Source organism: Microbacterium sp. Leaf203, from assembly GCF_001421275.1.
In the GTDB taxonomy this organism is placed as follows: Bacteria; Actinomycetota; Actinomycetes; order Actinomycetales; family Microbacteriaceae; genus Microbacterium; species Microbacterium testaceum_A.
This window is the reverse complement of the sequence record NZ_LMKF01000025.1, coordinates 130,995-242,050: the sequence shown is the minus strand read 5'-3', so window position 1 is coordinate 242,050 and position 111,056 is coordinate 130,995. Positions and strand designations below refer to the sequence as shown.

The following is a 111,056-nucleotide window of genomic DNA, read 5'->3' as shown; positions in this document are numbered from 1 at the left end:
TCACCGCGCACGGCAACTCGCTGCGCGGGCTGGTCAAGCACCTCGAGGGCATCAGCGACGCCGACATCGCCGAGCTGAACATCCCCACCGGCATCCCGCTGGTGTACCGCCTCGACGACGACATGAAGCCGCTCGGCCCGGGCGAGTACCTCGACCCCGAGGCCGCGGCCGCCGGTGCCGCCGCCGTCGCCGCTCAGGGCAACAAGCACTGACGCCGGAACAGAAGAGGGGGTGGATGCCGATCGGCATCCACCCCCTCTTCTCTTGTTCTGGGCTCAGATGACCGGGCTCGGTTCGTGAGCGGACTCGTCGTCGGCGCCGGCCCAGTCGCCCGTCGCGAGGTAGACGACCTTCTTCGCGACCGAGACGGCGTGGTCGGCGAAACGCTCGTGGTACCGGCTGGCGAGGGTGGCGTCGACCGTGGCGGTGGCCTCGCCCTTCCAGGAGTCGCCGAGCACCTTCTCGAAGACGCTGACGTGCAGCTCGTCGATGTCGTCGTCGGCGTCGCGAATGGCCTCGGCGATGCGCAGGTCCTGCGTGCGCAGCAGCTCGGCGAGCTTGCGCGCCACCTCGACGTCGAGCTCGCCCATGCGGGTGAAGGTGCTCTTCAGGCCCTTGGGGATGGCCCGCTCGGGGAAGCGCGAACGTGCCAGCTGGGCGATGTGCTCGGCCATGTCGCCCATGCGCTCGAGCGAGGCGCTCACGCGGAGGGCGGTGACGACGATGCGCAGGTCGCGGGCGACGGGCTGCTGGCGGGCGAGGATCTCGATCGCGAGCTCGTCGAGCTCTAAGGCCTTCTCGTCGATGACGGCGTCGGCTTCGATGACCTCTTCGGCGAGGGAGACGTCGCTCGTGCCGAAGGCGCGCGTGGCGCGGTCGATCGCGACGGTCACGAGGTCGGCGATTTCGACCAGTCGGCTCTGAACGTCCTCGAGGGACTGGTGGAATACTTCGCGCATGGCGGGTACCTTCCTCGTCGGCGGCACGGCACATAGGTGTCCCGCAACCCTCGGGGATTCTTCCCAGCGAAGGTTAACGAGTGGTGCTGTGACAGTGAATAGTAGCCTCTGCCGCGGCCTGCACGGGGGTGAACGGCCGGTGACGCCCGGGAGGCGGCTCTACGCTGGGGGCATGGAACAACCGCAGCTCGTGCTGCTCGCGCTCCTCGCAGGACTCCTGGTCGGGGCCGCGGTGGTCGGCCTCGTGGTCGCAGCCCTCCGCGCTCGCGACCGTTCCCTCGCACAGACCTCCTCGGAGGTGCCCGAGGGCGTGGAGGCCATGCTGGGGGCGATGGACGACCCCGCATTCGTCTGCGACACCTCATCGACCGTGCTGGCGCTCTCGCCGGCCGCCGAGGTGTTCGGCGTCCACGCCGGAGAGGTGATCGCCAGCGAGGAGCTCAAGCGCGTGTCCCGGGTGGCGCGCGACACCGGCTCGGGCATCGCCGAGAACCTGCGCCTGCGCCGCGGCGCCGCTCCCGCCGAACCGCGCCTCGTGGCCGTGCGGGCCACGCCCATCTCGGCCCGCCTCACCCTTCTCGTCCTGCGCGACATCACCGAGCACGAGCGCGTGGAAGAGATGCGGCGCGACTTCGTGGCCAACACGAGCCACGAACTGAAGACCCCCGTCGGCGCGGTGAGCCTTCTCGCCGAGGCGATCGAGTCCGCCGCCGACGACCCCGCCCAGGTGCGGCACTTCTCGTCGCGCCTGCAGGCGGAGGTCACCCGACTGGCTGCGCTCGTCAACCGCATCCTCAGCCTCTCGCGCCTGCAGGCCTCCGACGAGCTGCGCGACGTGCGCGACGTCTCGATCGACGAGGTCGTCACGGCCGCGGTCGAGGGGTACGCGATCCAGGCGGATGCCGCCCAGGTCACGGTGGTCCGCGGGGGGACGAAGGGCCTGTGGGTGCGCGGGGAGCCGCAGATCCTCACCGAGGCCGTCGGCAACCTGGTGGCCAACGCCATTGCCTACTCGCCCGAGGGATCGAAGGTCGGTGTGGGCATCAAGCTCGACGACACGGTCGTCGAGATCGCCGTCACCGACCGCGGGATCGGCATCCCCGAGAGCGACCAGCACCGCGTCTTCGAGCGCTTCTACCGCGCCGACCAGGCGCGCTCGCGCCGGACCGGTGGAACGGGACTCGGCCTGTCGATCGTGAAGCACGCCGTCCAGCGCCACGGGGGAGAGGTACGGCTGTGGTCTCGGCCCGACCGCGGCTCGACCTTCACCATCCGCCTTCCGATGTCGGAAGCTCCCGACCTCGAGAGCGTCCGCCCCAAACCCCGTCGCAAGGGCCGCAAGGGCTCCGCGACGACCCCCGTACCCGCGAAGGGAGACACCGCATGACCCGCGTTCTGATCGTCGAGGACGAACCCGATCTGGCCGACCCGCTGGCCTACCTGCTGCGCCGGGAGGGGTACGAAGTCGAGATCGCCGAGGACGGCGCCCTCGCGCTGGTCGCCTTCCGCGAGCGCGGAGCCGACATCCTCCTGCTGGATCTCATGCTCCCCGGGATGCCGGGGACCGAGGTATGTCGTCAGGTGCGTCTGACCTCGCAGGTGCCGATCATCATGCTCACGGCGAAGGACTCCGAGGTCGATATCGTCGTCGGTCTCGAACTCGGCGCCGACGATTACGTCACGAAGCCCTACTCGACCCGCGAACTCCTCGCGCGGATGCGCGCCGTGCTGCGCCGCCGCACGCCCGAGGAGGCCGACCTCGACGACCGGGTCCTGTCGGGCGGGCGCGTCGTGCTGGACATCGATCGCCACACGGTCGCCGTGGATGGCGGCGAGATCAACATCCCCCTCAAGGAGTTCGAGCTGCTCGAGGTGCTCATGCGCAACGCCGGTCGCGTGCTCACGCGCGGTCAGCTCATCGACCGCGTGTGGGGGACCGACTACTTCGGTGACACCAAGACCCTCGACGTGCACATCAAGCGGATCCGCTCGCGCATCGAGCAGAACCCGAGCGAGCCGAGCATGCTCGTGACCGTGCGCGGTCTGGGGTACCGCTTCGAGGCCTGACCCCGCGGGAACGACGAAGGCGCCGACGGAGACCGTCGGCGCCTTCGTCGTTCGTTCAGGACGCGGGCGTCGCGCTGGGAGTCGGGGTCGGCGTGGCCGAGGGCGTCGCCGGGATCGAGAACGTGGCCTCGGGGGTCGGCGCCAGGGGAGCGAGGTACTCGAGTGCACCGTCGAGCACGGGGACCTGGATGAGTGCGCCCTGTCCGTCGCCGGACTGGAAGTACACGGGCACGGTCGAACCGGGCACGGCGTCGATGTCGTCGAGGCGCAGCGGCTCGACGTCGTCGGCCAGGTCGCCGAGGCTGAGGGTCCGGTTGGCGGGGACGTTCACCGACGAGCGGACAGCGGTCGAACCTTCGCCGACCTCGAGGCGCAGCGTGAGCGGCTCGGTGGTGTCGTTGACGATGGCCGCGACGAAGTTGCCGGTGGTGCCGTCGTCGTTGGCGACGATCAGCGCGTTGCGCACGTGCAGCGGGCCGGAGTCGGCCGGCACGTTCACGCCGTCCGACGCGGAGTAATCGATGGTGGTCGCCTGCGGGGCGAGGATGTTGCATCCAGTCGTGCCGAGCACGACAGCGGCACCCACGGCGATGGACGCGATCAGGCGCGTTTTCACGGATCCTCCAAGATCGACAGACGGCATCCAGATCATCCTACGGGGTCCGCGGTGTCGAGCCGCCCCCACGCGCGCGAGGAGGGGAAGGCTGCGAGGTGGGCGGAACCTTAGCGCATGCGGGCCTGTGGTATCCTGGATGTTGCCGAAAGGACATAACTCCATGCTTTTTGAGGTTGGCGAGACCGTCGTTTACCCGCACCATGGCGCGGCCACGATCATCGAGGTCAAGGAACGCGTTATCAAGGGTGAGACGAAGAAATACCTGAAGCTCAACGTCACGCAGGGAGACCTCGTCATCGAGGTCCCGGCTGACAACGTCGACCTCGTCGGCGTTCGCGACGTGATCGGCAAAGAGGGTCTCGACCGCGTCTTCGAGGTGCTGCGCGCACCCTTCACCGAGGAGCCGACCAACTGGTCGCGTCGCTACAAGGCGAACCTCGAGAAGCTCGCGTCGGGCGACGTGATCAAGGTGAGCGAGGTCGTCCGCGACCTGTGGCGCCGCGATCAGGACCGCGGTCTGTCCGCCGGCGAGAAGCGCATGCTGGCCAAGGCCCGTCAGATCCTCGTCTCCGAGCTCGCTCTGGCCGAGAAGACCGACGAAGACCGTGCGAGCGTCGTGCTCGACGAGGTCCTCGCGTCCTGACGCCCCGGCGCCGGGACCCCCGCGCTGACGCCCCGTCCCCGTCGTCGAGAACCGATGACGAGGCCGGGGCTTTCGGCGTTCCGCGGCGCATGACGGGTCGCGCTAGCGTGAACGGGTGACTCTCACCCCCGTTCCCCGTCTCGCGGTCATCGTCGTCGCCGCCGGCTCCGGCACCCGTCTGAAGGGTGGAGCGCCGAAGGCGTTCGTCGGCATCGACGACCGGTCGATCCTGCACCACGCCCTGCGCGGTGTGTTCGCGGCGACGACCGCGCAGGTGGTCGTCGTGGTGCCCCCGGGGTACGAGGGCGAGGCGTTGACCGATGCGCGGGATGCCGCGGGCGATCGCGCCGATCTCGTCACCGTCGTGGTGGGCGGCGCCACCCGTCAGGAATCGGTCGTCGCGGGCCTCGACGCGCTGTGGGCCGACGTCGAGATCGTCCTGGTCCACGACGCGGCGCGCGCGCTGACGCCCGCCGCCGTCTTCGACCGTGTGGTCGCGGCGATCGACGCCGGAGCCGCGGCGGTCATTCCGACGCTCCCCGTGGTGGACACCATCAAGCGGGTCGATGAGGACGGACGCGTGGTCGGACCCGTCGACCGCTCGGAGCTCGCCGCCGCGCAGACCCCTCAGGGCTTCCTGCGGACCGTGCTCCGATCGGCGCTCGCGTCGGTCGATGTCGACCACACCGACGACGCGGCGGCCGTCGCCGCGGCGGGGCATTCCGTGGTCACCGTCGAGGGGGACGCCGTGGCGTTCAAGATCACGACCGGCCCCGACCTCGACCGTGCTCGAGCTCTTCTGCAGGCGATTCCCGCGGCATCCCTCGTCCAGGCGCCGGTGCACACGGCCCCGCGCGTGGGGATCGGCACCGACGTGCACGGTTTCGGCGGCGAGGGGACGCTCTGGCTCGCGGGGCTCGAATGGCCGGGGGAGCAGGCGCTCTCGGGCCACTCCGACGGTGACGCCGTCGCCCACGCGATCGTCGACGCGCTCTTGGCGGCCGCGGGTCTCGGTGACATCGGCACGCACTTCGGCACGGACCGGCCCGAATTCGCCGGAGCGCACGCCGCCGCCTTCCTCGCGCACACCGTCGGCCTGCTCGGAGCCGCAGGATGGCGCATCGGCAACGTGTCGGTGCAGGTGCAGGCGAACCGCCCGCGCTTCGCGTCGCGTCGCGTCGAGGCCGAGCAGGTGCTGTCGGCCGCCCTCGGCGGTGCGGCGGTATCGGTGAGCGCCACCACGACGGACGGTCTCGGTTTCACGGGACGCACCGAGGGTGTGGCCGCCTTCGCGACGGCATTGCTCCTGCCGGCCTAGAGCTCGCGCGACATGAAGGTCGAGAGCGGGTCGGGCGCGTAGGGCGCGAACGCCGGGCATTCGACGAAACCCTCGCTGGCGTAGAGGCGTCGCGCGGGCACGAAGTCGTCGGTGCTCCCGGTCTCGAGCCACAGACTCCGGATGCCGCGCTCCCGTGCATCGTCCATGATGTGCCGCAGGATGGCGCGACCGATCCCCTGGCCGAGGAAGCCCTCCACGACCCGCATCGACTTCAGCTCGGCCCGGCCCCCGTCGAGGTCCTTGCACGCGCCGATACCGGCGAGCTCGTCGTCCACCCACGCCGACCACACCGTGACGCCGTCGGCGGCGAGACGGTCCACGTCGAGCGCGTGCACGCTCTCGACGGGTGTGTTCTCGAGCATGCCGGCGAGGTGCGCGGCGACGAGAGCGCGCGTGGCGTCTCCGGACAGGTCATCGGGGCGGATCATGAGGGGCACTCCCGCACCCTAACGACCCCATGTTTCACGCTCGGGTCGCGCGGGGAGGCGGCCGATAGGCTGGGGCGGTGACTGTTCGGCTCTACGACACGAAGGCGCAGGCTCTGCGCGACTTCGTCCCCCTCGACCCCTCGAACGTCACGGTGTACGTCTGCGGGCCGACCGTGCAGTCGGGTCCCCACATCGGTCACGTCCGCGCGGCTCTCGCGTTCGACCTGCTGCGCCGCTGGCTCGCGCACCGCTACGGTCGCGTCACCTTCGTGCGCAACGTCACCGACATCGACGACAAGGTCCTCGCCAACGCGCGGGACACCGAGCCGTGGTGGGCTCTCGCCTACCGCATGGAGCTCGAGTTCTCGCGGGCCTACGAGGCCGTCGGCATCCTTCCCCCGACGTACGAGCCCCGCGCGACCGCTTCGGTGACGCAGATGCAGGAGCTCATCTCGGAGCTCATCGAGCGCGGTCACGCCTACGCCGCTGCCGGAGACGTGTACTTCGACGTGCGATCGTGGCCCGCCTACGGCGAGCTCACGCGGCAGAGCCTGGATGCCATGGAGCCGGCCGCCGACGCCGACCCCCGGGGCAAGAGAGACCCGCGCGATTTCGCCCTGTGGAAGGGCGCGAAGCCCGGGGAGCCCGCTTCGGCGACCTGGGCCTCGCCGTGGGGCGCGGGGCGCCCGGGCTGGCACATCGAGTGCTCGGCGATGTCGCGTCGATACCTGGGGCCCGAGTTCGACATCCACGGCGGCGGTCTCGACCTGCGCTTCCCCCACCACGAGAACGAGATCGCCCAGTCGACCGCAGCCGGGGACCCGTTCGCCCGGTACTGGGTGCACAACGGTCTCGTTACGGTCGACGGGCAGAAGATGTCGAAGTCGCTGGGCAACTTCACCCTCGCATCCGACGTGCTCGACGCTCACGACCCGCTCGTGGTGCGCTACGCCCTCGCCGCGGCCCACTACCGCTCGAACCTCGACCTCACCGAAGCCTCGTGGGCCGAGGCCGAGGCGGCTCTCGGTCGCATCCGGACCTTCCTCGACCGAGCCGCTCGCCTCGTGAAGCCGGGATGGACCGAGGCGAAGGAGGGGCTCCCGACGGAGTTCGTCGAAGCGATGGACGACGACCTCTCGGTGCCGCGGGCGCTGGCGGCGATCCACACGAGCATCCGCTCGGGAAATGCGCTGCTCGACGCCGGCAAGTACGATGAAGCGAAGCAGGACGTCTCGGACGTCTCGCAGATGACGCTCGTCCTGGGTCTCAACCCTCACTCTTCTCAGTGGGGTGGCACCGGCGGGGGAGCGGAGACCGCCGCTCTGGACGCCCTCGTCCAGACGATGATCACGCAGCGTGCGCAGGCACGCGCGGACAAGGATTGGGCGGCCGCGGATCGCATTCGAGACGCGATCGCCGCCGCAGGAATCACGCTGGAGGACACTCCGGCCGGAACGCATTGGAGTATCGATGGCTAAGCCTGGACGCCCGGGAGCACGCAACCCCGGCAAGAAGAAGGGCCCCCTGAAGGGGACCGGCGGCCACGTCCGCAAGGGACTCGAGGGTCGCGGACCGACCCCCAAGGCCGAGGACCGCGCCTGGCACCCCGCGGGCAAGCGCAAGGCCGCCCAGGAGCGCTACGCCGCCGCCGGCGGCAAGGCGAAGCCGGGCGTGCGCGCCGTCGGCAGCAACCCGAACCGCAAGAGCCCCAAGGCGGCCGACGACACCGAGACGGTCACCGGTCGCAACTCGGTGCTCGAAGCGCTCCGCGCGAAGATCCCCGCCACGGCGATGTACGTCGCCCAGCGCATCGAGATGGACGACCGCGTCAAAGAGATGCTGTCCATGGCGACCAACCGCGGCATCCCCGTGCTCGAGGTCACCCGCCCCGAGCTGGACCGCATGGCCGGCTTCGACGGCGTGCACCAGGGCGTCGCCCTCAAGGTGCCCCCGTACGCCTACGCCCACCCGCAGGACCTGCTCGAGCAGATCATCGACAAGGGCCAGGTGCCCCTGCTCGTCGCGCTCGACGGCGTCACCGACCCCCGCAACCTCGGCGCGATCATCCGCTCGACCGGCGCGTTCGGCGGTCAGGGGCTGATCATCCCGCAGCGTCGCTCGGCGAGCGTCAACTCCGCCGCGTGGAAGACCAGCGCCGGGGCCGCCGCCCGCATCCCCGTCGCCCTGGCGGCCAACCTCACGGCCACGCTGAAGGAATTCAAGAAGCAGGGTGTCTTCGTGCTCGGCCTCGATGGCGACGGCGACGTCTCGCTGCCCGCCCTCGAGCTCGCGGATCGTCCCGTCGTGATCGTCGTCGGCTCGGAGGGCAAGGGCCTGTCGCGCCTGGTCACCGAGACCTGCGACCAGGTCGTGTCGATCCCGATCTCGGCCGTGACCGAGTCGCTCAACGCCGGCATCGCTGCATCCGTCGCTCTGTACCAGGTTTCGACGCTGCGCGCGGCTCGGTAAGCTCCACGATCCTGCTCTGAAAGCCCGACGAACACGCCGGGTCGCGTTGCCCGGGCGCCCCGATCACGGCACGCTGGATGAGGACGTGGTTCCGTCCAGCAGACTGACGAAAGGAACGCCCATGCCCCGCATCGCCGTCATCGGAGGCACCGGCTACGCCGGCAGCCACATCGTGACCGAAGCCGTGCGCCGCGGCCACACCGTGGTCTCGGTCGCCCGCTCGGTTCCGGCCGAGCGCATCGAGGGAGCGACCTACGTCGAAGGCACCGTGCTCGACGTCCCCGGGCTCGTCGCCGAGCTCGAGGGGGTCGACGTGGTCGTGTCGGCCGTGGCCCCCCGCGGCGACATGGAGGGCAAGCTGCGCCCCGCGATCGCCGAGCTCGTGGCCGCGCTCCCCGACGGCGTCCGCATCGGCGTCGTGGGTGGCGCGGGTGGATCGCTGGTCGCCGAGGGCGGCCCGCGCCTGGTCGACACCGCCGAGTTCACCGAGGAGTTCAAGCCCGAGGCCCTCGAGGCGTACGGCATCCTCGAGGACCTCCAGGCCGACGACACCGGTCGCGACTGGTTCTACATCCACCCCGCCGGCGGCTTCGGCGCGTGGGCTCCGGGGGAGCGCACCGGGTCGTACCGCGACGGCGGCGACGTGCTCGTCGTCGACGACGAAGGCAACTCGTTCATCGGCGGTGCCGACTTCGCGATCGCGGTCCTCGACGAGATCGAGAACCCGAAGCACACGCGCGAGCGCTTCACCGTGGGGTACTGAGCCCGCGAGACACCGAGGCCGTGGCATCCGGGATCGAATCCGGATGACACGGCCTCCGTCGTTCCGGGCGCGCGGTGCCCGGCCCGAGGAGCGGTCAGACCAGGTCGCGCCAGTCCACCGCGTCGGTCTCGGTCGTGGGGACCTCACCGGTTTCGGGAGCGTCGGCGTCGGAGACCGTCGGCAGCGACATCGTGTCGGTGGGCGGGCCCATCACGGTGGCCTCGTCGCGACGGTGACGCAGGACGTCGTCGATGTACGAACTCACGACCTCGGCCAGGGGCACCGAACGACCGCGCGCCTGCGACATGTACCAGCGGTGTTCGAGTACCTGGTGGAACACCTCGGCGGGCTCGAGCTTGGCGCGCAGGTCCCACGGGATCGCCATGACGATCGGCTCGAACACGCGGGTGAGCCACTCGTGCGCGACCATCTCTTCATCGGCGCCGAGGCGTGACACGCGGGCCCGGAACTCGTCCAGGTCGTTGAGCAGTCGACGGGCCTGGTTCTCTTCGACATCGAGGCCGGTCAGACGGAGCAGGCGGCGCTGGTGGTGTCCGGCATCCACCACCTTGGGTTGGATCGACACCTTCGTGCCGTCGCTGGCCGTGCGGATCGACATCTCGCCGATGTCGAAGCCGAGGGCGTTCAACCGATGCACGCGCTCGGTGATGCGCCACGACTCGTCGACGGCGAAGGACTCCTTGTCGGTGAGAGCCCCCCACAGCGAGTGATACGACGAGACGAGACCGTCGGCGATGGCCACGGCATCCACTCCGCCCTCGAGGCGGCCCCCGGCTTCGAGATCCATGATCTCGCCGGCGATGTTGATGCGGGCGATGTCGAGATCGTGCGCACGCTGACCCGGCGTCAGGCGGTTGCCGTGCAGCTCACCCGTCTCGGCGTCGACCAGGTACGCGGCGAACGCGCCGGCGTCGCGGCGGAAAAGGGTGTTCGACAGCGAGACGTCGCCCCAGTAGAAGCCCACGTTGTGCAGACGCACCAGCAGCACGGCCAGGGCGTCGACGAGGCGCGTCGCGGTGTGCGGGCGGAGCACCTGCGTGAACAGGGCACGGTAGGGGAGCGAGAAGCGCAGGTGCGCCGTCACGAGCGCGGCGGGGAGCGGGCGACCCGAGGCGTCGGTGCGACCGGCGATCACCGCGACGCGGTCGACGCAGGGGGCGTCGAGACGGTCGAGGTTGCCGAGCATGTCGTACTCGCGCCGTGCCATCTCTTCGGTCGTCTCCTTGATGGCGACAACCCGACCCGACAGGTTGGCGAAGCGCACGAGGTGCCGCGAGATGCCCTTCGGAAGCGCCACGATGTGGCTGCTGGGCCAGTCGGCGAGGCCGGTCGACCAGGGCAGCTGCAGGAGGCCCGGGTCGACGGTGCTGGCCGTGATGCTGAGGGATTCGGACACGGGTACCTCCGGGGGAAACGGTGCGGCGCGCCCCCGACCCGACGGATCGGGATCGAGGACGCGCCGCGTCGAAGCGTGGGTCAGGCCGAAGCGATGGCCCGGTCGGTCAGGCGCTCGCCCGTCTCGACGTCGAAGACGTGCACGTGGCCGGGGACCGGCGCCAGCACGACCGTCTCGCCCGCGTTGGGGTGACGGCGGCCGTCGACGCGCGCGACCAGGTCGGTGCGCTTGCCGTTGATGTCGGTGTGACCGTAGAGGTAGCCGTCGGCGCCGAGCTCCTCGACGAGGTCGACGACGACCGAGAGGCCGCGGCCGTCGGCGGGAGCGACCTGGATGTCCTCGGGACGCACGCCGATGGTGACCTCGGAGCCGTTGGCCTTGCCGATGGTGTCGGCTTCGACGGGAACGACCAGGTTGCCGAACTGCACGCCACCCTCGGCCAGGTCGGCGGTGAAGAGGTTCATCGCGGGCGAGCCGATGAAGCCGGCCACGAAGACGTTCTTTGGGGTCTCGTACAGGTCGCGCGGGGTGCCCACCTGCTGGAGCAGGCCGTCCTTCAGCACGGCGATGCGGTCGCCCATGGTGAGCGCCTCGGTCTGGTCGTGCGTGACGTAGACCGTGGTGACGCCGAGGCGACGCTGGAGCGATGCGATCTGGGTGCGCGTCTGCACGCGGAGCTTGGCGTCGAGGTTCGACAGCGGCTCGTCCATGAGGAAGACCTGGGGCTGACGCACGATGGCGCGACCCATGGCGACGCGCTGACGCTGACCACCCGAGAGGGCCTTGGGCTTGCGGGTCAGGTACTGCTCGAGGTCGAGCAGTTTGGCGGCCTCGAGCACGCGGGCTGCGCGCTCTTCTTTGCCGACACCGGCGATCTTGAGCGCGAAGCCCATGTTCTCGGCGACGGTCATGTGCGGGTACAGCGCGTAGTTCTGGAACACCATCGCGATGTCGCGGTCCTTCGGCGGGACGTCGGTGACGTCGCGGTCGCCGATGAGGATACGGCCCGAGTTGACCTCTTCGAGGCCGGCGAGCATGCGCAGCGACGTGGACTTTCCGCAGCCCGAGGGGCCGACGAGAACGAGGAACTCGCCGTCTGCGACGTCGAGGTTCAGCTTGTCCACCGCGGGGCGGGTTCCGCCCGGGTACAGACGGGTTGCGTTGTCGAAGGTGACGGACGCCATGTTTTCTTCTCCTTCACCGGCAGGTACGTGCCGGACGATCCGTAGTGAATGGAATGAACGGGGGCGACCCCGTGCGCCCGACGTTGGACGCAGGGTCAGTATCGCACGTGTCTGGTCATTTCTCAGCCAGCCTGGCTACCATCGATGCTCGGTCGCCCCACCCGCGCGGCCCCCCTGATTTCATGCGGCATCGTCCGTGCCCGGAAGGTTTCATGTCCAACGACCAGTCACCGAATGTGCCAGCAGAACGCGACCGCCGCGAGGCTGTGCGCGAGAAGGCGCAGCAGGTCAAGGCGAAGCAGACGCGGTGGCGTATCATGCGCCGCTCGCTGCTGGGCGTGGGCGCCGTCGCCGTGATCGCGGTCGCCGCGGTGGGAGTCTCGTTCGCCCTGAACTCCCGCGAGGCCCGCTCGCAGGCTCTCCCCGACGCGGCGACCGACGACGGCTTCGTGATCACCAACGCCTCGCAGGTGGCCGACCCCCTTGCCGACCAGACCGTCGACGGCAGCGCCGCCACGACGTCGGCCCAGGCCACTCCTCCCGGAGACGCGCCCGCGCCCACCGCCGAGGCGACGCCGGAGCCCACGGGCACGGCCGCTCCCGTCGACATCCGCGTGTACGTCGACTACATGTCGGCCGAGGCCCGCGAGTTCCAGTCCGCGAACGCCAGCCAGCTGTCGAAGTGGGTCGGAGACAAGGCCGCGACCCTCACCTATTACCCCGTGGCGATGTTGACGTCCAAGTCCAACGGCACGAAGTACAGCCTGCGTGCGGCCGGTGCCGCCGCCTGCGTCGCGACCCACTCGTCCGACCGGTTCTTCGCGTTCAACCACGAGCTGCTCACCAACCAGCCCGCTGTCGATTCCGACGGCTACAGCGACCAGCAGCTCGCCGACATGGCGCAGGGCGCGGGCGTGAGCGACATCGGCACGGTGCGCGACTGCATCGAAGACGAGACCTACACGGCCTGGGCGAAGGCGGCGACCGATCGCGCCATCAAGGGGCTGCCCGGCACGAAGGGGCAGGCGCTGACGGCGACCCCGACCGTGCTCGTCAACGGCACCGAGTACGTCGGGAATATGGACGACGCGAAGGAGTTCGCCCAGTTCGTACTCACGGTCGACAGCAACGCGTACTACTCGACCGCCACCCCGACGCCGTCGACCACCCCGTCGACGACGCCCGCGGGCTGATTCGATCCCTCGAAGAGGCCTGTGGTGTGCGATTCTGGTCGTATGAACGAGAAGCTTGAGGACTCCCCGCCGCGGCGGTCCCTGGCGCAGCTGAAGGTTTGGGTGCAGGAGTTCCGTGAGCAGGGGCATCTGTTCGCCGGCCAGCTGAAGGTCGTCGAGCAAGAGGACGCCGACAGTCAGGACACCGGTCTCGTGGTGATGAACCTGATGAACGCGCGCGCGTCGATCTATATGCAGCCCAAGGGCTACGACGAGCCGCTGTGGGAGGCGACGTTGACGTCGCGTCCCGACGATCTCACCCTCACGCCGCACGAGATGGCGAGCCTGGCCGCCGAACTCGTCGTCGCGGGCAACCTCTGCTCTTTTCTGCAGTGGAAGTCCCTCGAGTGGGACCGCGAGAGCGGAACCCACGCCGTCTGACGCGTCGAGAGCGGCCCGCCCGCCGCTCTAGACTCGTCCATCGAGACGCTCCCCGTCTCACGCCGGCTTGGCGCAATTGGTAGCGCACCGTACTTGTAATACGGGGGTTGCAGGTTCAAGTCCTGTAGCCGGCACCCCATCCATCCCCTGCGCGGGATCGCTCAGATGACGTCGAAGGGCGTGTCGTCGTCGTCGTAGTTGATAGAGGGCGGCGCCCAGGCGGCCTGTTGCGCATCCGCCGTGTCCTCCTGCAGATGAACCGTCACGACGGAGATGGTGGCCGAGGTGGCGGGGGTGACGAGAATGCTCAGCTTGCTGCCGTCGTCGGTGGTCACCGTCAGGAAGCCTCCACCGGCGTGGACGGCGGCGAGGACCTGACGGCGCAGGTCGTCCGCGTGCTCGAGGGGCGCGAGCGCGTGCGAGACGCCGTCGACGGCGATCCGCAATCGTTCGATGCTCTGTCCCATGACACGCACGGTAGGCGTGTTCCATCGATGCCGGACGGGGGTTGCCGGAACGGGGGAGCGCGAGGCACACTGCGGGGCGTCAACCCCTGACGGAGTTTCGTCATAACGAACGCCGGAAACGTAAGCTCGGCCCGTGACCGACGCCGACATCGAAGACTCCCCGCCGCGGCGCTCGCGCGAGCAACTGCAGGTTTGGGTGGACGAGTTCGAAGAGAACGAGCACTGCATCGCGGGCAGCATCTCCGTGGCGCCCCAGGAGGACGACGGGGGAGAGGACACCGGGCTGGTGATCCTGCGCCTTCGGTATGCCTCGTCCTCGGTCTACATGAAGCCGCGCGGCTGGGACGACCCGCTGTGGGAGATGACGATCACTCCGCAGCCCCGGGAACTCGGGTTGTCCGTGCACGAGATCGCCAGTCTCGCCGCCGAACTCGTCGTGGCGAGCAACCTCTGCACGTTTCTCCAGTGGAAGTCGCTCGAGTGGGACCGCGAGAGCGGCCAGCGAGGATCCTCCGCAGGCGCGGCGCCCTCGAGCCCCCGCTGACGTCCTCGCGGACTCAGCCTCCGTGCGCGGCGGTCCACTCGCGGAACGGCGAGGTCGAATCGTCGACCGGGATCTGCTCCGAGGGCGGGGCGCGTTCCTCGCCTCGACGATGATTTCGCCGTCTTTCACGATGAGGCAGGCGAAGTGCTTTCCCCCGTTCCGGACGTTCTCCCTGGCGCGGGAGACGGTCAGGGCGGAGAGCTCGGCGTCGTTCATGGCCTCACCGTAGGCGTTCAGCCCGACGCGGATCGGCCCTTGCCCTTCCCACGGTCGGCGTGCCAGGCGTTCACGACAAGGCCCGCGCCAGAGCGACGAGGAACACCGCCGCCGCGACGATCATGGCCAGGCCCGCCAGCAGAGCCCCGGCGATGGCGAGGGCGCGAAGGGGCCCCCTGCGGCGGCTTCCGTCCAGGGCGAACAGGAGGGTGCAGACCGAGACCACCAGGACGAGAAGATCGCCGATCAGCCCCGGCGGTGCCCAGACCGAGGTCGCTATCGCAACGACCCCCGCGCCCAGCGCGGCGAGGTGCCACGCGTGGTTGCGTGCGGGACGGGAGTCCTCGGGCACGACTCAGCGCATCCGCACGCGCAGCCACCGCACACCGTGGGGCGCGAGGGTGATTCCGGCACCCAGCCACACGGGATGCGACGACACCAGGTCGAGCGCCTCCGGGACCAGTCCCGACAGGGTCAGGGCGTCGACCTCGACCGCCGAGTCCGCGACGTTCGCCAGCACCAGGACCGAGAATTCGCGTCCCGGGCGGAGGAACGAGACGACGGATGCCACGTTCGCACCGAACGCGATCAGTTCGTTGCCCGCGAATTCCGGCGTCGACCGGCGGACCTCGGTGAGGCGCGAGAGCCGAGAGAAGACGCGACCGGCCGGGGTGCCGGCATCCGTTCGATCCTCGTAGTTCTGCGCGGGACGGAAGGGGCGGTTGACCCACCGGCTGTCGTCGGCCTCGTCCGCTCGTTCGGTGTAGGTGTATTCGTTCAGCTGGGCGACCTCGTCACCGAGGTAAAGCAGGGGGATGCCCCCTGTCGAGAGCGCGAGGGCGTGGGCGAGCACGACCCGGTCTTCGCCCCCGGCGTCTCCCGCTTCGACCCCGGCCAGCGAGGCGGTGGTTCCCGTGACGCGAGCGTCTCCCGTGCGCGGGTTCTCTTGGAACGGCACGCCGCGCGCGAACGAACCCTCCGCCCGGCCGACGTAGAAGTCGTTGAGGAAGCGGCGGTGCGGGGACGCGTCGATGCCCAGCTCGGCGGCATCCTCGTCGGCGAAGGTCCACCCGATGTCGTCGTGACTGCGCACGTAGTTGACCCACGCGGTGCCGGCGGGGAGGGCGTGGCGGCGCTCGAGCGCCTGCTGCAGAAGGCGGCCGTCGCGGGTGGCGAGAGCCTCCCAGGTGAGGGCCATCTGCAGCGGGTTGTACGAGATCTGGCACTCGTCCGGCGAGATGTACGAGATCACCTCGTCGGGGTGCACGATGGCCTCCGACTTGAACAGCAGGCCCGGGGCCGCCATGCGCAGGACCGCGTTGAAGGCCTGCAGCAGCAGGTGCGCCTCGGGGAGGGACTCGCAGGTGGTGCCGAGCTGTTTCCAGATGAAGGCCACGGCATCCATGCGGAGGATCTCGACGCCCTGGTTGGCGAGGAAGAGCATCTCGCCCGCCATCGCCTCGAAGACAGCGGGGTTGGCGTAGTTGAGGTCCCACTGGAAGTGGTAGAACGTCGCCCAGATCCAGCGGCCGTCGTCGAGCTGGACGAAGGAACCCGGGTGATCGTCGGGGAAGATCTCGCGTGTGGTCCGCTCGTAGGCGTCGGGCATCTCGCGGTCGGGGAAGATCAGGTAGAAGTCCTCGTACCCCGCCTCGCCCGCGAGGGCCTTCTGCGCCCACTCGTGCTCGTTGCTCGTGTGGTTGAAGATGAAGTCGACCACGAGCGAGATCCCCGCCCGGCGCAGCTCGGTCGCGAGGGCGGCCAGCTCGTCCATCGTTCCCAGCGCGGGGTTCACCCGCCGATAGCTGGACACCGCGTAGCCCCCGTCACTGTTGCCCTCGGGGCTTTCGAACAGCGGCATGAGGTGCAGGTAGGTGAGACCCAGTTCGCGGAAGTACGGGATCGATTCCCGGATGCCGTGGAGTCCGCCCGCGTACCGGTCGACGTAGCAGACGCCCCCGAGCATGCCCTCGCTCTCGAACCAGCCGGGTGCGCTCTCGCGTTCGCGGTCGAGGGCCTTCAGCGTCCGGGGACGCGCCAGCCACGACGTGCGTGCGAGATCAACGACGGATGCCAGACGCTCGAGGCCGTCGGGACGCTCGCCGTACAGCCGCGTGAACAGATCGTGCAGGCGCGGAAGGTGCTGCTCGGCATGTGTGAGGAACTCGCGGTCGGTGTCGGCCGCGCGGAGGTCGTCGATCAGGCGCGAGACGTCGTCGGAGCCGGGGTGGAGCTGGGTCACGGATCACAGCCTGACGCATCTGGGGGTCAGCGGTCGACAGCGACGTGCCGCCGCCGGCCCGGAGGCGAGGGCAGGGTGGCCCGACCCCGCGTCGTACGATCGACGGTGGCTCCCGCGTGGGGGCGCGAGGGGAGAGCCGTGGCGGAGCGGGGAACGGTCGGCGTGGCCGTCGGGGGAGCGGTGCTCATCGGCGCCCTCACCGCGCTGCAGGCGCGTATCAACGGCACCCTCGGGGCGGAGATCGGCGACGGCTTCGTCGCGGCAGCGGTGTCGTTCAGCTCCGGACTCGTGATCCTCGTCGTCCTGTCCGCCCTGATTCCCGGGGGCCGACGCGGGTTCGGTCGCCTGGTCGCCGGCATCCGGACCCGAACCATCCCGCCCTGGATGCTGCTCGGGGGTCTGGTCGGGGCGTTCACCGTCGCGAGCCAGGGGCTGACGGTCGCGACGATCGGCGTGGCACTCTTCACGGTCGGTTTCGTCGCGGGTCAGACCACCGGGGGAATGGTGCTCGACCGCATCGGCTACGGGCCCGCCGGGGTCGTACCGGTGACGGTCCGCCGTCTGGTCGGCGCTCTGCTCGCCATCGCCGGAGTCGTCGTGTGCCTCTCTGGCGACGCGCTCGGCGGGGTTCCGCTGTGGATGCTGGTCGTCCCCGCGATCGCGGGCGCGGGTGTGGCCTGGCAGCAGGGCACCAACGGGCGCCTGCGCGTGCGCGTCGAGAGCCCGCTCACCGCGACGCTGGTGAACTTCATCGGCGGGACGGTGGTCCTCGTGATCGCCGCGGGTGTGCACGTCGGCCTCGTGGGGGCTCCGCGCACCATCCCGACCGAGCCGTGGCTCTACCTCGGCGGGGCGGTGGGCGTGATCTACATCTTCTTGTCGTCCGTCGTCGTACGCCGGACGGGGGTGTTGCTCCTCGGCCTCGGGTCGGTGGTCGGTCTTCTCACGACCTCGGTGCTACTCGACGCGCTCTGGCCGGCCCCGGCCGCCCCCTCCACTCCGGTGGCGCTGCTCGCCGCAGCCGTGGCCATCGCCGGGGTGGCCGTCGCCGCCGTGCCGTGGAGGCGCCGCCGCCGCTGACCGCGAAACGACGACGCCGCCGGGGACGGCTGTCCCACGGCGGCGTCGATCGGAGGAAGGTCAGAGACGCGTCTCGTCGACCGTGCGCTTCTTCGAGCCTCCGGGCATGCGCGACAGGTGCTTCGCGGCATCCACGGTCTTTCGTCGAGTGGCGCGGGTCCGCGGGGGCTTCCCGCCGACGTACAGCCAGCCGAGCAGGACCTCGCCTTTAGCGAGCCCGTGGGCCTTAGCGAGCACCTTGCTGCGGGTGTTGTCGTCGGTGCGCCAGAACACGCCGAAGCCCGCCTCGTCGAGCACGAGGCTGAGCATGTGGGCGACCCCGGATGCCACGGCCTCCTGCTCCCACGCGGGGATCTTCTTCGAGCTGAGGTCGGCGACGACCGCGATGATCAGCGGAGCGCGGCGGGGCTTCGACGAGTGCCCCTTCTTGCCGTCGGCCTTGTTCAGAGCTCGCGCGAGCACGTCGCGATCGGCGCCGCGGATCTCGATGAGCCGCCACGGACGCAGGCTCTTGTGATCGGCGACGCGACCGGCCGCGGCGACGAACGTCTCGAGCTCGGGGCCGGTGGGGGCGAGGTCGGTGACCTTCGACCACGACCGGCGGTCGCGCATCGCCTCGAGCGCGCTCATGCCTCGTCGACGGGGGAGTCGGCGGGGGTGAAGTTCAGCGACAGCGAGTTCATGCAGTAGCGGTCGCCGGTGGGCGTGCCGAATCCGTCGGGGAAGACGTGACCCAGGTGCGACCCGCAGTTCGCGCAGCGGACCTCGGTGCGCTGCATACCGTGGCTGTTGTCCTCGAGCAGCTCGACGGCCTCGGGACGGACCGACTCGTAGAAGCTCGGCCACCCGCAGTGCGAGTCGAACTTGGTGCCGCTCTGGAACAGCTCGTTCCCGCAGGCGGCGCAGGTGTAGAAGCCGGCACGGCTCTCATCGAGCAGCTCACCGGTCCAGGCGCGCTCGGTTCCCGCCTGGCGGAGCACCGCGTACTGCTCGGGGCTGAGCTCGGCGCGCCACTGGTCGTCGGACTTGTCGACGGCGTAGGTCATGTTCACTCTCCTTCTTCGCTTCCATTCTCTCGTGCCCGAAGACGGTCAGGTCGTGACGGCATAATCTCCCGGGTGACTCAGGACGCCGTGACCGCCGTCGTCGACCGCTACCGGCGGTTCGCGCGAGACGAAGCCCCCGGCCGTTCGGCGGTGTACGAGGCGTGGGCCCGCCGCGTCGCGGACGACGCCGCGGTGGCCGCGGCGCTCGCGCGCATCCCCGAGACACGGCGGCAGCCTCCCCTCGTGTTCGCGGTCATGCGCTTGCTCGGAGCGCCGCTCGACGACGTCGACGCGTGGAGCTCGTGGGCCCTCGACCACGCCGACGCGATCGTCGCCGAGTGCGGGCGCCGGAGCGTTCAGACCAACGAGCCTCTGCGCTGTGCCGCCCTGCTGCCGGCGCTTTCGCTGATCGAGGGGCCGATCGCCCTGCTCGAGGTGGGAGCGAGCGCGGGGCTATGCCTCTTCCCCGACCGGTACTCGTACCGGTATCGCCGCGGCGGCGAGCTCGTCACGCTCGATCCCGCCGACGGGCCGAGTTCCGTCGTGCTCGATAGCGACCTCGAGGGACACCCCGACCTGCGCATGCCCGAGATCGTCTGGCGGGCCGGGATCGACCTGAGCCCCCTCGACGCTCGAAGCGAGCAGGACCGCTCGTGGCTCACGGGTCTCGTGTGGCCGGGCGAACAGGGGCGCCTCGAGCGCATCGAGCGAGCCCTCGACATCGCCGCGGCCGCTCCGCCCGTCCTCGTCGCCGGTGATGGGGCCGGGGCGCTTCCCGCGCTCGCCGCGACCGCTCCGGCCGGGGCGACGCTCGTCGTGACGACCCCCGGAGTGCTCGCGCACGTCCCCCGCGTCCATCGCGCCGCGGTGATCGACGCCGCGCGGACGGCGGGCAGGTGGATCACCCTCGACGCGCCCGGGCTGCACGACGGGTGGACGAGACGTCCGGAGCCCGCGCGCGGCGGGTTCGCCCTTGCCCTCGACGGCGAGGTGCTCGCGGAGGTCGATCCGCTCGGGGCGTGGGTGGCGTGGCATCCGGAATCGCGGGCGGCGGCGCAGTAGCGTGACGGCGTGACCCTGTCGGACCGTGACCTCGCCTTCCTCGCTTTCGAGGGGGAGTGGCGCCGCCACGCGGGTGCGAAAGAAGAAGCCATCCGCGCGGAGTTCGCACTGACGCCCGCCCGGTACTACCAGCTGCTCGGTCGGCTGATCGACACCCCCGAGGCCCTCGCGCACGACCCCATGCTCGTGCGTCGACTGCGCCGTCGGCGCGACGACGCGGCTGCCCAGCACCGGGCGCGCCTGGGGCGGACGGCGGAACGCTGACGGGTTCGCTCGGACGCGACCGATAGCATCGTCCAATGGCCAGATCGACCTTCCCTCGGGATCGCTTCGACGACCTCCCGGCCGACTCCGGTCGCGTCGGCGCTCACCGGGCCGAGAACCCGCGTCTGCGCGGGTGGATCGTCTTCCTGTGGGCGGCCATCGCCACCCTGGTGCTGATCATCGCCGGCATCTTCGCGACGCTCGTGGTCTCGGGCCGTATCTCGCTGGGCCCCGCCGACGCTCCCACCCCGATCGCCTCGGCGGAGCCGACGACCCCGGCCGTGGTCGACACGTCGTACTCGGTGGTGGTGCTCAACGGCACGCCCGACAGCGGTCTCGCCGCCTCCGTCCGCGACCAGATCGTGGCGGCGGGGTGGAGCGGCGACACCGTCGAGACCGGCAACTCCGACAGCACCGACTTCGCCGACACGACCATCTACTACCGTCTCGACAGCGATGAGGCGGCGGCCGAGGGGCTGGCTCAGACGATCGGTGGCGCGCAGGTCGCGCAGAGCGACTTCCTGCAGCCCACCGATGACCCGAACACCCCCGACGACGAGAGCAACGTCAAGCGTCTGATCGTCGTGATCGGCCTCGACCGGGCATCCGGTCAGCCGTCCGCCTCGCCCTCATCCTGACAGGTCGCGGGCCGCGTGTTTCCGCGGAGTAACAACTTGGATGCACGCGCGTCAACAATGCTCCCGAACCCCGATTCGGTGGCGCCCCCCGTGCTTACGATGACCTCGTCGTTCAGCAACAGGAGATTCGCATGACGCAGGGCACTGTCAAATGGTTCAACGCCGAGAAGGGCTTCGGCTTCATCACGGTCGATGACGGGCAGGACGTTTTCGTCCACTACTCGAGCATCGAGATGTCGGGCTTCCGCGTCCTCGAGGAGGGGCAGGCCGTCGAATTCACCGTCGGCACCGGTCAGAAGGGCCCCCAGGCGGAGTCCGTGCGACTGGCCTGAGCGCTGATCAGAACGCCGCGGCATCCGAGTTCCGGATGCCGCGGCGTTCGGTGTTTCCGGGACGGTGCGCGGCTTGCACTCCCCAGGGGCGAGTGCCAGAATGAGTTAGCACTCGCTTTCGTCGAGTGCCAAAATCTGCAAGTCACCCGTCCGGGAGGGACGACACACTTATGGCAAAGATCATCGCTTTCGACGAAGAGGCCCGGCGCGGTCTCGAGCGCGGCCTCAACACTCTCGCCGACGCCGTCAAGGTGACCCTGGGCCCCCGCGGTCGCAACGTCGTGCTCGAGAAGAAGTGGGGCGCCCCCACGATCACGAACGACGGTGTCTCGATCGCCAAGGAGATCGAGCTCGACGACCCGTACGAGAAGATCGGCGCCGAGCTGGTCAAGGAGGTCGCCAAGAAGACCGACGACGTCGCGGGTGACGGCACCACCACCGCCACCGTTCTCGCCCAGGCGCTCGTGCGCGAGGGCCTGCGCAACGTCGCCGCCGGCGCCGACCCCATCTCGCTCAAGAAGGGCATCGAGAAGGCCGTCAAGGCCGTCACCGACGAGCTGCTCGCCTCCGCCAAGGAGGTCGAGTCCAAGGAGCAGATCGCCGCCACCGCGTCGATCTCCGCCGCCGACCCCGCGATCGGCGAGCTCATCGCCGAGGCCATCGACAAGGTGGGCAAGGAAGGCGTCGTCACCGTCGAAGAGAGCAACACCTTCGGCACCGAGCTCGAGCTCACCGAGGGCATGCGCTTCGACAAGGGGTACATCAACCCCTACTTCGTCACCGACCCCGAGCGTCAGGAAGCGGTCTTCGAAGACCCGTACATCCTGATCGCCAACCAGAAGATCTCCAACATCAAGGACCTTCTGCCGATCGTCGACAAGGTGATCCAGGAGGGCAAGGAGCTCCTCATCATCGCCGAGGACGTCGAGGGCGAAGCCCTCGCGACGCTCGTGCTCAACAAGATCCGCGGCATCTTCAAGTCGGTCGCCGTCAAGGCTCCCGGCTTCGGCGACCGCCGCAAGGCGCAGCTGCAGGACATCGCGATCCTCACCGGTGGCCAGGTCATCACCGAAGAGGTGGGCCTCAAGCTCGAGAACGCGACCGTCGACCTGCTCGGCCGTGCCCGCAAGGTCATCATCACCAAGGACGAGACCACGATCGTCGAGGGTGCCGGTGAGTCGGAGCTGATCGAGGGTCGCGTGACCCAGATCCGCCGCGAGATCGAGAACACCGACAGCGACTACGACCGCGAGAAGCTCCAGGAGCGCCTCGCGAAGCTCGCCGGTGGCGTCGCCGTCATCAAGGCCGGAGCCGCGACCGAGGTCGAGCTCAAGGAGCGCAAGCACCGCATCGAAGACGCCGTGCGCAACGCCAAGGCCGCTGTGGAAGAGGGTGTCGTCGCCGGTGGTGGCGTCGCGCTCATCCAGGCCGGCAAGAACGCTCTCGCCAACCTCGAGCTCTCGGGCGACGAGGCCACGGGCGCGAACATCGTGCGCGTCGCCATCGAGGCCCCGCTCAAGCAGATCGCGCTCAACGCCGGTCTCGAGCCCGGTGTCGTCGCGAACAAGGTCGCCGAGCTCCCCGTGGGCCACGGCCTCAACGCCGCGACCGGCGAGTACGGTGACCTGTTCGCACAGGGCATCATCGACCCCGCCAAGGTGACCCGGTCGGCTCTGCAGAACGCCGCGTCGATCGCCGGCCTCTTCCTCACGACCGAGGCCGTCGTCGCCGACAAGCCGGAGAAGAACCCCGCTCCCGCGGGCGACCCGACCGGTGGCATGGACTTCTGATCCACGCTGACGCCTGAGAACGCCCCCTTCCTCCGGGAGGGGGCGTTCTTCGTTTCGGGGCAGGTGCGGGGTGACACCGGAGGGAGGGTGAGATTTCTCACATCTTTGACGCGGGCCATGGACTCGGGGACTACCATCACCCGAGTGACAGACCTCTTCTCCTCTCGTGAAGCCGAGGCGGCCATCGCTCGGATCGAGCCATCGCGCGTCACGGCGCCGTGACGCAGGAGGTTGGTCATGTCTTCCCTCGATGACTCCCTCGTCAGCGACGCGATCGTGCGCTACATCGGCGAAGACCGCTCACCCTTCCCTCTCGATGAGATATCCGCGGTCAGGAAAGCGCATGCGAACGAGGGGCTCGAACTCACCTCGATGATCGTTCAGACCCTCGTACGATCGGAGGCGATCACACCGGAAGAGGTGGCGCCTTCCGATGACGGGTTGAGGGAACGGCTTTATGAAAAGCTCAGGGCGCTATTCCCGGGCCTGTCCGAGCAGGCAGTGCGCGCCATCGCGTGGAGGTGGGGGTTCCTCAACCTCAGGTGAGGGTGGAAACACCACCGGCTGACGCGCAAGAGATCGCCCAAGCCGTCATCGACGGCCACGGGATGGAGCGCCGGTTCCGGGAGTTCGAGGAAGCGGAAGGGCGCGAGCAACCGTGATCACGATCCGGCCTCCGGGGCGAACCCCGCTTGATCAAGCGTCGTTCTCGGGTCGGTAGTTCTCGGGGAGGCGTTCGAGGGGCTGCGTCTCGATGAGTGCGTGCTCCTGGGCGTCGCGACGATCAGCGAGGGGAAGGGAGACACGGAAGGTCGCTCCGCCCCCGGGGGTGTCGCGCACATCGACCGTGCCGTGCAGGAGGTCGACGATGGATGCCACGATCGACAGGCCCAGACCCGAGCCGCCGGTCTCTCGGGTGCGCGAGGTGTCGGCGCGCCAGAAGCGCTGGAAGATCTGCTCGCGGATCTGCTCGGGCACTCCCTCGCCGTGGTCGATGATCTCGATCCAGCCCATGTCGCTCTCGGCGTCGACGCCGACGCGCAGACCGATGGGGGAGTCCTCGGCGGTGAAGCGGCGGGCATTGCCGAGCAGGTTCGCGACGACCTGACGCACCTTGTTCTCGTCGCCCATGACGATGGGGGCGAGACGCGGAACGGGCCGGACGACACCGAGGGGGGGCGTGCCCTGCGCGGGCTCGCCTTCGGAGGAGGAGGATGCCGTGGGCTCTGCGCCGTCCTTCGACCGACGCCGCAACCGGGACAGGGTCGCGCCCGCGATCGCCATCGCCGACGTGGTGGGGGCGGTGCGGCGTCGACCGGTGCCGCTCGCAGGTCGTCCACCGGAGTCCAGCAGCGGGTCGAGGGTGATCGTGGGAAGCACCAGCTCGTCGCGCGAGGTGGTGTCGTCGACGGTCACCTCGCGCTGAGGGGAGGTCACGCGCAGGTCGAGGGCGGCATCGCGGGCGATCGGGCGCAGATCGAGGGCGATGATCGTGACGTCACGACGCTCGTCGAGGCGGGCGAGGGCCAGAAGATCCTCGACCAGGGCGCCCATCCGGATCGCCTCCTTCTCGATGCGCTCCATCGACTGAGCGACGTCCTCGTCGGAACGGATCGCACCCATGCGGTACAGCTCCGCGTAGCCGCGCATGGTCACGAGGGGAGTGCGGAGTTCGTGGCTGGCGTCGCCGATGAATCGACGCATCTGCCGCACGGTGGCATCCCGTTGCCCGAGGGCTCCATCGATCCGAGCGAGCATCGCGTTGATGGCCGTCTTGAGCCGACCCACCTCGGTGTCGGGGACGATGTCGGTCAGGCGCTGACTGAAGTCTCCCGCCGCGATGTCCATGGCTGTCGTCTCGACCTGCCGCAGGTTGCGGAAGGCGAGGGTGACGAGCCAGCGCGTGAGCAGAGCCGTCGCGATGAGGATGAGCAAGGCCACGAAGGCGTATATGCCGATGTAGGCCGCGACGATCCGATCCGTCGGGGCCAGCGGCTGGATCACCATCTGGGTGTAGACGCCGGGATTTCCCGGCACCTGCAGCACCCCGACGCGGGCGAGGAAGTGCTGCCCCGACTCGGGCGACTCGAGGTCGATGCGTCGATCGATCTGGCTGTAGGTCTGCTCGACCGTGAAGGTCGACGGGATGTCGGGGAGGGCGGTCGTCGACGTGCCGTTGTAGAACGCCTCGCGCTGACCGTCGGGACCGTAGACGACCACCATCGACCCGATCTGCGGTGCGTTGTCGACCTGCGAGAAGACGACGCGGCCGTCGACGGGCGCGGTGGTGAAGATGCTGTTCGCGATGCTTCCGGCGGCCTGCTGAGCGAGCTGCTCGTCGAGGTTGTTCACCAGGGTGGTGCGTAGGAACACCATGGTTCCGATGCCCGCGGTGAACAACCCGATGGCGAGGAGCGCGACGGTGACGCCGGTGACCTTGGTACGCAGGCTCAGCCCGCGCCACCAGCGCGTGAGCGAATCGTCGGAATGCGACAGGAGGACGCCTTCTCTCAGGCGGTCTTGCCCGACTTCAGCATGTAGCCGAAGCCGCGCTTGGTCTGGATGAGCGGCTCGGAGGAGTGCGGGTCGATCTTGCGCCGCAGGTACGAGATGTAGCTCTCGACGATGCCCGCGTCGCCGTTGAAGTCGTACTCCCAGACGTGGTCGAGGATCTGCGCCTTCGACAGCACGCGGTTCGGGTTGAGCATGAGGTAGCGCAGGAGCTTGAACTCGGTGGGGCTGAGGTCGATCGAGACGTCGCCGACACTGACGTCGTGCGTGTCCTGGTCCATCGTCAGCTCACCCGTGCGGATGATCGACTCCTCGTCGGCCTGCATCGTGCGACGCAGGATCGCCTGGATGCGAGCGACGATCTCGTCGAGGCTGAACGGCTTGGTGACGTAGTCGTCGCCTCCCGCGTTCAGGCCCATGATCTTGTCCTCGGTCTCGTCCTTGGCGGTGAGGAACAGGATCGGAGCGGTGTAGCCGGCGCCGCGCAGACGCTTGGTGACGCTGAACCCGTTCATGTCGGGGAGCATCACGTCGAGCACGATGAGGTCGGGTTCCTCTTCGAGCACGGCCGAGATCGTCTGCGCGCCGTTGGCCACGGCTCGCACCTGGAACCCGGCGAAACGCAGGCTCGTGATGAGCAGGTCGCGGATGTTCGGTTCGTCGTCCACGACGAGGATGCGAGGAGCTGTCATGCCCTCATTATCGTGATCTGACCCAGCAATGTGCTGGATATGGAACGGAAAGCCGCGTGCTGGTATGCGTCAGGCCGCTTCTGCGTCGATTCCGTCGGCATCCAGAATCGTGTAGGCGTACCCCTGCTCGGCCAGGAACCGCTGGCGATTCTGGGCGAAATCCTGGTCCACGGTGTCGCGGGCGATGAGGGTGTAGAAGCTCGCGGTGTGGTTCGACTGCTTCGGGCGGAGCAGGCGGCCGAGCCGCTGGGCCTCTTCTTGGCGCGAGCCGAACGACCCCGACACCTGGATGGCGACGGACGCCTCGGGAAGGTCGACCGAGAAGTTGGCGACCTTGGACACCACCAGCAGCGGGATGGATCCGTCGCGGAAGCCCTGGAAGAGCTCTTCGCGCTCGGGGATCGGCGTGGCGCCGGTGATCTGCGGCGCGTTCAACGCTTCCGCCAACTCGTCGATCTGATCGAGGTACTGTCCGATCACGAGGATCCTCTCGCCCGGATGCCGTTCGACGAGCCGGCGCGCGACCTCGATCTTGGCGGGGGCGGTGGCCGCGAGACGGTACCGGTCCTCGTCGGCGGCGGCGGCGTATTCGAGCCGCTCGTCGGCGGGGAGGTCGATGCGCACCTCGTAGCAGGCCGCGGGGGAGATGAAGCCCTGAGCCTCGATCTCCTTCCACGGGGCGTCGAAGCGCTTCGGACCGATGAGGCTGAAGACATCGCCCTCGCGACCGTCCTCGCGCACGAGTGTCGCCGTGAGGCCGAGGCGGCGGCGGGCCTGCAGGTCGGCCGTGAGCTTGAACACGGGAGCCGGGAGCAGGTGCACCTCGTCGTACAGCACCAGGCCCCAGTCGAGGGCATCGAGGAGGGCGAGGTGGGCGTACTGGCCTTTCCGCTTGGCGGTGAGGATCTGGTACGTCGCGATGGTAACCGGCTTGATCTCCTTGACCTGGCCGGAGTACTCGCCGATCTCGTCGGGGGTCAGACTCGTGCGGCGCAACAGCTCGTCGCGCCATTGACGGGCGCTGACGGTGTTGGTGACGAGGATCAGGGTGGTGGTCCGGGTGTCCGCCATGGCTCCCGCACCCACCAGCGTCTTGCCCGCCCCGCAGGGGAGCACCACGACACCGGAGCCGCCCTCCGAGAAGGATTCGACCGCCTGACGCTGGTAGGGGCGCAGGCTCCACCCGTCTTCGGCCAGATCGATCGGGTGCGGGGTGCCGGGGGTGTACCCGGCGAGGTCTTCGGCGGGCCAGCCGATCTTCAGCAGCTCCTGCTTGATGTGGCCGCGTGCCCACGCGTCGACCAGGAAGCTGTCGTCGCTCGGACGACCGATCAGCAGAGGGGCGATGCGCTTGTTGCGCGAGACCTCGCTGAGGACGGCGGCATCGGAGGAGCGCAGGACGAGCTCCCCGTCGTCGTTGCGCTCGATGACGAGACGCCCGTAACGGTTGACGGATTCGCGGATGTCGGTGCTGACCGAGGCGGGCACGGGGAAGCGCGACCACCGGTCGAGGGTGCCGAGCATGGACTCGGCGTCGTGACCGGCCGCTCGAGCGTTCCAGAGGCCCAGGCGGGTGATGCGGTACGTGTGGATGTGCTCGGGTGCGCGCTCGAGCTCGGCGAAGACCGCGAGCTCATGCCGCGCCGTCTCTGCCTGGGGGTGCGCGACCTCGAGGAGTACGGTGCGGTCGCTCTGCACGATGAGGGGGCCGTCAGCCATAGCGTTCGAGTCTACCGGGGTCGGGGAGGGCGGGGCGTGCGCGGCCGTCACTCGACGGGTGCGACCCCGTCGATGTGCGACAGGGGCAGGGTGCGTTCGACGTCGGCGCCGCGATCGCGACCGCGCAGTCGACCTCCGCCGAGACCCGTCGCTTCGAGCCGGAAGACGCGCGCCGAACCGTCGGGCAGGCGCACCGTGACGTCGATGACCGAGCGAGCGCGCACCGCCTGGTCCAGCTCGCGCTCGAGCCACGCGGCATCCGAGTCCTCCGCTCCCGTCCGCAGGCGCTCGATGAGGTCGGCGTAGGTGTCGGCGGGGGCGGTTTCGGGTGAGGCGGGGGCCGCTAGCTTCGCACGTTCGAGTGCGCGGGGACGTCCGTCGGCGTCGACGGCGACCGCCGGGTAGTGCGCGTCGGTCAGCGCCCAGAACACGACGTCGGCCGAGACATGGGAGACCAGCTCGTCGTCCGTGCGCGTGAGGGCGATCGAGCGGAGCGACTGATCGACCTCCATCGACCGCAGGAGCGTCTCGTCGTCGGTCATGACACGGGTGAGATGCGAGGCGGCCTCGGTGGTCACCCGCACGCGTCCGTGTTCGGCGGCGGTGCGCTCGATGACGTACGCCAGAGGCTGGGGGAGACCGGTGAGCGAGATCCCGGTGAGGAACTCGCGCAGCGAGTCGGCGGTCTCTCCCGCCGTGATCGCCGCGCCGATGGTGGCGGCGCTGAAGCGATAGCTCGAGGCCTGGGCGCGCGATTCGCGGGCGGCCATCGACCGCAGCCGCACGTCCAGGTGAGGGGCCAGCGGCCCGGGCGCGATCGCCGTGAGGTCGTTCTGCAGGTACACGCGATCGACCTCGGGAGGCAGGAGCTCGCGCAGCGCCGAGGTGTCGACGGCGCCGCCCTCCGCCAGGGGGCGTGCCCACGGCGTGGCGTGACCGGCGGCGTCGAGAAGACCCCACCGCACGAGACGTTTGATCCAGAGGGCCGCACGGTCGGGTCCCTCGAGGTCGAAGGGCGTCGCCTGGGCCCACTGCTCGGTGGGGATCCAGCCGCCGTCGGACGAGCGGTAGGCCCGCGGAAGGGCGTCGCGCAAAGCCTCGGCGGTGCGCTGCCAGCGCTCGAGGGTCGGCAGTCGCAGCCATTCGCGCCCGGCCGGAGACACCAGCCACGCGCGGTCGTTGGTGCCGAGCAGGCCCACGTCGGCGGCGAGCCCCACGAGGAGGTCCGCCTCGGCCGCGGTCGTGACGGCACCGGCATCGACGAGGCGACGTCTCTCGGTGGCTCCGAGCGATCCGGAGCCGATGCGCCCGAGCGGGGCATCGAGGGTCTGCATGAGGATGTCGGCGACGGATGCCGCGTTGGTGAACACCGCCTCGGAGGCGGCCCCCGTGCTCTCGGGCGTCGACGTCGCGCGGCGCGGGGCAACGGCATCCGGGATCCCCGAGGGCAGGATCTCGCGCGCCGTCTCGAACACGGACGGGAAGGGGAGTCCGTCCTCTCCGACGAGGGCATGGGATGCCAACTGCTCGCGGACTCCGGCGGGTGCGGGGTGCTCCGCATCGAGCAGAGCCGCGGCTTCGTCGCGGTTAAGAGCGGGCAGGCCGCGGGCGATCGAGGCCGGGTCGAGGAGCGCCTCGGCGGCGTCGAACATGTCCCGCCAGGTGCTCGAGGGGGAGATGCTGCGTTCGGCGAAGAGGCGGGCGAGGTCGGCGTCGCTGCGCGCGCTCAACGAGACCGCCAGTGCGCGTTGTGCGGAGGTCTCGGGCACGTCGTCAGGCCTTGTTGGCCCGGGCCCTTCGGACGAAGCTCATGATCAGCACGGCCAGCAGGCACGCGAAGGCCACCGGCGGGGCGATGTAGACGAGCAGGCCGATGACGGGCCACACCCCCGAACCCATGTCGGCTCCGGAACTCGAGCCGATGATGATGGCGAAGAAGCATACGATCGACAGCGCGAGCAGGCCCAGCGACATGAACGCGAGAATGCGGTCGATGCGGCGGACGGGGACGTCGTCGCCCGGTGTGCTGCCACCGGAGGTGCGGGTGCTCATCGGGCTCAGCCTACTGCCTGGCGGAGGTGCCGTAGGCTGGAAGACCGGGATCCGATCGGCTCCCGCGTTCCGCCGCGCTTGCGCGCACTCATCCAGCGAGGTGTCCATGCCCACCGGCAAGGTCAGGTTCTACGACGACGAGAAGGGCTTCGGCTTCATCGTCACCGATGACGGCCAGGACGTGTTCCTGCACGCCACCGCCCTGCCCGCCGGAGCCCCCGGACCCAAGGCCGGGACGCGCCTCGAGTTCGGCGTGGCCGACGGCAAGCGGGGCCTCCAGGCCCTCTCGGTGCGCGTTCTCGACGCCCCCGTGAGCCTGTCGAAGCGATCGCGCAAGCCCGCGGACGACATGGCGATCATCGTCGAGGATCTCGTCAAGCTGCTCGACGGCATCGGCGGCGACCTGCGACGCGGTCGCTACCCCAACGGCCCGCACGCCCAGAAGATCGCCGCGGTCCTGCGCAAGGTCGCCGATGACTTCGAAGCCTGAGCAGCCCGTCGATGAGCGTCTGATCGGCGCCCACGACCTGGCTCTCGCCGCCCTTCAGGAGATCACCCCCGCAAGCACCGTCGGACCCGCGGCCGGGTACACCGCCGAGGACGACGGGGCGGTTTCGCTGCGGTTCCACACGCGCCTCGCCGGGTACCCGGGATGGTTCTGGACAGTCAGCGTCGCCGTCGTCGACGATTCCGAACCGACCGTGCTCGAGGTCGAACTGCTGCCCGGTGACGGCGCGCTGCTCGCTCCCGACTGGGTGCCGTGGGCGACGCGACTCGCGGAGTACCAGGCGGCACAGGCGGCGGCCGCCGTCGACGATGATTCCGACGACGACGACGAGGATGCGGACGACGACGACTCGGACGACGAGGACTCGGATGACGAGGACGACTCCGACGACGAGGAGCCGAAGGCGCGCTTCCACGCGGGAGACCTCGACGGCGTCGACATCGACGAGCTGGACGCGACGCACACGGACGATCCGGCCGACGACGAGGCGGAGGACGACGAATCCGACGACGACGAGTCCGACGACGACGACGAGCGCGAACGCAGTTACTGAACGTCTTTCACGACGAAGGCCGCCCCGCTGATGCGGGGCGGCCTTCGTCGTTCCGGGGCTCAGGCCCGCGGCAGGTGCTCGATCGTGTAGTCGATCGCACCGATGAGGCGACGCACGTCGCCGGGCTCGATCGACACGAAGGTCGCCACGCGCAGCTGGTTGCGTCCGAGCTTGCGATACGGCTCGGTGTCGACGATCCCGTTCGCGCGGAGGCTCTTCGCGATCGCCGCCGCGTCGATGCTGTCGTCGAAGTCGACGGTGACGACCACGGGGGAGCGGTCGGCGGGGTCGCTCACAAAGGGGGTGGCCACCTCGCTCGCGTCGGCCCACTCGTACAGGGCCGTCGACGACTCCGCGGTCCGGGCGCCCGCCCACGACAGGCCGCCGTTGTCGAGGATCCACCCGAGCTGCTCGTCGAGCAGGAGGAGCGTCGCGAGGGCCGGGGTGTTGAGCGTCTGCTGCAGGCGCGAGTTGTCGAGCGCGTTCTTCAGGCTGAGGAACTCGGGGATGTAGCGGTCGGATGCCGCGATCCGCTCGATTCGCTCGATCGCGGCGGGCGACACGGCCGCGTACCAGAGGCCGCCGTCGGAACCGAGGTTCTTCTGGGGCGCGAAGTAGTAGACGTCAGCCTGCGTGACGTCGAAGTTGATGCCGCCGGCGGCGCTGGTGGCATCGATGACGGTGAGTGCGCCGGCGTCGGCGTTCACGCGCTGGACGGGAGCGGACACCCCCGTCGAGGTCTCGTTGTGCGGCCAGGCGTAGACGTCGACGCCGTCGACGGCCTCGGCGATCGAGCGGGTGCCGGGTGCGGCCTTGCGCACGTCGGGTGCCTGCAACCAGGGAGCCGCGGCGGCCGACGCGAACTTGCCGCCGAACTCGCCGAAGACGAGGTTCTGGCTGCGCTTCTCGATCAGGCCGAAGGCGGCGGCATCCCAGAAGGCGGTCGATCCGCCGTTGCCGAGGATGATCTCGTAGCCCTCGGGCAGACGGAACAGCTGCGACAGACGCTCGCGCGTGCTGGCGACGAGGTTCTTCACGGGCGCCTGACGGTGCGAGGTTCCGAGGATCGAGGCTCCGCGGGTGACGAGGGCCTCGAGCTGCGCGCCGCGCACCTTCGAAGGGCCGCACCCGAAGCGACCGTCGGCGGGCAGGAGATCGGTGGGCAGTTCCACGTGCGACATGGGACCGATTCTAGGGTCACCCTCGGATGGGCCCCGCGCTCATGTCGGAGGGGGTCGGTAGGCTGGGATGACTTGCCGCGCGACATCGAGGACACCTGAATGACCGATCTGATCGACACCACCGAGATGTACCTGCGCACGATCCTCGAGCTCGAAGAAGAGAAGATCGTGCCGCTGCGCGCTCGGATCTCCGAGCGCCTGGGCCACTCGGGTCCGACCGTCTCGCAGACGGTGGGACGAATGGAGCGCGACGGTCTCGTCGTAGTCTCCGAAGATCGTCGCCTCGAGCTGACCGACGACGGTCGGCAGAAGGCCGTCGACGTGATGCGCAAGCACCGGCTCGCCGAGCGACTGCTGAGTGACGTCATCGGTCTCGACTGGGCGTACGTCCACGATGAGGCCTGCCGCTGGGAGCACGTCATGAGCGAGCAGGTGGAGCGTCGCCTCGTCGAACTGCTCGGCCACCCCACCGAGTCGCCGTACGGCAATCCGATCCCCGGTCTCGACCAGCTCGGCGACGCCAACAGCGTCACCTTCGACGACGGTGTCGTCGGCCTCGTCCGCAAGCTCACCGATGCGGGCGGCCCCATCTCGGGGACGGTCCGCCGCCTCGCCGAGCCCGCGCAGGTCGACCCCGAACTGCTGCAGCAGCTCAAGGCCGCGGGAGTGCTCCCCGGTGCCCACGGCGACTACCGCTTCAACGAGGGCTACGTGCTCGTGCAGATGGACTTCGTCGATGAGGGACTCGAGCTGCCCGTCGAGGTCGCCTCGCACATCTTCCTCGTCGCCGAGGACTGAGCGCGGCCGCGTTCGACGGTGCCGGGCCGAGCATCGCCTGGGAGCGGTTACTGAAGCGTGACATGTTCGTTATCTTCGGGTAGCCTCAGAAAGTCCACAGGCGAGAAGCCCGCCGTCGGACCCCTCGCGGTTTGCCTCATCGGCTCGTCGTCCGCGCAGGGCCCAGCCCGCACATCGTGCCCCACATTCGAGTGCTGACGAGCCAGCGTCCCCGAAGACGCAGAGGCGCCGGAGGAACTTTGGCTGAACACAACGAGCCCGCAGCGGACCTACCCGAAGGTGCCGCGACGGGACCCACCCGCAAGAGCGCGCGCGCCGCGGTGACCCGCCCGACCGGTCGCGCCCTGCAGACCACGGCCCCCGCGACCGCACCCGTCGCACGCACCGCTCCTGCTCGAAGCGCCTCGTCGCCGCGTCGCGTCGGCAAGCCGTTGCGCAGCGCCGTCATCCTCTCGATGGTCGCCGGGCTCGTCGCCACGGTCGCCATCCCCGCATACGCGGCGACCATGCCGGCCGCCGAGACCATGACGCTCCAGCAGATGTCGGCCGCCGACAACCAGTCGCTCGTCGTGGCCTCGGACGCCACGGCCGAGACCCTCGACCGCAGCAGCTACTCCGCCACCACCGCCGACGAGATCCAGAAGAAGAAGGATCAAGAAGCCGCCGCGGCCGCCGCCGCGGAGCGCGCGCGTCAGCTGGCCGCCAACGCCACGAAGGCGTCGACGTCGGTGAGCTCGATCGACCTCAACATGACCGCGCCCGGATCGGGTGAGGTGCGCTGGCCGCTGACGAGCTACACGCTCGGCCGTGGCCTGTGGGACTCCGGCTACCACCAGGGAGTCGACCTCCTCGCCCCCGGCGGACAGCCCATCTTCGCCGCGGCCGGCGGAGTCGTCAGCGTCTCGCAGGAGAGCTACGGCGGCTACGGTGTCGCCATCGTGATCGAGCACGTCATCAACGGTCAGAAGGTCTCGACCACCTACGGTCACATGACGTACGGCAGCCGCCAGGTGCAGGCCGGACAGACCGTCGCCCCGGGCCAGCTCATCGGCCTGGTCGGCTCGACGGGCAGCTCGACCGCCAACCACCTCCACTTCGAGGTGCACATCAACGGCTCGGTCGTCGATCCCTACGCTTGGCTGCAGCAGAACGCCGGCTGATATTCCACACGAGGCGGCGTGCCGGAGGACATCGTTCTCCGACACGCCGCTTCTTGTTTCCCTCCGCGGCCGACCCCGGGCGTGTCGCAGTGGGTTAGCCTGTCAGCGACGTCGGAAGAACCGAAGGGACATACCGATGAACACCAGTCCGCGCATCCGCACCATGGATGCGCTCGGGCTGCTCGTTCTTCGGCATCGTGTGTTCGGATGCCGCGGTTTCACCGTGACCTCCCAGGCGCTGTCTGCCTAGACAGCGCCTTTTTCATACCCTTTCGCACCTTCCGTCGTCGCGAGTCGAACATCCGAGAAGCCGTCTCGGCCATTCGAGAGGACGAGAAATGCGCACACTGGTGCTGAACGCGGGCTACGAGCCCCTCGCGGTCGTGTCGTTCAAGCGAGCCCTCGTGCTCGTGATGAACGACAAGGCCACCGTCGTCGAGAGCATCGACGAAGACCCGGTCTGGGCCGCCCACGGAACCTACGATCGCCCGGCGGTGATCATCCTGACCCGTTACGTGCGGGTTCCGGGGGCCCGCCAGGTGCCGGTCACCCGTCGAGGGGTCCTGCGCCGCGACGCCCACCGTTGCGGATACTGCGGCAAGGCCGCGTCGACGATCGATCACGTGCTGCCCCGTTCGCGCGGCGGCAAGGACACGTGGGAGAACCTCGTGGCGTGCTGCCTGCTGTGCAACAACGTCAAGGGCGATCGCACCCCTCAGGAGATGCGGTGGGAGCTGCGGCTCGTCCCGGCGCCTCCGAGGGGGTCGTCGTGGACGGTGCGCGGTGTGGACAAGAGCGATCCGCGGTGGGAGCCGTACCTGGCTCTCGCGGCCTGAAAACGACAAGTCGGGCCCGGTGGCAGAGGGCGTCGATAGGGTGAAAGTGTCGGCGCGATCGATTCCGCGGTGACGTGGGGGCGGTCTCGAGTCGAGTCGTTCGCGCGGTGCCCGGGCGCCGGTGCGTCGCGGCCCTGTCGTCCGCGACGGGATCCACGCGACGCGAAGGGCAGCACTCGATGACCACCGATTCCCAGGGCCCCGTCTCCGCCGTCGAGCGCATCGGCCTGATGGACTCGCCCCCCGAGGAGCGTTTCGATCGGATCACCCGTCTGGCGCGGGAGATGTTCGACGTGGACTACGCGTTGGTGAACATCGTCGACGAGGACGAGGTCTACACGAAGTCTCAACCTCCGGAGACGCACTTCGGCCGGTCTCCTCGCGAGGCGGTGTTCTGCGGCGAGACGGTCACGCAGGACGGAATCTTGGAGGTCGATGATGCGACGCTCGACGAGCGGTTCCGCGACATCGCTTCTGTGACCGAGTACGGCATGCGGTTCTACGCCGGCTTCCCGTTGCGCACGGACGATGGCGAGGCGGTCGGAACGCTGTGTCTGCTCGACCCCGACCCGCGTGCGCTCGATCCGGAGCAGCTTCGCTCCCTGGAGCACCTCGGTCGGTGGGCGCAAGCGGAGATCCGCCAGAGCGACTCGGTTCCCCGGGAGGACGACGCGCTCACCGACCGGACGTCGCGAGCGGAAGACCTCACGGCGAACGGCCTGCAACTGGCATCCCTCGCCATCCCGCACGGGGTCGTGAGCGGCGACCGGAGCGGATGGCAGGAGGTGGGCGGGCGAGTGGTGGTGACGCTCGCCGATGTGATGGGCAAGGGCGAGGCGGCAGGGGCCGTGGCTGAGACGCTGCTGCGTGCGCTGCAGGAACGACGCGACATGACGCCCGTGCAGGCGATGCTGTCGGTCGAGGACGAGGCCCGCTCCGACGGGCGTTACCGCGACACCTTCGCGACGGTTTTCCATGCGGTGGTAGACGCCGCCTCCGGCGCAGTCGAATACGTCGATGCCGGCCACGGCCTCACTCTCGTGCTGCATCCCGACGGATCTTCGGAGCGTCTGACATCGCGGAACCTCCCGCTCGGGTTGCGCCCCGCCGACGTCGAGTGGGAGGCCGGGCGAGCGAGTGTCAGCCGCGGCGACCTGCTGGTGAGCGTGTCGGACGGTGCCCTGGACGCCTACGACTCCACCCTCGAGAGCCTGCGCTTGATCGGGGACGACCTGCGTGCGGCGAGCGACCCTCACGGTTTCTTCGACGGTTTGGCGCTGAGGGTGTCGACGCACCAGGTCGATGACGACGTCACCGCGGTCGTGCTCTCGGTGAATTGACGTCCGCCCTCGGCGCATCACCCCGGCCAGTCGAACGTCGCCGCCGGGTGACGGTATCCCGAATCCTTCCCGAGGTCAGCGGGGGATGACGGAGAACAGGAAGCGCTTTCGGACCATGAAGAGGATGAGTCCGATCACCACGCTGTGGATGAGTGTGCCCTGCCAGAGGCTTCCCCGGTCGAGGCCGGGGATGTTGGCGACGGCCAGCACGAAGAAGACGTGCACGATGAAGACGTACAGGCTCGCCTGGCCGAGGGGGATCCAGAGCCAGCCCATGCTCCTGAACAGCGGTTTCCACGCCACCGTGAGAACGGCGTAAGAGCACACGATCACGAGGGGGAGGTCGAGAAGGCGCCCCCATTCGAGGAAGATGCGCTGATAACCCGACTCGTAGAGAGACCCGTAGAGGTCCGCGGGGAACGGGACGGGCGTGAATCCATAGGTCTGACCGGCCCAGAGGTACACGAGGAATCCGGCATAGCCGACCACGAATACGCCGATGCCGATCTTGCCCGGGACCGTGGTGAGGGCGCGGATGATCTGGCGCCGGTAGTACCCGATGACCAGACCGTGCGTGAACAGCACCTGCCACAGGGCCAGCGGGAACACCGCGTCGAACTGCGACGGCAGGCTGAGGGCGCCGGGCGCCAGATAGTGCGTCGCGTAGACCCCCCAGCTGAGGGCGAGGACGAGCCACCACATGCCGCGCTTGATCAGCCACATGAGCGCCGGATAAGCCAGGCTCAGGACGACGAACAGCCCCATGATGTTGAACGGCCACGGGCCCATCTCGAGCAGGAGGAACTGGCGCACCGCGTACCAGGGCGGCGGGTAGTCGAGCAGACGTTCAGCATTGGGGTAGAGGTCGTAGACGCGGCCGCTGTCGCCGGTGCCGCCCTCACCCGTGCCGCGGTCGGTGAACGTCGAGATCGCGGTGGTGTCCACGAACGGGATGAAACCGAGGGCGAAGATCGTCAGGATGACGGCCAGGGCGACGAGGTACTGCTTGCGCGCACGCCCCCAGGCGGCGAGCGCAGCCGCCCACTCGCCCCCGCGTTTGATGGCGGCGGGGAACACCATCCCCAGCACGATCCCGCTGAGCAGGACGAAGAGCTCGGCACCGGTGATGGCGCCGACGGCCTTCAACGACGCGTAGGCGAAGGGGCTCGTCACCTCGATGTGGGTGACCACCACGACCACGATGATGAACCCGCGCACCATGTCGATGCGCAGATCGCGGCTGGCGGAGGAGTCGTCGTAGCGCCATTTCGGCAGGGCGCGCCCCACGATCCCGGATGCCAGGAAAGCCACGGCCAGCACCGCTGCGCTGCCGGTGATCCAGTTCATCTCGTCGTTCGGCTCGGCGCCGCCCTGGCGGACCTGGACGGTCGCCGCGGAGGCTTGCTCGGAGGTGATGACGGTGGTGACCGGCCCCCAGCTGATCAGTCCCGTGCCGTCGAGGTCGGCCCGAAGCGACCCCGCCAGTTCGCCCCGGGCGGTCGCTCGCCAGTCGACGACCTGGCCCCCGGCCTCCGCTTCCGCGCGGACGACTTCGAGCCATGTGACGCCGGTGAGCAGCGGGTGGTCGGGGAGCTCGGCGAGGACCTGCCGCCACCAGCCCTGCTTGACCGCGAGCTCGGTGTCGCCCTCACGGGAGAAGTCGTAGAGCGCCCCCGTGTCGAGGAGCATGGGCTTGTTCTCGCCGACGGCGAACCGGTCGTAGAACGACGACCCCTGCCCGGTGGTGTAGCCCCACCTCTCGTTCAACCGCGCGGCGACCTCGCCATCCTCGGGTGCCGAGTTGGTCTCGAGCGGCACGTCGCGTCCGGCGGCGGCCGCTGATTCGCCCTTCCCGAAGTAGTAGATCGACAGCCCGACACGGTCGACCGCGTCGGGGTCGGGGAAGTACGGCCCGTAGGGGTCGTCCGACTCGGTGAGGAGCCCGTCTCCGTCGGTGTCGAGGGTGACGCGGTCGCCGGCCGTGAGGCTGTCGAGACGACCGTCGGCGCGTTCGAAGGGGTACCCCGCAGCGTAAGACGGACTCCACACGGTCTCGGCCTGGGAGGAGCCCGCGTGGATCTTCTCGGCCACGCGTTCGAACGCGCGGACGTAGGCAGTCGGCTGCTGGCCCCACGACACCCACGACCCGTTCATCTCGGGGGCGAAGCGCACGAGCTGCACCGCGTCGTCCCGCGAGCGGTAGTCCTCGAGCCGGGAGTTCAGCTCGGCCGCGTCGGCGTCGGTGAGCCTGTCGAGGGCGACCGAGGGCTCGAGGGTGAGGACCAGGGCGGCGCCCTGGCCGGCGACCTGCGTCGCGGCGCGCTGCCACTCGGCGAGTGCCCGGTCATCGAGCGGATAGGACAGGCGGACGGAGTACATGGCCGGCTGCTCGCCCAGGCGCCCGCGGTACCCGTCGGGCCCGTCGTCACCCCAGTTGAGCTCAGCTCCGAACCATACGCCGTCGTCCGCGGGGACGGCAGCGGCGGCCGGGGCCACCACGGTCAGAAGGATCCCGACGGCGAGCCCCAGAGCCGCCGCGACCCGCTGTCCGACTCGCTTCACGTTCTTCTCGACTCCAGGGTCCACACGTTCCGGTCACCGTCGCGATCGAGGGCGACCTCGTCGACGCTCGCGCGGGCCAGCGCAAGGCCGCGGCCGCTGACCTCGTCCTCGTCGGCCATGCGCACGGCATCCAGGTCCAGCAGGGGAGGATCGCCGTCATCGCGGAACGTCGCACGGAGCACCTCGGCATCCGCGAACAGCTCCAGGGTGAAACGGCGTTCGTCGGCAGCCCCGCGAGAGTGCTCGACGATGTTGCCCGCGATCTCGATGACGGCGGTCTCGAACCCGAAACGCGTCGTGTCGGGCAGGTCGCCGACCTCGGGCCACCATTCGGCCAGCAGCGCGAAGACCGCTTCCAGGCTCGCGGGCGCGACGGTGGCCTCGAGCGAGCGGTGGGCCGTGAAGTCAGTCACGAAGGGCCTCATCGACGCTCGGGCGCGGACGCAGCACGCGGTCGAGGTTGGTCAGGCCGAGCACCATCGTGACCTGCTCCGAGGGAGCAGCCAAGCGCAGGTCGCCCCCTGACTGCCGCGCGGTCTTCAGGCAGGCCACCAGAGCGCCGAGTCCTGACGAGTCGACGAACTCGGTCTGCGAAAGATCCACCACGACGATCTCGCCCGCCCCGCGGTCGATTTCGGCGGTCACGGTCTCGCGGAACGATTTCGCCGACACCATGGTGAGCCGGCCGCGGGGGATGACGACCGTGCCGCCGTCGCGGGTGTCGATGTCTACCTGAAGCATGTCAGTAACCCTTCGGTTGGTGGTCGGAGGCGGAATACAGCACCGCGCGCACGATGATGCTGAAGACGGCGAGGTCGTACAGAACCCACGCGATGTTGATGAGGGGAGCGATGCCCTCGGCCTGACCCGCGGCGTAGCGGATGGCCACGACCCCGAGGGAAGCCACCATCGCGCCCATCACCCACAGCTGCGGCTTGACCAGGTCCCAACGCGGGCGGTTCTCGAGCGACCGCGTCTTCGGCGTCACCGAGAAGCCGAGCGAGCGACCGCGGTACACGTTGTCGAACGCGCTGGTCACCGCGCGGATCCAGACGGGGAACAGCGCCAGCGAGTACTGCGCGCCGCGCCACGTGGGACGACCGTTGGCGACCACGAGGAACAGCACCTGGTTGATGACGAAGAACGGAATGAAGCGGGCGAAGAAATCCACGCTCCACGCCTGAACGGGCATCACCCCGAACGAGAGATAGAGCACCGGGGCCGCCACGTAGACGATCGCGGCGAATCCGGACAGGTAGCTCCACATCGTGCCGAAATACATCAGACGCTGACCCCAGTTGAGGCCCTTCTGCACGAGCGGGTTCTCGCGGAACATGACCTGCATGGTGCCCTGCGCCCAGCGCAGGCGCTGGGTGAGCATCGTGGGGAGGTCCTCGGGAGCGAGTCCCTTCGCGAGGACCTCGTCGTGGTAGACGGACTTCCATCCGAGCCCGTGCAGTCGCATCGAGGTCGCCATGTCCTCGGTGACCGAGATCGTGGCCAGGGGCATGATCGCCTGGGCCTCTTCCTCCCGGCCGACGTCGAAGGAGTCCACGAGCATGCTCACCGACTCCACCGCGGCCAGCGGCGACAAACTCCGTTCCCCGAGGGCGTCGAGGGCGAGGTCGTCGATCGCGGCCAGGGCGGCGGGATCGCCGGTGACCTCGGCCAGCTCGGCGAGTTCGGCGCGCACGCTCGCGATGTCCTGATCGGCGAGATCTCGGCGGACCTCGACGATGCGTCGCTGGAAGGCGAAGGTGAGATCCGCGAGGGCGTCTCCGCGGGCGATGCCGGCTTTCAGGTCGTCGAGGGCGCGCGCGACGGCGTCGAGGGACGCCGTGATGCGCGGGTCGGAGACGTGTTCGCGACGGGCGCGGGCCAGGACCCGGCGAGAGGAGCGGATGCCGCGGTTCACCGCGAGCGTGACCTCGCCGACGTAGCGCGAGACGCCGAGTTGCATCATGGCCTCGCGGCGGAGGATCGCGTTCGATCCGCAGAAGAAGGCGGCGTTCCAGCCATCCTTGGACTGCTGGATCGGTCCATAGAACAGAGGAGCCTGACTTCCCAGTGGATCGCTCACGGGCACGTTCACGAACCACTGGGGTGTCTGGACCAGCGCGACGCTGTCGTCTTCGAACCAGCCGAGCGTGCGGTCGAGGATGTCGGGGGCGGGTACCTGGTCCGCGTCGAGGATCAGCAGGAACTCGCCCTCGGTGACCATGAGCGCGTTGTTGAGGTTGCCCGCTTTCGCGTGGCGCGGCCGATCGCGCCACGCCTCCGAGCGGGTGACGACGCCGATGCCTTCGGCTTCGGCCAGGGCGCGCAGCTCGGGGCGGTCGCCGTCGTCGAGGATCCACGTCTCGTGGGGGTAGCGGATCGCCTTCGCCGCGCGGGCGGTGTGCATGACGAGCTCGAGCGGCTCGTTGTAGGTGGTCACGAGTACGTCGACCGTGACGTCGCGCCGGAGTGGGGGAGCGTCGTGACGCTCGCGCAGGCGCCACGCACCGAGCCCGAACAGGAGGGAGTCGATGAGGCTGTAGGTCTCGGCCAGGACGAGGGGCACCGCGATCCACCAGGACTCCCAGTTCACCGAGGCGAGCCAGCGCCACGCGATGTAGTTCAATCCCGTGGCGGCGGACAGGATCACGATGATGCGCACGAGAGCGAGACGCCGCGCCTTCGTCAGCTCTCGACGCCGAGCCTCTCGTCGCAGTTCGTCGCGACGAATCGTGGTTTCGACGATCACGTTTGATGAACCTTTCCGTCTACTTTTCATCCTCTTTGAGAAGAAGTTCGGCCGCACAGTCCTTGACGCGCGTGTCGTCGAAACGAGAGAGTTCGTCTCCTCGGCCGACAGGCATGCCCGGATGACGAGAATGGATGCCATGACTCGTGCTCTTCTCGTCATCGACATGCAGCGGGGTTTCGACGACCTCTCGTTCTGGGGTCCGACCGCGAATCCGGAGTGCGAGGCGCATGTCGCGGCGCTGATCGATGCGTGGCGTCGTGACGACGAGCCGATCGTCGTGGTGCGCCATGAGTCGGCGTCCGTCGGTTCCCCCCTTCACCCGGATGCCGAGGGCAACGGGCTCGTCGACGCGGTCGCCGCTGCTCCCGCCGCTCTCGTCGTCTCGAAGAGCGTCAACTCGGCGTTCTACGGAGATCCCGATCTGAACGCGTGGTTGCACGAGCGCGGCATCCGGGAACTGGTGATCTGCGGCATCCAGACGAACATGTGCGTCGAGACGACGGCGCGGATGGCGGGCAACCTCGGCTACGACGTGACGGTCGTCCTGGATGCCACGCGCACCTTCGATCTGACCGGGGAGGTCGCGGGGCTCGGTACCGTCACCCGCACGGCGGCGGAGCTCATGGCGAACACCGCCATCGTGCTGCAGCAGGGGGGATTCGCGCGGATCGCGGCGACGGCCGATCTGGTCTGAGCGGGGCTGTCACCGGCGGGACGCGGGGAAGCCGGTGCGCTCTGCCGGGCGCGCGATCGGGGCTGTGCGGGCGATGTCGGAGGTCGATCGTATCTTCGACCCACAGGGATTGAGGTCATCGAACAGATGTTCTAACCTGTGGGAGTGAGGGCGATCGTGAGAGACCAGGTACAGGCCGTACCCGACATCCATGCGCTGCGCGATCGCCTCGAGCGCATGCAGGGGCGTCGCATGGACGCGCCGGTCCTGCCGACGCATCCGGCTTTCTCTTCGCTGCTGCCCGGTGGGGGATTGCGGTCGGGGTCGGCATACGCGCTGGCCCGCTCGGCGTCTCTTCTGCTGGCGCTCATGGCGCGACCCTCGCAGGACGGCGCGTGGTGCGGGGTGATCGGCATGCCCGAGCTCGGAGCCGAGGCCGCCGAGAAATACGGTCTCGATCTCGATCGACTCGTGTTCATCCCCGACCCGGGTCCCCGGTGGCTCGCCGTGACGGCGACGATCACCGAAGTGCTGCCCGTGGTGGCGGTGCGCCCTCCCTCGGGGTCGACGGCCGCCCGCGGAGGCGCCGAGACCACGAGACTGGCCGCGCGGTTACGCGATCGCGGTTCGGTCCTGCTCGTACAGGGAGCCTGGCCCCAGGCCGAGGCGGTGATCGATGTCGCCGATCCGCGGTGGTCGGGACTCGGCCACGGGCACGGGTACCTCGCCGGGCGTGAGCTGACCGTGTCCGTGACCAGCCGACGGTCGCCGAACGCCCGACGCGCGCGCATGCTGCTGCCCGCCGCAGACGGGACGATCGAGCTGCTGGGTGCTCCGGCGGAGCGACTGGTTCCGCGCGAGCGCGATGCCTTCCCGGTGCGGGCGGTGGGATGATGCAGGCCCCCACGCGCAGCCTCGTGCTGTGGTTCCCCGACTGGCCCATCACGGCGTTCTCGAACGAGGCGGTGAGCCCTCCTCTGCCGGATGCCGCGGTGGCGGTGTTCTCCCACAATGTCGTCGTCGCCTGCTCGTGGGCCGCCCGGGCGCAGGGCGTGCGCCGCGGACAGAAGCGCCGCGATGCGCAGGCGCTGTGCCCGGGACTGCAGGTGGTGCCGGCCGATCCCGTGCGAGATGCACGAGCATTCGCCCCGGTCGTCGCCCGGATCGAGGAGCGCGCTCCCGGCGTTCAGGTCGTCCGGCCCGGTCTCTGCGCCCTCCGCGCACGAGGGCCGGCGCGCTATTACGGCGGTGAGGTCGAGGCTGCGCGCATGCTGATCCGGCAGCTCGACGACGACGGGTTCGGGGGCGTGCGCGCGAGTGTCGCCGACGGGGTGTTCACCGCGGAGCAGGCGGCTCGGACGGCACCTGATGACGACCCCGTCCGCATCGTCGAGCCCGGTGGGGCCGGGGCCTTCCTCGCGCCCCTGTCGATCGCGACTCTCGACGACGCCGAGTTCGGCAGCCTGCTGTCTCGACTGGGAGTGCACACCCTGGGCGAGCTGGCGGGACTCCAGGTCGAGCGGGTGCGGGAACGGTTCGGCGAGAGGGGGGTTCGCCTGCACGCCCTCGCCGGGGGACTCGATTCGCAGCCGGTCCAGCCGCGGACACCCCCTCCCGAGTTGCACCGCGACGTCGCGTTCGAACCGCCTCTCGAGCTCGCCGACCAGGTCGCTTTCGGCATGCGTGTCGCCGCCGAGGAGTTCATCGCCCAGCTCGGCGTGCACGATCTGGTGTGCACCGAGCTGCGCGTCGTGCTCACGGGTGAACGGGGCGAACGCAGCGAGCGCGTGTGGCTGCACCCCGGTTCGTTCGACGCCGCCGGGGTGGTCGACCGCGTGCGCTGGCAGCTCGCCGAAGACGCGCAGGGCATCTTCGGTAGCGGGGTCGCGGGGGTGCACATCGAGCCGGAGGCCGTCGACGCCGCAGCGCACCATGCCAAGGGGCTGTTCGGGGCCGGACCCGACGAGCGGGTGCATCACGCTCTCTCTCGCGTCCAGGCGATGCTCGGCCACCGCGGCGTTGTGACCCCCACGATCGGTGGCGGACGCTGGCTCGCCGAGCGTCAGGTGCTCGTGCCGTGGGGTGATCGGGCGATCGCCGAGAAGGTGCGGACGCGGCCGTGGCCGGGCAGCCTCCCCGACCCTCTGCCCGCCACCGTCTATCCGGAGCCGCGTCTGGTGGGGGTCACCGACATCGCCGGTGCGCCGGTCACAGTAGGCGAACGCGACGTGCTGAGCGCTCCGCCGGCCGTCCTCGAGACCGCCGGGCAGCGACGCCGCATCAGCGAGTGGGCGGGTCCGTGGCCGATCAGCGAGCGGGGGTGGGATGCCCTGCGGGCGCGCAAGGCTCACCGGTTCCAGGTGGTCGACACCGATGGGGGTGCCTGGTTGCTGGTGGTCGAAGAGGGCGAGTGGAGAGCAGAGGGACGCTATGACTGAGGCTCCGCGCACCCCCGGTCCGCAGAAGGGGTCGCGCTGATGGGATGGACCAACCCTCCCGTGAAGTGGTCCGAGCTCGAGCGCGTGCTCAGCGACGCCCGCAGACCCACCGGCGCACCGCCGAACGGCGACGGCGGTGACAGCCCCGCCTGGTCGCACAAACGCGGAGCCTACGTACCGCCCTCGATCGAGCGGCCCACCGATACGGTGCCCTACGCCGAGCTCCACGCGCACTCGTCCTACTCGTTCCTCGACGGCGCGTCCTCACCCGAAGAACTCGTCGAAGAGGCCGAGCGCTTGGGGTTGCACGCCCTCGCCCTCACCGACCACGACGGCTTCTACGGCATCGTACGATTCGCCGAGGCGGCCGAACAGCGGGCCGTGAACACCGTCTTCGGCGCGGAGTTGTCGCTCGGGCTCCCCGGCCCCCAGAACGGGGAGGCGGACCCGACCGGCTCGCACCTGCTCGTCCTCGCCCGCCAGGAAGAGGGTTATCACCGCCTCGCCGCCGCCATCACCCACGCCCAGCTGACCGGTGCAGAGAAGGGCCGGCCGGTCTACGACCTCGAAGACCTCGCCGAACGAGCCGGGGGACCGGGCGACCCGCAGTGGGCGGTGCTCACCGGATGCCGCAAGGGGGCGGTACGCCAGGCCCTCGCCTTCGAGGGGCCGGCCGGAGCCGCGCGTGAACTCGACACCCTCGTCGACCTGTTCGGCGCCGAGGCGATCTATGTCGAGCTGATGGATCACGGCGATCCGCTCGACTCGCGCCGCAACGACGTCCTGGCCGCGCTCGCCGCCGAGCGAGGGTTGCCGATCCTCGCCACCAACAACGTGCACTACGCCGCTCCGCAGAAGGAGCTGTTGGCCGCCGCCGTCGCCGCGGTGCGGGCGAACCGCGGCCTCGATGAGCTCGACGGCTGGCTCCCCTCCCACGCCGGGGCGCATCTGCGTTCGGGCGTCGAGATGGCGGCGCGGTTCCGGCGCTACCCGGGAGCGGTGGCGCGCACGGTCGAGCTCGCCGATGAGATCGCTTTTCCGTTACGGCGGGCCAAGCCCGCCCTGCCGAAGCAGAAGGTGCCCGAGGGGCACACGCCCATGTCGTGGCTGCGGCACCTGGTCTGGGCGGCCGTACCTCGCAAGTACCCAAATCTGTCCGACGACGACCGGCGGCGCATCGAACGCGAGCTCGAGGTCATCGAGATGAAGGACTTCCCGGGCTACTTCCTCATCGTCTACGGCATCGTGGCCGAGGCGCGGCGGCGCGGCATCCTGTGTCAGGGGCGGGGGTCGGCGGCCAACAGCGCCGTCTGCTACCTGCTCGACATCACCGCCGTCGACTCGATCTTCTACAAGCTGCCGTTCGAGCGGTTCCTCTCGAGCCTGCGCGACGAAGAGCCCGACATCGACGTCGACTTCGACTCCGACCGTCGCGAAGAGATCATCCAGTGGGTCTACGGCGAATACGGGCGTGAACGAGCGGCGCAGGTCGCGAACGTGATCCAGTACCGCCCGAAGAACGCCGTGCGCGACATGGCCCGTGCGCTCGGGCACTCCCCGGGCCAGCAGGATGCCTGGTCGAAGCAGGTCGAGCGGTGGGGAGCCACCCTCGAGAGCGGAGCCGATCACGACATCCCCGACCAGGTCATCGAGTTCGCGTCGGAGCTGTTGAAGGCGCCGCGACACCTCGGCATCCACTCCGGGGGAATGGTGCTCACCGACCGCCCGGTGGGCGAGGTCGTCCCCATCGAGCACGCGCGGATGGAGAACCGCACGGTGATCCAGTGGGACAAGGACGATGCCGCGTGGATGGGGCTGGTCAAGTTCGACCTCCTGGGCCTCGGCATGCTCGCGGCCCTGCAGTACTGCTTCGACCTGATCCGCGACGCCACGGGGGAGGAGTGGGAGCTGTCGACTCTGCCGAAGGAAGAGAAGGCGGTGTACGACATGCTCTGCCGTGCGGATTCGATCGGGGTGTTCCAGGTGGAGTCGCGCGCGCAGATGGGTCTTCTGCCCCGGTTGCAGCCCCGCAAGTTCTACGACCTCGTGGTGCAGATCGCCCTCATCCGCCCCGGCCCGATCCAGGGCGGGGCCGTCCACCCGTTCGTGCGCCGCAAGCTCGGCCAGGAGCCGATCACCTACGTGCACCCCAAGCTCGAGCCGGTGCTCTCACGCACGATGGGAGTACCGGTGTTCCAAGAACAACTCATGCAGATGGCCGTGGCCATCGGCAACTGCTCCGCCGAAGACGCCGATCTGCTGCGTCGCGCCATGGGATCCAAGCGTGGACTGGAGCGGATCGACTCCTTGCGGGAGACGCTCTACGCGGGCATGGCCGAGAACGGCCTGGTGGGGCAGGTCGCCGACGAGCTCTACGCCAAGATCCAGGCCTTCGCGAACTTCGGTTTCGCGGAGTCGCATTCGCTGTCGTTCGCTCTTCTGGTCTACGCCAGCTCATGGATCAAGCTGCACTACCCGGCCGCCTTCCTCGCCGGGCTCCTGCGCGCACAGCCCATGGGGTTCTACTCGCCCGCCACACTCACCGCCGATGCCCGCCGGCACGGGGTGCAGGTACGTCGGCCCGATCTGCTGCGCTCGGGGGTCGAGGCGACCCTCGAACCCGTGGACGACACGGACAGCGAGAGGGGATCGGAGCGGACGAATGCCGCGGGGACGGCGAGAGGGGCGGATGCCGCGGGGTCCGCATCACCGGGTTCGGCGCCGCGGCGGGCGAGGAGGCCGGCGACCGGGCTCGAGGCGTGTGCTCACGCGATCCAGCCGCCGACGGGGGAGTTCGACCCCGCGGAGGCCGATGAGACGCTCGCCCATCGCCGCGACGGGGGTTTCGCCGTGCGTCTCGGGCTGGCCGGCGTCACCGGAATCGGAGCCAAGGTCGCCGCGCGCATCGTCGACGAGCGAGAGAACGGCGGAGACTACCGCGACCTGCGCGACCTCGTTCGGCGGACGGGATTGGTCACGGCTCAGCTCGAAGCCCTCGCCACGGCGGGAGCGTTCGACTGCCTCGGGCACACGAGGCGCGAGGCGATCTGGTTGTCGGGGTCGGCCGCCCTCGACCGTCCGGAGTTCCTCCCCGACTCCCTGGTGGCCGTCCAGCCTCCTCTATTCACCGACCCGTCGAGCTACGAGATCCTCGCATCCGACCTGTGGGCCACGGGCCTGTCGGCGGACGACCATCCGCTCACCCATTTCCGGGCCGCGCTCGATGCCCGCGGGGTGCTGACCTCGCGTGAGCTCCGCACCTTCGAGACCGACCGGCGCATCGAGGTGGCGGGGCTCGTGACGCACCGACAGCGGCCGGCCACGGCATCCGGGATCACGTTCCTCAACCTCGAAGACGAACACGGCCTGATGAACATCATCTGCTCGGTCGGCGTGTGGAACAGATACCGCCGCGTCGCGCGCGAATCACCCGCTCTCATCGTGCGCGGGATGCTCGAGCGCTCGGTCGAGGGAGTGACCAACGTGGTCGCCGACGGATTCACCGATCTGCGCGTGGGAGTGTCCCACGCGTCGCGAGACTTCCGATGACGTCGGATGCCATCACTAGACTCGGGCCATCTCGCCCGGTTCCGCACCTGACAGGGGAAACGACATGACCGACACTCCCACTCCGCCCGACGGCTGGTATCCCGACCCCGCCGGAGGCGGCGGTCTGCGCCGCTGGAACGGCACCGGCTGGACCGACGAGGTGCGCTCCGCCACGGAATCCGCACAGACGCACGACGCTGCGCCGCGACCCGGCGACAGCTCGGCGGACCAGGGCTCCGCGGCCACCGAAGGGTCGTCGTACGACATCTCGTCGAGCCTCGACCCGCAGGAGCACCCCGCAGGCGCGGCGCACGAGGGAGCGTCGGCCGACGCTTCGGCGCACGAGGGCACTCCGTCGCTCGACACCCCGTCGGCGTACGCTGCGGGCGGTGCGGACAGCCACGACACGCACGGCCAGGACGGCGCGCACGATGCGGCCGCTCCGCTCACCGCCTCCGAGCCGGCGGCCCCTGCTCCACACGAGCCGGCTCCGTACGACTCTGCCGCGCACAACTCAGCCGCGCACGACTCTGTCGCGCACGAGTCCCCGTCGCATGACTCCGCAGCGTCCGAGTCCGCCTCGCACGGCTCGGCGTCGCACGGCTCGGCGTCGCACGGCTCGGCGTCGTCCGGCTCCGCGCCCTCGGCGGTTCCGGATTCGGCGTACTCCGCCGCCGGGGCAGCCGCCGCCGCGGGCGTGCCGCCCGTGGCTCCGCCCGCCGCCCCCGTGGCTCCGCCCACCGCCCCCGTCGCTCCGCCCGCAGCCCCGGCCTACACGTCCGCCCCGGCTTTCCCGGGCGCGCCGGCTTCCTCCTCCGCTCCGGCGTACGCCGCCGGCGCGGCCGGGGCCGGCTACGCCGCAGGCCCGGGCTACCCGAGCGCACCCCCGGTGTCGTACGACACCGCAGCCCCTCGCCGCGACATCAAGACCAACACCGTGTGGGTGTGGCTCATGGTCTTCCTGCCGGTGCTCAGCCTGCTCGGAGTGGTGATCTTCGACTGGTCGTCGTACTTCCGTGACGCCTTCTACGCCGGCGTGTACTCCTACGACTCCGGCCCGGCGTCGATGGCCGGCACGAACGCCGCGACCGCGCTGATCACCGTCGTGACGTCGGTGGTGAGCATCGTCGTCTCGGCGCTCACGGTTCTGTTCGCCTTCCTCGACTGGCGTCAGTTGCGCGCACGCGGTGTCGATCGTCCGTTCCACTGGGCCTTTAGCTTCTTCGTGCTGGTCATCGGCTCGGGCCTTGTGTACATCATCGGTCGCGGTGTGATCCTGCGTCGCCGCACCGGCTCGGGCCTCGGTCCGATCTGGGCCGCTGTCGCTGTCAACCTCGCCGTGGTGATCGGCTTCATCGTCTGGATCGTCGTGCTCATCGCGCAGATGTCAGCTCTCATCAACGACTTCTCCACCAGTTTCGGCTACTGAATCGTCGGGCGGGCGCCCCTGGTGCCCGCCCGGCCACGTTCGAAGTCCGTCGTGCGTCTTGCGCCCCGCGTTGTCAGCCGCGCGGCGACAGTCACGCGTCGTCAGTGGCGCATCGACGCGCGCACGGTCAGGACCGCGTCGAGGAGCGCGTGAGCCGCGTCATCCTTGGATCCCGCGACCGTCGCGAGCACGTCACCCGTGGCATCCACGATGGTGAGGGCGTTCTCAGACGATTCGAACCCGCGCGTCCAGCCCACGGCGTTGGCCGCCAGCAGATCGACGCCCTTTCGCGCCGCCTTCGCGCGAGCGCGTTCCCGCAGCTCCACTTCGTCGGCCACGGTCTCGGCCGCGAACCCGACGATCGTCTGCCCGGGGCGGCGGGCGGTCGCGAGTCCCGCGAGGATGTCGCGGTTCTCGCGCAACTCGAGCGTAAGGCCGCCGGGGGAGTCCTGCTTCCGGAGCTTGTGTTCCGACACCGCGGCGACGGAGTAGTCGGCGACAGCCGCGGCCATGACGATCACGTCGGCGTCGGGGGCTACGGCATCCATCGCCCGTCCCAACTCGTCAGCGGTCCCGGCGGCGATCACTTCGACGCGAGGGTCGGGGCGCACGTCCGCGTCGAGGTGCGCGGCGACGAGCGTCACGCGCGCGCCCCGGTCCGCGGCGGCCCGTGCGATCGCCACGCCCTGCCGACCGCTCGAGCGGTTCCCGAGGAACCGCACGGGGTCGATGGGCTCGCGCGTCCCCCCGGCGCTCACGACGATCGAAAGCCCCTCAAGGTCGCGCGGGCGTCCGACGAGCGCCAGGGCCGCGGCCACGATCTCTTCGGGCTCCGACATGCGCCCGGGGCCCGAGTCGCCGCCCGTGAGCACGCCGTCGGCCGGTCCGACCACGTGCACGCCGCGGGAGCGCAGGACGTCCATGTTGTGCGCGGTGGCCGGGTGCCGCCACATCTCGGTGTGCATGGCCGGGGCGACGACGACCGGAGCCGTCGTCGCGAGGAGAGTCGTGCCGAGCAGGTCGGACGCCAGCCCCGCCGTCATCGCGGCGAGAGTGTTCGCGGTGGCGGGGGCGACGATCACCAGGTCGGCTGACTGGCCCAGCGCGACGTGCCGGACACGCGCGACGTCATCGTGCACCGAGGTCGTCACGAGGTTGCGGCTGAGGGCCTCCCACGTGGGCAGGCCCACGAAACGCAGGGCGTCCGCGGTCGGGATCACGTGCACGTCGTGCCCCGCCTTCACGAGCAGGCGCACGAGGCTCACGGTCTTGTAGGCGGCGATGCCCCCGGTCACTCCCACGACGACGAACATCGTCCCAGTCTTCCAGGTCGGCGTCCGAGACGGGGGTGGTGCGATGAGAACAGGGGGAGCGACGAGAACAGGCGGTTCCGACGCCGAACGGCCTGTTCCCGTCGCGCGGCCTGTTCTCGTCACGGACCCGGGCCGCCGCACGGGGCGTCCGCGGCCCGCCCCGTCCGGGCCTCGCGCGGGTAGCGTTGTCGGAATGTGCACGGTCGTGATCGACGTTCCCGCGAGTCCCGGTGAGCCCGTGCGGGTGCTCGCCGTCCGCGATGAGGACCGCGACCGCCCCTGGCGGGGCATCGGTGCCTGGTGGCCCGAGCGCGACGGCGTCCTGGGCGTGCGCGATGACCGCGCCGGAGGAGCGTGGCTGGCCCTCGACCCGGCCGCTCACCGGCTCGCGGTTCTGCTCAATCGCCAAGACCTGTCCGATCGTCCGGACGACGGCCTCGTCAGCCGGGGCGGTGTTCCCCTCGATGCGGTGGGGGCCGGCATCCCGGATCGTCCCGCCACGCGGGGGTTCAACCTCGTCGAGGTGGATGCCGCGGGTGCGCACCTCGTGGAGTGGGACGGCGTGGTCTCGCGTCGCACCGCACTCGCCCCGGGCACGCACATGGTCGCCCACCACGCGGTCGACGACCCGGGAACCCCGCGCATCGCGCGGTGGCTCGAGGCGTTCCGCGCGGCCGGCCCGGCGGCCGGCTCGGACTGGTGGATGCCGTGGCTCGGCGTGATCGAGAAGGCGACGCACGAGCCCGAGTCGTCGATCCTGCGGCGGGATGCCCACGACGGGCTCGTCCTCGAGTCGCTCCTGGTCTGTGCGGTGAGCATCGGGCCCGACGGCGTGGACGTGCGCGAAGCGACCCTCGCCGAGCCGGGGCGATGGGACGACGGTCTGGTCGCGGCGCTGCGGGAGCGCACGCCGCTGACGGGCGCCGACCGAACCGCCCGGGTCGAAGCGCCGCAGTAGGCTGGGACGATCCCGCCTCCGTAGCTCAGGGGATAGAGCGCCGCACTCCTAACGCGGGCGTCGCAGGTTCGAATCCTGTCGGGGGCACTCCATCGCGATGACTTCGTCGCGCCTCCTTCTGCGCTCGGCGCGACGCGCCCCGCGCGCGACGTCGCTCCGGCAGCGTCCGACGTGCCGTGATTCCGACGACGTCCGTCTCGGCGTTGCCTCCCCGCGTACCGCCGTGGCATGATTACTGAACGATCGGTCGGAAAACCTCGCAGGCGAGGTGGACGGGCCCCGCCAAAGTCGGCGGGGGAGAGGAAGACGATGGCGGACGCGTTTCTCATCGGCGGTGCGCGCACCCCGGTCGGTCGGTACGGCGGGGCGCTGGCATCCGTTCGTCCCGACGATCTCGCGGCCCTCGTCGTGGCCGAGGCGGTGGCCCGCGCGGGCGTCCCCGGCGAGGCGATCGACGAGGTGATCCTCGGTGCTGCGAACCAGGCGGGGGAGGACAACCGCAACGTCGCCCGCATGGCCGTGCTGCTCGCGGGGCTGCCCGACAGCATCCCCGGTCTGACCGTCAACCGCCTCTGCGCCTCGGGAATGACCGCGATCGCGCTCGCCGCGCAGGCCGTGCGCGCGGGGGACGCCGACCTCGTCGTGGCCGGCGGCGTCGAGTCGATGACCCGCGCGCCCTGGGTGCAGGCGAAGCCCGAGAAGGCCTGGGCGAAGCCCGGGGCGGCATTCGACACCTCGATCGGCTGGCGCTTCACCAATCCACGCCTCGCCGCGCGCGAGAAGGCCACGTTCTCGATGCCCGAGACGGCCGAAGAGGTCGCGCGCCTCGACGGGATCTCGCGGGCGGATGCCGATGCCTTCGCCCTGCGCAGCCACGAGCGCGCGATCGCGGCCCAGGATGCTGGTCGCTTCGCGAGCGAGATCGTCGCCGTCGACACCGGCCGGGGCATCGTCGACAGCGACGAGGGACCGCGCCGCGACACCTCGCTCGACGTGCTCGCGAAGCTCAAGCCGGTCGTGAGGGACGGCGAGGTCGTCACCGCGGGCAACTCCAGCTCGCTCAACGACGGGGCCTCGGCCCTCGTCGTCGCGAGCGCCGAGGCTGTCGAGCGCTACGGACTCCGGCCGCGCGCGAGGATCGTGGCGCACGCCTCCGCGGCTCTCGCCCCCCAGATCATGGGCCTCGGCCCCGTGCCCGCGACCGAGAAAAGCCTCGCGAAGGCCGGGCTCTCGGCATCCGACCTCGGCGCCGTCGAACTCAACGAGGCCTTCGCCTCGCAGTCGCTCGCGTGCGTGCGGCGCCTCGGGCTCGACCCCGAGATCGTCAACGCCGACGGCGGGGCGATCGCGCTGGGGCATCCGCTGGGCTCGAGCGGCTCGCGGCTCATCGTGACCCTGCTCCGCCGGCTCGAGCGCGAGGGCGCGCGGTACGGCCTCGCGACGATGTGCGTCGGCGTCGGCCAGGGCACCGCGATGATCGTGGAGCGGGTCGATGGCTGAAACCATCCGCATCGACGCCACCGCCGACCGCGTCGTCGCCACCCTCGACCGCCCCGAGGTGCGCAACGCGATCGACCAGGCCATGGTCGACGAACTGCACGTCCTGTGCGCCGAGCTCGAGGCGAACCCGCGCACCCTCATCCTCACCGGCGCGGGCGGTGTCTTCGCCGCGGGAGCCGACATCGCCCAGCTGCGCGAGCGCACGGGAGACGACGCGCGACGCGGCATCAACGCGACGGTGTTCGATCGCATCCGGCACCTCCCGATGCCCGTGATCGCCGCGGTCGACGGCTTCGCCCTCGGCGGGGGAGCCGAACTCGCGTACGCGGCCGACATCCGCCTCGGCACCCCCCGCGTGCGCTTCGGCAATCCCGAGCCGGGCCTGGGCATCATCGCCGCCGCGGGTGCGTCATGGCGTCTGCCCGAGATCGTCGGCCACGCCCGCGCGAGCGAACTGCTGCTCACCGCGCGCGTAATAGACGCCGACGAGGCCCTCGCCTGGGGGCTGCTGTCGAGCGTGCACGAGCCCGACGACCTGCTCGCCGCCGCGCACGCGATCGCCGACCGCATCGCCGCGAACTCGGCGCGCGCGACGATCCTCACCAAGCGCGCGCTGCTCGCGCCTCGCGCCGAGCACCCCGCGATCGACGGTGAGCTGCAGGTCGAGCTCTTCGACAGCGTCGACAAGCGCGCCCGCATGACCGCGTTCCTCGAGAGGAAGAAGAAGTGACCCTTCCCGAGACCACGTCTCGCACCGGCGCCGCCGCCACGGACGCGACCGACACAGCCGCCGCTCCCGCCGGAGCCACGGCATCCGTCCCCGCCGTCGTCGGCGTGCTCGGCGGAGGCCGCATGGGTGCGGGGATCGCGCACGCGTTCCTGCTCGCCGGCTCCCGCGTGCACGTCGTCGAGCGCGACGAGGCCGCCGCCGCCCAGGCGCGGGAGCGCGTCGAGACCGCCCTGTCCCGCTCGGCCGAGCGCGGAACGCAGATTCCGGATGCCGACACCCTCACCACCGGAGTCGACGCGGACGCATTCGCCGAGGCGGGCCTCGTGATCGAGGCCGTGCCCGAGGATCGCGACCTCAAGCGCGACGCCCTCGCGCGGATCGAGGGGGCTGTGCAGGACGACGCGGTCGTGGCATCCAACACCTCCTCCATCTCGATCGACGCGCTCGCCGCCTCGCTCGCCCGGCCCGACAGATTTCTCGGGCTGCACTTCTTCAACCCCGTGCCTGCTTCGGCCCTCGTCGAGGTGGTGACCGGCGAGCGCACCGCCGCCGCGGTCGTCACGCGGGCGACGCAATGGGTCGAGGCGATCGGCAAGGCCGCGGTCGTCGTGCGCGATGCGCCGGGCTTCGCGTCGAGCCGGCTGGGGGTCGCGCTCGGGCTCGAGGCGATCCGCATGCTCGAGGAGGGTGTCGCCACCGCGCACGACATCGACACGGCGATGGAGCTGGGCTACCGGCATCCGATGGGACCCCTGCGCACCACCGACATCGTCGGGCTCGACGTGCGCCTCGGCATCGCCGAAGAACTCGAGCGCGCGTTCGGCGCGCGTTTCACCCCGCCCGCTTTGCTGCGCGACCTCGTCGCCCAGGGGCACCTGGGCCGCAAGACCGGCCGCGGATTCTACGAATGGAGCGCCTCATGACCTTCCTTCCCAGCTACGTGAACGGCACCTGGTGGGCACCCGAAAGCGACTCCGACGCGGCGATCGTGCGTGACGCCTCGACGGGGGAGGAGATCGTTCGCGTCAGCACGCGCGGACTCGATCTCGCGGGCGCGGTCGCCTACGCGCGCACCACCGGCCAGAAGAGCCTCGGCGCCCTCACCTTCCACCAGCGCGCGATGGTGCTGAAGAACCTCGCGATCGCGCTGAACGAGCGCCGTGAAGAGCTCTACGCCCTCTCGGCGCGCACCGGCTCGACCCGCCGCGACTCGCTCAGCGACATCGATGGCGGCATCGGCGTGCTGTTCACCTTCTCGTCGAAGGCGCGGCGCGAGCTGCCCGCCGGAAAGGTCGTGCTCGACGGACCGATCGAGCCCCTGTCGAAGGACGGCTCGTTCCTCGGCCGGCACGTCTACACGCGCCTGCCGGGCGTCGCGGTGCAGATCAACGCCTTCAACTTCCCGATGTGGGGCGCGCTCGAGAAGTTCGCTCCGGCCTTCCTCGCCGGGCTCCCCACGATCGTCAAGCCCGCAACCCCGACGGCCTATGTCGCCGAGGCGTGGGTGCGCATGGTCGTCGAGACCGGCCTGCTGCCCGAGGGCTCGCTGCAGCTGGTGAGCGGAAGCGTCCCGGGCCTGTTCGACCTGCTCGAGCTCGGCGACACCGTCGGGTTCACCGGCAGCGCCTCGACCGCCGAGCGCCTGCGCGCCCAGGCGAAGCCCGGCGTGCGGTTCACGAGCGAGACCGACTCGATCAACGCCTCGATCCTCGGCCCCGACGCCACCCCCGGCACCCCCGAGTTCGACGCCTACGTCAAGCAACTGCTGGTCGAACTCACGACCAAGGCGGGTCAGAAGTGCACGGCGATCCGCCGCGCGATCGTGCCGACGGGCATGACGGATGCCGTGGCCCAGGCGCTGCGCGACAAGATCGCCGAGCGCGTGGTCATCGGCGACCCACGCGTCGAGGGCGTCACGATGGGGCCGGTCGTCTCCCTCGAGCAGCGCGACGAGGTGCTGCGCCAGGTGCGCGCCCTCACCGATGCGGGTGGGCGCTTCGTGGTGGGATCCGCGGAGACGCCCGAGGGTGCTCCTACCGATGGCGCGTTCCTGCAGCCGATGCTGCTCGCCTTCGCGGATGCCGCGACCCCGGCCGTCAACGACATCGAGGCGTTCGGCCCGGTCGCGAGCATCGTCGAGTACGCCGACGTCGCCGAGGCCGCGACCATCGTGGGCCGCGGCGGGGGATCGCTGGTCACCAGCGTCGCCACCCACGACCCCGACATCGCGACCGAGCTGCTCACCCGCATGGGCGCGATGAACGGCCGCGTGCTCTTCCTCGACCGTGACGACGCCCGCACCTCGACCGGACACGGTGCCCCCGTGCCGCACCTCGTGCACGGCGGACCCGGCCGCGCCGGCGGCGGTGAGGAGCTCGGCGGCATCCGCTCAGTGCTCCACTTCATGCAGCGCACCGCGATCCAGGGCTCGCCCCGAATGCTCACCGCGTTGACCGGGGTGTGGCATCCGGGAGCCGATACCGACTCCGCCGGGACGCATCCGTTCCGCAAGCCCCTCTTGGACCTCCGAATCGGGGATGCCGTGGAATCGGCCGAACGCGAGGTCACCCTCGACGACATCGAGGTGTTCGCGAGATTCACCGGCGACAGGTTCTACGCGCACATGGACGAGGAGTCGGCGGCGGCGAACCCCTTCTTCCCGGGCCGCGTCGCGCACGGATACCTGCTCGTGTCGTGGGCGGCCGGCCTCTTCGTCGACCCCGCGCCCGGCCCGGTGCTGGCGAACTCGGGGCTCGAGAACCTGCGCTTCGTCACTCCCGTCTCACCCGGCGACCGGATCCGCGTCGCCCTGACGGCGAAGCAGATCACCCCGCGCGAGACCGACGCCTACGGCGAGGTGCGGTGGGATGCCGTGATCCGCAACCAGAACGACGAGATCGTCGCGCAGTACGACGTGCTCACGCTCGTGGCCAAGACGTGGGCGCCCGCTCCTCGGTCGGAGGGGGTGCTCGCATGAGCCTGCGGCCGATGATGCGCAACGACAACGCCTCGCGCATGCTCGGCATGGTCGTCGAGCACGACGCGCCGGGGGAGTCCCGCGTGTCGATGACCGTGCGCGACGACATGCTCAACGGCTTCGCCATCACCCACGGCGGGCTCGTGTTCACCCTCGCCGACACGGCCTTCGCGATCGCGTGCAACGAAGACGAGCGGGTCACGGTCGCCGGGGGCGCCGACATCACGTTCTTGAAGTCGACGACGGCGGGGCAGACGCTCACCGCGACGGCCGCCCGTCGCGCGCGGAGCGGGCGGACGGGCCTGTACGACATCCGCGTGACCGATGAGACGGGCGACCTCGTCGCCGAGGTGCGCGGCCGCAGCATCACGACCGACCGGCGGCCGCCGGAGGCTGAGCCCGTCGAAGCCGCCAGCCGCCGCGCACCCCACGACCCCGCCCCCGAGCGCGACGAGGCGCTCACGACCACGGAGGTGTCCCGATGACCCTGACCGCCGCATCGCGCCCCGACTTCCTGGCATCCGTCGATCCGACCGCGATCCCGCTCGAGAGCCTGCGCGCGCTGCAGCTCGAACGGCTGCAGTGGACCGTCCGCCACGCCTACGACAACGTCGCGCTCTACCGACGCAAATTCGACGAGGCCGGCGTTCACCCCGACGACATCCGCAGCCTCGACGACATCCGCCTGCTGCCCTTCACGACCAAGGCCGATCTGCGCGAGACCTACCCCTTCGGCATGTTCGCGGTGCCGATGGCCGACGTCCGCCGCATCCACGCGTCGTCGGGTACGACCGGGCGCCCCACCGTCGTCGGCTACACCGCGGGCGACCTCGACCGGTGGGCCGATCTCGTCGCGCGGTCGCTGAGTGCTGCCGGCATCCGCGCCGGGGATCGCGTGCACAACGCCTACGGCTACGGCCTGTTCACCGGCGGTCTCGGAGCCCACGCGGGGATCGAGCGCCTCGGCGCGACCGTCATCCCCATGTCGGGTGGGCAGACCGCGCGGCAGGCGCAGCTCATCCAGGACTTCGAGCCGGATGCCATTCTCTGCACGCCCAGCTACCTCCTGACGATCGCCGACGCGCTGGAGTCCGCCGGCGTCGACCCGCGGTCGACCTCGCTGAGGGTCGCGGTGCTCGGTGCCGAGCCGTGGACCAACGAGATGCGCCACGAGATCGAGCGTCGCCTCGACCTCGTCGCGGTCGACATCTACGGCCTGAGCGAGGTGATGGGTCCGGGCGTGGCATCCGAGAGTGCCCTGACGAAGGACGGTCCGCACATCTGGGAAGACCACTTCCTCCCCGAGACGATCGACGGCGACAGCGGAGAGCCCGTCGGCGACGGCGAGCTCGGCGAGCTGGTGTTCACCTCGCTCACGAAGGAGGCGTTCCCGGTCATCCGCTACCGCACCCGCGACCTCACCCGGCTGCAGCCCGGCTCGGCGTTCCCGGCGATGCGGCGCATCCAGAAGATCACCGGCCGCAACGACGACATGATCATCCTGCGCGGGGTGAACCTCTTCCCCACGCAGATCGAGGAGATTGTGCTGGGCATCGAGAAGCTCACCCCGCACTTCGTGCTCGAGCTGCGTCGAGAAGGACGAATGGATGCCATGACCGTGCGCATCGAGCGGCATCCGGCCCTCGACCGCGAGGTGTGCGAGGCCGCGGGCGTCGTGCTGCAGCAGCGCATCAAGGTGCTGATCGGCACGACCGTCGACGTGCGCGTCGAGGAGCCCGGCGTGCTGCCGCGCAGCGAGGGCAAGTACAAGCGCGTGTACGACCTGCGCTGACGTCCCGGCGATCGAGAGCGGCCGCCCCGCCCGCGGGCTGAGGACGCACCGCTTCGTCGAGGACGCACTCGTTCGGTGGCCATCTGGTGCGTCTTCGACAAATGTGTGCGGTCTCGCCGACGCGGCGCGGCCGCGGGGCGTCTCAGGCCTCCGGGCGGGCGAGCGTGGTGTCGTCGAGTCCGTCGATGAGATCGCGGAGGCTGTCGAACACGCGAACGGCTCCGGCGTCCCGAAGCTCTTCCGGAGAGAAGCCACCCGTGCGCACGGCGATCGTGGAGATGCCGGCCTTCCGAGCGGCGATCGCGTCCCAGGGGGAGTCCCCGATCATGATGCCGCGCGAACCCGGCACGCGATCGAGTGCCGTCTGAACGAGGTCGGGCGCGGGCTTGCTCGCCTCGACGTCGTCGGAGGTGGTCCAGGCGTCGGCGAGTTCGCGAGCTTCGACGAGGTCGAGGAAGTGCTCGACATGATCGCTCTTGCCGGAGCTGGCGAGGACGATCTGGAACCCACGCCTCTTCACCTCCGCGAGAAGGTCGTGCGCTCCCTCGAAGGGTTTCACCTCGTCGATGAGGGGGTCGAACTCCTCGGTCCACGCCGTCCGCAAGGCCTCGCCGTGCTCGCGCTCGACGTCGTCGCTGGTGAGGGACGCGACGAGCTGATCCCCGCCCATGCCGATGGCGCGGTGGATCCGCCAGATCGGCAGCACGATGTCGTGCCGCAGGAACGAGCGGTACCACGCGAGGGCGTGCTGGTAGTTGGTGTCGACGAGGGTGCCGTCGACGTCGAAGATCGCGGTGTCTGCCATGTCCTCCACGACACACGTCCGGCGGCGCAGGTGCACGCCCGTTGCAGTCCCTCGCGCCCTCCGCTACAGTTTTACTGAACGATCGGTCTGTAAAAGGAGTCGATGATGACGATGACCGCCCCCACAACGGAGGCCCTCGACGGCGAGGCGATGTTCGACGCCCTCATCGAGGCCGACGGACGCATCGAGCCGCGCGACTGGATGCCCGACGGCTACCGACGCACGCTCATCCGCCAGATCTCGCAGCACGCGCACTCGGAGATCATCGGCATGCAGCCCGAGGGGGCGTGGATCACGCGCGCCCCGAGCCTCAAGCGCAAGTCGATCCTGCTCGCCAAGGTGCAGGACGAGGCCGGTCACGGGCTCTACCTGTACTCCGCCGCGCAGACCCTCGGCATCACGCGCGACGAGATGACGCAGCAACTGGTCGACGGCAAGGCGCGGTACTCGTCGATCTTCAACTACCCGACCCCGACGTGGGCCGACATGGGGGCGATCGGCTGGCTCGTCGACGGCGCCGCGATCTGCAACCAGGTGCCCCTGTGCCGCGCCTCGTACGGACCGTACGGACGCGCGATGGTGCGCGTCTGCAAGGAGGAGTCGTTCCACCAGCGCCAGGGATTCGAGATCCTGCTGACGCTCATGCAGGGCACCGACGAGCAGCGGCAGATGGCTCAGGATGCCGTGGACCGGTGGTACTGGCCGAGCCTCATGATGTTCGGACCCCCTGACGACGACTCGCCCAACTCGGCGCAGTCGATGGCGTGGAACATCAAGCGTTTCAGCAACGACGATCTGCGCCAGCGGTTCGTCTCGATGCTCGTGCCGCAGGCCGCGGTGTTGGGCGTGACCCTGCCCGACCCCGAGCTGCGTTTCAACGACGAGACCGGCCAATACGACATGGGCGAGATCGACTGGACCGAGTTCCACGAGGTGCTCGCCGGTCGAGGGCCGCTCAATCGCCAGCGTCTGCAGAACCGTCGCGCCGCGCACGAAGAGGGCGCCTGGGTGCGCGAGGCCGCGGCGGCCTATGCCGCGAAGAAGAGCGCCGCCCGTACCGAGACGGCGGCGGCCTGATGGCCACCCCCGGCGGCAGCCCCGCCGAGACCTGGCCGCTGTGGGAGGTCTTCGTGCGCGCGAACCGCGGTCTGAGCCACGTGCACGTGGGCTCGCTCCACGCGCCCGATGCCGAACTCGCGGTGCGCAACGCCCGCGACCTCTACACCCGTCGCGGCGAGGGCGTGTCGGTGTGGGTCGTGCCCTCGGATGCCGTGACGACGAGCGACCCGGGAGCCAAGGGCGCCTTCTTCGAGTCGCCTGCGGGAAAGAACTACCGGCACGCGGTGTACTACACCGCCTCCGAGGGGGTGCCGCACCTGTGAGCACCTGGACCGACCACGGTGCAGCGCCGGCGGCTGAGCCCGTCGAAGCCCCTGATCCCCCGCACGGCGACGATCCGCACGGCGACGTCTCGCTCGACGCGCGCGAGCTGTCGGCCGAGCTCGCCGGGGGAGAGGACCGCGCGACCGACCCCGACGTCGCCGCGTACGCCCTGCGCCTCGGCGACGACGCCCTGATCCTGTCGCAGAACCTCTGCGGCTGGATCGCCCGTGCCCCCGAGCTCGAAGAAGACGTCGCGCTCGGCAACATCGCCCTCGACCTGCTCGGCCACGCCCGCTCGCTCCTGCGCTACGCGGGGTCGTACGACGGCCGCAGCGAGGACGACCTCGCGTACTGGCGCGACGAGCCGGAGTTCCGCAGCGCCTGGCTGTTCGAGCTCCCGAACGGCGACTTCGCCCACACGATCGCCCGACAGCTCCTGGCATCCGCATATCTGCTCGAGCTGTACCGCGACCTCACGGCATCCGCCGACCCGGTGATCTCGGCGGTCGCGGCGAAGGCCGAGAAAGAGGTCGACTACCACCGCGATCACGCCGTGCAGTGGACGCTGCGTCTCGCCGGCGGCACCGACGAGTCGCGTCGACGCTTCCTCGTCGCCCTCGACGACGTGTGGCCCTATCTCGACGAACTGTTCCGCGACGAGCCGCTGCACGAGCGGCTCGACGGAATCGCCGTGCGCCCGTCGTCGCTGCGCGGTCGCGTCGACGACGTGCTCGCCGCCGTTCTGGCCGAAGAGGACGTTCCCGTACCCTCGATCCCCGGTTCCTCCGCGGGGGGTCGCCGGGGTGCCCACCATCCCTCGTTCGGGCCGTTGCTCGCCGAGATGCAGGTGCTGGCCCGCCGGCATCCGGGGGCGACGTGGTGACCGCGACCCTCGCGCACGCGCGCGAGGTCGTCGCGGCCGTCGTCGACCCCGAGGTGCCCGTGCTCACGATCGACGACCTCGGGGTGCTCCGCGACGTGCGCCTCGACGGCGACACAGTGACCGTCACGATCACGCCGACCTACTCGGGGTGCCCCGCGGTCGACGCGATCCGCGACGACATCGTGCTCGCGCTCACCTCGGCCGGCTTCGACAACGCGGTGGTCAAGACGACGCTCACCCCCGCGTGGACGACCGACTGGATGAGCGACGACGGCAAGCGCAAGCTCACCGAGTACGGCATCGCCCCGCCGACCGGACGCGCGCCCGCGGGACCCATCCGCGTGAAGCTCAGCGTCGCGTGCCCTCGCTGCGGATCCCTCGACACCCGCGAGGTCTCGCGCTTCGGCTCCACCTCGTGCAAGTCGCACTGGGAGTGCCGCGCGTGCCTCGAACCCTTCGACCACTTCAAGGCCCTCTGATGACGATGACGGATGCCGTGAACCCGGTCGCCACACCGGGAACCCCGCGCGCCCGCGCCCGCTTCCACACCCTGCGCGTCGCCGACGTGCGCCCCCTCACCCCGACCGCGATCGAGGTGACCTTCGCGGTGCCTGACGAGCTCGCGGACGCCTTCGACTACGCGCCCGGGCAGTACGTCGCGCTGCGCGCCCGTATCGACGGCGAGGAGCTGCGCCGCTCGTACTCGATCTGCCGACCGCCGGCGCCCGGCTCGATCAGTGTCGGCATCAAGCGCGACCCCGACGGGCGCTTCTCGACCTGGGCGCACGAGGGCCTGCGTCCCGGCGACGAGGTCGACGTGATGAGCCCGCAGGGAACCTTCGTCTCGAAGGCCTCGACGGCCACGGGCCATGTCGTCGCGATCGCCGCGGGCTCGGGCATCACCCCGATCATGGCGCTCGCCGCCGACGTGCTCGAGCGCTCCGCCGACAGCCGCATGACCATCGTCTACGCCAACCGGTCGTCGACCGACGTGATGTTCGTCGACGAGCTCGCCGACCTGAAGGACCGCTATCCGTCGCGCCTCACGCTGCACCACGTGCTGTCGCGCGAGCAGCGCGCGGCGCCCGTGTTCTCAGGGCGCATCGACGACGAGCGGCTGCGGCTGATCCTCTCGCGGCTCATCGATCCGGCATCCGTCGACGAGTGGTTCCTGTGCGGTCCGTTCGCCCTCGTCGAGCTGTGCCGCGAGGTGCTCGCCGAGGTCGGCGTACCGCGCGAGCGCGTGCGGTTCGAGCTGTTCACCGCGGGAGACGGCGACGCCCCCGCGCAGGCCGGGGGAGCGCGCCCGGTGCGCCTGCGCCAGGACGAACCCGTGCGCCGCATCGACTTCACCCTCGACGGACAGTCGGCGTCGGTCGACAGCCCGGTCGCGGCGAACGAGACGATTCTCGCGGCCGCGCTCCGCGTGCGCCCCGATGTGCCGTTCGCGTGCGCGGGTGGGGTGTGCGGAACCTGCCGCGCCCGCGTGATCGAGGGCGCCGTGACGATGACCGAGAACTACGCCCTCGAGCCCGACGAGATCGAGCGCGGATACGTCCTCACCTGTCAGTCGCACCCGAGCACCGACGCCGTCCGCGTCGACTACGACGGGTGAGCGCGATGATCGACTACCGCTTCGACGAGGGCGTCGCCGAGATCGTGCTGAACGCGCCCTCCCGCCGCAACGCCCTCGGCCTCAACGACCTGCACGAGCTCGCCGCCGCGTACGACCGCGCCGAGGCCGACGGCGCCCGCGCCGTGCTGCTGCGCGGAGAGGGGCCCTCGTTCTGCGCCGGCCGCGACATCTCGGGCGTCGATCCCGCGACCGACGACGTCGGCGGCTACCTCGATGACATGCTGACCCCGCTGCTGCGGCGCATGGCGATGTTCCCCGCACCCACGTTCGGCGTCGCGCACGGCGCCTGCCTCGGCGTGGGACTCGGTCTGCTGATCGCCACCGACGTCGTCTACGTCGCCGACACCGCGAAGATCGGCTCACCCTTCGCCGCCCTCGGGGCGACCCTCGATTCCGGCGGTCACGCGCTGTTCGTCGAGCGCCTCGGCGCTCACGCCACGCTCGACCTCATCTACACGGGGCGGCTGATGTCGGGTGCCGAGGCCGTTCGTGCCGGACTCTTCTCGCGCGCTTTCCCGGCGGATGAGCTTCCGGATGCCGCGTCCTCGGCGGCCCTCTCGGCCGCGGCCGGTCCGACGCAGGCCTTCGGCGCGAGCAAGCGCATCGTGAGCGCGATCCGCGACGAGCGCCTGGGCCTGTGGGACGCGATGGCGCTCGAGAACCGCGCCCAGGCGGCCCTGGCCGCCACGGACGACTACCGCGAGGGGTTCGCCGCCTTCCAGGCCAAGCGCCGTCCGGAGTTCACGGGGCGGTGAACCGCGGCCGCGGGGCAGACCCTGCTTGAATCGGGAGATGCCGCGCATCGACGATGATGACGAATTGTCCGCCCTCCGCCGCCGGGCGTACGCGCCGGGCGGCGACATCGCCGACGATCCCGAGGCCCTCGGGCGCTTGATCGAGCTCGAGAGCCGCGACGGCTCCTCCTCGACCTCCGCTTCCGGGTCGGCGCCGCCGGATGTGGAGGGGGCGCCGATCGAGGACAGCGCGGATGAGGGGCCGGACCCGGTACCCGACCCGCCGCGACGGAGGTTCCGGATGCCGCGCCTGCCGCGTTCCACGACGATCCTGCTGACCGCGGCGGCCCTGGTCGTCGTCTGCGCGGGGACCGCGCTCGTCCTCGTGCAGCGCGTGCAGACCGACCCTCTGCAGGTGGGCGCGACCCAGGTCGCCCGACTCGCGCCGGATCCGGGCTTCCGCCCGCCGAGCTCGTTCACGCGGGGAGTGTCGAGCGGCGTCACGTCGTACGCGGAGTTCGAGGGCTTCCGCGTCGCCGTGTACGCCTCGTTCGACGCCGGGGAAGGAGGGTCGAAGTGCATGACAGTCTGGCAACCCGCGCTGCTGCAGGAGCTGGGTGACGGCACGTCCTATGACGGCCAGTACCTCATGCCCTCCTGTGGGGCCGGGCTGTTCCCGCCCACCGCGACGATGCTCCTGAGCGAAGGCACCCCCGAATTGCGCAACGGCGACCTGCCCGCCGGCACCGCCCTGCAGTTCGTCTACGACGCCGCGAACGACGAGGTCGTGGTCTTCGAGGGCTGAGGTCTCGGCATCCGCCCCGCCCATGCGCCACCCCCGCCGCACGCGACGATGCCCCGGCACGCGGCCGGGGCATCGTTCGACAGCGTCAGCGCGTCACGCGGCGCTGGTCACCGCGAACTGCACCGAGCCCTGTTCGGGGTCGATCTGCGCGTCGAGCACGCGGTCGTCGAGGACGGCGGCGGCGTCGCTGTCGAGGAAGACACGCGCTCCGGCGTTCTCCACGACGGCGTCGTCGGGCTGGGGGCCATCCACGACCGAGAGCGCGAACTGCGACTCGGGGGATCCCGCGCCTTCGATGCGGACGCCGCCCTGGGCGGCGTCCGGGAACTGGGCGGTGATGGTCTTCACGGCGGTCGTGGCCTCTTCGGTGAGCGTCAGCATGGTGACTCTCCTTCTCTGATCGACGACAGGAGTCAGCCACGATGCCGAGAATCCGAGCCGCGCTCAAGCTCAGGCCGTCATTGCCAGGGTTTTCCCACCGGCCTCTCGACCGGACTCAGGGCAGCAGGCCGGCGCGCCGCGCCCGCGTCACCGCCGCGTGACGCGTGGAGGCGTCGAGCTTCGACATCGCCGAGGCGAGATACGACTTGACCGTGGTCTCGCGCAGGTGCAGCGATGCCGCGATCTCGCCGTTCGTCGACCCCACCGCGGCGCACGCGAGCACGTCGATCTCGCGACGGGACAGGTGCACCTCGGAATCGGATGCCGTGTCGCCGGCGTCTCCGGTGAGGGCGGCGAGACGCGCTTCGACGTCTTCGAGGCGACGGCGCACCGCGTCGTCGGACACCCTCGCCGCGATGCTGCGCAGCTGGGCGTAGCTCTCTCGGATCTCCTCGCGCGCTCCGGCGCCGAGTCCGTTCTCGGGGCCGGGGGCCGAGGCCAGTCGCCGCTCGACTTCGGCGCGCACGCGGAGCTCGGTGCCGAGCTCGCCGGCGACGTCGAAGGCGGGGCGCGCCTCGATGTCTCCGACCGGGGCCTGCGCCCACGATCCGCAGTACAGGATTCCGCGAGCCGCTCCGCTGACGAGGACGGGGACGGCGAACAGCGTGGCGATCCCCTCGCCGAGGATGGCGCGGTCGTAGTCGTGGGTGATCGAGCGAGACGTGCGGTAGTCCAGCGTCATGCGCGGGCGCCGCTCCACGAGGGCGCGGCCGCCGAGGCCCCGCGACGCGTGGACGACGAGGCCCTCGATGCTGCGCGTGCGGGCGCCGACGATCGTGCTGACGTGGACGGCGCCGTCGTGCTCCAACCCGCCGAAGGCGACGGGGAAGTGCGTACGGCGCGCGAGCTCGGCGACCGCGTGCGACACGAGGGTCGCATCGTCTCGAAGTGTGGAGGGTGCACTCACGCACTACCTACTTCCGGGGGTGACGGCTTCGTCGCCGCGTTTCGTAGCGTCGACCCTATCACCGGGGAAGCAGCGGCCGACCCGGACTTTTCCGCCGTTCGACGCAGCGTTGCGTCGCACTCATGAGGCAAGGAGGCCACATGACGGACCGTCGCATCGACGAAGCCCACAAGGGCGGCGTCGACTACATCGCGGTCGAGGAGTCCGCCCCGTTCCGGGAGTTGAAGAAGCGGCAACGCAGCTTCGTCTTCCCCCTCGCGGTGGCGTTCCTCGTCTGGTACTTCGTCTACGTTCTGCTGTCGTCGTTCGCGCCGGAGTTCATGGCGCAGCCGGTCTCGGGAGCCATCACGGTGGGGCTCGTGCTGGGGCTCGGCCAGTTCGTCACCACGTTCGCCATCACCATGGGCTACGTCGCGTATGCCAACCGCCGCCTCGACCCGGGGGCCGAGGCGTTGCGGGTCGAACTCGAGCGAGCTGACGGGGGCCGCGCATGAACGACGTCTTCGCCAGCATCGAGGCGGCCGTGCAGACGGTCGAGAACAACCCGGTGCTCAACATCTCGATCTTCGGGGCGTTCGTCGCCGTGACCCTGTTCATCGTCATCCGGGCCAGCCGCAACAGCAAGACCGCGGCCGACTACTACGCCGCGGGTCGCTCGTTCACCGGGCCGCAGAACGGGTTCGCGATCGCCGGCGACTACCTGTCGGCCGCGTCGTTCCTCGGCATCGTCGGCGCCATCGCCATCAACGGCTACGACGGCTTCCTCTATTCGATCGGCTTCCTCGTCGCGTGGCTCGTCGCGCTGCTCCTCGTCGCCGAGCTGATGCGCAACACCGGCAAGTTCACGATGGCCGACGTGCTGTCGTTCCGTCTGAAGGAACGGCCGGTGCGCATGGCCGCGGCCATCACCACGCTGGCCGTCTGCTTCTTCTACCTCCTCGCGCAGATGGCCGGAGCCGGTGGCCTTGTGTCGCTGCTGCTGGGCATCACCGAGCGCGTCGGGCAGTCGATCGTCGTCGCGGTGGTCGGCATCCTGATGATCGTGTACGTCCTCATCGGCGGCATGAAGGGCACCACCTGGGTGCAGATCGTCAAGGCGTTCCTGCTGATCGGCGGCGCGATCGTCATGACGGTCTGGGTGCTGGCGATCAACGGCTTCAACCTCAACACGCTCCTCGAGAGCGCGGTGGCGGCCTCTCCCAAGGGTGATGCCGTCCTTGCGCCGGGCCTGCAGTACGGCAAGAACCCCTGGGACTTCATCTCGCTCGCGCTGGCCCTGGTGCTCGGCACCGCGGGTCTGCCGCACGTGCTGATGCGCTTCTACACCGTGCCCACCGCGAAAGAGGCGCGTCGCTCGGTGGTGTGGGCCATCTGGCTGATCGGTCTGTTCTACATCCTCACCCTCGTCCTGGGCTACGGCGCCGGTGCGATGGTCGGATCCGAGACGATCCTCGCCGCGCCCGGGGGAGTGAACGCGGCGGCGCCGCTGCTCGCCCTGGCTCTCGGCGGGCCGCTCCTGCTCGGGTTCATCTCGGCGGTGGCGTTCGCGACGATCCTGGCGGTGGTGGCCGGCCTCACGATCACGGCGGCCGCGTCGTTCGCGCACGACATCTACGCGAACGTCGTGAAGAAGGGCGACGTCCCGCCTGACGGCGAGGTCAAGGTCGCGCGGCGCACGGTCATCGTGATCGGCGTGCTCGCGATCCTCGGCGGCATCGGCGTGCAGGGGCAGAACGTCGCGTTCCTCGTGGCGCTGGCCTTCGCGGTCGCGGCGTCGGCGAACCTGCCGACGATCCTCTTCTCGCTTTTCTGGCGCCGCTTCACCACTCGCGGTGCCGTCTGGAGCATGTACGGCGGTCTGGGATCGGCCCTGGTGCTGATCTTCCTCTCGCCGGTGTTCTGGGGGACCGCGACGAGCGTGTTCGCCAACACGGGTGTGGCGATCTGGCCGCTGAACAACCCCGGCATCGTGTCGATTCCGCTCGGGTTCTTCCTCGGGTGGCTCGGGTCCGTCACGTCGCGGACGCCGGAGGATCCGCGCAAGGCCGCTGAGATGGACGTCCGCTCCCTCACCGGTTACGGCGCCGAGAAGGCCTCGAATCACTGACTGATAGATGCCCGGTCCCGCATCGCGAGGCCGGGCATCGTCGCGCGCGGCGCCCGGGGCGTTCAGGCCGAGGCGCGCAGGGTCTCGCCGAGGATCACGTCGCTCTCGAGCGAGAGCAGGTATTCCTTCACCTCGGGGTGGCCGCCGTATTCGCCGATCGAGCCGTCGGCGCGGACGACCCGGTGCACCGGGACGACGATCGAGAACGGCGACGACGCGCACGCCGTTCCCACCGCGCGGGCTGCTCGCGGGGCCCCGGCCATCATCGACACCTCGCCGTACGAGGCGACTTCGCCGTAGGGGATCTCGAGGGTGGCCTCGAGCGCAGCGCGGGTGAATCCGCGGGCGAAGCGCCAGTCGAGGGCGACATCGAAGGCCCGTCGCGTCCCGTCGAAGTACTCCTCGAGCTGCGAGACCAGGGGGTGGTCCGTGGGCTGATGGTGCTCGGGGACGACCCCGAGACGGTGCGCGATCTCGGCGCGCGCGAGCTCGAGACCGTCGAGGGCCACATTCAGACGCACGAGGGCGTCGTCGACGAAGGTCAGCAGGATCGGCCCGACGGGGCTGTCGTATTCGGTGCTGGTGACTCTGTTCATACGCTCATCCTCATGACCGTGCCCGGGGCGTGCGCCGCGATCGCGCGCGAATGGGGAGGATCTCGCCGACTCCCTACCTGGGGAGGAAGAGCCGGTGGCGCGGCGTGTCGCCGATTACCGCGAAACTCGGGCCCGCTGCGCACGATCCCGCACTGCCCGGCTTAGTCTGACAGGTGTGTGGCGAGCTGAGGACGGTGCCGTGATCGGCACTGACGGAGACGAGACGGTGTCGTCCGTCGATCCCGGCGACCTGCGATTGTCGGAACCCGGCATCGTGGTTCGCCACGTGGCCGACCCCGAACGCGACCGGATCCGGTCCGAGGCTGCGGCTCTCGGCGGACGTTCGACCCTCCTGCGCTTCGACGACGCCCGCGATGCCGGCATCGACATCACGAAGGCGCACCCGGGTTCGCTCCCGCAGTTCATCACGGGTCGCGCGACGATGCTGTCGAACCTCTTCCGCGACGAGGTGGCCCTGCGCACGGCCCGCATGGCCGCCGAGCGCATCACGGCGAAGAACGTCGAGCTGCGCACCGCGCGCGGCCTCGAGCCCGTGCACCTCGCGGTGGGCCTGTCGGCGTGGAAGATCGGGGGAGTGGAGTGGTCCGCTCCGGTCCTCCTGCGCCCGCTCGCCATCCGCCGCCACCACGGTGACTTCGAACTGAAGCTGCACGGCGCGTTCGTCATGAACCCCGAGCTCGCTCGCGCGTTCCGCACGCACCTCGGCATCCAGATCGATCCCGCGGCTCTCGCGGGCCTCGCCTACGACCAGGGCGTGTTCAAGCCGCAGCCGGTCATCGACCACATCCGCCGCCTCACTTCGCACGTGCCGACCTTCGTCGTGCACCCGCGTCTGGTGATCTCGTCGTTCGCCGACGTCGGATCGGGTATGGCTCGCGACACGCACGACCTCGACCACACCCTCTTGAACGCGCTCGCCGGTCACCCCGACGACCGCGCGCGCATCACGGTGCGTCGCGACGACCCGCAGGTCGTGAGCCCCGACGAGCGCACTCCCGCTGCCGACACCCTGCTCCTCGACGCGGATGCCGAGCAGGAGCGCGTCCTCGCCCGCATCGCCGCGGGGCAGTCGCTCGCCGTGCACACCCTGCCCGGCACGGGCGGCACGCAGACGGTCATCAACGCGATCGGGCAGCTCGTCCACGACAACAAGCGCGTGCTCGTGGTCAGTGCCCGTCGCTCGACGCTCGACGGCATCCGTCACCGTCTGGCCGGAGTCGGCCTCACGGGTCTCGCCGTCTCTCCGAACCACGTGCGTCGCGACCTCATCCGCGCGATCGGTCGCAACGAGAAGGCCGACCAGCCGAAGGTCGCCGAGATCGACGACGCCCTCGTGCGTCTGCGCACGGTCCTGCGCGACTACCGCTCCGCCGTGACCGAGCCGCACCTGGCGCTGGGCGTCTCGGCGCTCGACATCCTGCGCGCGCTGACGTCGTTGGCATCCACTTCTCCCGCTCCGTCGACCGAGGCCCGCTTCGATCTCGCGACCCTCGAGAGACTCGCCGGACGACGGGATGCCGCGGCCCGGGCGCTCGCGATGGCCGCGCGCCTCGGCGAGTTCCGCTTCGGGCCCGACGATTCGCCCTGGTACGGCGTCAGCTTCTCGCGGACCGAGGACGCGCGTGCGGCGCACGATCTCGCGGGCAAGCTCCACAGCAGCGACGTTCCTCGTCTGCTCGAGCGCGGGTACGAGCTCATCGCGCAGACGCGCATGCGCCCGTTCCAGACGGTGTCCGAGCTCGGGTCGTACCTGAAGCTCCTGCAGGGCATCCGCGAGTCGCTCGATCGCTTCAGCCCGAGTGTCTTCGAGCGTCCGCTCGGCGAGCTCATCGACGCGCACTCGCCGCGCCGCGACGCCTCCGCGATGAGCGGTCCCAACCGTCGTCGCCTCAAGCGGCTGTCGAAGGAGTACGTGCGCCCGGGCGTCCACGTGCCCGACATGTACGAGGCGCTCGTGCGCATCCAGCAGCAGCGTACGGAGTGGCAGCGCGTCGTCGACGCCGGCGTCACCCCCGAGGTGCCGCTGGGTCTCGCGGACGTCCACGTCGCGTGGCAGCGCACCGACGCCCTGCTCGGCGAACTCGATCAGATCCTCGGCCGTCAGGGCTCCGAGCGCCTCGCGACCCTGCCCGTGCAGCGTCTCGTGCGCACCCTCGCCGGTCTCGCCGCGGAGTCGACCTTCTTCGACAACCTCGTCGAGCGCGCGCAACTGCGTTCCGAGCTCGCGCGCCTGGGTCTCGAGCAGCTCCTCGTCGAGCTCTCGGTGCGCCACGTTCCCGAGGAGCGCGTGGGGGCCGAACTCGAGTTCGCGTGGTGGCAGTCGGCCCTCGAGCACCTGCTGCGCACCGACCGTGCTCTTCTCGGTGCGAACACGAGCGTCGTCGACCGTCTCGAGCGCGACTTCCGACTCGTCGACGAGGCCCACGCCGCTGCGGCCGGCCCGTTGCTCGCCGCTCAGCTCGCGACGCAGTGGCGTATCGGCATCGTCGATCACGCCGACGAGGCGGCCGCCCTCAAGCGCGTCCTGAAGGACGGCCTGCACACGGCGCAGGAGATGTCGGATGCCGCGCCCACCCTGCTGCGCACGCTCGCGCCGGTGTGGCTCGCGTCGCCGTACGAGGTTCCCGACGTTCCGACCGATCTCGCGTTCGACGTCGTCATCATCGCGGATGCCGCGGCCCTGTGCCTCGCCGAGGCGGCCCCGGCCCTGCGCCGGGCTCGCCAGGTCGTGCTGTTCGGCGACCCGGTGGTGCAGAAGCCCACCCCCTTCCGCGTGAGCGCGTCGATCGCCGCCGGCCCCGACGAGGCCGACGAGGTCCCCTTCGACGAGACCTCGGTCTTCGAGCGCATCGCCGAGCTGCTGCCCGTCGAGACGCTCACCCGCAGCTACCGCGCCGGCGGCGAGGATCTCTCGCAGCTGGTGAACGACGCCTTCTACGGCGGAGAGATCGTCTCGCTTCCCTGGGCCGGTTCGTACCTCGGCCGCGGCAGCCTGAGCGTCGATTACGTCGAGGGCGGTGTCGGTGCCCCCGACCCCGTCAGCGGCGCGGTCGAGAGCCCCGATGCCGAGGTCGCCCGCGTCGTCACGCTCGTCGTCGAGCACGCCGTGAACCGGGCGTCCGAATCGCTCATGGTCGTCACCGCCAGCCGCAAGCACGCCGAGCGCGTGCGTGCCTCGGTCGTGGCGGCGTTGGCCGGACGCTCCGACGTCGCCGAGTTCATCTCGAGGGATGCCGCCGAGCCCTTCGCCGTGCTGACGCTCGAGGAGTCCGTGGCCGAGAGTCGCGACCGCGTGGTGTTCTCGCTCGGCTTCGGTCTCACGCGCCACGGTCGCGTACTGAGCGACTTCGGCGACCTGTCGACGCCCGATGGGGAGCGACTGCTCACCGTCGGGATGACGCGTGCTCGCCGCTCGATGGTGATCGTGTCGTCGATCCGTCCCTCGGCGTTCGACGACGGCCGCCTCGAGCACGGTGCCGCGACCCTCATGGGCATTCTCGGCAATGTCGCGTCGCGCAGCCGCGAGACGCGCCTCGAAGACCTCGCCGATCCGCTGACCCGCGCCCTGGCGCGCGAGCTGCGCAGACTCGGCATCGAGGTCGACGTCGATTACCGCGGGTTGCTTCCCCTCGTCGCTCGCTACCAGGGCAAGGCGGTGGTGGCCGAGAGCGATCCCGAGACCATCGGCGAATCCCTCCGCGAGACCCTCCGTCTGCGGCCGCAGATCCTCCGCCGCCTCGGCTGGCACTACGTGCGCGTGCACGCGTTCGATCTGTACAGCGACCCCGCGGGCGTGGCATCCCGTATCGGGGAGCTCCTGGGGATCGCTCCCGACGACGCGGTCGCCCCCGATGCGACCACCGAGTCGCTCGATCTCCCCGACTGAGCGCGTGATGAGCGACACCCCGCACGATGCCGTCCCCGAGGCGGACGTGACGAGCGGTCGCGGCACCGAGCGTCAGCCGGTCGTCCGCGTCCGCGGTGCTCGTCGGGCGCGCCTTCTCGCCGCCCCGGGCACGACCGCCGAACCGGCGCCGGCCGATGATCCCGCGCGCGGGACGGGTGCGCGGCCCGCGGCATCCGGCCCCAACGACGAGCGCATGATGCGCGACGTCCCGCCGCACTACTGACCCGCGCAGACGAAACGGCGCCCGGACCGGGATGCGATCCCGGCGCGGACGCCGTCAGGGTGGGGCGATATCGGTTCAGAGTTTGTTCTGGCGCTCCAGCAGGTCGCGGATCTGCACGAGCAGCTCCTGCTCCGTCGGCAGCTTCGGCTCGTCCGAGGCGGGCTCGTTCACCCCGGCGCGCGCGGCGGCGATGGCCTTCCACCGGTTCATCGGGTAGACGAACACGAGGTAGACGACGATCGCCACGGCGAAGAAGCTGATGATCGCCGAGAGCAGGGTGGGGAGGGGGAAGACCACTTCCTGCCCGTAGATGCCCGTGATCGTCGGCCCGACCTCGCCGTTCTCGGCGGGCTTGTAGAACACCTCGATCAGCGGGGTGATGACCGCCGCGACGATGGCGTTGACGACCGCCGTGAACGCCGCGCCGATGACCACCGCGACGGCGAGGTCGATGACGTTCCCGCGGAGGATGAACTCCTTGAATCCCTTGATCATGCGCTGGCTCCTCTCAGGCCGCGCCGACTCGGGCTCAGGAGGCCGAGGACGGGGCGGACGACTTCGATTCCGACTTCGATGATGTCGAAGAACCGGTCGAGCCGCTACCGGACCCGCCGGAGGTGGAGCTGCGGGAGTCGGTGCGGTAGAACCCCGAGCCGTTGAACGTCACGCCGATCGATCCGTACTGCTTGCGCACCTCGCCGCCGCACTCGGGGCACTCGGTGAGGGCGGCGTCCGCGAACGACTGGACCGCGTCGAAACGGTGACCGCACTGCTTGCAGGCGTAGGAGTAGGTGGGCATGAGCGTCCTTCGGGTGTTCAGGAGGTGTGGGCGGCGAGCGGAAGCGTGCGCGTGGGGGTGACCACGCCCGTGACGGGCTGGTCGTGCACGTCGCGCGGCACGTCGTCGATGAGCTCGGAGTCGAAGATGACCGCGTACACCGGCGGGCACTTCTCCATCGAGCCGAGGGTCTTGTCGAAGTAGCCGCGGCCCCAGCCGAGACGCATGCCCTGGTGATCGACGGCGGCAGCCGGGATGATCAGGAGGTCGACGTCGTTGACGGCGATCGGCCCCAGAACGTCACCGATCGGTTCGGGAAGCCCGAACAGTCCCTCGGTGATCTCGGTGTCGGGAGTGGCCACGCTCCAGTCGAGCAGACCGTCTTCGCGGGTGATCGGGAGCAGGACCCGGATGCCGCGCCCCACCGCCGCGCGGACGAAGGCGTGCGTGCCGGGCTCGGTGGGGGTTGACAGGAAACACGAGATGCTGCGCGCGCCGAGGCGGGCGACGAGGGCGTCGAGCTGCTCTGTGACGCCGGCCGCGGCCACCTCGCGCGCATGGGCGGAGATGGTCTGGCGGCGTTCGCGCAGATCGGCGCGCAGTGCGCGCTTGGCCTGCTCGATACGATCCGGCATGCGTTAAGTCTACGGGCGGGCGCGTTACCGGCGGTGTCGTAGGACCCCGCTAAGGTATGCCCATGCCTCATAAGCCCTTCAAGGCCGTCATCCCGGCCGCCGGACTCGGTACGCGCTTCCTGCCCGCCACGAAGGCGATGCCCAAAGAGATGCTGCCCGTCGTCGACAAGCCGGCCATCCAGTACGTCGTCGAAGAGGCCACCGGCGCCGGCATCGAAGACGTCCTGATCATCATCGGTCGCAACAAGAACAACATCGCCAACCACTTCGACTCGATGCCCGAGCTCGAGGCGAAGCTGCGCGAGAAGGGCGATGACGACAAGCTCGCCAAGGTCGAGCACTCGTCCGAGCTCGCCGACATCCACATGGTGCGTCAGGGCGAGCCGAAGGGTCTGGGTCACGCGGTGCTGCGTGCGCGCAGCCACGTCGGCGACCACCCCTTCGCCGTCCTGCTGGGCGACGACCTCATCGACGAGCGCGACCCGCTGCTCACCAAGATGATGGACGAGTACGACAAGCGCGGCGGTGCCACCGTCATCGCGCTGATGGAGGTCGATCCCGCCCACATCCACCTCTACGGCGTGGCCGCCGTCGAGGCCACCGACGAAGAAGACGTCGTCAAGGTCACGCAGCTCGTCGAGAAGCCCAAGGCCGAAGACGCGCCCTCGAACCTGGCGATCATCGGTCGGTACGTTCTCGGTCCCGATGTCTTCGACATCCTCGAGCGCACCGAGCCCGGCAAGGGCGGCGAGATCCAGCTGACCGATGCTCTCGAAGAGCTCGCGACCGGTGGTGGCGACGGCGGCGGCGTGTACGGCGTCGTCTTCCGCGGGCGTCGTTACGACACCGGCGACCGTGTCGACTACATCAAGGCGATCGTGCAGCTGGCTGCCGACCGCGACGACCTCGGCCCCGCCCTCCGCCCCTGGTTCAAGGAGTTCGCGCAGGGTCTCTGACCCGGGCAAGACGCCATGGATCTGTCCGTCCCCCGGCGGCACGGCGACGTGTCGATCCGTCTCATCCGCAATCGCGATGCGCGCGTCCTCCAGCAGCAGCTGATCGACAACCGCTCGTGGTTGAAGCGGTGGGAGGCGACCAGCCCCGACGGTCCCGTGTCGTTCGACATGCGCCTCGGCATCCGTCGTCTCCTGCAGCAGTACCGTGACGGCGTCGGCGTCCCCTTCGTGATGGCGTGGGACGACGACGTCGCCGGGCAGCTGAATGTGTGGGGCGTGTCGCGCGGGTCGCTGGCGTCGGCGACGATCGGGTACTGGGTCGCCGAGGAGTTCGCGGGTCGCAACATCACCACGATCAGCGTGGCGATGGCGACCGATGTGTGCTTCACCGAGCTCAACCTGCACCGCGTCGAGATCTGCATCCGGCCCGAGAACCACGCCAGCCTGCGCGTGGTCGAGAAGCTCGGCTTCCGCTACGAGGGGTTGCGCCGCAAGTACATCCACATCGACGGCGATTGGCGCGACCACTACGCCTTCGCCCTCGTGCGCGAAGAGGTTCCGTACGGGGTGCTGGACCGATACGTGCGGGGGCAGGTCCCGCCGGATGCCGCTCGCGTTCCTCCTTCGGATCGGGTCTGAACGGTTCCGTTGCGATCCGCCTCCGGTACGCGGCGAAAGTCTCGTCGCGACACGCCGGGGGATGCCGAGGTGTGATCTCTCGGTGACCTACCTTTATGGCATGGGTGGGCAGGTTCTCAGCGGCGGCGTGATCGTCTTCGTCGCGGTCGCGCTCTGGCTCGTCTATCTGCTTCCGTCGTGGCAGAGCCGTCACCGGTTCACCTCCGCCGAACGCAATGCCGTGCGTCTCAACCAGGCGCTGCGCGTGCTCGCCGAGACAGCCGAGACGCCCCGCGAGGTCCGCCTGGAGCTGACGGCCCGCACCGCCCACCAACAGCAGAAGCTCGCGCGCCAGATCCAGGCCGAGAAGGCCCAGACCGAGCTCGCCGCGGCCAAGGCACGACTCGAGGTGGCTCGTCTCGAGAGTGCCCGCGATCGCGATGTCGTCAAGGAGCAGCGCGCCGCGGCCGTGGACCTGGCTCGTGCCGAGCGTGCCGCGGCCGTCGAGGTCGCTCGCGCCGAACGCGCTGCCGCGCTCGAGAAGACCCGCGCCGAGCGTGCCGCCGCCGTCGAGCGGGCGCACGCCGAGCGCGCCGCGGCCGTTGCGCGCCCCGAGGCTCGTCGAGTCCGTGCTCGCCGCCGCTTCCGTCTGAGCGTGACCACGGTGGGCCTTGCGGGCCTTGTTGCCGCGCTGGTCGGCCTCGCGCAGGTCGTCACCGGGGGAGCTCCGGTGCTACTTTCTCTCGGGTCGGTCGTCGTCGTGGCATCCCTCGTCGTCCTCCGCCGCATCTCGGTCGTGGCCGCCCGCACGGCGCCTGTGTCCGTTACGACGTCGGTGGCGACGCGCACGGTCGCGACAGAAGTTCAGGACGTCGCCCTCGTGCCCGAGCCGCGCCCCACGTGGACGCCTCGCGAGCTTCCGCGCCCGCTCGTCGCGTCGGCCGGGTCGCGTGCCGCCGCCGTGGTCGACGAGCAGATCGCCCGCGAGGCGCTGCGCGCCGCCGCCCGCGAGGAGGCCGCGCGCGAGCTCGCCGCCGAGCAGGCTCCCACCCCGATCGAGACGGCTCGTCCGGCCGCTGTCGCCCCCGCTCCGTCGCCGTATGCCGCGATGGGGTACGTCGACGAATCGGAGATCCAGGATCACGTTCAGCGGCTCCTGGCGCGTCGCGCGTCGGGGGAGTGACGCCGGCCCGTTCGCGGGTGCCGGGCTCGCTCCGTCGATCTCCCTCTCGACCGATGCTGTCAGCGGCATACGTTGCTCGTCGCGTGCTCGACGGGGGCAGCGCGCGTCGAGGTGGGCGCGAATGACGTGATAGTGTTTACGAGGTTTCCGGGCCTGTGGCGCAGTTGGTAGCGCGCCTCGTTCGCATCGAGGAGGTCAGGGGTTCGAATCCCCTCAGGTCCACCAGAACACCACAAGAAGGCCTCCGCTCAGCGGGGGCCTTCTTCGTTTGTCGCCGGACTCTTCGGGGATGTGCGCACCTTAGCGCTGTAGGCCAGCGCCCTCGGGCTTCTTCCGCACGGCGGTGAGGAGCAAGGGCTCGGATGCCCTCGGCCCCTCGTCCGATGGACGTCTCCGATTCAGTCGGCCTCCGCCGCGGCGCGTGCCCGGCGAGAGGCGACCGTCTTGCGGACGATCGCGATGATCACGGGTAGTACCGAGATGAGCACGATCACGATCATGAGGACGTCGATGTTGTCGACGATGAACGGGATGCCGCCCAGAAGCAGACCGATGAGGGTCATGGCCACGACCCAGAGCGTGGCGCCCAGGGTGTTCCACAGGAGGAACCGGCGATAGTGCATATGCGCGGTCCCGGCTGCCACCGGCACGTACGTCCGCACGATCGGCACGAAGCGTCCGAGCACGAGGGAGCCGCCGCCGTACCGGGTGAAGAAACGCTCGGCATCGTGCAGACGTTCGGGGCGCAGCACGCGCGCGTCTTCGCGGAAGAGGCGGCGTCCGAAGCGTCGACCGAGCCAGTATCCGACCTGATCGCCCAGGATCGCGGCGGGGATGCCGACCAGCAGCACCTGCCAGGGCTGGATGCCGAGAGGGCCGGCCAGCACCGCCGCGGTGACCAGCAGGGAGTCGCCGGGCAGGAACGGGAACAGCGCGCCCGACTCGATGAAAATGAGCAGCGCGATGCCCCCGAGCACCCAGGGCCCGAAAGCGTGGAGGATCGACGCCGCGTCGGGCAGGATCCCGGTCGCCATGGCGACGGAGTGGATGGTCACGGCAGGTTCGCTCCCCGATTCGATCCGGCGCGCGTGGGTTCGCGGGCGCCGGGGCCCGGGGCGACGCTAACGCACGCGCTCTAAGGAGTCGCCAAGAATCCAAGGATGAGCGGACGAAGCGCGGGTGAATGGCGGGCGGTGCGGCATCCGAAGCTTCCTCGAAACCGCGCCTGATGGCGCGGCCGGTGCCTACGACGCGGGCTCGGGAAGCCGCGCGCCCGCACGGATCTCCTGCAGGGCCCAGGAGTTGCCGTCGGGATCTGCGAAGAACGCGTAGCGCACCCCGCCGCCCGTGTCCTGCACCGGCGTCACCTCGAGGCCCTTCCCCGCGAGGTCCGCGCGAACGGTGTCCAGGTCTTCGACCACCAGGTGCATGTTCGACACCGGCGTCCCAGCCCCCATTCCGACGCCGAAAGCGATCGAACAGGCGGAGCCGGGCGGGGTGAGCTGAACGACACGCATGCCGTTTCCGGGGGAGACGTCGTGGTCGAGGACGAAGCCCACGACGTCGCGGTAGAACGAGATGCTCCGGTCGACGTCGGACACGGGCAGGGGGACCAGCTCCAGGCGCATGCTCACGAGCTCACACTCTCGCTCTCGGCCCAGCCGCTGGGGGCGGCGATGTTGAACATCCAGGCCACGCCCCACGGGTCGGTCACCTCGCCGTAGAGGTCGCCCCACATCTGCTTCTCGAGCGGCTGCACGACCTCGGCGCCGCGCTCGACGAAGCGGTCGTAGAAGCCGCGCACGCGATCGAGCTCGTCGCTCATGAAGGCCGCGTGCACGCGGTTCGCGCCCCAGCCGCCTTCGGGCTCGCCGAAGGCGTCGGCGCCCATCACGGTGAAGCCGTCGGCGCGCAGCTCGGAGTGCATCACGCCGTCGGCGGGGGCATCGGCCATGCCGAAGTCGCCGAACGTGCTGATCTTGAGCTCTCCGCCGAAGACCGACTCGTAGAAGGTCATCGCCTCGCGGGCGGCTCCGGCGAACGAGATGTAGACGACGAGCGAGGTGGCCATGAGGCATCCTTCCGGCGGCGGGTGGTGGCCCTCACCCTAGACCCGTGCGTGGCGATGGCGCCGGCCGCCGCCGCCTGCCATGCTCGAGACCATGAAGCCGTCTGCCACCGTCGTCGCCGGCGCTGTGTGCGCGGTGGTGGTCGTGGGACTGGCGGCGTTGACGGTGCCGGCCTTCGCGCCGCTGGGGACCGTCGCCTCAGTGGCCGCGGGCCTCACCTCGTCGCTGGAGTCGACTCCGAGCGATCCGTCGACGCCGTCGGCATCCGCAGCGCCGGTCGATCCCTACGGGCCTCCCGAGGGGTACGTCCACGTCGGGAACGGTACGTACATTCCCGGTGGCGGCTTCGGCGACTGCGCGGAATCCGCCTACATCCACATGGGCAGTCAGGACGGTCAGGCGCCCACCGCAAGCCTGTTCGGCAAGCTCGTCGACACGGGCGTGAGGGAGTTCGCGGCGGGGACCCCCGCGTTCGCCGATGACGGGCGGATCGCCACCTACACGGTCGCCCCGGGCGATGTCCCCACGGCGATCGGCGACCGGTTCTGCATCTGGAACGGCATGTCCCTCACCACGCTCAACGGCATCCCGGGCAGCACCGCCATCCAACCCGGTCAGGTGCTGGTGCTGGATCCCGCGGCGGTCCCGGGGTTCGTCTTCGATTACCCCTACGCCCGGTGATCGCCCGCCGGGACCGGCACGTGGCATCCGGTCGTCAGGCGCCCTGGAACGCCCGCAGCTGAGCGAGCAACGTCGGGGCTCCCGCATCGAAACGCTTGCCGCCGATGAACACGCCGCCCGCGAAGACGATCGCGCCCCAGAGCAGTCCGATCGCGAGCGAGACCCATCCGGCGCCCGTCACTCCGAAGAAGACGGCCATCACGGCGGGGATCACGGCGGGCAGCGCCAGCACGGCGACGAGAGCCCAGCACAGGAAGAACGCCAGGAACATCGTGAACGTCGACCCGGGCACGCGCTTGAAGGGCGAGTCGCCGGGGGCGGGCGTGGGAACGACGAGCAGGGCCGAGCTCACGGCACTGACACCGAGGCCGACCAGCGTGAGGCCCATCGAGCCGCCGATGACCGCGGGGAGCAGCTCCCACCTGCCGACGATCCCCAGCGTCACGACATCGGCGAGTAGCACGAGCGGGATGCTCACGGTCGCCGATCCGAGCATGCGCCCGAGACGGTCGGCGCGCCCGCGGATACCGGTCTGCATCACCGTGGCGAAGGCGGTGCCGTCGTACGACACGTCGGTGTACGCCAGGATGCCGGCGAAGAATCCGACCAGCAGGCCCGAGGCCGCGAAGAACGGCCCGTCGAGATCGCCGCGTGAGTAGACGAGAACGAGGACGGGGGCGAACGGGATCAGCAGCAACTGCCGCAGATACCGGAAGTCCCGCGTCCACGACGTGAGTGAGCGCGCCCAGGTCGCCCCGACGGGACTCGAGGGCATGATGCCGAACCACCCCAGCGATCCGGACCGGCGACGCGTGGCCACGCGTGCCGGAGGACCGACGAGGGATGCCGCCAGGCTCCGCCGCCAGAGCACCCACAGCAGCGCGAGGGTGGCGGCCGCGATGACGAGCTTGAGGAGCCCCGTGATCCACGCCCCCGCGGCGAGGTCGCCCGGAACGGCCCACGCCGCGGCGACCGGGGTCCACGACAGCGCCGAGACGACGGTTTGCAGCTGCGCCCCCTGCTCGCTCGCCGAGAACAGCAGGTTCGTGACCCCGATGAAGAGCGGACTCGCGAAGATGACGAGGGCAAACCCGACCAGACCCACGACCTCGCGCGTGCGGCGGCCCCCGCCGATGCCCGCGGCGAGAGCGGCCACCGCGCGCGACGCGACGACGCAGATCACCACGCCGAGGGGGACGCACACGACGGCGGCCACGGCCGCGGCCGGGTAGCGGGCCCAGACGAGGAACACGGCGAGGGATCCGATCGCGGTGGTGATCCCGGGCACGCCCGTGAGCCCACCCGCGGTGATCGCGACCATCATCTGCCGGGTCGTCATCGGGAACGGTGCGAGCTTCGCGGGATCGAGGGTGGTGTCGAGCCCCGCGGCGAAGATCGGTCCCACCACCCACCCGAGGGTCAGCACCGCGCCCGCCAAGGTGATGACGGCACGCGCGATGTCGAGGTCGAGCGTTCCGACGAAGAAGAGGCCGACGCCCGCGAGGAACAGCATCCAGACCGCACCGATGACGCCGAAGATGAAGCCGACCAACTGCATGGGGCTCCGCGACAGGGTGTTGCCCAGCACGCGGAACCGGATCTTCAGGACTGTCGCAACCACTGCGGCCCCTCCGCGTGGTGGCGCCCGCCGACCAGCTCGACGAAGCGGTCCTGAAGGGTCTGTCCCCCGCGGACCTCGTCGACGGTCCCGGATGCCAGCAATCGGCCCTGCGCGATGATGGCGACGTGGTCGCACATGCGTTGCACGAGGTCCATCGAGTGGCTCGAGACGATGACCGTGCCGCCCGAGGCGGTGTAGCCGCGCAGGATGTCTTCGATGTTGGCCGCCGACACGGGGTCGACGGACTCGAAGGGTTCGTCGAGGACGAGCAGGCGGGGGGCGTGCACGAGAGCGCAGGCGAGGGCGACCTTCTTGGTCATGCCCGCGGAATAGTCGACGACGGGCGTGCCCGCGGCCTCGGTGAGGTCCATGATCTGCAGCAGGTCGGCCGTGCGGGCACCGACCTCCTCGCGCGTGAGGCCGAACATCATGCCGGTGTAGGTGACGAGTTGCTCGCCGGTCAGCCGGTCGAACAGACGCACGCCGTCGGCGAGATTGCCGATAAGCTTCTTCGCCTCGACCGGGTGGGTCCAGACGTCGACTCCGTGGATGCCGACCGTGCCGGCATCCGGCCTCAGGAGTCCCGTCGCCATCGACAGCGTGGTGGTCTTGCCCGCGCCGTTGGGGCCGACCAGGCCGTAGAACGACCCGGTCGGAACGACGAGGTCGAGGCCTTCGACCGCGACCTTCTGACCGAAGCGTTTGGCCAGACCGGTCACCTGCATCGCCGGGCGGGAGTCGGTCGAGGCGCGGGGCGCGACCGCCTCGGGCAGGGCGGACGGCGGGGGGACGTCACGAGGGATGTCGGTCACTCCTCGAACCTATCGGCGGGCAGCGGGGCATTCCCAGCCCCGCTGCGCAACTCTGCGTTCTCAGTACCGGATGGCGTCGATGACCTCGACCCGAACGGCGACGAGAGCGATGTTCATCCGCCCCGGAGCGCCACGCCCCCGAGCGTCCTGAGAACGACGGGGGCGTGGCATCCGGTGTCCTATCGGGTCACTCCTTCGGAGGCGAGACGACGTTCGGCTTGGTCGGGTCGAGCGGCGCTCCGGTCCCGACACGGGCGTGGCTGCGCGAGTAGGCGAAGTAGATCGCGAAGCCCAGGGCCAACCAGATGAGGAACCGCAACCACGTCTCGACCGACAGGTTGAGCATGAGGTAGGTGCAGATGGCGGCCGAGAGGATCGGCAGGACCGGGCTCCACGGCACGCGGAATCCGCGCTTGAGGTCGGGGCGCTTGCGGCGCAGCACGATCACGCCGATCGAGACGAGCACGAACGCCGACAGGGTGCCGATGTTGACCATCTCTTCGAGGATGCCGACGGGCGTCAGGCCCGCGACGAGGGCGACGATCACGGTCACCACGATCGAGATGACCCACGGGGTGCGCAAACGCGGGTGCACCTTGGCGAGAGCGCCGGGGAGCAGCCGGTCGCGCGACATCGCGAAGATGATGCGCGTCGCGCCGATGAGCAGCGTCAGCACCACGGTGGTCAGACCCGCCACGGCGCCGGCGGCGATGACCGTCGCCATCCACGTCTGGCCACGCGACGCGAACGCCTCGGCGAGGGCGGCCTTCGGGTTCAGCTCGTCGAAGGGCACCATGCCGGTCACGACCACGGCGACGGCGCAGTAGAGGATCGTGCAGATGACGAGCGAGGCGATGATGCCGATCGGCAGGTCGCGCTGCGGGTTCTTGGTCTCTTCGGCCGTCGTCGCCACGACATCGAAACCGATGTAGGCGAAGAACACCAGGGCCGCACCGGCGAGGATGCCCCCGACGCCGAACGTCGCCGGCTCGAGGCCCGAGAGGAACTGCAACAGCGGCTGGGTGAGGCCGGAGGCCGACTCGGTGGGGACCGACGGCGGGACGAAGGGGGTGTAGTTGGCCGGATTGATGAAGAGGATGCCGGCCACGATGACGAACAGCACGATGAAGAGCTTCACGGCCACCAGCACGAGGTTGACCCGGAGGGACTCCTTGATGCCGACCGTCATGAGGCCGCCGAGGACCAGGACGAGAAGGATCGCGGGCACGTCGACGACACCGCCGGAACTCACCGCCTCGGGCAGGACGATGCCGAGTTGCTGAAGGAAGGTGCTGAGGTAGGCGCTCCACCCCTGGGCCACGACGCTCGCGCCGAGGAACATCTCGAGGATGAGATCCCACCCGATGATCCACGCGAAGAGTTCGCCGAGCGAGGCGTACGAGAAGGTGTACGCCGATCCCGAAACGGGGACGGTGGAGGCGAATTCGGCGTAGCACATGGCCGCGAGACCGCACGCGATCGCGGCGATGATGAAGCTGATCACGACAGCCGGGCCGGCGACCTCGTTGGCGGCGCGACCGGTCAGGGTGAAGATGCCCGCGCCGATCACGACGCCGACACCGAAGACGGTCAGGTCGACGGCGCTGAGGGACTTCTTGAGCCGGAACTCCGGCTCATCGGTGTCGGCGATGGATTGCTCCACCGACTTGGTTCGGAAAAGACTCACGCGACGCATCCTCTGTCTCGAGCGATGTCCAGGGAGCGAACACCACCCAGGGAGGATAGTCCCCCGACGGGCGCGGTGCCTATCTTCGGGGAGGGCTCGACAGTCGCGCCTTTATCAGAGATGACTAATGCGGGAAATTCATTGAATGCGGGTGTAAGGTTTTTCGTATTATGGCTATGAAGCACATCACGCACCTCGTCGACGACCTCGACGGCTCTGTTCTCGAAGACGGCCAGGGAAAGCAGATCACCTTCTCCGTCGAAGGTCGCGCTTACGAGATCGACCTCTCCGACCGCAATGCGGACAAGTTCTATTCGGCGATCGCCCCGTTCGTGGATGCCGCTCGTTCGGTGTCCCGTGGCAATTCGTCCGCGCGCCGCCCCCGTGCTGCTCGCCGCTCGAACGACGTCGATCTCGGTGCCGTTCGGGAATGGGCGCGCGCGAACGGACACACCGTGAGCGATCGCGGTCGCGTTCCCGCGACGATTCTCGACGCGTACGCCGAGGCGAATTCCTGAACCTCGCTTGTTCTCCTCTCGGCCGGGCGTGAATGCGACGGCCGAGAGCATGACGATGTTCGCCCCCGCAGCTTGTCGCGTGCTGCGTCACCCGCGTGGAATCGCGGACGCGCCGCGCAGGGCGGGGGTCGGTGAAAGCGGACGAGTCGGCGGGTGAATTCCCAAACCGCAGCCCGGAATGCGCCTCGTCGGCGGCTTATGGTCGCGACATGGCGAAAAAGCACATCATGCAGACGATCGACGACCTCGACGGTTCGGTCATCGAAGACAGAACGACTGTGACCTTCTCTCTGGAAGGGCGTTCCTATGAAATCGATCTGGCTTCTGACAATGCAGACAAACTGCGCGACGACTTTGGGCCGTACATTACGGCCGCGCGCCCGGTCGGTTCTTCTCCGTCTCCTCCGCGACGCACCCCGCGCGGGCGGGCCATTCCGACCCGCGATGTGATCGACGTGCGTTCCTGGACACAGAAGAACGGTTTCTCGATCACTGATCGCGGACGCATTTCCGCCACTGTCCTCGCGGCATCCGACGCCGCGCATTAAACCCCCGAACGCGAAGAACCGGATGCCCCGTCGAGGCGGCATCCGGTTCTTCTTTTCTTCCGGTCAGACGAGCGCGGTGCGTCCTGCGCCCGCGGCGAGTCGCTCCGCGGCGAGTCCCTCTGCTGCCGCGAGCGGGGTCACGCCCCGGTTCGCCGCCTCGTCGAAGACGCGGCGGACGGTGTCGCCGATGCCGGCGACGCGCCCCATGATGTCGTCGAGGCTGCCGCGCTCCTTCGCCACCAGGTCGAGGTAGATGACCCCGCCCGCGTTGACGACGAAGTCGGGCGCGTAGAGGATGCCCCGGGCGGCGAGACGGTCGGCGCCGGAGCGGTCGGCCAGAGGATTGTTCGCGGGACCGCAGACGGAGCGGGCGTCGAGGGCGTCGATCACGTCGTCGGTGAGCACCCCGCCGATGCCCGCGGGAACGAAGACGTCGGCGGGAATGAGGTGCGCCTCGCTCGGCTCGACCCACGCCGCGCCCAGTTCGGTCGCGAGAGCGCGCTTGGCGGGATTCACGTCGGTGACGGTGAGAACGGCGCCCTCGCCGGCGAGACGCTCGGCAAGGCGGCTGCCCACCTGGCCGAGACCGGCGATGGTGACGCGGCGCCCGGCCACGGCGCCGGTTCCGACGGCACGCTCCAGGGTCGCGACGAGCGAGGCGTACACGCCGAGGCTCGTGGGACCGGCCGGTTCACCCGAGCCGCCGACCGTGTCGGGGAGCCCGACCACGTGCGCGGTGCGCTCGCTGACGACGAGCATGTCCTCGGTGGTCGAACCCACGTCCTCGGCGGTGCGGTACAGCCCGCCCAGGCTCTCGACCGCGTCACCGAGGTCGAGGAACGCGGCGCGGCGCCGGTCGGCGTCGAGCACGGCGCCCTCCGGCAGTCCGATGACCGACTTGCCGCCGCCCGCGTCGAGGCCGGCGGCGGCGTTCTTGAGCGTCATCGCGGCCGAGAGGCGGAGCGCGTCGCCGAGCGCGTCGGTCCACGACGGGTAGGTCCACAGGCGCGCGCCGCCGAGAGCGGGGCCGAGGACGGACGAGTGCAGGGCCACGGCGACGAACAGACCGCTGCGTCGCCCCGTGATCACCTCCACGCGTTCGTGGGTGAAATCGGGCAGGGGCAGAGCGGTTGTCATCGCGTTCCTTGTCGTCGGTCGCCTTGTGGGCGGCACTGTGCGGATGCCGCGGCGTTGCGGCATCCGGGATCTATTCTGACCCGTCGGCGGGCGTCACGCGAGCGGCCCCGCGGCGCCTCGGCCGAGACCACACGATCCGCGCGAGCGCACATGGCCGGCCCGCGCTCGCGTCCGGCCCGCGGCGGGGCTCGCTCTAGGCTGTCGGGCATGACCGACGCCCTTTCCGCCCGTAGTCGCCTGGTCGCCGCCGCCCTCGAGGAGGCGGGCATCGCCGGGCGCATCGTCGTGCTGCCGGGTGCCGCGTCGACGGCAGCGCTCGCGGCCGCCGCCGTCGGTGTCGAGGTCGGCGCGATCGCCAACAGCCTCGTGTTCTGGAGCGACGACGAGCCATTGCTCGTCATGACCAGCGGCGCGCACCGGGTCGACACGGCGGCTCTCGCCGAACGGCTCGGGCGCGGCGGCATCCGCCGGGCGACCCCCGAACAGGTGCTCGCCGCGACCGGCCAGCCCATCGGGGGAGTGGCGCCGACCGGACACCCCGCGCCCCTGACGACGGTGGTCGACGAGGACCTCGCGGCATTCCCCGAGATCTGGGCCGCGGGCGGCACGCCGCACACGGTGTTCCCCCTGACGTTCGACGAGCTGGTGCGGCTGACCGGCGGGACGGTGACGCGGGTCGCCTGAGCGGGGGCCCGGCGCGGCGTCTCGCCGTGGCCCCGGGGCCTCTTTTGACGCCCCGGGGCCGTTTTCAGCGCCCCATGAACGGGGAGGGACCGGGCGGCGGCGGTTCGGGGCGGCGCCGCCCGGCGGGCTCACACCCCGGGGGCGGGTGTGAGGGCTGTGAGGCAGACCACCGCGGCGGCCGCTGACCACGCCTGCGGACGGCAGGCGGCGGGGTACGGCGTCGGCACCGACGAGTGGGTGCGCGGGTCGCCCGCGTGCAGCTCGGGCACGCGGTACGCGAAGCCCTCGGCGGCGTCCAGCAGACCGTCGACCACGGACCGCGCCTCGTCGTGCAGGCCCGCGCGCAGCATGCCGTGCGCGGCGATCGCGGTGTCGTGCACCCAGACGCTGCCCCCGTGGTACGACAGTGGCCAGTACCCGGCGGCGCCGGTCGACATGGTGCGGATGCCGTATCCACTCGACATGCTCTCGCCGAGCAACAGCTGGGCGACGTGCGCCTCTTCTTCGGCCGACAGGATGCCGGTGCCGAGCAGGTGCCCGATGTTGCTCGTCAGCGTGTCGACCGGACGCTTGTCGCGGTCGAGCGCGACGGCGGGGTAGCGGCCCTCGGGCGTCTCGACCCAGTACGTGGCGGCGAAGCGCTCCTTGAGGGCGGCGGCCCAGGAGCGCCAGAACGCGGCGTCATCGGCATCCGCCCCCTCGCCGAACTCCTCGAGGAGGTCGGCTCCGGCCAGGGCGGCCTCGTACGCGTAGGCCTGCACCTCGCACAGGGCGATCGGACCCTCGGCGAGACTGCCGTCGCGCCACTGGATGGAGTCGCCGGAGTCCTTCCACCCCTGGTTCGACAGGCCCGTGCCCATGCGGTCGATGTAGTCGAGGAAGCCGTCGCCGTCGCTGTCGCCGCTGTCGCGGATCCAGCCGAGGGCGCCGCGGAGCGTCGGGAGCAGCTCGCGCACCTCGGCGCCGGGCATGCCGGCGCGCCGGGCGTCGGCGAGAAGACAGATCCACAGCGGGGTCGAGTCGACGCTGCCGTAGTACTTCGGCGGCAGCACGATGCCCTCGCCGGGGATCTCCAGCGCCGAGGCCCGCAGCTCGTGCAGGATCTTGCCGGGCTCCTGCGCGGTCTGCGCGTCGTCGTCGGCGCCTTGCAGGCGGGCGAGGACACGGAGGGTGGATGCCGCGATCTCGCGGTCGAGCGGGAGCGCGAGCCGCGCGGCCCAGATCGAGTCGCGGCCGAAGAGCGTGAAGAACCACGGCGCCCCCGCGGCGAAGAACTCGTCGTCGGGGTGATCGGGGAGCACGAGCCGCAGGGCGTCGAGGTCGTCGAGCGCCGCGCGCAGCCACCGCGACAGGCGCGGGTCGGGGGCGCCGGCGGCGACCGCCGCGGCATCCCATCGCGCGGGAGCGGTCGCCGAGCCCACGACGAGCGTGTCGTCGCGCAGCGTCAGCGTCCACCCGATCTCGGCGGAGCCGAAGGGGGCGATCTCGACGTCCCACTCGGCCTCGACGTCGTGATCGGTCGACGCCACGCGAGCGCCCGGAGCGACGAGCTCGAGGCCTTGGGCGCCGGCATCCACCCGGATCTTCTCTCCGTCGACCACGGTCTCCACATCACGAGCGGAGGCGTGGCCCGACTTCACCTCGTGCAGCTGCGCGAACTCGGGAGTGAGTGCCAGGCGCAGCGTCGTGCGGATCGGCTGGTCGACGCGCGAGTGCAGGGTCCACGACTCGCTCACCACGCCGTCGGCGACGCGGCGGTCGCGCAGCAGCCGCACCTTCGGGTCGGGCGTGGTGTCGTCGAGCCCGCGCAGCAGCCCGCCGAAGACCACGCGCGAGGCGCCGTCGGGGGCGGTCGAGATCCACTCGATCGGCGAGCCGTCGCAGCGGGCGGTGAGCGCGCGCACGTGTCGCACGTCTCCGTGGTAGACGCCGTGCACCGCACCCGCGCCCATGTCGCCCGTGCCGTCGGACCACACCTGGGTGGGGGCCCGCAGAACGATGAGCGCATCGCTGAGCAGCGGTTGCAGGGGAGGGGAGTCGACCGTCGTCCCGGCAGGCGAGGTGGTGGGGGCGGTGGTCATTCTTTGACGGCTCCTTCGCTGGCGTTCATGATGCGGCGCTGGAAGATGAAGAACACCACGGCGACCGGAATCGTCATGATGGCCGCGGCTGCGAGTTTGAGGGGGAATTGGCTGCCCTGGCTGAGCTGACCGCTGGCCAGCGACGCCACGCCCTTGGTCAGCGTGGTCAGCTCGGGGGACTGAGTGGAGATGACGAAGTGGCTCAGCTCGTTCCACGATCCCTGGAATGACAGGATCACGATCGTGATGAGCGCGGGCCGCGCCATCGGCAGCACGACCGACCAGAAGATGCGGAACGTGCCGGCTCCATCGATGCGGGCCTGCTCCTCGACCGAGGGCGGGATCGACTCGAAGAAGTTCTTCATGATGAACACGCCCGCGGCATCCACCAGCAGCGGCAGGATCATGCCCGCGTACGAGTCGTAGATGCCCAGCTGATTGATGACGAGGAACTTCGGGATCAGCAGCACCACGGTCGGCACCGCCATGACCGCGATGAGGGCCGCGAACACGACCCCGCGCCCGCGGAACTGCAGACGGGCGAGCGCGTAGCCGGCGAGGGAGTTGAAGAACACCCGGCCCGCGGTGACGAACACGGTCACCACGACCGAGTTGCCGAACCACACGGGGAAGTCGGAGTTCAGGAACAGTCGCTCGTAGGCCGCCCATGTGAAGGGCTGCGGCGCGAGCGAGATCGGGTCGGCCGCCGCCGCGGCATCCGTCTTGAACGACGTCGCCACCTGCACGAGGAACGGATAGATGTAGATGACCGCGAGCACGATCAGCAGGACGTACAGACCGATCTGCCAGCGCAGGGCCTTGCCCGACAGGCGGTGCTTCGCGGGCTTGACGGGTCCGTCGATGCGCTGTTCGGCGAGGACGGTGGTCGGGGGAGAGGCCGTGGCGGTCATCGCGGCATTCCCTTCTGCGCAGGCACCTCGTACTGGCGCAGGCGTCGGCGCGAGACCGGGCGATCGCGCAGCACGAAGCGCTGCAGGATGGTGAGGGCCACGATGATGACGAAGAGCACGAAGGCGATCGCCGCACCCTGCCCCCACTGCTGCGAGAGGAACGCCGAGGAGTAGCTGAGGTAGGCGGGCGTCAGCGTCGTCTTTCCGGGCCCACCCTGGGTGCCCGTGTAGATCTGGTCGAACACCTGCCACGTGCCGATGAGGCCGAGGGTCAGCACCGTGAACAGCACGGGCTTGAGCTGCGGCAGGGTCACGCGCCAGAAGCGCTGCCAGCCGTTCGCGCCGTCCATCATCGCGGCCTCCTGCACGTCGGCGCCGATGTTCTGGAGGCCCGCGATGAACAGCAGCATGAAGGTGCCCGAGGTGGTGAACACGGCCATGAGGATGAAGGCCGACATCGCGACCGAGGGTCCGGCGAGCCAGTCCCACCACGAGACGCCGAGCATCGTGTTGCCGGTGAGGAAGGCCGGGCCGCTCGTGACGCCGACCGCGCCAAGGAGGTTGTGCACGACGCCCGAGGGATCGCTGAACCAGTTCGGTCCGTTGATGCCGAGCCACGACAGCACCTCGTTGACGGCACCGGATGCCGAGAAGAGGAAGAGCCACAGCACGGTGATGGCCACCGAGCTCGTGACCGAGGGGAAGTAGAAGGCGGTGCGGAACAGACCGCGTCCGCGCAGGATCGCGCGGTTGACGAGCACCGCGAGGAAGAGCGACAGCGCGGTCTGCAGCGGCACGACCAACAGCACGTACCAGGCGTTGTTGCGCAGCGCCGTGCCGAAGTCGCGCTCGGCCAGCCCGCCGCCGGTGGTGACCGCGGCGTAGTTGTCGAGGCCGACGAAGCCGACGTTGGACGAGAAGGGGCTGCCGCGCCCGGTCCAGTCGGAGAAGCTCACCCACAGCGCCATGAGCACGGGGACGAGCAGGAACACGCCCAGGATGATCAGCACGGGGGCGGTGAACAGCCAGCCGGCGGCGGCCTCGCCGCGCCGGATCCCCGGGGAGGAGGATCCGGCGCGACGCGGCGCTGAGGTGAGAGCACTCATGGTTACTTGGTGATGGCCTCGAGGTTGGATTGCGCCGTCTTGAGCAGCGCCTGCGGGTCACCGGTCTTCAGGGACTCCAGCTGAGCGTTGAAGTCGGTGATGACGTCGGCGGCGCCGGCCATGTTCGGCGGGAACTGCGCGTACTCGGCACCGGAGAGGAACGCCGTGAGGTCGGGGTTCGCGGAGCTCCACGCGTCGGCGGCCGACTGGATCGAGGGCATCGGGCCGAAGGCCTTCGAGAACGCCAGCTGCTGGTCGGTCGAGGTCAGGAACTCGACGAGCGAGCGTGCCTGCTCCTGGTTGCCGCTGTCGGCGGCCATGCCCCAGCAGTTGGTGAACTGCAGCGTGCCCTTGCCGCCGGGGCCCGCGGGCAGCTCGGCGACCTTGTACTTCACGCCGGGGTAGTCGGCCGACATTGCGCCGGTGATCCAGTTGCCCTCGATGACCATCGCTGCCTTCTGGGTGCCGAACGCCTCGCCGCCCCAACCCGCGCCCACATCGGACGCGAAGGCGAAGGTGCCGTCGTTCAGGTGCGTCTTGACGTAGTTCAGCGCCTCGACGTTGGCGGAGCTGTCGGCTGTGGCCTTGCCGTCGGTGACGAGTCCGCCGCCGGCCTCGGCCATGAAGGCGCCCACGCGCTGGTACTCGGCGCCGAACGCGAGACCGACGCGGCCGTCGGTGGTGAGCTTCTGAGCGACGGATGCCAACTGGTCCCAGGTCGTGGGGACATCGGCATCCGTGAGCCCTGCCGCCGACCAGAGGTCGGTGTTGATGATGAGGGCCAGGGTCGAGAAGTCCTTGGGCGCGCAGTAGAACTTCCCGTCGACGGTGAAGTTGTCGACGAGCGAGGGGTAGAAGTCGTCCTTGTTCGCCAGGTCGTCGCCGTAGGCGGCGATCGAGCCGTTCGCGGCGTAGCCGGCGAGGGCCTCGGGGGCGAGGTAGAAGAGGTCCGGCGGCGAGCCGGCGGCGAAGCCCTGCGAGAGCTGCTGGGGGAGGTCGTTGGCGGTCTGGACCTCGGCCTGCACGCCCGACTGCTGGCTCCAGGCGGCGACGGCGTCGGTGACGGCCTTGGTCTCGGCGTCCCCCGAGGAGCCGATGAGGATGCTCAGCGTGCCCGAGCCCGAGGCTTGGGACTCGCCGGGGGTGTCGTTGAAGCCCGAGCCGCACGCGGTGAGCGTGAGCGCTCCGGTGGCGAGTAGTGCGCCGGCGGCGAGCCAGTTCCGGGCGGTGTGCCGTGTCATGTGTCTCTCTCCTTCGATGAGGCATGCGACCCCTCCGGGTGCTCGGAGGGCCGTCTCTTTTGATCGTTCAAATGACGGTTCGACTACGGTAAGGAACGGCGGTGTTTCCTGTCAAGCGGTTGCTCGCCCGCTTAGGCTGTCGGTCTGACCGTCAGGCCTGCGTGCGCGTCATCGCGGAACGCGCAGGCGTCGAAGGATCGGAAGAACCGGATGCCGCGGGGCACCGGCCACGGCACGGGGGAGACGAGGCATGGCGAAGGCGCCCACCGTCGACGACGTCGCACGCGCCGCCGGCGTCTCGCGGCAGACCGTCTCGAACGTCGTGAACACCCCCGACATCGTGCGCGAGGCCACCCGCCTGCGCGTCGAAGCCGCGATCGCCGAGCTCGGATACCGCCCGCACGCCGCCGCGCGCCGCCTGCGCACGCGTCGCAGCTCCACCATCGGCATCCATCTCGATCCGTATGCCGGGGGGATCTCGGGCGTCGTGCTCGACCGCTTCGTGCACGCCCTCACCGAACGCGCGGGCGAGCGCGACATGCGCGTGCTGCTGTACGCCGCGCGCACCCCCGAAGAGGAGATCGCGCGCCTCGGCGACCTGCTCGAGGGGGGAGAGGTCGATGCCGTCGTCATCACCGGCACCTTCCACGGCGACCCGCGCACGGGGTGGCTGCTCGAGCGCGCCCTGCCGTTCGTGTCGTTCGGCCGCCCGTGGGGCGAGGATGATGTCGAAGCGCCCGCGCACCTCTGGGTCGACGTCGACGGAGCGGCCGGCACGAGCGCAGCCACCGCGCACCTGCTCGGGCAGGGTTCTTCGCGGATCGCGTTCCTCGGCTGGCCGGGCGGATCCGGCACCGGCGACGAACGCGAACGCGGCTGGCGCGAGAGCGCGGCCTCGGGACCGCGGTGGGTCGTCGAAGAGAACGTCTCGGCCGCGCGCGACGTCGTCGCCGCAGGGCTCGCGGCCGACCCGGGAGTGACGGGCATCGTGTGCGCGAGCGATTCGCTCGCGATCGGCGCGCACCTCGCCGTCACTCTCGCCGGCCGCCCCGACATCACGGTCATCGGCTTCGACAACACCCCCGCGGTGGAGGCGCTCGGCCTCTCGAGCGTCGAGCAGTTGCCCGAAAAGGTGGCATCCGGAGCCCTCGACCTGCTCATGGGCGAGAACGGCACGGTCATCGCCCCCCGCGCCCCGACGGCCGGGGCGGCGCACGTGCTGGTGGAGCCGCGGCTGGTCGTGCGCTGACGCGCTGCGGTGGGCGCGCCGAGGCGGCTGAATCGGGCGGTTGGGGCGATCTTTTGCGTTTGGGGCGGGAATCTCACGCCCCAAACGACGGAATGTGCCCCGAACCGGGAGAACGCGTGGGCGCAGCGCCCACTCGGCCCGGCGCCCACTCGGCCCGGCGCCCACTCGGCCCGGTGCTCAGCGGTCGCCGCGGTCCTCGGCGCGACGGTCGCGTCGCGGGCATGTCCGCGGTTTGGGGCGATACTTTGCGTCTGGGGCGGGAATCTCACGCCCCGAACGACGGAACGCGCCCCAAACCGTGAGAACAAGAGGCCGCGGCCCCGCAACCCGGAACCCGCGTCAGGCCGGCCGGCCGATGCGGCGGGCGAGCTCGGCGGCGGTTCCGGATGCCGCTGACGCCAGTGCCGCGGCATCGCGCGGCGGGCCGTCGGCCGGCCACGTGATCGCCACGGCCGCGGCGGGCCACCCGGCGTGATCCAGCACCGCAGCGGCGACGGAGCGGAATCCGGGCGTGACCTCGCCGTTCTCGCTCGCGTGGCCGTCTGCCCGCACCAGTCGGAGCACCTCGCGCAGCTCGCGCGGAGTCGCGGGGCCCGCGCCGTGGCGCTGGGTGAGGGCCGTGGCATCCGGGAACAACGCCCGCACCTGTTCGCGAGGAAGCGCCGCGAGCATCGCCCGACCCGTCGCGGTGAGGTGCGCGGGCAGGCGCACGCCCACGTCGGTCACGAGCGCGGGGCGGCGCGGAGCGCGCTCTTCGACGATGTACAGCACGTCGCGTCCGGCCAGCACGGCGAGGTGTGCGGATTCGCCGACCCGGTCGGAGAGCCCCGCGAGCAGCGGCCGGCCGAGGCGGGCGAGGGGTTGCTGCCGGGCGTAGCCGCCGCCGAGCTCGAACGCCGCGGTGCCGAGGCCCCAGCGGCGGTCGCCGGGCAGGTGCACGACGTAGCCGTGCTGCTCGAGGGTCGCGAGCAGGTGATAGACGCTCGAACGCGGGATGTGGAGGGTCGTCGCGATCGACTGCGCAGCCATCGGGCCGGGCTGGCGCGCGAGCAGCGAGAGGATCCGCAGCGTCTGATCGGCGGCGGGGACCTGCGGGCGGGGATTGTCTGGCATGACAGACACAGGATGCCAGAACCCGGTCGTCGCGCGACAGTGCGCACGATGGAATCGGCGTATGAACGCGAGCGTCACCGTCGGATCCCAGCCCCTCACCCCTCAGGACGTCGTCGCCGTCGCGCGACACGACGCGCGGGTGACGGTGGACGACGACGCTCTGCAGCGCGTGGCCGACACGCGCGCTCTCATCGAGGCGCTCGCCGACGACCCGCAGCCGCATTACGGCATCTCGACCGGCTTCGGTGCGCTGGCGACGACCTTCATCGCCGAGGACCGGCGCGCCCAGCTGCAGGCGAGCCTTATCCGCTCGCACGCCGCGGGCACCGGCTCCGAGGTGGAGCGCGAGGTCGTGCGCGCCCTCATGCTGCTGCGCCTGCAGACCCTCGCGACCGGCCGAACCGGCGTGCGACCGGTCGTCGTCGAGACCTACGCCGCCCTGCTGAACGCCGGGATCACCCCGGTCGTGCGCGAGTACGGCTCGCTCGGCTGCTCGGGCGACCTCGCTCCGCTGTCGCACGTTGCCCTCGCGGTGATGGGCGAGGGGGAGGTGCGCGATGCCGCCGGTGATCTGCGATCCGCCGCCGACGCGCTCGGCGCCGCGGGGATCGCCCCGGTCGCCCTGCGCGAGAAGGAGGGCCTCGCCCTCATCAACGGCACCGACGGCATTCTCGGCATGCTGCTGCTGGCCCTGCACGACCTCGAGATGCTGCTCACCACGGCCGACGTCTCGGCGGCGATCTCGATCGAGTCGCAGTTGGGGACGGATGCCGTGTTCGCGGCCGACCTGATGGCGCTCCGCCCGCAGGTCGGCCAGGCGGCATCCGCGGCGAACCTTCGCTCGTTCCTCGCCGGTTCGCCCATCGTCGCGAGCCACCGCGGGCCCGAGTGCACGCGCGTGCAGGATGCCTACTCCCTGCGCTGCGCGCCCCAGGTGCACGGCGCCGCGCGCGACACGATGGCCCACGCGGCGCAGGTCGCCGAGCGCGAGCTGGCATCCGCCGTCGACAACCCCGTCGTCACCGTCGACGGGCGCGTTGAGTCGAACGGCAATTTCCACGGCGCCCCCGTCGCGTACGTGCTCGACTTCCTCGCGATCGCGGTCGCCGACGTCGCCTCGATGTCGGAGCGCCGCACCGACCGCGCGCTCGACGTCGCGCGGAGCAACGGGCTGCCGCCCTTCCTCGCCGACGAGGTGGGGGTCGACTCGGGCCTGATGATCGCGCAGTACGCCGCCGCGGGAATCGTGTCGGAGCTCAAGCGCCTCGCCGCCCCCGCCTCGGTCGACTCGATCCCCTCGAGCGCCATGCAGGAGGACCACGTCTCGATGGGGTGGGCGGGTGCCCGCAAGCTCCGTCGCTCGATCGACGGACTCGCCCGCGTGCTCGCGATCGAAGTGCTGACCGGATGCCGTGCCCTCGACCTGCGCGCTCCCCTCCAGCCCGCGGCGGCCACCGGCGCCGTGCGCGACCTCGTCCGTACGCGTGTCGAGGGCCCCGGCCCCGACCGCTTCGTCTCGCCCGAGATCGAGGCGGTCACCGACCTCGTCGCCTCGGGCGCGGTGGCGCTGGCCGCGCTCGCGCAGACGGACGCCGCCCACACGCCCTCCACTCCCGTACACACCGCCTGACCTCGCGCCCCGATCGAAGGAGATCCGCCATGACCGACACCACCACGACCGGCACGGCACCGGTCGACACGACGCCCGAAGCCGCCGCCCCGGCACCGGAAGTCGTCACGGCCGCAGGACTGGTCACGGAGGCCGCAGCCGCAACGACCGCCGGGGTCCCGGCATCCGCTCCCCGCTCTCCGATCCGCGCGGCGCGCGGCTCCGAGCGCACCGCGAAGAGCTGGGGCGCCGAGGCCGCCAAGCGGATGCTCATGAACAACCTGGACCCCGAGGTCGCCGAGCGTCCCGACGACCTGGTCGTCTACGGCGGCACGGGCAGGGCGGCGCGGTCGTGGGAGGCGTACGACGCGATCGTCCGCACGCTCGACGAGCTCGAGCCCGACGAGACCCTGCTCGTGCAGTCGGGCAAGCCGGTGGGCGTATTCCGCACGCACGAGTGGGCGCCGCGCGTGCTCATCGCGAACTCGAACCTCGTGGGCGACTGGGCGACGTGGCCCGAGTTCCGCAGACTCGAAGAGCTGGGGCTCACGATGTACGGGCAGATGACGGCCGGGTCGTGGATCTACATCGGCACGCAGGGCATTCTGCAGGGTACGTACGAGACGTTCGCGGCCGTCGCCACCTCGCTCGGCCGCGAGTCGCTCGCCGGCACCCTCACCCTCACCGCCGGGTGCGGCGGCATGGGCGGGGCGCAGCCGCTCGCCGTCACGATGAACGGCGGAGCGGTGCTCATCGTCGACGTCGACCGCACGCGCCTCGACCGCCGCGTCGCCCACGGCTACCTCGACGAGGTCGCTCCCGATCTCGACGCGGCCGTCGAACGGGTGAGCGCGGCACGCGAGGCGGGTGAGGCGCTGTCGGTCGGCGTCGAGGGCAACGCGGCCGAGGTGTTCCCGGAGCTTCTGGCCCGCGGCATCCGGATCGACATCGTCACCGATCAGACCAGCGCGCACGACCCGCTGTCGTACCTGCCGGTCGGCGTCTCGCTCGATCAGTGGCAGGCCGAAGCCGCCCGTGACCCCGAGGACTTCACCCGCCGGGCGCGCGAGAGCATGGCGTCCCACGTGAAGGCGATGGTGGGATTCCAGGATGCCGGGGCGGCGGTGTTCGACTACGGCAACTCGATCCGCCGCGAGGCGGAGCTCGGCGGGTACGACGGGGCGTTCGCGTTCCCGGGCTTCGTGCCCGCGTACATCCGCCCGCTGTTCGCCGAGGGCAAGGGACCGTTCCGCTGGGTCGCGCTCTCGGGAGACCCCGGAGACATCGCCAAGACCGACCGGGCCGTCGCCGAACTCTTCCCGGAGGACGCAGCCCTGCACCGCTGGCTCGACAAGGCGGGAAAGCAGGTGCAGGTCGAGGGACTGCCCGCGCGCATCTGCTGGCTCGGCTACCAGGAACGCCACCTGGCGGGCCTGAAGTTCAACGAGATGGTGGCCTCGGGCGAGCTGGCGGGACCCATCGTGATCGGCCGCGACCACCTCGACGCGGGATCCGTCGCCTCGCCCTACCGCGAGACCGAAGCCATGGCCGACGGCTCGGACGCCATCGCCGACTGGCCCCTGCTCAACGCGCTGCTGAACACCGCGAGCGGAGCGTCGTGGGTGTCGATCCACCACGGCGGCGGGGTGGGGATCGGCCGCAGCATCCACGCGGGACAGGTGTGCGTCGCCGACGGCACCGAGCTCGCCGCCGAGAAGCTCGCCCGCGTGCTCGTCAACGACCCCGGCACCGGAGTCATGCGCCACGTGGACGCCGGCTACGACCGCGCTCGCGAAGTGGCGGCCGAGCGCGGCCTGACGGTGCCGATGTGGTGAGCGCTTCCGCGCTGACCGGTGCCGATGTGGCGAGCGGTTCCGCGCTGACCGGTGCCGATGTGGTGAGCGCTTCGGAGCGGACCGGTGGGAACGCGGGAGCCGACGGAGCCGGACGCGCGTTCCTGCTGACGAACATCGGCGAGCTCACCACCAACGTCTCCGCCGCGGGCGACCCGTGCGGAACGCTGCGCGACGCGGCGGTCCTCGTGCGCGCGGGGCGCGTGGAGTGGACGGGGCTGACGACCGAGGCTCCGGATGCCGCGGGCCTCACCGTCGACGCGAGGATCGAGGTCATCGATGTCGGCGGTCGCGCCGTGATCCCGGGGTTCGTCGACAGCCACACGCACCTCGTCTTCGGCGGCGATCGGGCCGAGGAGTTCGCAGCGCGGATGGAGGGGAAGCGGTACGCGGCGGGAGGGATCCGCACCACCGTCGCCGCGACACGGTCCGCCTCCGACGACGAACTCCGCGAGCGCCTGCGCTCCCTCGTCGCCGAGTGTCGCGCACAGGGGACGACGACGCTCGAGATCAAGACGGGCTACGGCCTCGACGTCGAGACCGAGCTGCGGCTCGCGCGACTCGCCGCGGAGGTCACCGACGAGGTCACCTTCCTCGGCGCTCACGTCGTCGCGCCCGAGTTCGCCGGGCGCGCGGACGAGTACATCGACCTCGTGGTGGGCGAGATGCTCGACGCCGTGTCACCGCTCGTCCGCTGGGTCGACGTCTTCTGCGAGACCGGCGCGTTTACGGCCGCCCAGAGTCGGCGCGTGCTCGAGGCGGGTCTGGCGAAGGGACTCGGCATCCGGGTGCACGGAAACCAACTCGGCGCGGGAGACGGGGTGGCACTCGCTGTGTCCCTGAATGCCGCCTCCGTCGATCACTGCACGTTCGTCTCGGATGCGGACGTGACCGCACTCGCCGGATCCGACACCGTCGCGACCCTGCTCCCGGGAGTGGAGTTCTCGACGCGCCAGCCGTACCCCCACGCACGGCGCCTTCTCGATGCGGGAGTGGCGGTCGCGCTCGCGAGCGACTGCAACCCGGGATCGAGCTTCACGAGCTCGATGCCGCTCATGATCGCCCTCGCCGTGCGCGAGATGGGGATGACGCCCGCCGAGGCGGTGTGGGCCGCCACCGCGGGCGGCGCGCGGGCACTGCGGCGCACGGATGTGGGCGTGATCCGTCCCGGCGCTCGCGCCGACCTCGTGCTCCTCGAGGCCCCGACCCGCGTGCACCTGGCCTACCGGCCGGGTGTGCCCCTCGTGCGGACCGTCTGGAAGGACGGGGCCGAGGTCTGAGGCAGGGCGGGCGGACGGTGGGCGGCCGGCCTCAGGGCGTCAGCAGCTCGAACTCGTCGGGAGGGGTGGCGTCGACGTCGTCCCATGTCCCCTCGTGCCAGGTGAAGATCGCCACCGCGCACGTGACCATGCGTTCATCGCGATCGGCGAGACGCGATACGAGAGCACTCATTCCGGGGTCGTGAGCGACCACCATCACCTCGTCGACCCCCGCGGCGCGCGCGGAGGCGAGCAGCTGCGCGGGCTCGGCGAGATAGAGCTCGGCGTGCTCGACGACCTCGGCATCGAATGCGCGGGCGAACGCCTCGGCGGTCTGTCGGGCGCGCAGCGCTGAGCTCGAGAGCACGACCTCGGGGCGGACGCCCTTGCGCACGACGGTCCGGGCCATCGCGGGTGCATCGCGTCGGCCGCGGTCGTTGAGGGGACGGTCGTGGTCGTCGAGACCCTCGTCGACCCAGTCCGACTTCGCGTGCCGCGCCAGAACCAGTTGGATCATCGTCTTTCCGCCATTCCTGCCAGGAGCTCCAGAACGCACAGCGCGGCCAGCCGCACGGTGCGGGCGTCGGGAGTGTCTGCCGTGGCATCCACCTCGACGATGTCGGCGCTCGTCACGCCGGGGTCTCGGGTCAACCCGCGCACGAGGGCGCGCAACTCCCAGGCGGCGAGTCCGCCCGGGACGCTCGCGGGGCAGCCCGGGGCGACCGAGCGGTCGCACACGTCCACATCGATGTCGAGGTGGATGCCGGAGGCCGCGGCCGCGGCATCGCCCGCCGCGGGGGCGGAGGCCCGGGTCGCCGGGTCACCGGCCGGGGACGCGACCGCGTCGCCGTCCGCCCGCACCACGGGCCCGTTCGCCGATCCGCCCGCGCCGCGCGCGATGCGTAGGGCCTCGGCGACGACCTCGTCGATGCCGCGGCGACGCACCTCGTCGAGGGTGATGACCGTGATGCCCGCGTCGAGGGCGCGCTGCGCGTATGCGGCGGAGTTCGCGAAGTCGGCGATGCCGATCTGAACGATGCGGCGCGGGTCGAGACCATCGGCGATGAGTCGCCGCACGGGAGAGCCGTTCGACTCCCCGTCGCGGAGATCGAAGTGCGCGTCGAGGGTGATCAGACCGCCGACTCCGCGCCCCTGGGCGACACCGTAGGTGGCGGAGTTGTCCCCGCCGAGGGCGATCACCAGACGGGCCGCCGAGAGCCCCGCCACGGCTGCGCGCACGCGCGCCTCGCCGTCGCGCCCGTCGGGGTCGTCGACGTCGCCGGCGTCCGCGATGGTCAGTGCGGCGGTGAGATCGAGAGGCGGGGGGCCGAGCACCGTCGGCGAGAAGCGCCGGAGAGCCTCGCGCACGGCCGCCGGTGTCTCGCCCGCGCCGGTCGGGGAGAGGGACGTGCGCCACGCGGGGACCCCCAGCAGGACGGCATCCGGCGCCGTCTTCTCGTCGGGGGCGGGCCAGTCCCCTGCGCGCGGCCAGAGCGGGTCGACGGACAGGGCGCTCATGCAGCCACGTAGACCCAGGCGCGGATGCCGCTGGCCAGGACGACGGAGGCGCGGCGGTAGAGCGAGACCTCGTACTCGTCGGCGGCGTCGAGTTCTTCGGGCGTCACGCGCAGCACGCGTCCGAACACGCGGTCGCGCGGGTCGTCGGTGCGGCGCAGGATCGGGTGTCGGTCGAGGCCGGAAAGGCGCGCAACCCCCTCGTCGGCGATGTCGGTCCACTCGAGGCGGTAGCCGGCCAGGGCGTCTTCTGCTCCCTCGACACGGTGACCGAAGGTGTCGAGTTGCACCTCGGGCAGCTGCAGCGTCCCGTAGGTGAAGAGGGACTCCGTGCCCGAACCGTCGCTCACGCGCACCAGGCTACTCACGCGGCGGCGGCGAGGGGCGGCGCGACGCGAGAGGTTTCGGCCAGTGACTGCGCGAACCGTCATGATCCCCACACCAGATGGGCGACCGTGAAGATCAACAGGCCCGCGAGAGCACCGACGATCGTGCCGTTCAGACGGATGTACTGCAGGTCGCGCCCGACCATGAGCTCGATCTTCTCGGTGGTCTCTTCGGCGTCCCAGCGTTCGACCGTGTCGGTGATGACCGACGCGATGTCGTGCCGGTACCGCCCCACGACGAACACCGCCGCATCGGTGACCCAGCCGTCGACCCGCTTCTGCAGGGCCTCGTCGCGCTGCAGGCGGACGCCGACCTCGGCGAGGGCGGCGGAGGCGCGAAGACGCAGGGCGCTCTCGGGGTCGGCGAGCGAACGCAGGAGACCGGCCTTGGCGGTGTTCCAGGCATCGGCCGCCAACTGCCGCACCCGCGGGCTGTCGAAGACCGCGGCCTTCGCCTCTTCGAGACGCACCATCGTCGCCGGGTCGTGCTGAAGGCTGTCGGCTAGTCGCCCGAGATAACCGTCGATCGCACCGCGCGCCTGGTGCCGAGGATCGGCGCGCACCGCGTCGACGAACTGCACGGCCTCGCGGTACACGGTGTCGTCGACGAGCCGTGCGGCCATGCTGGGCACCCAGGCCGGGAGTCGACGCGAGACGAGCCCCTGGAACGTGTCGCGGTTGTTGCCGAGCCAGACCGCGATGTTGTCGAGGGCGAGATCCACGGCGCCGTGGTGAGCACCCGAGCCGACGACGCGTTCGAGCCATCCACCGATCGAGGGGCCCCAGTCGGGGGAGAGGAGGTGTTCGCGGGCGAGGTCTTCGATGAGACCCTGCACGTCGTCGTCGCTCAGCGCGGTGAGGACGCTCGATGCGAGGGTCGCGCCCTCGGCGGCCACGCGGTCGGCGTGTGCGGGATCGGCGAGCCAGGCTCCGGCCCGCGCCGAGAGCGGCGTGGATTCGAGCTTCGTGCGCACGACGTCGCCCTCGAGGAAGTTCGTCTCGACGAACTCGCCCAGCTGGCGCCCGATCTCGTCTTTTCGGCGCGGGATGATCGCCGTGTGCGGGATGGGCAGGCCCAGCGGGTGCCGGAACAGCGCGGTGACCGCGAACCAGTCGGCCAGGGCGCCCACCATGCCGCCCTCGGCCGCCGCGCGGACGTACTGCAGCCACTCGACCTCGCGCTGCAGCGAGAACGACACCGCGAAGACGAGGGCCATCGCGATCAGGGCGCCGAGAGCGACCCCCTTCATCACCCGGAGAGCGCGGCGGCGCTCCTGATCGGCCGGGCTCAGCGCCCGGGTCGGCGTGCGCGCCATCAGTCGGTCACCGGCCCGAGCCAGGCCGTGGCCGCGGTGGAGTGCGCCGACTCGGAGTCGGAGGGGTGGAACATGCCGGCGAGGACGTCGCGGTACAACCGGCTCAGCTCGTGGCGCGAGAAGTACGCCGAACCGCCGCCGACGAGGACGGCGTCGTCGACGACCTCTTTCGCCATGGCGACGGCGCGGTACTTCACGCCCGACAGCAGGGTGAACCAGCGCGCGCCGTGGTCGACGAGGGTGTCGACGTCGGAGGCGAGCGAGGCCAACTGCGGCGGGAGCGCGTCGTAGGCGAGCGCCATATCGGCGACGCGCCACCGGATGTCGGGGTCGTTCGCGTAAGTGGTCCCGGTCTTCTTGGACCGGCGCGAGGTCGCCGCCTCGACCGCGAGGTCGATGGCCCGCCGCGCGATGCCCGTGTAGACGGAGGCCAGCAGGATCTCGAAGACGGCGAAGATGCCGAACACGAGGGGATCGGGCTGGGGCCCCGGGACGACGCGGCGGATGACGCGGTCGGCGGGAGCGTGCGCACCGCGAAGCTCGGTCGTGCGGCTCTGCGTGCCGCGCATGCCGAGGGTGTCCCAGTCGTCGCGGGCGACGACGTCGTCGCTGCGGTCGAGGAACGCGAACACCATGCGGGGGCCCTCGGGTGAGGTCTCGTCGAGCCCGTGCACACCGAGGTGGTCCCAAACGGGGGACAGCGAGGTGAAGATCTTCGTCCCCGTGAACGTGTAGCCGCCCCGCCCGTCGGGGCGAGCCTCGGTGTCGCTGCCGAACAGGACCAGGTCGTTGCCCGCCTCGCTGATGCCGAAGGCGAACACCTCACCAGCGGCCGCGCCGCGCTGGACGAAGGCGAGATCGTCGAGCCCGCGATCGCTCAGCACCTTCGCGACGCCGGTCCACACGAGGTGCATGTTCACCGCCAGGGCCGTTGCCGGGGCCGCGCCCGCGAGGCGCTGCTGCAGGAGCGATGCCTCGGCGAGACTCAGCCCCGCTCCGCCGAGTTCGGTGGGCACCAGGATGCCGAGATACCCGGCCTCCCGCAGCTCGTCGAGGTCGTCATGAGGGAACGTGTTCTCGCGGTCGTGCACCACGGCGCGCTCACGGATGCGCGCGAGCAGGTCGTCGGGCAGGTACCGAGCCGGATCGAACGAGGTCATGGCATCCATTCTGCTCGGCCCCACCGACATCGCGGGCGGGGTGGCATCGCGGCGCGAAACGCGTATGCGCGGGTCAGCGCAGGGCGTCGAGGACGGCGGCCACCGCGGCCTCCGGCCGGTCGCGATGCGGAGAGTGGCCGGCGCCGTCGACGACGCTCATCGTCACGACGGGATTGCGGAGGACCTCGGCCGCGAGCTCGCCCGTGAAGATCGAGTGCACCGCCGGATCGGCTCCGACCACGTGCGTCGGCACCGACAGCGCGGCCGCCGCCGCGCGCACGTCCCACACGGCGTTCTGCAGGCTCGTCTGCTCGACGGCCCACCGGCTCGCGCGCGTCGTCGCTCGTGCCTTCAACTCGACATCGATCGGGTGCCAGTCGGGATGCGCGGCCCGGACGGCGGCGATGCTCGGGTCGTCGAACGACTGCTCCTGGCTCGCGCGGACGATCGCGCGGTCCTCCTCCGACAAGAGGATGGCGGGGTCGATGAGCACGAGGCGACGGGTCCACCCCGGGCTCTCGGACGCGGCGAGAGTCGATGCGGCGCCGCCGAGGGAGTGCCCGACGACCGCGTCCCACGCCCCGCCGCGCGGGGGCGTCGTCCCGCGCAGATCAGCCGCGTACGCCGACAGGCGGTAGTCGAGGGTGCGCGGTGCGTCCCCGTGCCCGCGGAGGTCGACGGCGACGGCGCGCCACCCCGCCTCGGCCAGCGCGACGCCGTACCGCCACATGAGGGCTCCGTCGGAGCCGAGTCCGTGCGCGAGCAGCGCCTGCGGTCCGCGCGGGTCGCCCCAGGCGAGCTGCGGAAGGGTCACGGGAGAGGGCATGGCATCCATCTTGCTCCGTCCGCGCGCAGCGCCGCCGACCCGTCGTCACAGAACGCCCCCAGAATGGATGCCATGATCTCGACCGAGATGGCCCAGGCCCTGCGCGAGGCCGGATTGGTGTGGCATCCGCGATCCGGTGACCGCTTCCAGCTCGACGAACCGGAGTTCGAGGCCGACGTCTTCACCGTGAGCGACATGACGGTGGAGCCGCGCGACTACCCCACGGGTCGGATTCTCGCGTTCAACGGCACGACGGAATGGGCGCTCGACTCGGTCGCGACCGAGGATGCGCTGTGGCTGCCGTCGGAGTCGCAGCTGCGCGAGATGCTGCGCTCGACCTTCCGGTCCCTGCGTCGACTGTCCGACACCTACGAAGTCGAGATCTCGATCGGCGGGTCGACACTGGTGTTCGACCACCCGGCCCCGGCGGATGCGTACGCACACGCCGTGCTCGAGTTGCTGCGACGCACGCACTGACCCGCCCGTCGGGGCGTTCCGACACGGGATGCCGCGCCCCGGCATCCGCTCAGGTGATGGTGGGCACCGGTTCGGTGTCGGGGATGGGGCTCGCGTCGCGGTGGCGGAGATCGGGGAATCCACGGACGAAAACCGCGGCGACGACGAAGCCGAGCACCGCGAATCCGGCCGCGGCGACGTACGCGCCGGTCGGGCCGACCCCGTCGACGAGGAAGCCCGCCACGGCCGAGCCCGCGGCCGCGCCGATGAGCTGACCCGTGCCGATCCAGCCGTAGGCCTCGGCCGTCTCGCTGAAGCGGACGCTCGCCGAGGTCATGGCGAACATCACGGCCAGCGCCGGCGCGATGCCGGCACCGGCGACGAGCAGGGTCGCACCGATCCACCACGCGTTGAGCGAGAAGACGGTGAGAGAGAGCCCGAGGGCGACGATCGCGAAACGTCGGGCCATCGCCCAGGGGCCGATGGGGATGTGGCCGAACGACAGGCCACCGGCGAGACTGCCGACGGCGAAGACGGCGAGGATGAGACCCGCCTCGAGCCCGCCGTGGTCGAAGGTCGCGACGACGCCCGCCTCGACCGCCGAGCACGCGCCGATCAGGAGGAACCCGGTGGCGGTGGCGAGGATGACCGGCGGTTTCGCCAGGACGCGACCGAGCCCGCGGCGGCTGCGCGGGATGCGCACGCGGCCGACCTCGGGGCTGAGGATGAACCACGCGCCCCCGCCGAGGAGGATGACCACGACGAGGAGCAGACCCGGGACGGTGCCGATCTGCGTCGCCACGAGGGTGATGAGCACCGGTGCGAGGACCCAGATGATCTCTTGCAGCGAGGCGTCGAGCGAGTACAGCGGGGTGAGCCGCTGGGAGTTGACCATCTTGGGGTAGATGGTGCGGACCGCCGACTGCACGGGCGGGGTGGAAAGGCCGGCGATGAGGCCGAGCACCATGTAGAGGGGGAGCGGCATCTCGATGAGGGCGAGGGTCGCGATCGCCGCCGCGCACACGAGGAGCGTGACGGTGAGCACGCGGCGCATGCCCCAGATGCCCATCCAGCGGCTGGTGACGGGGCCGGCGACGGCCTGGCCGATGCTCGTGGCGGCCAGGACGAGGCCGGCGGCGCCGTACGAACCGGTGACGTGCTCGATGTGCAGGAGCACGGCGAGGCTGGTCATGCCGTTGGGGAAACGCGCCGTCAACTGCGCGGCGATGATGCGCCCCACGCCTGGGGTTCGAAGGAGTTCGCGGTAGCCGGCCACCGGATAACGCTACAGCCGACCTCCGACATGCGCCGAGGCCCCGTCCGTCCGCCGCGTCGCGACACGCCGCGACACGCCCACGGACGTTTTCGCTCGCCTGTGCAATGTCGGAACCCCCGTCTAGCGTCCGACCTGTGGACAGACATCGAGCGGAGCCGCGAGAACCGCGGAATCGCGCCTGTTAACAACACCCGGGAAGGGGGTTGATCTGTGGATGAAATCGTGGACAACCTGTGTTGTACATGGGGAGAGACGGTGGAAAATCACACTGATGTAACTACTACCCCTTGTGGTGCCTTCCGATGTCCGTCCCCATATGTAGTATTGAGGTCCCGGCTGGCCCTGCCCGCCCGGACACAGTTTTTCCAGGGGAGAGAGAGAACGACATGGCGATCACGGTCTACACCAAGCCGTCCTGCGTCCAGTGCACCGCGACCTACCGCGCACTCGACTCGAAGGGCATCGAGTACAACGTGCTCGACCTGTCCGAAGACCCGACGGCGCTCGAGCAGGTCAAGTCGCTCGGGTACCTTCAGGCACCCGTCGTCGTCACCGACGAGGACCACTGGTCGGGCTTCCGCCCCGACAAGATCGACGAGCTCGCTTCGCGCCTCGCCTGATCCGGCGACAGGCTCTCAGACCACCGTCATGAGCACTGTCCTGTCGGCGACCGAGGCTCCGCTGCTGGTCTATTTCTCGAGCGTGTCGGGCAACACCGCGCGTTTCATCGAGAAGCTCGGCAAGCGGGCCGTGCGCATTCCGCTGCGGCCGACCGATCCGCCCCTCCACGTCGACGAACCCTTCGTGCTGGTCACCCCCACGTACGGTGGGGGTGCCGGCCGGGGCGTCGAGAAGGGCGCGGTCCCCAAGCAGGTCATCCGGTTCCTCAACGAGGAGCGGAACCGACGAAACATCCGCGGGGTCATCTCCGCGGGGAACACGAATTTCGGCGATGCCTTCTGCCTCGCCGGCGACATCATCAGCCGCAAGTGCGCCGTGCCGCACCTGTACCGGCTGGAAGTATTCGGCACGCCCGACGACGTCGAGCGGGTCACCGAGGGATTGGAACGATGGTGGAAGTTGAGCTGACCGACGTGGACTTCAAGACCGAGGCGCGATTCGAGGGAATGGATTACCACGCCCTCAACGCGATGCTGAACCTGTACGACGCCGACGGCAAGATCCAGTTCGACGCCGACAAGCGGGCGGCGCGGGAGTACTTCCTGCAGCACGTCAACCAGAACACGGTCTTCTTCCACTCGCTCAAGGAGCGCCTCGACTATCTCGTCGAGAAGGAGTACTACGAGCCCACCGTGCTCGAGAAGTACTCGATGGACTTCATCCAGGAGCTCAACGACCGCGCCTACGGCGCGAAGTTCCGCTTCGAGACCTTCCTCGGCGCCTTCAAGTACTACACGAGCTACACGCTCAAGACCTTCGACGGAAAGCGCTACCTCGAGCGCTTCGAGGACCGCGTCGTCATGACCGCCCTCGCCCTCGCCGACGGCGACCCCCGTCTGGCCGTCCAGCTCGTCGACGAGATCATCTCGGGCCGCTTCCAGCCGGCCACCCCCACGTTCCTCAACGCGGGCAAGGCGCAGCGCGGCGAGCTCGTGTCGTGCTTCCTGCTCCGCATCGAAGACAACATGGAGTCGATCGCCCGCGGCATCAACTCGGCGCTGCAGCTGTCCAAGCGCGGCGGCGGCGTGGCCCTGCTGCTGTCGAACATCCGCGAAGCGGGTGCACCGATCAAGCAGATCGAGAACCAGTCGTCGGGCATCATCCCCGTCATGAAGCTCCTCGAAGACAGCTTCAGCTACGCCAACCAGCTCGGAGCGCGTCAGGGCGCCGGCGCGGTGTACCTCAACGCCCACCACCCCGACATCCTCCGCTTCCTCGACACCAAGCGCGAGAACGCCGACGAGAAGATCCGCATCAAGACGCTGTCGCTGGGTGTCGTCATCCCCGACATCACCTTCGAGCTCGCGAAGAACGGCGAGGACATGTACCTCTTCTCGCCGTACGACGTCGAGAAGGTCTACGGCAAGCCGTTCGGCGACATCTCGGTCACCGAGAAGTACCGCGAGATGGTCGACGACCCGCGCATCAAGAAGACGAAGATCAACGCGCGCGAGTTCTTCCAGACCCTCGCCGAGATCCAGTTCGAGTCGGGCTACCCGTACATCATGTTCGAGGACACGGTGAACAAGGCCAACCCGATCGCCGGTCGCATCAACATGTCGAACCTGTGCTCCGAGATCCTGCAGGTCAACACGCCGACCACGTACAACGAGGACCTCTCGTACGACACCATCGGCAAGGACATCTCCTGCAACCTCGGATCGATGAACATCGCCCTCGCGATGGACGGCGGCGACCTCGGCCTCACGGTCGAGACCGCGATCCGGGCCCTCACCGCGGTCAGCGTGCAGAGCCACATCGCCTCGGTGCGCTCGATCGAAGACGGCAACGACCGTTCGCACGCCATCGGCCTCGGCCAGATGAACCTGCACGGTTACCTCGCTCGTGAGCACGTCTACTACGGCTCCGAAGAGGGCATCGACTTCACGAACATCTACTTCTACACGGTGCTGTTCCACGCGCTGCGGGCCTCGAACCGCCTCGCGATCGAGCGCGGCACGGCCTTCGACGGCTTCGAGAACTCCACCTACGCATCGGGCGAGTTCTTCGACAAGTACACCGACCAGGTGTGGGAGCCGCAGACGGCCAAGGCGAAGGAGCTCTTCGCCGGGGTCCAGATCCCCACGCAGGACGACTGGCGCGAGCTGAAGGCCTCGATCCAGGCGCACGGTATCTACAACCAGAACCTGCAGGCCGTACCCCCGACCGGCTCGATCTCGTACATCAACAACTCCACGAGCTCGATCCACCCGATCGCCTCGAAGATCGAGATCCGCAAGGAAGGCAAGCTCGGTCGCGTCTACTACCCGGCTCCGTTCATGACGAACGAGAACCTGGAGTACTACCAGGACGCGTACGAGATCGGCTACGAGAAGGTCATCGACACGTACGCCGCCGCGACGCAGCACGTCGACCAGGGCCTGTCGCTGACGCTGTTCTTCAAGGACACCGTCACCACCCGCGACATCAACAAGGCTCAGATCTACGCGTGGCGCAAGGGCATCAAGACCATCTACTACATCCGTCTGCGTCAGCTGGCGCTCGAGGGCACCGACATGACCGAGTGCGTCTCGTGCATGCTCTGACCCGCTGACCACCCATCGATCAAGGACACAGGAACGACATGGCTGAGAAGCTGCAGTTGCTGAACCACGTGCAGGCCATCAACTGGAACCGCATCCAGGACGACAAGGACCTCGAGGTCTGGAACCGTCTCGTGAACAACTTCTGGCTGCCCGAGAAGGTGCCGCTGTCGAACGACATCCAGTCGTGGAACACGCTCACCCCCGAGGAGCAGACGCTCACGATGCGCGTGTTCACGGGGCTCACGCTCCTCGACACGATCCAGGGCACGGTCGGCGCCGTCTCGCTCATCCCCGATGCGATCACCCCGCACGAGGAGGCCGTCTACACGAACATCGCGTTCATGGAGTCGGTGCACGCGAAGAGCTACTCGTCGATCTTCTCGACGCTGTGCTCGACGAAAGAGATCGACGAGGCGTTCCGCTGGTCGACCGAGAACGAGTTCCTTCAGAAGAAGGCGCGCATCGTCATGGACTACTACCGTGGCGACGACCCGCTCAAGCGCAAGGTCGCCTCGACCCTGCTCGAGTCGTTCCTGTTCTACTCGGGCTTCTACCTGCCGATGCACTGGTCGAGCCGCGCCAAGCTCACCAACACGGCCGACCTGATCCGCCTCATCATCCGCGACGAGGCCGTACACGGGTACTACATCGGCTACAAGTTCCAGCGCGGTCTCGAGACGGTCGACCAGGCCCGTCGCGACGACATCAAGGACTACACGTTCTCGCTGATGTACGAGCTCTACGACAACGAGGTGGGCTACACCCAGAGCCTGTACGACTCGGTCGGCCTGAGCGAAGACGTGAAGAAGTTCCTTCACTACAACGCGAACAAGGCGCTGATGAACCTCGGTTACGAGGCGATGTTCCCCGCGTCCGTCACGAACGTGAACCCCGCGAT

At 70.0% G+C, this 111,056-nt stretch carries 110 protein-coding genes and 3 tRNA genes (1 of these 113 only partly in view); 66 read left to right on the top strand and 47 right to left on the bottom strand.

Going from position 1 to position 111,056, the window contains the following annotated elements; all coding sequences use genetic code 11:
- Nucleotides 1–212 carry the 3' end of a phosphoglyceromutase gene (locus ASE56_RS11110; RefSeq protein ID WP_056229269.1) on the top strand. The gene continues 535 nt to the left of window position 1, outside the view, so 212 of the gene's 747 nt are visible here — the last part of the coding sequence; its start codon lies off the left edge, out of view; the stop codon is at nt 210–212.
- 63 nt (nt 213–275) lie between these two features.
- Here ASE56_RS11110 and phoU read toward each other — a convergent pair whose 3' ends face one another.
- Nucleotides 276–959: a phosphate signaling complex protein PhoU gene (phoU, locus tag ASE56_RS11105; RefSeq protein WP_056229266.1), complete on the bottom strand. Its 684-nt coding sequence runs from the start codon at nt 957–959 to the stop codon at nt 276–278.
- 172 nt (nt 960–1,131) lie between these two features.
- On the opposite strand from phoU, the gene ASE56_RS11100 reads away from it, so the two are divergent.
- Both ASE56_RS11100 and ASE56_RS11095 read left to right on the top strand, forming a co-directional pair.
- Nucleotides 1,132–2,346, top strand: coding sequence for a cell wall metabolism sensor histidine kinase WalK (locus ASE56_RS11100; RefSeq protein ID WP_056229261.1), 1,215 nt, complete (start codon nt 1,132–1,134; stop codon nt 2,344–2,346).
- Nucleotides 2,343–3,026, top strand: coding sequence for a response regulator transcription factor (locus tag ASE56_RS11095; RefSeq protein ID WP_056229258.1), 684 nt, complete (start codon nt 2,343–2,345; stop codon nt 3,024–3,026). The genes ASE56_RS11100 and ASE56_RS11095 overlap by 4 nt, the downstream gene beginning before the upstream one ends.
- A gap of 55 nt (nt 3,027–3,081) precedes the next feature.
- Here the strand turns inward: ASE56_RS11095 and ASE56_RS11090 are convergent, their stop codons facing one another.
- Nucleotides 3,082–3,642, bottom strand: coding sequence for a hypothetical protein (locus ASE56_RS11090; RefSeq protein WP_056229254.1), 561 nt, complete (start codon nt 3,640–3,642; stop codon nt 3,082–3,084).
- A gap of 160 nt (nt 3,643–3,802) precedes the next feature.
- Between ASE56_RS11090 and ASE56_RS11085 the strand changes: the two genes are divergently transcribed.
- Together ASE56_RS11085 and ASE56_RS11080 are read left to right on the top strand one after the other, a co-directional pair.
- A complete protein-coding gene (locus ASE56_RS11085; protein WP_056229249.1) occupies nt 3,803–4,285 on the top strand; it encodes a CarD family transcriptional regulator in 483 nt (160 codons plus the stop codon).
- Nucleotides 4,286–4,400: 115 nt separating this feature from the next.
- Nucleotides 4,401–5,603 carry a bifunctional 2-C-methyl-D-erythritol 4-phosphate cytidylyltransferase/2-C-methyl-D-erythritol 2,4-cyclodiphosphate synthase gene (locus tag ASE56_RS11080; protein ID WP_056229246.1) on the top strand — a complete coding sequence of 401 codons (1,203 nt, stop codon included), beginning with the start codon at nt 4,401–4,403 and terminating at the stop codon, nt 5,601–5,603.
- On the opposite strand, the gene ASE56_RS11075 is transcribed toward ASE56_RS11080, so the two are convergent.
- On the bottom strand, nt 5,600–6,052 hold the full coding sequence (locus ASE56_RS11075) for a GNAT family N-acetyltransferase (protein WP_056229869.1): 453 nt from the start codon (nt 6,050–6,052) through the stop codon (nt 5,600–5,602). The two genes, ASE56_RS11080 and ASE56_RS11075, sit on opposite strands and share 4 nt — an antisense overlap.
- A 77-nt stretch (nt 6,053–6,129) precedes the next feature.
- Here ASE56_RS11075 and cysS point away from each other — a divergent pair, with 77 nt between their 5' ends.
- From cysS to ASE56_RS11060, 3 genes are all read left to right on the top strand, one after another.
- Complete coding sequence (cysS, locus tag ASE56_RS11070) at nt 6,130–7,530, top strand: cysteine--tRNA ligase (protein ID WP_056229243.1); 1,401 nt, start codon at nt 6,130–6,132, stop codon at nt 7,528–7,530.
- Entirely contained in the window at nt 7,523–8,521 is a 999-nt protein-coding gene (gene rlmB, locus ASE56_RS11065) for a 23S rRNA (guanosine(2251)-2'-O)-methyltransferase RlmB (protein WP_056229240.1), read from the top strand. The genes cysS and rlmB overlap by 8 nt, the downstream gene beginning before the upstream one ends.
- Nucleotides 8,522–8,642: 121 nt before the next feature.
- Nucleotides 8,643–9,284: an NAD(P)-dependent oxidoreductase gene (locus ASE56_RS11060; RefSeq protein ID WP_056229236.1), complete on the top strand. Its 642-nt coding sequence runs from the start codon at nt 8,643–8,645 to the stop codon at nt 9,282–9,284.
- Nucleotides 9,285–9,378: 94 nt separating this feature from the next.
- Here ASE56_RS11060 and ASE56_RS11055 read toward each other — a convergent pair whose 3' ends face one another.
- Together ASE56_RS11055 and ASE56_RS11050 are read right to left on the bottom strand one after the other, a co-directional pair.
- Nucleotides 9,379–10,701, bottom strand: coding sequence for a DUF4032 domain-containing protein (locus tag ASE56_RS11055; protein WP_056229232.1), 1,323 nt, complete (start codon nt 10,699–10,701; stop codon nt 9,379–9,381).
- An 80-nt stretch (nt 10,702–10,781) separates the two neighbouring features.
- On the bottom strand, nt 10,782–11,885 hold the full coding sequence (locus ASE56_RS11050; protein WP_056229229.1) for an ABC transporter ATP-binding protein: 1,104 nt from the start codon (nt 11,883–11,885) through the stop codon (nt 10,782–10,784).
- Nucleotides 11,886–12,097: 212 nt separating this feature from the next.
- Between ASE56_RS11050 and ASE56_RS11045 the strand changes: the two genes are divergently transcribed.
- The 3 genes from ASE56_RS11045 to ASE56_RS11035 all read left to right on the top strand — a co-directional run bounded on the left by ASE56_RS11045 (nt 12,098) and on the right by ASE56_RS11035 (nt 13,632).
- Nucleotides 12,098–13,078: a thioredoxin domain-containing protein gene (locus tag ASE56_RS11045; protein WP_056229226.1), complete on the top strand. Its 981-nt coding sequence runs from the start codon at nt 12,098–12,100 to the stop codon at nt 13,076–13,078.
- 42 nt (nt 13,079–13,120) lie between these two features.
- Complete coding sequence (locus ASE56_RS11040) at nt 13,121–13,498, top strand: hypothetical protein (RefSeq protein WP_056229222.1); 378 nt, start codon at nt 13,121–13,123, stop codon at nt 13,496–13,498.
- A 61-nt stretch (nt 13,499–13,559) separates the two neighbouring features.
- Nucleotides 13,560–13,632, top strand: a tRNA-Thr gene (locus ASE56_RS11035).
- Between the two features lie 27 nt (nt 13,633–13,659).
- On the opposite strand, the gene ASE56_RS11030 is transcribed toward ASE56_RS11035, so the two are convergent.
- Nucleotides 13,660–13,965 (bottom strand): hypothetical protein, encoded by a 306-nt coding sequence (locus ASE56_RS11030; RefSeq protein WP_056229218.1) that lies wholly within the window; start codon nt 13,963–13,965, stop codon nt 13,660–13,662.
- Nucleotides 13,966–14,098: 133 nt separating this feature from the next.
- Between ASE56_RS11030 and ASE56_RS11025 the strand changes: the two genes are divergently transcribed.
- The gene (locus tag ASE56_RS11025; protein ID WP_056229215.1) at nt 14,099–14,509 is read left to right on the top strand and encodes a hypothetical protein; all 411 of its coding nucleotides are present in this window, start codon (nt 14,099–14,101) and stop codon (nt 14,507–14,509) included.
- A 286-nt stretch (nt 14,510–14,795) separates the two neighbouring features.
- On the opposite strand, the gene ASE56_RS11020 is transcribed toward ASE56_RS11025, so the two are convergent.
- Together ASE56_RS11020 and ASE56_RS11015 are read right to left on the bottom strand one after the other, a co-directional pair.
- Complete coding sequence (locus tag ASE56_RS11020; RefSeq protein ID WP_056229211.1) at nt 14,796–15,077, bottom strand: hypothetical protein; 282 nt, start codon at nt 15,075–15,077, stop codon at nt 14,796–14,798.
- A 3-nt stretch (nt 15,078–15,080) separates the two neighbouring features.
- Nucleotides 15,081–16,928, bottom strand: a complete 1,848-nt coding sequence (locus ASE56_RS11015) for an amylosucrase (protein WP_056229864.1) — start codon at nt 16,926–16,928, stop codon at nt 15,081–15,083.
- Between the two features lie 177 nt (nt 16,929–17,105).
- Between ASE56_RS11015 and ASE56_RS11010 the strand changes: the two genes are divergently transcribed.
- Nucleotides 17,106–18,047 carry a DMT family transporter gene (locus ASE56_RS11010; protein ID WP_176786385.1) on the top strand — a complete coding sequence of 314 codons (942 nt, stop codon included), beginning with the start codon at nt 17,106–17,108 and terminating at the stop codon, nt 18,045–18,047.
- 60 nt (nt 18,048–18,107) lie between these two features.
- Here the strand turns inward: ASE56_RS11010 and ASE56_RS11005 are convergent, their stop codons facing one another.
- Nucleotides 18,108–18,677 carry a nitroreductase family protein gene (locus tag ASE56_RS11005; protein WP_164481597.1) on the bottom strand — a complete coding sequence of 190 codons (570 nt, stop codon included), beginning with the start codon at nt 18,675–18,677 and terminating at the stop codon, nt 18,108–18,110.
- On the bottom strand, nt 18,674–19,093 hold the full coding sequence (gene msrB, locus ASE56_RS11000; RefSeq protein ID WP_056229208.1) for a peptide-methionine (R)-S-oxide reductase MsrB: 420 nt from the start codon (nt 19,091–19,093) through the stop codon (nt 18,674–18,676). The genes ASE56_RS11005 and msrB overlap by 4 nt, the downstream gene beginning before the upstream one ends.
- Nucleotides 19,094–19,165: 72 nt before the next feature.
- Between msrB and ASE56_RS10995 the strand changes: the two genes are divergently transcribed.
- The 6 genes from ASE56_RS10995 to ASE56_RS10970 all read left to right on the top strand — a co-directional run bounded on the left by ASE56_RS10995 (nt 19,166) and on the right by ASE56_RS10970 (nt 23,725).
- Entirely contained in the window at nt 19,166–20,155 is a 990-nt protein-coding gene (locus tag ASE56_RS10995) for a DUF2332 family protein (RefSeq protein WP_056229204.1), read from the top strand.
- Between the two features lie 9 nt (nt 20,156–20,164).
- Nucleotides 20,165–20,419, top strand: a complete 255-nt coding sequence (locus ASE56_RS10990; RefSeq protein ID WP_056229201.1) for a DUF3263 domain-containing protein — start codon at nt 20,165–20,167, stop codon at nt 20,417–20,419.
- A 35-nt stretch (nt 20,420–20,454) separates the two neighbouring features.
- Nucleotides 20,455–21,057, top strand: a complete 603-nt coding sequence (locus ASE56_RS10985) for a LytR C-terminal domain-containing protein (RefSeq protein ID WP_056229195.1) — start codon at nt 20,455–20,457, stop codon at nt 21,055–21,057.
- A gap of 131 nt (nt 21,058–21,188) precedes the next feature.
- Nucleotides 21,189–21,389 (top strand): cold-shock protein, encoded by a 201-nt coding sequence (locus ASE56_RS10980; RefSeq protein ID WP_056229192.1) that lies wholly within the window; start codon nt 21,189–21,191, stop codon nt 21,387–21,389.
- Nucleotides 21,390–21,559: 170 nt separating this feature from the next.
- Nucleotides 21,560–23,179, top strand: coding sequence for a chaperonin GroEL (gene groL, locus ASE56_RS10975; protein WP_056229189.1), 1,620 nt, complete (start codon nt 21,560–21,562; stop codon nt 23,177–23,179).
- 237 nt (nt 23,180–23,416) lie between these two features.
- Complete coding sequence (locus ASE56_RS10970) at nt 23,417–23,725, top strand: hypothetical protein (protein WP_056229185.1); 309 nt, start codon at nt 23,417–23,419, stop codon at nt 23,723–23,725.
- A gap of 150 nt (nt 23,726–23,875) precedes the next feature.
- Here ASE56_RS10970 and ASE56_RS10965 read toward each other — a convergent pair whose 3' ends face one another.
- The 5 genes from ASE56_RS10965 to ASE56_RS10945 all read right to left on the bottom strand — a co-directional run bounded on the left by ASE56_RS10965 (nt 23,876) and on the right by ASE56_RS10945 (nt 30,153).
- Complete coding sequence (locus ASE56_RS10965; RefSeq protein WP_056229852.1) at nt 23,876–25,555, bottom strand: cell wall metabolism sensor histidine kinase WalK; 1,680 nt, start codon at nt 25,553–25,555, stop codon at nt 23,876–23,878.
- Nucleotides 25,556–25,689: 134 nt separating this feature from the next.
- Nucleotides 25,690–26,382 carry a response regulator transcription factor gene (locus tag ASE56_RS10960; RefSeq protein ID WP_055838218.1) on the bottom strand — a complete coding sequence of 231 codons (693 nt, stop codon included), beginning with the start codon at nt 26,380–26,382 and terminating at the stop codon, nt 25,690–25,692.
- Between the two features lie 69 nt (nt 26,383–26,451).
- On the bottom strand, nt 26,452–28,101 hold the full coding sequence (locus ASE56_RS10955; RefSeq protein WP_056229181.1) for a DNA repair helicase XPB: 1,650 nt from the start codon (nt 28,099–28,101) through the stop codon (nt 26,452–26,454).
- A 47-nt stretch (nt 28,102–28,148) separates the two neighbouring features.
- The gene (locus tag ASE56_RS10950) at nt 28,149–29,870 is read right to left on the bottom strand and encodes a helicase-associated domain-containing protein (protein WP_056229178.1); all 1,722 of its coding nucleotides are present in this window, start codon (nt 29,868–29,870) and stop codon (nt 28,149–28,151) included.
- A gap of 4 nt (nt 29,871–29,874) precedes the next feature.
- Nucleotides 29,875–30,153, bottom strand: a complete 279-nt coding sequence (locus ASE56_RS10945; RefSeq protein ID WP_056229175.1) for a hypothetical protein — start codon at nt 30,151–30,153, stop codon at nt 29,875–29,877.
- 106 nt (nt 30,154–30,259) lie between these two features.
- On the opposite strand from ASE56_RS10945, the gene ASE56_RS10940 reads away from it, so the two are divergent.
- Both ASE56_RS10940 and ASE56_RS10935 read left to right on the top strand, forming a co-directional pair.
- Nucleotides 30,260–30,643 (top strand): cold-shock protein, encoded by a 384-nt coding sequence (locus tag ASE56_RS10940; protein WP_056229171.1) that lies wholly within the window; start codon nt 30,260–30,262, stop codon nt 30,641–30,643.
- On the top strand, nt 30,627–31,214 hold the full coding sequence (locus ASE56_RS10935) for a DUF3027 domain-containing protein (RefSeq protein WP_056229166.1): 588 nt from the start codon (nt 30,627–30,629) through the stop codon (nt 31,212–31,214). Before ASE56_RS10940 ends, ASE56_RS10935 begins: the two co-directional genes overlap by 17 nt.
- A 59-nt stretch (nt 31,215–31,273) precedes the next feature.
- On the opposite strand, the gene serC is transcribed toward ASE56_RS10935, so the two are convergent.
- A complete protein-coding gene (gene serC, locus ASE56_RS10930; protein ID WP_056229162.1) occupies nt 31,274–32,395 on the bottom strand; it encodes a phosphoserine transaminase in 1,122 nt (373 codons plus the stop codon).
- Nucleotides 32,396–32,494: 99 nt separating this feature from the next.
- Here serC and ASE56_RS10925 point away from each other — a divergent pair, with 99 nt between their 5' ends.
- The 4 genes from ASE56_RS10925 to ASE56_RS10910 all read left to right on the top strand — a co-directional run bounded on the left by ASE56_RS10925 (nt 32,495) and on the right by ASE56_RS10910 (nt 36,529).
- Nucleotides 32,495–33,193, top strand: coding sequence for a metal-dependent transcriptional regulator (locus tag ASE56_RS10925; protein ID WP_056229158.1), 699 nt, complete (start codon nt 32,495–32,497; stop codon nt 33,191–33,193).
- Between the two features lie 239 nt (nt 33,194–33,432).
- On the top strand, nt 33,433–34,353 hold the full coding sequence (locus ASE56_RS10920; protein WP_074696661.1) for a M23 family metallopeptidase: 921 nt from the start codon (nt 33,433–33,435) through the stop codon (nt 34,351–34,353).
- Nucleotides 34,354–34,691: 338 nt separating this feature from the next.
- Nucleotides 34,692–35,189: an HNH endonuclease gene (locus ASE56_RS10915; protein ID WP_056229154.1), complete on the top strand. Its 498-nt coding sequence runs from the start codon at nt 34,692–34,694 to the stop codon at nt 35,187–35,189.
- A 179-nt stretch (nt 35,190–35,368) separates the two neighbouring features.
- Nucleotides 35,369–36,529, top strand: a complete 1,161-nt coding sequence (locus tag ASE56_RS10910; protein ID WP_056229151.1) for a PP2C family protein-serine/threonine phosphatase — start codon at nt 35,369–35,371, stop codon at nt 36,527–36,529.
- 75 nt (nt 36,530–36,604) lie between these two features.
- Here the strand turns inward: ASE56_RS10910 and opgC are convergent, their stop codons facing one another.
- The 4 genes from opgC to ASE56_RS10890 are packed head-to-tail and all read right to left on the bottom strand — an operon-like array spanning nt 36,605 to nt 41,750.
- Nucleotides 36,605–39,091 (bottom strand): OpgC domain-containing protein, encoded by a 2,487-nt coding sequence (gene opgC / locus ASE56_RS10905; RefSeq protein ID WP_056229147.1) that lies wholly within the window; start codon nt 39,089–39,091, stop codon nt 36,605–36,607.
- Entirely contained in the window at nt 39,088–39,504 is a 417-nt protein-coding gene (locus ASE56_RS10900; RefSeq protein WP_056229143.1) for an ATP-binding protein, read from the bottom strand. The genes opgC and ASE56_RS10900 overlap by 4 nt, the downstream gene beginning before the upstream one ends.
- Nucleotides 39,497–39,832 (bottom strand): STAS domain-containing protein, encoded by a 336-nt coding sequence (locus ASE56_RS10895; protein WP_056229140.1) that lies wholly within the window; start codon nt 39,830–39,832, stop codon nt 39,497–39,499. The genes ASE56_RS10900 and ASE56_RS10895 overlap by 8 nt, the downstream gene beginning before the upstream one ends.
- Nucleotide 39,833: 1 nt before the next feature.
- A complete protein-coding gene (locus ASE56_RS10890) occupies nt 39,834–41,750 on the bottom strand; it encodes a glycosyltransferase family 2 protein (RefSeq protein ID WP_235556990.1) in 1,917 nt (638 codons plus the stop codon).
- A gap of 226 nt (nt 41,751–41,976) precedes the next feature.
- On the opposite strand from ASE56_RS10890, the gene ASE56_RS10885 reads away from it, so the two are divergent.
- From ASE56_RS10885 to ASE56_RS10865, 5 genes are all read left to right on the top strand, one after another.
- A complete protein-coding gene (locus tag ASE56_RS10885; protein WP_082450560.1) occupies nt 41,977–42,534 on the top strand; it encodes a cysteine hydrolase family protein in 558 nt (185 codons plus the stop codon).
- 216 nt (nt 42,535–42,750) lie between these two features.
- Nucleotides 42,751–43,407 (top strand): hypothetical protein, encoded by a 657-nt coding sequence (locus ASE56_RS10880; RefSeq protein WP_235556989.1) that lies wholly within the window; start codon nt 42,751–42,753, stop codon nt 43,405–43,407.
- Entirely contained in the window at nt 43,407–44,951 is a 1,545-nt protein-coding gene (locus ASE56_RS10875) for a DNA polymerase Y family protein (protein WP_056229836.1), read from the top strand. The genes ASE56_RS10880 and ASE56_RS10875 overlap by 1 nt, the downstream gene beginning before the upstream one ends.
- Nucleotides 44,952–44,990: 39 nt before the next feature.
- Nucleotides 44,991–48,500: an error-prone DNA polymerase gene (locus ASE56_RS10870; RefSeq protein WP_056229134.1), complete on the top strand. Its 3,510-nt coding sequence runs from the start codon at nt 44,991–44,993 to the stop codon at nt 48,498–48,500.
- 64 nt (nt 48,501–48,564) lie between these two features.
- The gene (locus tag ASE56_RS10865; RefSeq protein ID WP_056229131.1) at nt 48,565–49,929 is read left to right on the top strand and encodes a DUF2510 domain-containing protein; all 1,365 of its coding nucleotides are present in this window, start codon (nt 48,565–48,567) and stop codon (nt 49,927–49,929) included.
- A 101-nt stretch (nt 49,930–50,030) separates the two neighbouring features.
- Here ASE56_RS10865 and coaBC read toward each other — a convergent pair whose 3' ends face one another.
- Entirely contained in the window at nt 50,031–51,242 is a 1,212-nt protein-coding gene (coaBC, locus tag ASE56_RS10860; RefSeq protein ID WP_056229127.1) for a bifunctional phosphopantothenoylcysteine decarboxylase/phosphopantothenate--cysteine ligase CoaBC, read from the bottom strand.
- Between the two features lie 193 nt (nt 51,243–51,435).
- Between coaBC and ASE56_RS10855 the strand changes: the two genes are divergently transcribed.
- The 8 genes from ASE56_RS10855 to paaK all read left to right on the top strand — a co-directional run bounded on the left by ASE56_RS10855 (nt 51,436) and on the right by paaK (nt 59,199).
- Entirely contained in the window at nt 51,436–52,200 is a 765-nt protein-coding gene (locus ASE56_RS10855) for an NRDE family protein (protein WP_082450432.1), read from the top strand.
- A gap of 14 nt (nt 52,201–52,214) precedes the next feature.
- Nucleotides 52,215–52,287, top strand: a tRNA-Arg gene (locus tag ASE56_RS10850).
- 222 nt (nt 52,288–52,509) lie between these two features.
- Nucleotides 52,510–53,700, top strand: coding sequence for an acetyl-CoA C-acyltransferase (locus ASE56_RS10845; RefSeq protein WP_056229123.1), 1,191 nt, complete (start codon nt 52,510–52,512; stop codon nt 53,698–53,700).
- Complete coding sequence (locus ASE56_RS10840) at nt 53,693–54,430, top strand: enoyl-CoA hydratase/isomerase family protein (RefSeq protein WP_056229120.1); 738 nt, start codon at nt 53,693–53,695, stop codon at nt 54,428–54,430. Before ASE56_RS10845 ends, ASE56_RS10840 begins: the two co-directional genes overlap by 8 nt.
- A 104-nt stretch (nt 54,431–54,534) precedes the next feature.
- The gene (locus ASE56_RS10835) at nt 54,535–55,353 is read left to right on the top strand and encodes a 3-hydroxyacyl-CoA dehydrogenase family protein (RefSeq protein WP_056229833.1); all 819 of its coding nucleotides are present in this window, start codon (nt 54,535–54,537) and stop codon (nt 55,351–55,353) included.
- Complete coding sequence (gene paaZ / locus ASE56_RS10830; RefSeq protein ID WP_056229829.1) at nt 55,350–57,407, top strand: phenylacetic acid degradation bifunctional protein PaaZ; 2,058 nt, start codon at nt 55,350–55,352, stop codon at nt 57,405–57,407. The genes ASE56_RS10835 and paaZ overlap by 4 nt, the downstream gene beginning before the upstream one ends.
- On the top strand, nt 57,404–57,892 hold the full coding sequence (gene paaI, locus ASE56_RS10825) for a hydroxyphenylacetyl-CoA thioesterase PaaI (protein ID WP_082450557.1): 489 nt from the start codon (nt 57,404–57,406) through the stop codon (nt 57,890–57,892). Before paaZ ends, paaI begins: the two co-directional genes overlap by 4 nt.
- Entirely contained in the window at nt 57,889–59,199 is a 1,311-nt protein-coding gene (gene paaK, locus ASE56_RS10820; protein ID WP_056229116.1) for a phenylacetate--CoA ligase PaaK, read from the top strand. Before paaI ends, paaK begins: the two co-directional genes overlap by 4 nt.
- A 142-nt stretch (nt 59,200–59,341) precedes the next feature.
- Here paaK and ASE56_RS10815 read toward each other — a convergent pair whose 3' ends face one another.
- Nucleotides 59,342–60,004, bottom strand: a complete 663-nt coding sequence (locus ASE56_RS10815) for an HAD family hydrolase (protein WP_056229113.1) — start codon at nt 60,002–60,004, stop codon at nt 59,342–59,344.
- Nucleotides 60,005–60,109: 105 nt separating this feature from the next.
- Between ASE56_RS10815 and paaA the strand changes: the two genes are divergently transcribed.
- The 7 genes from paaA (at nt 60,110) to ASE56_RS10780 (ending at nt 65,445) form a co-directional block, all read left to right on the top strand.
- The gene (paaA, locus tag ASE56_RS10810) at nt 60,110–61,081 is read left to right on the top strand and encodes a 1,2-phenylacetyl-CoA epoxidase subunit PaaA (protein WP_056229826.1); all 972 of its coding nucleotides are present in this window, start codon (nt 60,110–60,112) and stop codon (nt 61,079–61,081) included.
- Entirely contained in the window at nt 61,081–61,386 is a 306-nt protein-coding gene (gene paaB, locus ASE56_RS10805; protein ID WP_055838158.1) for a 1,2-phenylacetyl-CoA epoxidase subunit PaaB, read from the top strand. Before paaA ends, paaB begins: the two co-directional genes overlap by 1 nt.
- 107 nt (nt 61,387–61,493) lie before the next feature.
- Nucleotides 61,494–62,270 (top strand): 1,2-phenylacetyl-CoA epoxidase subunit PaaC, encoded by a 777-nt coding sequence (gene paaC, locus ASE56_RS10800; protein ID WP_235556987.1) that lies wholly within the window; start codon nt 61,494–61,496, stop codon nt 62,268–62,270.
- Complete coding sequence (gene paaD / locus ASE56_RS10795; protein WP_082450555.1) at nt 62,267–62,749, top strand: 1,2-phenylacetyl-CoA epoxidase subunit PaaD; 483 nt, start codon at nt 62,267–62,269, stop codon at nt 62,747–62,749. The genes paaC and paaD overlap by 4 nt, the downstream gene beginning before the upstream one ends.
- Nucleotides 62,749–63,885, top strand: coding sequence for a 1,2-phenylacetyl-CoA epoxidase subunit PaaE (gene paaE / locus ASE56_RS10790; protein ID WP_056229104.1), 1,137 nt, complete (start codon nt 62,749–62,751; stop codon nt 63,883–63,885). Before paaD ends, paaE begins: the two co-directional genes overlap by 1 nt.
- 5 nt (nt 63,886–63,890) lie before the next feature.
- A complete protein-coding gene (locus ASE56_RS10785; protein WP_056229100.1) occupies nt 63,891–64,661 on the top strand; it encodes an enoyl-CoA hydratase/isomerase family protein in 771 nt (256 codons plus the stop codon).
- 37 nt (nt 64,662–64,698) lie between these two features.
- Nucleotides 64,699–65,445, top strand: coding sequence for a hypothetical protein (locus ASE56_RS10780; protein ID WP_056229097.1), 747 nt, complete (start codon nt 64,699–64,701; stop codon nt 65,443–65,445).
- A gap of 93 nt (nt 65,446–65,538) precedes the next feature.
- On the opposite strand, the gene ASE56_RS10775 is transcribed toward ASE56_RS10780, so the two are convergent.
- Both ASE56_RS10775 and ASE56_RS10770 read right to left on the bottom strand, forming a co-directional pair.
- Nucleotides 65,539–65,826, bottom strand: coding sequence for a Fe-S cluster assembly protein HesB (locus ASE56_RS10775; RefSeq protein WP_056229095.1), 288 nt, complete (start codon nt 65,824–65,826; stop codon nt 65,539–65,541).
- Between the two features lie 115 nt (nt 65,827–65,941).
- Complete coding sequence (locus tag ASE56_RS10770; protein WP_056229091.1) at nt 65,942–66,793, bottom strand: LuxR C-terminal-related transcriptional regulator; 852 nt, start codon at nt 66,791–66,793, stop codon at nt 65,942–65,944.
- Between the two features lie 140 nt (nt 66,794–66,933).
- On the opposite strand from ASE56_RS10770, the gene ASE56_RS10765 reads away from it, so the two are divergent.
- Nucleotides 66,934–67,287, top strand: coding sequence for a DUF485 domain-containing protein (locus tag ASE56_RS10765; RefSeq protein ID WP_056229087.1), 354 nt, complete (start codon nt 66,934–66,936; stop codon nt 67,285–67,287).
- On the top strand, nt 67,284–68,900 hold the full coding sequence (locus tag ASE56_RS10760) for a cation acetate symporter (protein ID WP_056229084.1): 1,617 nt from the start codon (nt 67,284–67,286) through the stop codon (nt 68,898–68,900). Before ASE56_RS10765 ends, ASE56_RS10760 begins: the two co-directional genes overlap by 4 nt.
- 62 nt (nt 68,901–68,962) lie before the next feature.
- Here ASE56_RS10760 and ASE56_RS10755 read toward each other — a convergent pair whose 3' ends face one another.
- A complete protein-coding gene (locus ASE56_RS10755) occupies nt 68,963–69,496 on the bottom strand; it encodes a methylated-DNA--[protein]-cysteine S-methyltransferase (protein ID WP_056229080.1) in 534 nt (177 codons plus the stop codon).
- A 199-nt stretch (nt 69,497–69,695) separates the two neighbouring features.
- On the opposite strand from ASE56_RS10755, the gene ASE56_RS10750 reads away from it, so the two are divergent.
- Together ASE56_RS10750 and ASE56_RS10745 are read left to right on the top strand one after the other, a co-directional pair.
- Nucleotides 69,696–73,403: an AAA family ATPase gene (locus tag ASE56_RS10750; RefSeq protein ID WP_176786387.1), complete on the top strand. Its 3,708-nt coding sequence runs from the start codon at nt 69,696–69,698 to the stop codon at nt 73,401–73,403.
- Between the two features lie 7 nt (nt 73,404–73,410).
- On the top strand, nt 73,411–73,647 hold the full coding sequence (locus ASE56_RS10745) for a hypothetical protein (RefSeq protein WP_056229076.1): 237 nt from the start codon (nt 73,411–73,413) through the stop codon (nt 73,645–73,647).
- A 75-nt stretch (nt 73,648–73,722) separates the two neighbouring features.
- On the opposite strand, the gene mscL is transcribed toward ASE56_RS10745, so the two are convergent.
- From mscL to ASE56_RS10730, 3 genes are read right to left on the bottom strand one after another with little or no spacing between them, the layout of a single operon-like run.
- Nucleotides 73,723–74,142 carry a large conductance mechanosensitive channel protein MscL gene (gene mscL / locus ASE56_RS10740; RefSeq protein ID WP_056229073.1) on the bottom strand — a complete coding sequence of 140 codons (420 nt, stop codon included), beginning with the start codon at nt 74,140–74,142 and terminating at the stop codon, nt 73,723–73,725.
- Between the two features lie 34 nt (nt 74,143–74,176).
- Nucleotides 74,177–74,446: an FmdB family zinc ribbon protein gene (locus ASE56_RS10735; RefSeq protein ID WP_056229069.1), complete on the bottom strand. Its 270-nt coding sequence runs from the start codon at nt 74,444–74,446 to the stop codon at nt 74,177–74,179.
- 17 nt (nt 74,447–74,463) lie between these two features.
- Complete coding sequence (locus ASE56_RS10730) at nt 74,464–75,060, bottom strand: 5-formyltetrahydrofolate cyclo-ligase (RefSeq protein WP_056229066.1); 597 nt, start codon at nt 75,058–75,060, stop codon at nt 74,464–74,466.
- A 62-nt stretch (nt 75,061–75,122) separates the two neighbouring features.
- Here ASE56_RS10730 and galU point away from each other — a divergent pair, with 62 nt between their 5' ends.
- From galU to ASE56_RS10710, 4 genes are all read left to right on the top strand, one after another.
- Nucleotides 75,123–76,016: a UTP--glucose-1-phosphate uridylyltransferase GalU gene (galU, locus tag ASE56_RS10725; protein ID WP_056229819.1), complete on the top strand. Its 894-nt coding sequence runs from the start codon at nt 75,123–75,125 to the stop codon at nt 76,014–76,016.
- A 15-nt stretch (nt 76,017–76,031) separates the two neighbouring features.
- Nucleotides 76,032–76,655 (top strand): GNAT family N-acetyltransferase, encoded by a 624-nt coding sequence (locus tag ASE56_RS10720; RefSeq protein ID WP_056229062.1) that lies wholly within the window; start codon nt 76,032–76,034, stop codon nt 76,653–76,655.
- A gap of 100 nt (nt 76,656–76,755) precedes the next feature.
- Nucleotides 76,756–77,817 carry a hypothetical protein gene (locus tag ASE56_RS10715; protein ID WP_056229060.1) on the top strand — a complete coding sequence of 354 codons (1,062 nt, stop codon included), beginning with the start codon at nt 76,756–76,758 and terminating at the stop codon, nt 77,815–77,817.
- A 149-nt stretch (nt 77,818–77,966) separates the two neighbouring features.
- Nucleotides 77,967–78,042 (top strand) — tRNA-Ala (locus ASE56_RS10710).
- Nucleotides 78,043–78,215: 173 nt separating this feature from the next.
- Here ASE56_RS10710 and ASE56_RS10705 read toward each other — a convergent pair.
- From ASE56_RS10705 to ASE56_RS10695, 3 genes are all read right to left on the bottom strand, one after another.
- Entirely contained in the window at nt 78,216–78,851 is a 636-nt protein-coding gene (locus ASE56_RS10705) for a DedA family protein (protein WP_056229815.1), read from the bottom strand.
- 210 nt (nt 78,852–79,061) lie between these two features.
- Nucleotides 79,062–79,445 (bottom strand): VOC family protein, encoded by a 384-nt coding sequence (locus ASE56_RS10700; protein WP_082450426.1) that lies wholly within the window; start codon nt 79,443–79,445, stop codon nt 79,062–79,064.
- 2 nt (nt 79,446–79,447) lie between these two features.
- Nucleotides 79,448–79,888, bottom strand: a complete 441-nt coding sequence (locus ASE56_RS10695; RefSeq protein WP_056229054.1) for a VOC family protein — start codon at nt 79,886–79,888, stop codon at nt 79,448–79,450.
- Nucleotides 79,889–79,979: 91 nt separating this feature from the next.
- On the opposite strand from ASE56_RS10695, the gene ASE56_RS10690 reads away from it, so the two are divergent.
- On the top strand, nt 79,980–80,567 hold the full coding sequence (locus ASE56_RS10690) for a LysM domain-containing protein (protein WP_162234506.1): 588 nt from the start codon (nt 79,980–79,982) through the stop codon (nt 80,565–80,567).
- Between the two features lie 34 nt (nt 80,568–80,601).
- Here ASE56_RS10690 and ASE56_RS10685 read toward each other — a convergent pair whose 3' ends face one another.
- From ASE56_RS10685 to ASE56_RS10675, 3 genes are all read right to left on the bottom strand, one after another.
- Nucleotides 80,602–82,188, bottom strand: a complete 1,587-nt coding sequence (locus tag ASE56_RS10685) for a hypothetical protein (protein ID WP_056229050.1) — start codon at nt 82,186–82,188, stop codon at nt 80,602–80,604.
- Entirely contained in the window at nt 82,170–82,913 is a 744-nt protein-coding gene (locus ASE56_RS10680) for an ABC transporter ATP-binding protein (RefSeq protein WP_056229813.1), read from the bottom strand. The genes ASE56_RS10685 and ASE56_RS10680 overlap by 19 nt, the downstream gene beginning before the upstream one ends.
- A gap of 274 nt (nt 82,914–83,187) precedes the next feature.
- Nucleotides 83,188–84,687: an amino acid permease gene (locus ASE56_RS10675; RefSeq protein ID WP_056229810.1), complete on the bottom strand. Its 1,500-nt coding sequence runs from the start codon at nt 84,685–84,687 to the stop codon at nt 83,188–83,190.
- A gap of 170 nt (nt 84,688–84,857) precedes the next feature.
- Here ASE56_RS10675 and ASE56_RS10670 point away from each other — a divergent pair, with 170 nt between their 5' ends.
- Nucleotides 84,858–85,205, top strand: coding sequence for an Lsr2 family protein (locus ASE56_RS10670; protein WP_056229047.1), 348 nt, complete (start codon nt 84,858–84,860; stop codon nt 85,203–85,205).
- Between the two features lie 209 nt (nt 85,206–85,414).
- Entirely contained in the window at nt 85,415–85,753 is a 339-nt protein-coding gene (locus tag ASE56_RS10665) for an Lsr2 family protein (protein ID WP_056229044.1), read from the top strand.
- Between the two features lie 63 nt (nt 85,754–85,816).
- Here the strand turns inward: ASE56_RS10665 and ASE56_RS10660 are convergent, their stop codons facing one another.
- On the bottom strand, nt 85,817–86,890 hold the full coding sequence (locus ASE56_RS10660; protein ID WP_056229042.1) for a Glu/Leu/Phe/Val dehydrogenase family protein: 1,074 nt from the start codon (nt 86,888–86,890) through the stop codon (nt 85,817–85,819).
- Between the two features lie 207 nt (nt 86,891–87,097).
- Between ASE56_RS10660 and ASE56_RS10655 the strand changes: the two genes are divergently transcribed.
- Entirely contained in the window at nt 87,098–87,574 is a 477-nt protein-coding gene (locus tag ASE56_RS10655; protein ID WP_056229039.1) for a YbaK/EbsC family protein, read from the top strand.
- A gap of 128 nt (nt 87,575–87,702) precedes the next feature.
- Here the strand turns inward: ASE56_RS10655 and ASE56_RS10650 are convergent, their stop codons facing one another.
- The 4 genes from ASE56_RS10650 to ASE56_RS10635 are packed head-to-tail and all read right to left on the bottom strand — an operon-like array spanning nt 87,703 to nt 92,913.
- Entirely contained in the window at nt 87,703–89,655 is a 1,953-nt protein-coding gene (locus tag ASE56_RS10650; protein WP_056229035.1) for a glycogen debranching N-terminal domain-containing protein, read from the bottom strand.
- The gene (locus tag ASE56_RS10645; protein ID WP_056229032.1) at nt 89,652–90,566 is read right to left on the bottom strand and encodes a carbohydrate ABC transporter permease; all 915 of its coding nucleotides are present in this window, start codon (nt 90,564–90,566) and stop codon (nt 89,652–89,654) included. The genes ASE56_RS10650 and ASE56_RS10645 overlap by 4 nt, the downstream gene beginning before the upstream one ends.
- On the bottom strand, nt 90,563–91,672 hold the full coding sequence (locus ASE56_RS10640) for a carbohydrate ABC transporter permease (RefSeq protein ID WP_056229031.1): 1,110 nt from the start codon (nt 91,670–91,672) through the stop codon (nt 90,563–90,565). The genes ASE56_RS10645 and ASE56_RS10640 overlap by 4 nt, the downstream gene beginning before the upstream one ends.
- A 2-nt stretch (nt 91,673–91,674) precedes the next feature.
- On the bottom strand, nt 91,675–92,913 hold the full coding sequence (locus tag ASE56_RS10635; RefSeq protein WP_056229025.1) for an extracellular solute-binding protein: 1,239 nt from the start codon (nt 92,911–92,913) through the stop codon (nt 91,675–91,677).
- Nucleotides 92,914–93,163: 250 nt separating this feature from the next.
- Between ASE56_RS10635 and ASE56_RS10630 the strand changes: the two genes are divergently transcribed.
- A complete protein-coding gene (locus tag ASE56_RS10630) occupies nt 93,164–94,162 on the top strand; it encodes a LacI family DNA-binding transcriptional regulator (protein ID WP_056229021.1) in 999 nt (332 codons plus the stop codon).
- A 339-nt stretch (nt 94,163–94,501) separates the two neighbouring features.
- On the opposite strand, the gene ASE56_RS10625 is transcribed toward ASE56_RS10630, so the two are convergent.
- Entirely contained in the window at nt 94,502–95,275 is a 774-nt protein-coding gene (locus tag ASE56_RS10625; RefSeq protein ID WP_056229018.1) for an IclR family transcriptional regulator, read from the bottom strand.
- A 61-nt stretch (nt 95,276–95,336) separates the two neighbouring features.
- Between ASE56_RS10625 and hutH the strand changes: the two genes are divergently transcribed.
- From hutH to hutI, 3 genes are all read left to right on the top strand, one after another.
- Nucleotides 95,337–96,905, top strand: a complete 1,569-nt coding sequence (gene hutH / locus ASE56_RS10620) for a histidine ammonia-lyase (protein ID WP_056229014.1) — start codon at nt 95,337–95,339, stop codon at nt 96,903–96,905.
- A gap of 29 nt (nt 96,906–96,934) precedes the next feature.
- Nucleotides 96,935–98,719 (top strand): urocanate hydratase, encoded by a 1,785-nt coding sequence (locus tag ASE56_RS10615; protein WP_082450424.1) that lies wholly within the window; start codon nt 96,935–96,937, stop codon nt 98,717–98,719.
- A 62-nt stretch (nt 98,720–98,781) separates the two neighbouring features.
- Complete coding sequence (gene hutI, locus ASE56_RS10610) at nt 98,782–100,017, top strand: imidazolonepropionase (protein WP_156371697.1); 1,236 nt, start codon at nt 98,782–98,784, stop codon at nt 100,015–100,017.
- 31 nt (nt 100,018–100,048) lie between these two features.
- Here the strand turns inward: hutI and ASE56_RS10605 are convergent, their stop codons facing one another.
- The 6 genes from ASE56_RS10605 to ASE56_RS10580 form a co-directional block, all read right to left on the bottom strand.
- Complete coding sequence (locus ASE56_RS10605; protein WP_056229011.1) at nt 100,049–100,513, bottom strand: histidine phosphatase family protein; 465 nt, start codon at nt 100,511–100,513, stop codon at nt 100,049–100,051.
- A complete protein-coding gene (locus tag ASE56_RS10600; RefSeq protein ID WP_056229008.1) occupies nt 100,510–101,514 on the bottom strand; it encodes an arginase family protein in 1,005 nt (334 codons plus the stop codon). Before ASE56_RS10600 ends, ASE56_RS10605 begins: the two co-directional genes overlap by 4 nt.
- Complete coding sequence (locus tag ASE56_RS10595; protein WP_056229800.1) at nt 101,511–101,861, bottom strand: gamma-glutamylcyclotransferase family protein; 351 nt, start codon at nt 101,859–101,861, stop codon at nt 101,511–101,513. The genes ASE56_RS10600 and ASE56_RS10595 overlap by 4 nt, the downstream gene beginning before the upstream one ends.
- 77 nt (nt 101,862–101,938) lie before the next feature.
- On the bottom strand, nt 101,939–103,213 hold the full coding sequence (locus tag ASE56_RS10590; protein ID WP_056229005.1) for a DUF445 domain-containing protein: 1,275 nt from the start codon (nt 103,211–103,213) through the stop codon (nt 101,939–101,941).
- Nucleotides 103,213–104,373 carry an acyl-CoA dehydrogenase family protein gene (locus tag ASE56_RS10585; protein ID WP_056229001.1) on the bottom strand — a complete coding sequence of 387 codons (1,161 nt, stop codon included), beginning with the start codon at nt 104,371–104,373 and terminating at the stop codon, nt 103,213–103,215. Before ASE56_RS10585 ends, ASE56_RS10590 begins: the two co-directional genes overlap by 1 nt.
- Nucleotides 104,374–104,446: 73 nt before the next feature.
- Nucleotides 104,447–105,199: an alpha/beta fold hydrolase gene (locus tag ASE56_RS10580; protein ID WP_056228997.1), complete on the bottom strand. Its 753-nt coding sequence runs from the start codon at nt 105,197–105,199 to the stop codon at nt 104,447–104,449.
- A gap of 72 nt (nt 105,200–105,271) precedes the next feature.
- Here ASE56_RS10580 and ASE56_RS10575 point away from each other — a divergent pair, with 72 nt between their 5' ends.
- Nucleotides 105,272–105,676, top strand: a complete 405-nt coding sequence (locus tag ASE56_RS10575; protein WP_056228994.1) for a hypothetical protein — start codon at nt 105,272–105,274, stop codon at nt 105,674–105,676.
- Nucleotides 105,677–105,725: 49 nt separating this feature from the next.
- Here ASE56_RS10575 and ASE56_RS10570 read toward each other — a convergent pair whose 3' ends face one another.
- Nucleotides 105,726–106,931 (bottom strand): MFS transporter, encoded by a 1,206-nt coding sequence (locus tag ASE56_RS10570; protein WP_056228990.1) that lies wholly within the window; start codon nt 106,929–106,931, stop codon nt 105,726–105,728.
- Between the two features lie 386 nt (nt 106,932–107,317).
- On the opposite strand from ASE56_RS10570, the gene nrdH reads away from it, so the two are divergent.
- The 4 genes from nrdH to nrdF all read left to right on the top strand — a co-directional run.
- Entirely contained in the window at nt 107,318–107,551 is a 234-nt protein-coding gene (gene nrdH, locus ASE56_RS10565) for a glutaredoxin-like protein NrdH (RefSeq protein WP_056228987.1), read from the top strand.
- A gap of 28 nt (nt 107,552–107,579) precedes the next feature.
- Nucleotides 107,580–108,020, top strand: coding sequence for a class Ib ribonucleoside-diphosphate reductase assembly flavoprotein NrdI (nrdI, locus tag ASE56_RS10560; RefSeq protein ID WP_056228982.1), 441 nt, complete (start codon nt 107,580–107,582; stop codon nt 108,018–108,020).
- Complete coding sequence (nrdE, locus tag ASE56_RS10555; RefSeq protein ID WP_056228978.1) at nt 108,002–110,158, top strand: class 1b ribonucleoside-diphosphate reductase subunit alpha; 2,157 nt, start codon at nt 108,002–108,004, stop codon at nt 110,156–110,158. The genes nrdI and nrdE overlap by 19 nt, the downstream gene beginning before the upstream one ends.
- Before the next feature lie 38 nt (nt 110,159–110,196).
- Nucleotides 110,197–111,056 (top strand): class 1b ribonucleoside-diphosphate reductase subunit beta (gene nrdF, locus ASE56_RS10550; protein WP_235556979.1); only part of this gene is annotated, 860 nt, incomplete at its 3' end.

What these genes read in the sequence shown, in the direction of transcription:
- phoU (WP_056229266.1), bottom strand. Translation starts at nt 959, where the DNA reads ATGCGCGAAGTATTCCACCAGTCCCTCGAGGACGTTCAGAGCCGACTG.
- ASE56_RS11100 (WP_056229261.1), top strand. Translation starts at nt 1,132, where the DNA reads ATGGAACAACCGCAGCTCGTGCTGCTCGCGCTCCTCGCAGGACTCCTG.
- ASE56_RS11095 (WP_056229258.1), top strand. Translation starts at nt 2,343, where the DNA reads ATGACCCGCGTTCTGATCGTCGAGGACGAACCCGATCTGGCCGACCCG.
- ASE56_RS11085 (WP_056229249.1), top strand. Translation starts at nt 3,803, where the DNA reads ATGCTTTTTGAGGTTGGCGAGACCGTCGTTTACCCGCACCATGGCGCG.
- ASE56_RS11075 (WP_056229869.1), bottom strand. Translation starts at nt 6,052, where the DNA reads ATGATCCGCCCCGATGACCTGTCCGGAGACGCCACGCGCGCTCTCGTC.
- rlmB (WP_056229240.1), top strand. Translation starts at nt 7,523, where the DNA reads ATGGCTAAGCCTGGACGCCCGGGAGCACGCAACCCCGGCAAGAAGAAG.
- ASE56_RS11060 (WP_056229236.1), top strand. Translation starts at nt 8,643, where the DNA reads ATGCCCCGCATCGCCGTCATCGGAGGCACCGGCTACGCCGGCAGCCAC.
- ASE56_RS11050 (WP_056229229.1), bottom strand. Translation starts at nt 11,885, where the DNA reads ATGGCGTCCGTCACCTTCGACAACGCAACCCGTCTGTACCCGGGCGGA.
- ASE56_RS11045 (WP_056229226.1), top strand. Translation starts at nt 12,098, where the DNA reads ATGTCCAACGACCAGTCACCGAATGTGCCAGCAGAACGCGACCGCCGC.
- ASE56_RS11040 (WP_056229222.1), top strand. Translation starts at nt 13,121, where the DNA reads ATGAACGAGAAGCTTGAGGACTCCCCGCCGCGGCGGTCCCTGGCGCAG.
- ASE56_RS11030 (WP_056229218.1), bottom strand. Translation starts at nt 13,965, where the DNA reads ATGGGACAGAGCATCGAACGATTGCGGATCGCCGTCGACGGCGTCTCG.
- ASE56_RS11005 (WP_164481597.1), bottom strand. Translation starts at nt 18,677, where the DNA reads ATGAGCGCGCTCGAGGCGATGCGCGACCGCCGGTCGTGGTCGAAGGTC.
- msrB (WP_056229208.1), bottom strand. Translation starts at nt 19,093, where the DNA reads ATGACCTACGCCGTCGACAAGTCCGACGACCAGTGGCGCGCCGAGCTC.
- ASE56_RS10985 (WP_056229195.1), top strand. Translation starts at nt 20,455, where the DNA reads ATGGCCAGATCGACCTTCCCTCGGGATCGCTTCGACGACCTCCCGGCC.
- ASE56_RS10980 (WP_056229192.1), top strand. Translation starts at nt 21,189, where the DNA reads ATGACGCAGGGCACTGTCAAATGGTTCAACGCCGAGAAGGGCTTCGGC.
- groL (WP_056229189.1), top strand. Translation starts at nt 21,560, where the DNA reads ATGGCAAAGATCATCGCTTTCGACGAAGAGGCCCGGCGCGGTCTCGAG.
- ASE56_RS10970 (WP_056229185.1), top strand. Translation starts at nt 23,417, where the DNA reads ATGTCTTCCCTCGATGACTCCCTCGTCAGCGACGCGATCGTGCGCTAC.
- ASE56_RS10965 (WP_056229852.1), bottom strand. Translation starts at nt 25,555, where the DNA reads ATGGTGTTCCTACGCACCACCCTGGTGAACAACCTCGACGAGCAGCTC.
- ASE56_RS10960 (WP_055838218.1), bottom strand. Translation starts at nt 26,382, where the DNA reads ATGACAGCTCCTCGCATCCTCGTCGTGGACGACGAACCGAACATCCGC.
- ASE56_RS10955 (WP_056229181.1), bottom strand. Translation starts at nt 28,101, where the DNA reads ATGGCTGACGGCCCCCTCATCGTGCAGAGCGACCGCACCGTACTCCTC.
- ASE56_RS10945 (WP_056229175.1), bottom strand. Translation starts at nt 30,153, where the DNA reads ATGAGCACCCGCACCTCCGGTGGCAGCACACCGGGCGACGACGTCCCC.
- ASE56_RS10940 (WP_056229171.1), top strand. Translation starts at nt 30,260, where the DNA reads ATGCCCACCGGCAAGGTCAGGTTCTACGACGACGAGAAGGGCTTCGGC.
- ASE56_RS10935 (WP_056229166.1), top strand. Translation starts at nt 30,627, where the DNA reads ATGACTTCGAAGCCTGAGCAGCCCGTCGATGAGCGTCTGATCGGCGCC.
- serC (WP_056229162.1), bottom strand. Translation starts at nt 32,395, where the DNA reads ATGTCGCACGTGGAACTGCCCACCGATCTCCTGCCCGCCGACGGTCGC.
- ASE56_RS10925 (WP_056229158.1), top strand. Translation starts at nt 32,495, where the DNA reads ATGACCGATCTGATCGACACCACCGAGATGTACCTGCGCACGATCCTC.
- ASE56_RS10915 (WP_056229154.1), top strand. Translation starts at nt 34,692, where the DNA reads ATGCGCACACTGGTGCTGAACGCGGGCTACGAGCCCCTCGCGGTCGTG.
- ASE56_RS10910 (WP_056229151.1), top strand. Translation starts at nt 35,369, where the DNA reads ATGACCACCGATTCCCAGGGCCCCGTCTCCGCCGTCGAGCGCATCGGC.
- ASE56_RS10895 (WP_056229140.1), bottom strand. Translation starts at nt 39,832, where the DNA reads ATGCTTCAGGTAGACATCGACACCCGCGACGGCGGCACGGTCGTCATC.
- ASE56_RS10885 (WP_082450560.1), top strand. Translation starts at nt 41,977, where the DNA reads ATGACTCGTGCTCTTCTCGTCATCGACATGCAGCGGGGTTTCGACGAC.
- ASE56_RS10880 (WP_235556989.1), top strand. Translation starts at nt 42,751, where the DNA reads ATGCAGGGGCGTCGCATGGACGCGCCGGTCCTGCCGACGCATCCGGCT.
- ASE56_RS10875 (WP_056229836.1), top strand. Translation starts at nt 43,407, where the DNA reads ATGCAGGCCCCCACGCGCAGCCTCGTGCTGTGGTTCCCCGACTGGCCC.
- ASE56_RS10870 (WP_056229134.1), top strand. Translation starts at nt 44,991, where the DNA reads ATGGGATGGACCAACCCTCCCGTGAAGTGGTCCGAGCTCGAGCGCGTG.
- ASE56_RS10865 (WP_056229131.1), top strand. Translation starts at nt 48,565, where the DNA reads ATGACCGACACTCCCACTCCGCCCGACGGCTGGTATCCCGACCCCGCC.
- coaBC (WP_056229127.1), bottom strand. Translation starts at nt 51,242, where the DNA reads ATGTTCGTCGTCGTGGGAGTGACCGGGGGCATCGCCGCCTACAAGACC.
- ASE56_RS10855 (WP_082450432.1), top strand. Translation starts at nt 51,436, where the DNA reads ATGTGCACGGTCGTGATCGACGTTCCCGCGAGTCCCGGTGAGCCCGTG.
- ASE56_RS10845 (WP_056229123.1), top strand. Translation starts at nt 52,510, where the DNA reads ATGGCGGACGCGTTTCTCATCGGCGGTGCGCGCACCCCGGTCGGTCGG.
- ASE56_RS10840 (WP_056229120.1), top strand. Translation starts at nt 53,693, where the DNA reads ATGGCTGAAACCATCCGCATCGACGCCACCGCCGACCGCGTCGTCGCC.
- paaZ (WP_056229829.1), top strand. Translation starts at nt 55,350, where the DNA reads ATGACCTTCCTTCCCAGCTACGTGAACGGCACCTGGTGGGCACCCGAA.
- paaI (WP_082450557.1), top strand. Translation starts at nt 57,404, where the DNA reads ATGAGCCTGCGGCCGATGATGCGCAACGACAACGCCTCGCGCATGCTC.
- paaK (WP_056229116.1), top strand. Translation starts at nt 57,889, where the DNA reads ATGACCCTGACCGCCGCATCGCGCCCCGACTTCCTGGCATCCGTCGAT.
- ASE56_RS10815 (WP_056229113.1), bottom strand. Translation starts at nt 60,004, where the DNA reads ATGGCAGACACCGCGATCTTCGACGTCGACGGCACCCTCGTCGACACC.
- paaA (WP_056229826.1), top strand. Translation starts at nt 60,110, where the DNA reads ATGACGATGACCGCCCCCACAACGGAGGCCCTCGACGGCGAGGCGATG.
- paaB (WP_055838158.1), top strand. Translation starts at nt 61,081, where the DNA reads ATGGCCACCCCCGGCGGCAGCCCCGCCGAGACCTGGCCGCTGTGGGAG.
- paaE (WP_056229104.1), top strand. Translation starts at nt 62,749, where the DNA reads ATGACGATGACGGATGCCGTGAACCCGGTCGCCACACCGGGAACCCCG.
- ASE56_RS10785 (WP_056229100.1), top strand. Translation starts at nt 63,891, where the DNA reads ATGATCGACTACCGCTTCGACGAGGGCGTCGCCGAGATCGTGCTGAAC.
- ASE56_RS10780 (WP_056229097.1), top strand. Translation starts at nt 64,699, where the DNA reads ATGCCGCGCATCGACGATGATGACGAATTGTCCGCCCTCCGCCGCCGG.
- ASE56_RS10775 (WP_056229095.1), bottom strand. Translation starts at nt 65,826, where the DNA reads ATGCTGACGCTCACCGAAGAGGCCACGACCGCCGTGAAGACCATCACC.
- ASE56_RS10765 (WP_056229087.1), top strand. Translation starts at nt 66,934, where the DNA reads ATGACGGACCGTCGCATCGACGAAGCCCACAAGGGCGGCGTCGACTAC.
- ASE56_RS10760 (WP_056229084.1), top strand. Translation starts at nt 67,284, where the DNA reads ATGAACGACGTCTTCGCCAGCATCGAGGCGGCCGTGCAGACGGTCGAG.
- ASE56_RS10755 (WP_056229080.1), bottom strand. Translation starts at nt 69,496, where the DNA reads ATGAACAGAGTCACCAGCACCGAATACGACAGCCCCGTCGGGCCGATC.
- ASE56_RS10745 (WP_056229076.1), top strand. Translation starts at nt 73,411, where the DNA reads ATGAGCGACACCCCGCACGATGCCGTCCCCGAGGCGGACGTGACGAGC.
- mscL (WP_056229073.1), bottom strand. Translation starts at nt 74,142, where the DNA reads ATGATCAAGGGATTCAAGGAGTTCATCCTCCGCGGGAACGTCATCGAC.
- ASE56_RS10735 (WP_056229069.1), bottom strand. Translation starts at nt 74,446, where the DNA reads ATGCCCACCTACTCCTACGCCTGCAAGCAGTGCGGTCACCGTTTCGAC.
- ASE56_RS10730 (WP_056229066.1), bottom strand. Translation starts at nt 75,060, where the DNA reads ATGCCGGATCGTATCGAGCAGGCCAAGCGCGCACTGCGCGCCGATCTG.
- galU (WP_056229819.1), top strand. Translation starts at nt 75,123, where the DNA reads ATGCCTCATAAGCCCTTCAAGGCCGTCATCCCGGCCGCCGGACTCGGT.
- ASE56_RS10720 (WP_056229062.1), top strand. Translation starts at nt 76,032, where the DNA reads ATGGATCTGTCCGTCCCCCGGCGGCACGGCGACGTGTCGATCCGTCTC.
- ASE56_RS10715 (WP_056229060.1), top strand. Translation starts at nt 76,756, where the DNA reads ATGGGTGGGCAGGTTCTCAGCGGCGGCGTGATCGTCTTCGTCGCGGTC.
- ASE56_RS10705 (WP_056229815.1), bottom strand. Translation starts at nt 78,851, where the DNA reads ATGGCGACCGGGATCCTGCCCGACGCGGCGTCGATCCTCCACGCTTTC.
- ASE56_RS10700 (WP_082450426.1), bottom strand. Translation starts at nt 79,445, where the DNA reads ATGCGCCTGGAGCTGGTCCCCCTGCCCGTGTCCGACGTCGACCGGAGC.
- ASE56_RS10695 (WP_056229054.1), bottom strand. Translation starts at nt 79,888, where the DNA reads ATGGCCACCTCGCTCGTCGTCTACATCTCGTTCGCCGGAGCCGCCCGC.
- ASE56_RS10690 (WP_162234506.1), top strand. Translation starts at nt 79,980, where the DNA reads ATGAAGCCGTCTGCCACCGTCGTCGCCGGCGCTGTGTGCGCGGTGGTG.
- ASE56_RS10680 (WP_056229813.1), bottom strand. Translation starts at nt 82,913, where the DNA reads ATGCAGGTGACCGGTCTGGCCAAACGCTTCGGTCAGAAGGTCGCGGTC.
- ASE56_RS10670 (WP_056229047.1), top strand. Translation starts at nt 84,858, where the DNA reads ATGGCTATGAAGCACATCACGCACCTCGTCGACGACCTCGACGGCTCT.
- ASE56_RS10665 (WP_056229044.1), top strand. Translation starts at nt 85,415, where the DNA reads ATGGCGAAAAAGCACATCATGCAGACGATCGACGACCTCGACGGTTCG.
- ASE56_RS10660 (WP_056229042.1), bottom strand. Translation starts at nt 86,890, where the DNA reads ATGACAACCGCTCTGCCCCTGCCCGATTTCACCCACGAACGCGTGGAG.
- ASE56_RS10655 (WP_056229039.1), top strand. Translation starts at nt 87,098, where the DNA reads ATGACCGACGCCCTTTCCGCCCGTAGTCGCCTGGTCGCCGCCGCCCTC.
- ASE56_RS10650 (WP_056229035.1), bottom strand. Translation starts at nt 89,655, where the DNA reads ATGACCACCGCCCCCACCACCTCGCCTGCCGGGACGACGGTCGACTCC.
- ASE56_RS10645 (WP_056229032.1), bottom strand. Translation starts at nt 90,566, where the DNA reads ATGACCGCCACGGCCTCTCCCCCGACCACCGTCCTCGCCGAACAGCGC.
- ASE56_RS10640 (WP_056229031.1), bottom strand. Translation starts at nt 91,672, where the DNA reads ATGAGTGCTCTCACCTCAGCGCCGCGTCGCGCCGGATCCTCCTCCCCG.
- ASE56_RS10635 (WP_056229025.1), bottom strand. Translation starts at nt 92,913, where the DNA reads ATGACACGGCACACCGCCCGGAACTGGCTCGCCGCCGGCGCACTACTC.
- ASE56_RS10630 (WP_056229021.1), top strand. Translation starts at nt 93,164, where the DNA reads ATGGCGAAGGCGCCCACCGTCGACGACGTCGCACGCGCCGCCGGCGTC.
- ASE56_RS10625 (WP_056229018.1), bottom strand. Translation starts at nt 95,275, where the DNA reads ATGCCAGACAATCCCCGCCCGCAGGTCCCCGCCGCCGATCAGACGCTG.
- hutH (WP_056229014.1), top strand. Translation starts at nt 95,337, where the DNA reads ATGAACGCGAGCGTCACCGTCGGATCCCAGCCCCTCACCCCTCAGGAC.
- ASE56_RS10615 (WP_082450424.1), top strand. Translation starts at nt 96,935, where the DNA reads ATGACCGACACCACCACGACCGGCACGGCACCGGTCGACACGACGCCC.
- ASE56_RS10605 (WP_056229011.1), bottom strand. Translation starts at nt 100,513, where the DNA reads ATGATCCAACTGGTTCTGGCGCGGCACGCGAAGTCGGACTGGGTCGAC.
- ASE56_RS10600 (WP_056229008.1), bottom strand. Translation starts at nt 101,514, where the DNA reads ATGAGCGCCCTGTCCGTCGACCCGCTCTGGCCGCGCGCAGGGGACTGG.
- ASE56_RS10590 (WP_056229005.1), bottom strand. Translation starts at nt 103,213, where the DNA reads ATGGCGCGCACGCCGACCCGGGCGCTGAGCCCGGCCGATCAGGAGCGC.
- ASE56_RS10585 (WP_056229001.1), bottom strand. Translation starts at nt 104,373, where the DNA reads ATGACCTCGTTCGATCCGGCTCGGTACCTGCCCGACGACCTGCTCGCG.
- ASE56_RS10580 (WP_056228997.1), bottom strand. Translation starts at nt 105,199, where the DNA reads ATGCCCTCTCCCGTGACCCTTCCGCAGCTCGCCTGGGGCGACCCGCGC.
- ASE56_RS10575 (WP_056228994.1), top strand. Translation starts at nt 105,272, where the DNA reads ATGATCTCGACCGAGATGGCCCAGGCCCTGCGCGAGGCCGGATTGGTG.
- nrdH (WP_056228987.1), top strand. Translation starts at nt 107,318, where the DNA reads ATGGCGATCACGGTCTACACCAAGCCGTCCTGCGTCCAGTGCACCGCG.
- nrdI (WP_056228982.1), top strand. Translation starts at nt 107,580, where the DNA reads ATGAGCACTGTCCTGTCGGCGACCGAGGCTCCGCTGCTGGTCTATTTC.
- nrdE (WP_056228978.1), top strand. Translation starts at nt 108,002, where the DNA reads ATGGTGGAAGTTGAGCTGACCGACGTGGACTTCAAGACCGAGGCGCGA.